General features: G+C 39.3%; 94 protein-coding genes, 14 tRNA genes, 12 rRNA genes, 1 other RNA gene and 1 other annotated feature (1 of these 122 running past the window's edge). Of the genes, 14 read left to right on the top strand and 107 right to left on the bottom strand.

The features are described from left to right. On the bottom strand, positions 1 to 303 hold the 5' end (the start) of the coding sequence (locus MHB48_RS00605) for an exonuclease SbcCD subunit D (protein ID WP_342599672.1). Its footprint begins 864 nt before the window's first position; the window shows 303 of its 1,167 coding nt (coding positions 1-303); its start codon is at positions 301 to 303; the stop codon falls past the left edge of the window. A gap of 136 nt (positions 304 to 439) precedes the next feature. Between MHB48_RS00605 and putP the strand changes: the two genes are divergently transcribed. From putP to MHB48_RS00580, 5 genes are all read left to right on the top strand, one after another. Further along, a complete protein-coding gene (putP, locus tag MHB48_RS00600; protein WP_342599671.1) occupies positions 440 to 1,927 on the top strand; it encodes a sodium/proline symporter PutP in 1,488 nt (495 codons plus the stop codon). Between the two features lie 168 nt (positions 1,928 to 2,095). Then, positions 2,096 to 3,148 carry a fatty acid desaturase gene (locus tag MHB48_RS00595; protein ID WP_342599670.1) on the top strand — a complete coding sequence of 351 codons (1,053 nt, stop codon included), beginning with the start codon at positions 2,096 to 2,098 and terminating at the stop codon, positions 3,146 to 3,148. 88 nt (positions 3,149 to 3,236) lie between these two features. Further along, entirely contained in the window at positions 3,237 to 4,367 is a 1,131-nt protein-coding gene (locus tag MHB48_RS00590; protein WP_342599669.1) for a sensor histidine kinase, read from the top strand. 2 nt (positions 4,368 to 4,369) lie between these two features. Further along, entirely contained in the window at positions 4,370 to 4,969 is a 600-nt protein-coding gene (locus MHB48_RS00585; protein ID WP_342599668.1) for a response regulator transcription factor, read from the top strand. A gap of 390 nt (positions 4,970 to 5,359) precedes the next feature. Further along, the gene (locus tag MHB48_RS00580) at positions 5,360 to 5,968 is read left to right on the top strand and encodes a hypothetical protein (RefSeq protein WP_342599667.1); all 609 of its coding nucleotides are present in this window, start codon (positions 5,360 to 5,362) and stop codon (positions 5,966 to 5,968) included. A gap of 109 nt (positions 5,969 to 6,077) precedes the next feature. On the opposite strand, the gene MHB48_RS00575 is transcribed toward MHB48_RS00580, so the two are convergent. The 7 genes from MHB48_RS00575 to MHB48_RS00545 form a co-directional block, all read right to left on the bottom strand. Next, positions 6,078 to 6,875: a metallophosphoesterase gene (locus MHB48_RS00575; protein WP_342599666.1), complete on the bottom strand. Its 798-nt coding sequence runs from the start codon at positions 6,873 to 6,875 to the stop codon at positions 6,078 to 6,080. 24 nt (positions 6,876 to 6,899) lie between these two features. Beyond that, the gene (locus tag MHB48_RS00570; protein ID WP_342599665.1) at positions 6,900 to 7,523 is read right to left on the bottom strand and encodes an NAD(P)H-binding protein; all 624 of its coding nucleotides are present in this window, start codon (positions 7,521 to 7,523) and stop codon (positions 6,900 to 6,902) included. A 104-nt stretch (positions 7,524 to 7,627) separates the two neighbouring features. After that, the gene (locus tag MHB48_RS00565) at positions 7,628 to 7,903 is read right to left on the bottom strand and encodes a hypothetical protein (RefSeq protein WP_342599664.1); all 276 of its coding nucleotides are present in this window, start codon (positions 7,901 to 7,903) and stop codon (positions 7,628 to 7,630) included. A 103-nt stretch (positions 7,904 to 8,006) separates the two neighbouring features. Continuing rightward, complete coding sequence (locus MHB48_RS00560) at positions 8,007 to 8,711, bottom strand: CBS domain-containing protein (protein WP_342599663.1); 705 nt, start codon at positions 8,709 to 8,711, stop codon at positions 8,007 to 8,009. A gap of 27 nt (positions 8,712 to 8,738) precedes the next feature. Beyond that, on the bottom strand, positions 8,739 to 9,521 hold the full coding sequence (locus MHB48_RS00555) for an ABC transporter permease subunit (protein ID WP_342599662.1): 783 nt from the start codon (positions 9,519 to 9,521) through the stop codon (positions 8,739 to 8,741). Next, positions 9,514 to 10,419: an ABC transporter ATP-binding protein gene (locus MHB48_RS00550; RefSeq protein WP_342599661.1), complete on the bottom strand. Its 906-nt coding sequence runs from the start codon at positions 10,417 to 10,419 to the stop codon at positions 9,514 to 9,516. Before MHB48_RS00550 ends, MHB48_RS00555 begins: the two co-directional genes overlap by 8 nt. After that, positions 10,416 to 10,613 carry a PLD nuclease N-terminal domain-containing protein gene (locus tag MHB48_RS00545; protein ID WP_340916694.1) on the bottom strand — a complete coding sequence of 66 codons (198 nt, stop codon included), beginning with the start codon at positions 10,611 to 10,613 and terminating at the stop codon, positions 10,416 to 10,418. The genes MHB48_RS00550 and MHB48_RS00545 overlap by 4 nt, the downstream gene beginning before the upstream one ends. A 103-nt stretch (positions 10,614 to 10,716) precedes the next feature. Here MHB48_RS00545 and MHB48_RS00540 point away from each other — a divergent pair, with 103 nt between their 5' ends. Next, positions 10,717 to 11,289, top strand: a complete 573-nt coding sequence (locus MHB48_RS00540; protein ID WP_342599660.1) for a GNAT family N-acetyltransferase — start codon at positions 10,717 to 10,719, stop codon at positions 11,287 to 11,289. Between the two features lie 13 nt (positions 11,290 to 11,302). Continuing rightward, positions 11,303 to 12,205 (top strand): DMT family transporter, encoded by a 903-nt coding sequence (locus MHB48_RS00535; RefSeq protein ID WP_342599659.1) that lies wholly within the window; start codon positions 11,303 to 11,305, stop codon positions 12,203 to 12,205. 76 nt (positions 12,206 to 12,281) lie between these two features. Here MHB48_RS00535 and MHB48_RS00530 read toward each other — a convergent pair whose 3' ends face one another. The 37 genes from MHB48_RS00530 to MHB48_RS00350 form a co-directional block, all read right to left on the bottom strand. Continuing rightward, entirely contained in the window at positions 12,282 to 13,181 is a 900-nt protein-coding gene (locus tag MHB48_RS00530; RefSeq protein WP_342599658.1) for a phosphotransferase, read from the bottom strand. A gap of 67 nt (positions 13,182 to 13,248) precedes the next feature. Next, positions 13,249 to 14,541, bottom strand: coding sequence for an alpha/beta hydrolase (locus MHB48_RS00525; protein WP_342599657.1), 1,293 nt, complete (start codon positions 14,539 to 14,541; stop codon positions 13,249 to 13,251). A gap of 226 nt (positions 14,542 to 14,767) precedes the next feature. After that, complete coding sequence (locus MHB48_RS00520) at positions 14,768 to 15,169, bottom strand: hypothetical protein (RefSeq protein ID WP_342599656.1); 402 nt, start codon at positions 15,167 to 15,169, stop codon at positions 14,768 to 14,770. A 257-nt stretch (positions 15,170 to 15,426) separates the two neighbouring features. Continuing rightward, positions 15,427 to 15,542, bottom strand: a 5S ribosomal RNA gene (gene rrf, locus MHB48_RS00515). A gap of 56 nt (positions 15,543 to 15,598) precedes the next feature. Then, positions 15,599 to 18,527: ribosomal RNA gene (locus MHB48_RS00510) — 23S ribosomal RNA — on the bottom strand. A gap of 160 nt (positions 18,528 to 18,687) precedes the next feature. Then, a tRNA-Ala gene (locus MHB48_RS00505) sits at positions 18,688 to 18,763 on the bottom strand. Between the two features lie 16 nt (positions 18,764 to 18,779). Next, positions 18,780 to 18,856, bottom strand: a tRNA-Ile gene (locus tag MHB48_RS00500). Between the two features lie 99 nt (positions 18,857 to 18,955). After that, positions 18,956 to 20,509, bottom strand: a 16S ribosomal RNA gene (locus tag MHB48_RS00495). 138 nt (positions 20,510 to 20,647) lie between these two features. Then, a tRNA-Ala gene (locus MHB48_RS00490) sits at positions 20,648 to 20,723 on the bottom strand. Positions 20,724 to 20,736: 13 nt separating this feature from the next. Continuing rightward, a tRNA-Pro gene (locus MHB48_RS00485) sits at positions 20,737 to 20,813 on the bottom strand. Positions 20,814 to 20,820: 7 nt separating this feature from the next. Next, positions 20,821 to 20,897, bottom strand: a tRNA-Arg gene (locus MHB48_RS00480). 21 nt (positions 20,898 to 20,918) lie between these two features. Next, positions 20,919 to 21,007, bottom strand: a tRNA-Leu gene (locus MHB48_RS00475). A 15-nt stretch (positions 21,008 to 21,022) separates the two neighbouring features. Beyond that, positions 21,023 to 21,097, bottom strand: a tRNA-Gly gene (locus MHB48_RS00470). Between the two features lie 17 nt (positions 21,098 to 21,114). Next, a tRNA-Leu gene (locus MHB48_RS00465) sits at positions 21,115 to 21,199 on the bottom strand. 23 nt (positions 21,200 to 21,222) lie between these two features. Next, positions 21,223 to 21,295 (bottom strand) — tRNA-Lys (locus tag MHB48_RS00460). A gap of 8 nt (positions 21,296 to 21,303) precedes the next feature. Next, positions 21,304 to 21,379: transfer RNA gene (locus MHB48_RS00455), tRNA-Thr, on the bottom strand. A 14-nt stretch (positions 21,380 to 21,393) separates the two neighbouring features. Then, a tRNA-Val gene (locus MHB48_RS00450) sits at positions 21,394 to 21,469 on the bottom strand. Positions 21,470 to 21,498: 29 nt separating this feature from the next. After that, positions 21,499 to 21,614, bottom strand: a 5S ribosomal RNA gene (gene rrf, locus MHB48_RS00445). Between the two features lie 124 nt (positions 21,615 to 21,738). Next, positions 21,739 to 24,667: ribosomal RNA gene (locus MHB48_RS00440) — 23S ribosomal RNA — on the bottom strand. A gap of 235 nt (positions 24,668 to 24,902) precedes the next feature. Continuing rightward, positions 24,903 to 26,456, bottom strand: a 16S ribosomal RNA gene (locus MHB48_RS00435). The 16S, 23S and 5S rRNA genes sit together here with 11 tRNA genes alongside, the layout of an rRNA operon. A 400-nt stretch (positions 26,457 to 26,856) precedes the next feature. After that, positions 26,857 to 28,347 carry a lysine--tRNA ligase gene (gene lysS / locus MHB48_RS00430; RefSeq protein ID WP_342599655.1) on the bottom strand — a complete coding sequence of 497 codons (1,491 nt, stop codon included), beginning with the start codon at positions 28,345 to 28,347 and terminating at the stop codon, positions 26,857 to 26,859. A gap of 173 nt (positions 28,348 to 28,520) precedes the next feature. Further along, a complete protein-coding gene (dusB, locus tag MHB48_RS00425) occupies positions 28,521 to 29,546 on the bottom strand; it encodes a tRNA dihydrouridine synthase DusB (protein WP_342599654.1) in 1,026 nt (341 codons plus the stop codon). Positions 29,547 to 29,548: 2 nt separating this feature from the next. Continuing rightward, complete coding sequence (locus tag MHB48_RS00420; RefSeq protein WP_342599653.1) at positions 29,549 to 29,767, bottom strand: helix-turn-helix transcriptional regulator; 219 nt, start codon at positions 29,765 to 29,767, stop codon at positions 29,549 to 29,551. Then, complete coding sequence (folK, locus tag MHB48_RS00415; RefSeq protein ID WP_342599652.1) at positions 29,719 to 30,237, bottom strand: 2-amino-4-hydroxy-6-hydroxymethyldihydropteridine diphosphokinase; 519 nt, start codon at positions 30,235 to 30,237, stop codon at positions 29,719 to 29,721. Before folK ends, MHB48_RS00420 begins: the two co-directional genes overlap by 49 nt. Next, positions 30,234 to 30,599: a dihydroneopterin aldolase gene (gene folB / locus MHB48_RS00410; protein WP_340916674.1), complete on the bottom strand. Its 366-nt coding sequence runs from the start codon at positions 30,597 to 30,599 to the stop codon at positions 30,234 to 30,236. The genes folK and folB overlap by 4 nt, the downstream gene beginning before the upstream one ends. Before the next feature lie 4 nt (positions 30,600 to 30,603). After that, positions 30,604 to 31,461, bottom strand: a complete 858-nt coding sequence (gene folP / locus MHB48_RS00405; protein WP_342599651.1) for a dihydropteroate synthase — start codon at positions 31,459 to 31,461, stop codon at positions 30,604 to 30,606. Further along, positions 31,458 to 32,300, bottom strand: coding sequence for an aminodeoxychorismate lyase (pabC, locus tag MHB48_RS00400; RefSeq protein WP_342599650.1), 843 nt, complete (start codon positions 32,298 to 32,300; stop codon positions 31,458 to 31,460). The genes folP and pabC overlap by 4 nt, the downstream gene beginning before the upstream one ends. Further along, on the bottom strand, positions 32,301 to 32,888 hold the full coding sequence (gene pabA / locus MHB48_RS00395; protein ID WP_342599649.1) for an aminodeoxychorismate/anthranilate synthase component II: 588 nt from the start codon (positions 32,886 to 32,888) through the stop codon (positions 32,301 to 32,303). Further along, the gene (locus tag MHB48_RS00390) at positions 32,885 to 34,264 is read right to left on the bottom strand and encodes an anthranilate synthase component I family protein (RefSeq protein ID WP_342601270.1); all 1,380 of its coding nucleotides are present in this window, start codon (positions 34,262 to 34,264) and stop codon (positions 32,885 to 32,887) included. Before MHB48_RS00390 ends, pabA begins: the two co-directional genes overlap by 4 nt. A gap of 180 nt (positions 34,265 to 34,444) precedes the next feature. Further along, the gene (gene cysK / locus MHB48_RS00385; RefSeq protein ID WP_342599648.1) at positions 34,445 to 35,368 is read right to left on the bottom strand and encodes a cysteine synthase A; all 924 of its coding nucleotides are present in this window, start codon (positions 35,366 to 35,368) and stop codon (positions 34,445 to 34,447) included. Positions 35,369 to 35,494: 126 nt separating this feature from the next. After that, complete coding sequence (locus MHB48_RS00380; protein WP_342599647.1) at positions 35,495 to 36,421, bottom strand: peptidyl-prolyl cis-trans isomerase; 927 nt, start codon at positions 36,419 to 36,421, stop codon at positions 35,495 to 35,497. After that, positions 36,405 to 37,286 carry an Hsp33 family molecular chaperone HslO gene (gene hslO, locus MHB48_RS00375; RefSeq protein WP_342599646.1) on the bottom strand — a complete coding sequence of 294 codons (882 nt, stop codon included), beginning with the start codon at positions 37,284 to 37,286 and terminating at the stop codon, positions 36,405 to 36,407. Before hslO ends, MHB48_RS00380 begins: the two co-directional genes overlap by 17 nt. Then, positions 37,287 to 38,069 (bottom strand): type III pantothenate kinase, encoded by a 783-nt coding sequence (locus tag MHB48_RS00370; RefSeq protein ID WP_342599645.1) that lies wholly within the window; start codon positions 38,067 to 38,069, stop codon positions 37,287 to 37,289. 109 nt (positions 38,070 to 38,178) lie between these two features. Continuing rightward, a complete protein-coding gene (gene ftsH / locus MHB48_RS00365; RefSeq protein ID WP_342599644.1) occupies positions 38,179 to 40,170 on the bottom strand; it encodes an ATP-dependent zinc metalloprotease FtsH in 1,992 nt (663 codons plus the stop codon). 97 nt (positions 40,171 to 40,267) lie between these two features. Beyond that, positions 40,268 to 40,810, bottom strand: a complete 543-nt coding sequence (gene hpt, locus MHB48_RS00360) for a hypoxanthine phosphoribosyltransferase (RefSeq protein WP_340916656.1) — start codon at positions 40,808 to 40,810, stop codon at positions 40,268 to 40,270. Positions 40,811 to 40,828: 18 nt separating this feature from the next. Continuing rightward, a complete protein-coding gene (gene tilS / locus MHB48_RS00355; protein ID WP_342599643.1) occupies positions 40,829 to 42,217 on the bottom strand; it encodes a tRNA lysidine(34) synthetase TilS in 1,389 nt (462 codons plus the stop codon). A 19-nt stretch (positions 42,218 to 42,236) separates the two neighbouring features. Further along, complete coding sequence (locus MHB48_RS00350) at positions 42,237 to 44,603, bottom strand: SpoIIE family protein phosphatase (RefSeq protein WP_342601269.1); 2,367 nt, start codon at positions 44,601 to 44,603, stop codon at positions 42,237 to 42,239. A 401-nt stretch (positions 44,604 to 45,004) separates the two neighbouring features. Here MHB48_RS00350 and MHB48_RS00345 point away from each other — a divergent pair. The 3 genes from MHB48_RS00345 (at position 45,005) to MHB48_RS00335 (ending at position 46,283) form a co-directional block, all read left to right on the top strand. Then, a tRNA-Met gene (locus tag MHB48_RS00345) sits at positions 45,005 to 45,078 on the top strand. Positions 45,079 to 45,097: 19 nt separating this feature from the next. Next, positions 45,098 to 45,169 (top strand) — tRNA-Glu (locus MHB48_RS00340). A 400-nt stretch (positions 45,170 to 45,569) separates the two neighbouring features. Further along, entirely contained in the window at positions 45,570 to 46,283 is a 714-nt protein-coding gene (locus tag MHB48_RS00335) for a nucleotidyltransferase domain-containing protein (RefSeq protein WP_342599642.1), read from the top strand. A gap of 47 nt (positions 46,284 to 46,330) precedes the next feature. Here the strand turns inward: MHB48_RS00335 and MHB48_RS00330 are convergent, their stop codons facing one another. From MHB48_RS00330 to metG, 25 genes are all read right to left on the bottom strand, one after another. Beyond that, entirely contained in the window at positions 46,331 to 46,780 is a 450-nt protein-coding gene (locus tag MHB48_RS00330; RefSeq protein ID WP_342599641.1) for a DinB family protein, read from the bottom strand. 115 nt (positions 46,781 to 46,895) lie between these two features. Further along, positions 46,896 to 47,327, bottom strand: a complete 432-nt coding sequence (locus tag MHB48_RS00325; protein ID WP_340916646.1) for a S1 domain-containing RNA-binding protein — start codon at positions 47,325 to 47,327, stop codon at positions 46,896 to 46,898. Between the two features lie 138 nt (positions 47,328 to 47,465). Then, positions 47,466 to 47,861: a septum formation initiator family protein gene (locus MHB48_RS00320; RefSeq protein ID WP_342599640.1), complete on the bottom strand. Its 396-nt coding sequence runs from the start codon at positions 47,859 to 47,861 to the stop codon at positions 47,466 to 47,468. Positions 47,862 to 48,380: 519 nt separating this feature from the next. Further along, positions 48,381 to 48,683, bottom strand: coding sequence for a sporulation protein YabP (gene yabP / locus MHB48_RS00315; RefSeq protein ID WP_340916640.1), 303 nt, complete (start codon positions 48,681 to 48,683; stop codon positions 48,381 to 48,383). Positions 48,684 to 48,802: 119 nt separating this feature from the next. Then, a complete protein-coding gene (locus MHB48_RS00310) occupies positions 48,803 to 49,093 on the bottom strand; it encodes an RNA-binding S4 domain-containing protein (RefSeq protein ID WP_340916636.1) in 291 nt (96 codons plus the stop codon). A 7-nt stretch (positions 49,094 to 49,100) separates the two neighbouring features. Next, entirely contained in the window at positions 49,101 to 50,558 is a 1,458-nt protein-coding gene (mazG, locus tag MHB48_RS00305) for a nucleoside triphosphate pyrophosphohydrolase (protein WP_342599639.1), read from the bottom strand. 12 nt (positions 50,559 to 50,570) lie between these two features. Then, positions 50,571 to 52,184 (bottom strand): polysaccharide biosynthesis protein, encoded by a 1,614-nt coding sequence (locus MHB48_RS00300; RefSeq protein ID WP_342599638.1) that lies wholly within the window; start codon positions 52,182 to 52,184, stop codon positions 50,571 to 50,573. A gap of 76 nt (positions 52,185 to 52,260) precedes the next feature. Then, a complete protein-coding gene (spoVT, locus tag MHB48_RS00295; RefSeq protein ID WP_340925064.1) occupies positions 52,261 to 52,797 on the bottom strand; it encodes a stage V sporulation protein T in 537 nt (178 codons plus the stop codon). A gap of 86 nt (positions 52,798 to 52,883) precedes the next feature. Further along, positions 52,884 to 56,414: a transcription-repair coupling factor gene (mfd, locus tag MHB48_RS00290; RefSeq protein ID WP_342599637.1), complete on the bottom strand. Its 3,531-nt coding sequence runs from the start codon at positions 56,412 to 56,414 to the stop codon at positions 52,884 to 52,886. Between the two features lie 97 nt (positions 56,415 to 56,511). Beyond that, positions 56,512 to 56,742 (bottom strand): anti-sigma-F factor Fin, encoded by a 231-nt coding sequence (locus tag MHB48_RS00285; protein ID WP_340916627.1) that lies wholly within the window; start codon positions 56,740 to 56,742, stop codon positions 56,512 to 56,514. A 48-nt stretch (positions 56,743 to 56,790) separates the two neighbouring features. Next, on the bottom strand, positions 56,791 to 57,354 hold the full coding sequence (pth, locus tag MHB48_RS00280) for an aminoacyl-tRNA hydrolase (RefSeq protein WP_342599636.1): 564 nt from the start codon (positions 57,352 to 57,354) through the stop codon (positions 56,791 to 56,793). Positions 57,355 to 57,441: 87 nt separating this feature from the next. After that, a complete protein-coding gene (locus MHB48_RS00275) occupies positions 57,442 to 58,053 on the bottom strand; it encodes a 50S ribosomal protein L25/general stress protein Ctc (RefSeq protein WP_342599635.1) in 612 nt (203 codons plus the stop codon). 76 nt (positions 58,054 to 58,129) lie between these two features. Beyond that, a complete protein-coding gene (locus MHB48_RS00270; RefSeq protein ID WP_340916621.1) occupies positions 58,130 to 59,089 on the bottom strand; it encodes a ribose-phosphate diphosphokinase in 960 nt (319 codons plus the stop codon). Positions 59,090 to 59,111: 22 nt separating this feature from the next. After that, positions 59,112 to 60,482 (bottom strand): bifunctional UDP-N-acetylglucosamine diphosphorylase/glucosamine-1-phosphate N-acetyltransferase GlmU, encoded by a 1,371-nt coding sequence (gene glmU, locus MHB48_RS00265; protein ID WP_342599634.1) that lies wholly within the window; start codon positions 60,480 to 60,482, stop codon positions 59,112 to 59,114. 174 nt (positions 60,483 to 60,656) lie between these two features. Continuing rightward, entirely contained in the window at positions 60,657 to 60,947 is a 291-nt protein-coding gene (gene spoVG / locus MHB48_RS00260; protein WP_340916616.1) for a septation regulator SpoVG, read from the bottom strand. Positions 60,948 to 62,050: 1,103 nt separating this feature from the next. Then, positions 62,051 to 62,422: a RidA family protein gene (locus tag MHB48_RS00255; RefSeq protein WP_340916614.1), complete on the bottom strand. Its 372-nt coding sequence runs from the start codon at positions 62,420 to 62,422 to the stop codon at positions 62,051 to 62,053. Beyond that, positions 62,400 to 63,251 (bottom strand): pur operon repressor, encoded by an 852-nt coding sequence (purR, locus tag MHB48_RS00250; RefSeq protein ID WP_340916612.1) that lies wholly within the window; start codon positions 63,249 to 63,251, stop codon positions 62,400 to 62,402. The genes MHB48_RS00255 and purR overlap by 23 nt, the downstream gene beginning before the upstream one ends. Before the next feature lie 55 nt (positions 63,252 to 63,306). Further along, the gene (gene ispE, locus MHB48_RS00245) at positions 63,307 to 64,173 is read right to left on the bottom strand and encodes a 4-(cytidine 5'-diphospho)-2-C-methyl-D-erythritol kinase (RefSeq protein WP_342599633.1); all 867 of its coding nucleotides are present in this window, start codon (positions 64,171 to 64,173) and stop codon (positions 63,307 to 63,309) included. Between the two features lie 197 nt (positions 64,174 to 64,370). Further along, positions 64,371 to 64,544 carry a small, acid-soluble spore protein, alpha/beta type gene (locus MHB48_RS00240; protein ID WP_340916609.1) on the bottom strand — a complete coding sequence of 58 codons (174 nt, stop codon included), beginning with the start codon at positions 64,542 to 64,544 and terminating at the stop codon, positions 64,371 to 64,373. A 352-nt stretch (positions 64,545 to 64,896) separates the two neighbouring features. Next, on the bottom strand, positions 64,897 to 65,160 hold the full coding sequence (locus tag MHB48_RS00235; RefSeq protein WP_053591096.1) for a Veg family protein: 264 nt from the start codon (positions 65,158 to 65,160) through the stop codon (positions 64,897 to 64,899). 154 nt (positions 65,161 to 65,314) lie between these two features. Then, a complete protein-coding gene (gene rsmA, locus MHB48_RS00230; protein WP_342599632.1) occupies positions 65,315 to 66,193 on the bottom strand; it encodes a 16S rRNA (adenine(1518)-N(6)/adenine(1519)-N(6))-dimethyltransferase RsmA in 879 nt (292 codons plus the stop codon). Positions 66,194 to 66,196: 3 nt separating this feature from the next. Next, entirely contained in the window at positions 66,197 to 66,757 is a 561-nt protein-coding gene (rnmV, locus tag MHB48_RS00225) for a ribonuclease M5 (protein ID WP_342601268.1), read from the bottom strand. Between the two features lie 249 nt (positions 66,758 to 67,006). Continuing rightward, positions 67,007 to 68,218, bottom strand: coding sequence for a ubiquitin-like domain-containing protein (locus MHB48_RS00220; RefSeq protein ID WP_342599631.1), 1,212 nt, complete (start codon positions 68,216 to 68,218; stop codon positions 67,007 to 67,009). A gap of 132 nt (positions 68,219 to 68,350) precedes the next feature. Continuing rightward, on the bottom strand, positions 68,351 to 69,121 hold the full coding sequence (locus MHB48_RS00215) for a TatD family hydrolase (protein WP_342599630.1): 771 nt from the start codon (positions 69,119 to 69,121) through the stop codon (positions 68,351 to 68,353). Between the two features lie 278 nt (positions 69,122 to 69,399). After that, positions 69,400 to 71,352, bottom strand: a complete 1,953-nt coding sequence (gene metG / locus MHB48_RS00210; protein WP_342599629.1) for a methionine--tRNA ligase — start codon at positions 71,350 to 71,352, stop codon at positions 69,400 to 69,402. A 341-nt stretch (positions 71,353 to 71,693) separates the two neighbouring features. Here metG and MHB48_RS00205 point away from each other — a divergent pair, with 341 nt between their 5' ends. Next, a complete protein-coding gene (locus MHB48_RS00205; RefSeq protein ID WP_342601267.1) occupies positions 71,694 to 71,969 on the top strand; it encodes an AbrB/MazE/SpoVT family DNA-binding domain-containing protein in 276 nt (91 codons plus the stop codon). A gap of 44 nt (positions 71,970 to 72,013) precedes the next feature. On the opposite strand, the gene rsmI is transcribed toward MHB48_RS00205, so the two are convergent. The 19 genes from rsmI to ffs form a co-directional block, all read right to left on the bottom strand. After that, positions 72,014 to 72,892 carry a 16S rRNA (cytidine(1402)-2'-O)-methyltransferase gene (rsmI, locus tag MHB48_RS00200; protein WP_342599628.1) on the bottom strand — a complete coding sequence of 293 codons (879 nt, stop codon included), beginning with the start codon at positions 72,890 to 72,892 and terminating at the stop codon, positions 72,014 to 72,016. Further along, positions 72,855 to 73,157, bottom strand: a complete 303-nt coding sequence (locus MHB48_RS00195; RefSeq protein ID WP_342599627.1) for a GIY-YIG nuclease family protein — start codon at positions 73,155 to 73,157, stop codon at positions 72,855 to 72,857. The genes rsmI and MHB48_RS00195 overlap by 38 nt, the downstream gene beginning before the upstream one ends. Beyond that, entirely contained in the window at positions 73,144 to 73,890 is a 747-nt protein-coding gene (locus MHB48_RS00190; RefSeq protein ID WP_340916580.1) for a tRNA1(Val) (adenine(37)-N6)-methyltransferase, read from the bottom strand. Before MHB48_RS00190 ends, MHB48_RS00195 begins: the two co-directional genes overlap by 14 nt. Positions 73,891 to 73,954: 64 nt before the next feature. Continuing rightward, positions 73,955 to 74,317 (bottom strand): DNA replication initiation control protein YabA, encoded by a 363-nt coding sequence (gene yabA / locus MHB48_RS00185; protein ID WP_342599626.1) that lies wholly within the window; start codon positions 74,315 to 74,317, stop codon positions 73,955 to 73,957. A 9-nt stretch (positions 74,318 to 74,326) separates the two neighbouring features. Next, positions 74,327 to 75,157: a stage 0 sporulation family protein gene (locus tag MHB48_RS00180; RefSeq protein ID WP_342599625.1), complete on the bottom strand. Its 831-nt coding sequence runs from the start codon at positions 75,155 to 75,157 to the stop codon at positions 74,327 to 74,329. Then, a complete protein-coding gene (gene holB, locus MHB48_RS00175; protein ID WP_342599624.1) occupies positions 75,150 to 76,157 on the bottom strand; it encodes a DNA polymerase III subunit delta' in 1,008 nt (335 codons plus the stop codon). The genes MHB48_RS00180 and holB overlap by 8 nt, the downstream gene beginning before the upstream one ends. A 57-nt stretch (positions 76,158 to 76,214) precedes the next feature. Next, complete coding sequence (locus MHB48_RS00170; protein WP_342599623.1) at positions 76,215 to 76,655, bottom strand: YaaR family protein; 441 nt, start codon at positions 76,653 to 76,655, stop codon at positions 76,215 to 76,217. Positions 76,656 to 76,679: 24 nt separating this feature from the next. Beyond that, positions 76,680 to 77,009, bottom strand: coding sequence for a cyclic-di-AMP receptor (locus tag MHB48_RS00165; protein ID WP_142643831.1), 330 nt, complete (start codon positions 77,007 to 77,009; stop codon positions 76,680 to 76,682). A 47-nt stretch (positions 77,010 to 77,056) separates the two neighbouring features. Continuing rightward, positions 77,057 to 77,698, bottom strand: a complete 642-nt coding sequence (gene tmk, locus MHB48_RS00160; protein ID WP_342599622.1) for a dTMP kinase — start codon at positions 77,696 to 77,698, stop codon at positions 77,057 to 77,059. A 2-nt stretch (positions 77,699 to 77,700) separates the two neighbouring features. Then, positions 77,701 to 79,122 carry an aminotransferase class I/II-fold pyridoxal phosphate-dependent enzyme gene (locus MHB48_RS00155; RefSeq protein WP_342599621.1) on the bottom strand — a complete coding sequence of 474 codons (1,422 nt, stop codon included), beginning with the start codon at positions 79,120 to 79,122 and terminating at the stop codon, positions 77,701 to 77,703. A 610-nt stretch (positions 79,123 to 79,732) separates the two neighbouring features. Further along, positions 79,733 to 79,848: ribosomal RNA gene (gene rrf / locus MHB48_RS00150) — 5S ribosomal RNA — on the bottom strand. A gap of 56 nt (positions 79,849 to 79,904) precedes the next feature. Then, positions 79,905 to 82,833, bottom strand: a 23S ribosomal RNA gene (locus tag MHB48_RS00145). A gap of 235 nt (positions 82,834 to 83,068) precedes the next feature. Continuing rightward, positions 83,069 to 84,622 (bottom strand): 16S ribosomal RNA (locus MHB48_RS00140). Positions 84,623 to 84,845: 223 nt separating this feature from the next. Then, on the bottom strand, positions 84,846 to 85,103 hold the full coding sequence (locus tag MHB48_RS00135; RefSeq protein ID WP_340916564.1) for a pro-sigmaK processing inhibitor BofA family protein: 258 nt from the start codon (positions 85,101 to 85,103) through the stop codon (positions 84,846 to 84,848). A 60-nt stretch (positions 85,104 to 85,163) separates the two neighbouring features. Next, positions 85,164 to 85,376, bottom strand: coding sequence for a YaaL family protein (locus tag MHB48_RS00130; protein ID WP_340925060.1), 213 nt, complete (start codon positions 85,374 to 85,376; stop codon positions 85,164 to 85,166). A gap of 17 nt (positions 85,377 to 85,393) precedes the next feature. Further along, positions 85,394 to 85,990: a recombination mediator RecR gene (recR, locus tag MHB48_RS00125; protein ID WP_340916562.1), complete on the bottom strand. Its 597-nt coding sequence runs from the start codon at positions 85,988 to 85,990 to the stop codon at positions 85,394 to 85,396. Between the two features lie 11 nt (positions 85,991 to 86,001). After that, positions 86,002 to 86,322: a YbaB/EbfC family nucleoid-associated protein gene (locus MHB48_RS00120; protein WP_340916560.1), complete on the bottom strand. Its 321-nt coding sequence runs from the start codon at positions 86,320 to 86,322 to the stop codon at positions 86,002 to 86,004. Between the two features lie 14 nt (positions 86,323 to 86,336). Beyond that, positions 86,337 to 88,085, bottom strand: coding sequence for a DNA polymerase III subunit gamma/tau (dnaX, locus tag MHB48_RS00115; RefSeq protein ID WP_342599620.1), 1,749 nt, complete (start codon positions 88,083 to 88,085; stop codon positions 86,337 to 86,339). Between the two features lie 154 nt (positions 88,086 to 88,239). Then, an RNA gene (gene ffs, locus MHB48_RS00110) (signal recognition particle sRNA large type) lies at positions 88,240 to 88,507 on the bottom strand. A 143-nt stretch (positions 88,508 to 88,650) separates the two neighbouring features. On the opposite strand from ffs, the gene MHB48_RS00105 reads away from it, so the two are divergent. Beyond that, positions 88,651 to 88,743 (top strand) — tRNA-Ser (locus tag MHB48_RS00105). A gap of 172 nt (positions 88,744 to 88,915) precedes the next feature. On the opposite strand, the gene MHB48_RS00100 is transcribed toward MHB48_RS00105, so the two are convergent. The 3 genes from MHB48_RS00100 to MHB48_RS00090 all read right to left on the bottom strand — a co-directional run bounded on the left by MHB48_RS00100 (position 88,916) and on the right by MHB48_RS00090 (position 91,460). After that, the gene (locus tag MHB48_RS00100; protein WP_342599619.1) at positions 88,916 to 89,584 is read right to left on the bottom strand and encodes a deoxynucleoside kinase; all 669 of its coding nucleotides are present in this window, start codon (positions 89,582 to 89,584) and stop codon (positions 88,916 to 88,918) included. Position 89,585: 1 nt separating this feature from the next. Further along, the gene (locus tag MHB48_RS00095) at positions 89,586 to 90,218 is read right to left on the bottom strand and encodes a deoxynucleoside kinase (protein ID WP_342599618.1); all 633 of its coding nucleotides are present in this window, start codon (positions 90,216 to 90,218) and stop codon (positions 89,586 to 89,588) included. A 105-nt stretch (positions 90,219 to 90,323) separates the two neighbouring features. Further along, a complete protein-coding gene (locus MHB48_RS00090; protein ID WP_342599617.1) occupies positions 90,324 to 91,460 on the bottom strand; it encodes a glycosyl hydrolase family 18 protein in 1,137 nt (378 codons plus the stop codon). Between the two features lie 77 nt (positions 91,461 to 91,537). On the opposite strand from MHB48_RS00090, the gene tadA reads away from it, so the two are divergent. Further along, on the top strand, positions 91,538 to 92,008 hold the full coding sequence (gene tadA, locus MHB48_RS00085) for a tRNA adenosine(34) deaminase TadA (RefSeq protein WP_340916546.1): 471 nt from the start codon (positions 91,538 to 91,540) through the stop codon (positions 92,006 to 92,008). Positions 92,009 to 92,091: 83 nt separating this feature from the next. Here the strand turns inward: tadA and serS are convergent, their stop codons facing one another. From serS to pdxS, 3 genes are all read right to left on the bottom strand, one after another. Next, positions 92,092 to 93,366: a serine--tRNA ligase gene (serS, locus tag MHB48_RS00080; protein ID WP_342599616.1), complete on the bottom strand. Its 1,275-nt coding sequence runs from the start codon at positions 93,364 to 93,366 to the stop codon at positions 92,092 to 92,094. Positions 93,367 to 93,421: 55 nt separating this feature from the next. Then, positions 93,422 to 93,637 (bottom strand) — a binding site (T-box leader). A gap of 23 nt (positions 93,638 to 93,660) precedes the next feature. After that, positions 93,661 to 94,254 carry a pyridoxal 5'-phosphate synthase glutaminase subunit PdxT gene (gene pdxT, locus MHB48_RS00075; protein ID WP_342599615.1) on the bottom strand — a complete coding sequence of 198 codons (594 nt, stop codon included), beginning with the start codon at positions 94,252 to 94,254 and terminating at the stop codon, positions 93,661 to 93,663. Position 94,255: 1 nt separating this feature from the next. After that, positions 94,256 to 95,146, bottom strand: a complete 891-nt coding sequence (gene pdxS, locus MHB48_RS00070) for a pyridoxal 5'-phosphate synthase lyase subunit PdxS (protein WP_342601266.1) — start codon at positions 95,144 to 95,146, stop codon at positions 94,256 to 94,258. Between the two features lie 102 nt (positions 95,147 to 95,248). Between pdxS and MHB48_RS00065 the strand changes: the two genes are divergently transcribed. After that, positions 95,249 to 96,673, top strand: coding sequence for a PLP-dependent aminotransferase family protein (locus MHB48_RS00065; RefSeq protein ID WP_342599614.1), 1,425 nt, complete (start codon positions 95,249 to 95,251; stop codon positions 96,671 to 96,673). 18 nt (positions 96,674 to 96,691) lie between these two features. Here MHB48_RS00065 and MHB48_RS00060 read toward each other — a convergent pair whose 3' ends face one another. The 12 genes from MHB48_RS00060 to dnaA form a co-directional block, all read right to left on the bottom strand. After that, the gene (locus MHB48_RS00060; protein ID WP_342601265.1) at positions 96,692 to 98,011 is read right to left on the bottom strand and encodes a serine hydrolase; all 1,320 of its coding nucleotides are present in this window, start codon (positions 98,009 to 98,011) and stop codon (positions 96,692 to 96,694) included. A 155-nt stretch (positions 98,012 to 98,166) separates the two neighbouring features. Further along, a complete protein-coding gene (gene guaB, locus MHB48_RS00055; RefSeq protein ID WP_342599613.1) occupies positions 98,167 to 99,633 on the bottom strand; it encodes an IMP dehydrogenase in 1,467 nt (488 codons plus the stop codon). 703 nt (positions 99,634 to 100,336) lie between these two features. Beyond that, a 5S ribosomal RNA gene (gene rrf / locus MHB48_RS00050) occupies positions 100,337 to 100,452 on the bottom strand. Between the two features lie 56 nt (positions 100,453 to 100,508). After that, positions 100,509 to 103,437: ribosomal RNA gene (locus MHB48_RS00045) — 23S ribosomal RNA — on the bottom strand. A 235-nt stretch (positions 103,438 to 103,672) separates the two neighbouring features. Continuing rightward, positions 103,673 to 105,226, bottom strand: a 16S ribosomal RNA gene (locus tag MHB48_RS00040). Between the two features lie 273 nt (positions 105,227 to 105,499). Beyond that, positions 105,500 to 106,606, bottom strand: a complete 1,107-nt coding sequence (locus MHB48_RS00035; protein ID WP_342599612.1) for an HD-GYP domain-containing protein — start codon at positions 106,604 to 106,606, stop codon at positions 105,500 to 105,502. A gap of 107 nt (positions 106,607 to 106,713) precedes the next feature. Next, positions 106,714 to 109,221, bottom strand: coding sequence for a DNA gyrase subunit A (gene gyrA, locus MHB48_RS00030; RefSeq protein WP_342599611.1), 2,508 nt, complete (start codon positions 109,219 to 109,221; stop codon positions 106,714 to 106,716). 28 nt (positions 109,222 to 109,249) lie between these two features. Further along, the gene (gyrB, locus tag MHB48_RS00025; RefSeq protein WP_342601439.1) at positions 109,250 to 111,172 is read right to left on the bottom strand and encodes a DNA topoisomerase (ATP-hydrolyzing) subunit B; all 1,923 of its coding nucleotides are present in this window, start codon (positions 111,170 to 111,172) and stop codon (positions 109,250 to 109,252) included. A 57-nt stretch (positions 111,173 to 111,229) separates the two neighbouring features. After that, positions 111,230 to 112,342 carry a DNA replication/repair protein RecF gene (gene recF / locus MHB48_RS00020; RefSeq protein WP_342599610.1) on the bottom strand — a complete coding sequence of 371 codons (1,113 nt, stop codon included), beginning with the start codon at positions 112,340 to 112,342 and terminating at the stop codon, positions 111,230 to 111,232. Between the two features lies 1 nt (position 112,343). Further along, on the bottom strand, positions 112,344 to 112,571 hold the full coding sequence (gene yaaA / locus MHB48_RS00015; RefSeq protein WP_342601438.1) for a S4 domain-containing protein YaaA: 228 nt from the start codon (positions 112,569 to 112,571) through the stop codon (positions 112,344 to 112,346). Between the two features lie 120 nt (positions 112,572 to 112,691). After that, the gene (gene dnaN, locus MHB48_RS00010) at positions 112,692 to 113,828 is read right to left on the bottom strand and encodes a DNA polymerase III subunit beta (RefSeq protein WP_342599609.1); all 1,137 of its coding nucleotides are present in this window, start codon (positions 113,826 to 113,828) and stop codon (positions 112,692 to 112,694) included. A 171-nt stretch (positions 113,829 to 113,999) separates the two neighbouring features. Continuing rightward, on the bottom strand, positions 114,000 to 115,343 hold the full coding sequence (dnaA, locus tag MHB48_RS00005; RefSeq protein ID WP_342599608.1) for a chromosomal replication initiator protein DnaA: 1,344 nt from the start codon (positions 115,341 to 115,343) through the stop codon (positions 114,000 to 114,002).

Raw genomic sequence — 115,343 nt, 5'->3', positions numbered from 1 at the left:
TGTTTCTTTCATTAGATTACTTCCAAAATTTAAGCGTCCGGGACTATCGTGATTTCCTGCAATACTTAAAACAGGTGTTTGACGCTTTAAGACTATTTCCGCTAATAAATCATCTAATAAATTTACAGCTTCCGTCGGCGGTACTGCTCGATCGTACAAATCCCCTGCAATCACTACTGCATCTGGTTTTTCTAGATCAATTGCTTCTAAAAATTGATTGAAAACAAATCGTTGTTCCTCTGTCATATATATACCTTGCACGAGTTTTCCTAAATGCCAGTCTGCTGTATGAAAAAATTTCAATCGAAAATCTCCTTTCGTATCTCATTATGATTATTTTAACATTAGAAAGAGTTAGTAAATTAAGGAATTACTAAAAATTCAGTGCACCATATTTATTGACATGGTATTATGTTTGTTAAAGGAGGATGGTTAGGTTATGTCAACAGAAGCTTATCAACTTACAGCCATCATAATTTATATGGTTGCAATGCTAGTCATTGGCTGGTATTCGTACAGAAAGACGTCAAATTTAACAGACTATATGCTCGGTGGGCGCTCACTAGGTCCTGCTGTAACTGCATTAAGTGCAGGTGCTGCAGATATGTCTGGTTGGTTATTGATGGGATTACCTGGAGCTATTTATCTTTCAGGAATGGGACAAGCTTGGATCGCAATCGGTCTTACAATTGGTGCTTACTGTAACTGGTTATTTGTTGCACCAAGACTACGTGTGTACACACAAGTATCAAATGATTCCATTACAATTCCAAGTTATTTAGAAAGTCGTTTAAAACAGTCATCTCGTTTATTACGTGTGGCATCAGGTTTAATTATTTTGTTATTCTTCACATTTTATGTATCTTCTGGAATGGTAGCAGGTGGAGTTTTCTTTGAAAGCTCATTTGGTCTAGATTATCATACAGGTCTTTTAGTTGTTTCCGGTGTAGTAGTTGCATATACACTTTTTGGAGGTTTCTTAGCGGTAAGTTATACCGATTTCCTTCAAGGTCTACTAATGTTCCTTGCACTTATTGCCGTACCTATCTTTGGTTTGTTCATGACAGGTGGTATAGGTGAAACGATAGATTCCATTAAAGAGGTGAATCCAACTCACTTAAGTCTATTTGCAGGAACAACTGTATTAGGTGTTATTTCTACACTAGCTTGGGGTCTTGGCTACTTTGGTCAACCACATATTATTGTACGCTTTATGGCAATTAGTTCTGTTAAAGAAACAAAACAAGCTCGTCGTATCGGTATTGGTTGGATGATGTTAAGTCTTGGTGGAGCAATTGCTACTGCTTTAGTTGGGGTTGCTTACTATCAACAAAATCCTGATCTTTCTTTAACAAGTCCTGAAGCTGTGTTTATCGCACTTGGACAAATTATTTTCCATCCATTTATCGGAGGTCTTATGCTTGCTGCTGTTCTTGCTGCTGTTATGAGTACGATTTCTTCTCAATTAATCGTAACATCATCTGCTTTAGTTGAGGACTTATACAAAGCAATTATTAAAACAGATGCATCCGATAAAACATACGTGAACTTAGGTCGACTAGCTGTACTATTAGTTTCTATTCTTGCTGCTGCTTTAGCTTGGAGAGAAAACGACACAATCTTGAAACTAGTGTCATTTGCATGGGCTGGTTTCGGTGCTTCTTTCGGACCAACTATTTTACTTTCACTTTATTGGAAGAAGATCACTTCAGCTGGTGCACTTTCAGGTATGATTGTAGGGGCAATAACAGTAGTTGTTTGGGGATCTATCGATTCTCTCACAAGCACATTGTATGAAATCGTTCCTGGTTTTGCACTTGCTTTAATCACTACGGTTGTTGTCAGTCTAATGACATATAAACCTAATGCAGAAATCGAAAAAGAATTCGATGAAACTGTTCGCTTATTAAATGAAGAACGTAAATAAATTGTTATAGAAAGCTGACCTATTCACTTGGTCAGCTTTTTTTTGTTCTCTTCTATCCTATATGACCTATATGATATTTGTCATACTTATGACTTGACGTTTATGTCTACTCCTAATACCAGCATTTCTATATAGTTAGGGTAATGAGTCTGTTTAGGAGGAATAATAATGAGCAGAGAAAAAACGCTTGAATTACGTAAAAATGTAAAAAAATTTGAAAACTCTGAGTTAAAAAAGAGTATCTTTCAAATTATTAATACGATTCCACCCTTTTTTATCCTTTGGTTCTTAGCTTACTTAAGTTTGGACGTTTCCGTATGGTTAACGGTAGGTCTATCTATAATCGCAGCGGGATTTGTCGTTCGTATTTTCATTATTTTTCATGATTGCACGCACGGGTCTTTCTTTAAAAATAAAAAAGCCAATAATATTACAGGTACAGTTACTGGGATTATTACATTATTTGCTTATGAAAAGTGGAAACGTGAACATAACATCCACCATGCTACAAGTGGTAATCTAGACAAGCGTGGAGTTGGCGACATTTGGATGATGACGGTGGAAGAATACGTAGAAGCATCTCCAATGAAACGTCTTTCTTACCGATTGTATCGTAACCCAATCGTTATGTTTGGATTTGGGCCAGCATTATTGTTTTTAGTAAGCAATCGAGTTAACAATAAAGATGCTCGACCAAAAGAACGTAACAACACCTATTTTATAAATATTTCGGTACTTGTTCTTTATTCGTTGATGATTTGGTTGATTGGTTGGCAAGCATTTGCAATCATTCAAGGAACTATTCTTTTCGTGGCTGGTTCACTAGGAATTTGGTTATTCTATGTACAACATCAATTTGAAGATTCTTATTTTGAAGATGAAGCAGAATGGGATTATGTAAAAGCTGCTGTTGAAGGAAGTTCTTATTATAAGTTACCACGGGTTTTACAATGGGTAACTGGAAATATCGGCTTCCACCATGTGCATCACTTAAGTCCTCGGGTTCCTAACTACAACCTGGAAAAAGCACATGAATCGACGCCACCTTTACAAAAGGCGACAACGATTAATCTTCGTACAAGCTTACAATCTATTCACTTCCGTTTATTTGACGAAAAAAACAAAAACTTTGTAAGCTTTAAAGAAATTAAGCATTTACTGAAAAACTCAAAAGATGCGGTTAAATTAAATGCAAAGAGCTCAACTTTTGAAGGAAAATAAGCTACAACAAGAACCATTCCAATGTAATTAGGGATGGTTTTTGCTTTATAATGAAGAAAAGCATAATTGTTTAAGAGAGGTGAAGTAATTGCCAAAGTGGTATCAGATTTTCCCTAAATATCCGTGGTTAAGTATATATGCATGGATTGTTTTTTGTATATTTCCTTTCTTTTTTATCTTCCGGTCTACTGGTCCTCTAGAAATTGTCATTGGACTAGTTTTAACTTTATTGTTTTTTATTGCATACCGATTATCGTTCATCTCTAACGGCTTGCTCTTATATATTAGTGTTTTTGTCGAAATAGCCATCAGTGTGACAATGACTTTTCTGTACGGTTATATATACTTTGCTATTTTTTTATCCTTTTTTATTGGAAATATACAACGAAAAGTAAGCTTTTTTGTTATTTATAGTATCCATTTATTAGTTACCATTGTCGCAATAATTTTTGGTTTCCTTACGCAAATGGAATTATTTCTTTCCCATTTACCATTTCTCATTATTTGCTTGATTGGTGTAATCTTACTGCCATTTAACACATATAACAGAAATCAGAGGGAAATGCTGGAAGGTCAATTAGAAGATGCACAAAAACGAATTTCTCAATATATCATAATTGAAGAACGAGAAAGAATCGCACGAGACTTGCATGATACGCTGGGGCAGAAGCTTTCTCTTATTGGCTTGAAAAGTGATTTAGCTGGTAGATTGATTGAAAAAAATCCGGAAGCGGCCAAAAATGAAATCCATGATATTAACCAAACGGCCAGATCTGTTTTAAAAGAGGTTCGTGAACTAGTTACTAATATGCGTGGAACTAAGTTGGAAGATGAACTCTTTCGCATTAAACAGATTTTACATGCAGCGCAAATTACATGTAAAATTAGCGGTTCACCCAAACTTTTAAAAACTCCACTCCTCGTCGAAAATATGCTTAGTATGTGTCTAAAAGAAGCGGTCACTAATGTAGTGAAACATAGTGGCGCAACTTCTTGTTCTATTTCAATAAAACAATCAGCTAAGGAAACATTAATAAAAGTGTATGACAATGGGGTTGGCATTGATGAGAGAAAAGACTGGTCAAAAGGCCACGGTATTCGAGGAATAAAAGAAAGATTAGAATTTGTAAATGGAAGTTTAGATATTTATTCAAAAAACGGCACAATCGTTAATATACATGTTCCTAATGTGATTCAACAAACAAGTCAGGGGGAATAAACATGATACGAATCGTCATTGCAGAAGATCAACGAATGGTCCTTGGGGCTCTAGGGTCTCTTCTAGATTTAGAAGAAGATATGGAAGTGGTAGGGAAAGCTAATAACGGGGAGGAAGCTCTTCATTTAATTCAGCAGCTGCAACCTGATATATGTATTATGGATATTGAAATGCCTGTAAAAAGTGGCTTAGATGCTGCAGAAGAGTTAAAGGAAGATGCATGTAAAGTAATTATTTTAACCACCTTTGCTCGGTCTGGTTATTTCGAACGAGCACGCAAAGCTGGCGTAAATGGATACTTGCTGAAAGATAGTCCGAGCGAAGAACTTGCGAATTCTATTCGTATTATTATGGATGGTCGACGTATTTATGCTCCTGAGCTAGTTGATATTGCATTCGAAGAGGAAAATCCTTTAACGGAGCGCGAAAGCCAAGTGCTGGAGTTAATCGCAGATGGGAAAAACACGAAGGAAATTGCTAGTGAACTATACATTACGACTGGTACTGTGCGTAACTATATTTCCGTTATCTTGGACAAATTAGATGTAGGGAATCGAATTGAAGCCATCTCTCGATTTAAAGAAAAAGGCTGGTTTAAATAATTGTCTACACTGGGGCTGTCCCTAAAGTCATACATTGACTGAGAGATAGTCCCTTTTCCAATGTATTGATTTCCGTTCCAGACGGACGCTTTCCGCGGGCATGGCTTCAGTCTCCTCGTCGCTTTCGCTCCTGCGGGGCCTTCAGCTCACGCTATTCCCGCTGGAGTCGCCGTCTTCCACTACAATCAATTGCCTACAAAAAATAGCAGTTTAATAAAAAGTATACAACAAACAGGTGTAGAAAAAGACTCGTTTTTCTACACCTGCTTCAATTTATGGGCTTATTGGATAGCCCTTTTTTTATTTCCAGTAAATTTTATTTGTTGTAAGAATATATATAGGGTAATGGCATGAAAACAGACAAAGAGTTTTTCTAGAAAGGTGATAAGGATGAAAAAGAGAAGTAAAGTTTTCCTTACTATTATTGCAGCTGCTGTAACCATCCTTTTATTCTTTAACATTCAAACAGATGCAGGGGTGTCATTTATTCAACAAATGAAAGATATATTTATACCTGAGAAACAAATAACACAAAGTATTGAAGGAACCGAGGAAATAACAGCAGTTGTATTGCAAGAAGGTAAAGATGCAGAGTATGTGATTTATATCGATGAAGAACGATACAAACTCATTAAAGGAGAAAATTCCGATATTATTACGACTAAAGAGCCACTAGAAGAAAGATATCCAGAAGTTTCGATGGAAATTGAACAATTTAAGGATATTGCTCCGGAAGAAATGATCGATACTTTAGAATCGGAACTTGCTGCTGAATATACAAAAGTAACAGAAATAGAGGCTGTTACAGAACCATTAGCAGGCTTTAAGCTGCATGGTATTAGCGGCTCCGAGTGGAATAGCCCTGTCACAAATGTCTACGTAGTAGACAATAAAAACGGTGGAAGCTTTGTCATAACGGAAAAGTACTTCCTAGAAGCAGCTGAAGGTCACGGAGCAAGATTTTATGCAATGCTACAACAGTTTGAAATTGTAGAATAAATTTCCCTCTCCTTTAATGAAACTTAGGCAAAGGTTCAGAATAAAAAGTACGATTTGATCAAAAAATAATAATGGCTAGTACCTTGCCCCCTACAAAATTGGGGGCATTCTATATACTTTTTAATGTTACAACAATTATTTCTGGTGTATTAAACACCCTTATAGGCATAATACTATTCCCTAATCCCCTATTTACTATCATGTTTGTTTCATTTTCGGTATACACTCCTGCGGTATACATTGGAAATAGACCTTGTCCCGGTGCTACTAGTCCGCCTAACCCTGGAATTCGAAATTGTCCCCCATGTGCATGTCCTGTAAAAATAACATCCATTCCACTATCTACATAATCTTGAAACGTTTCTGGGCGATGTGAAAGCACTAATGTGAAAATATCATTTTTATCAAATTTACTTAATGCATCGGGAACTGCTATGCCGTTTAATGGATCTTCAATTCCAATAATGCGTATTTGCTGTCCATCTTTTTTTATTATTCTTTCATCATTTGCTAGTACGGTGACACCCAAATCTGATAAGGAAGCCTTTATATGGTCTACATCGTTTGTAGCAATTTCGTGATTTCCTGTTACATAGTAAACTGGTGCAAGTGATATAACCTGCTCCACTACATCTAAACTATTTTGTAAATTAAATCGATTACTGTCGATCAGATCCCCTGTAATAAAAATAAGATCAGGATCAGCTTTTTTTATCTTTTCTACAAGCTTTGCTTGATTTTCTCCAAATGTAGCATCATGTAGGTCCGAAATTTGTACAATCTTCATGCCGTTAAAATTAGATGGAATCCTTTCTGCCTCTAACGATATCTCGGTTGTTTTAATACGTACATTTCCTAGATAAAGTACGAGAGCAACTGCAAGTAATAAAACTATCCATTTCTTCATTGAAATTCTCCTAAATTATATATGTCAAGTTGGGCTCATGATACCTACTCTAAAACCAATGTGTTCATTCTTAAACAGCTCGTTTACGACGAATAAAGCCGTATCTCCCGTAGTACTTTTAACCGCTCCAATCGGTAGCATATCTCGTTCAATTGTATATGCGTTTGTTGCAGCCCCGGTAGGCAGATAAGTAGGACAAACCATTGTCCAATCTAATGATGACACTCTTAACATATCATACACTTTATGATGCTCTTTTGCTGCAGTTGTCGATTTACGTTTTGATTCCGATGATTGATATCGAAGCAATTTTGGTTCTACTCGACTAGCTAATATACCACCAGTACCAATAGTAACGATTCGTTTAATATTTTGTTTCTTCATAATAGAAATAATATGTGCTATCGCCTCAGTTAATACAGTCGATTGATCTGTACCAAGAGCACTCACCACTGCATCTGTACCTTCTAACGTTTTTTCTACATCTAAAGATACACGTGCATCCCCTTTTAAGATGATTAAACTAGGATGTGGTACCACTTTTTCTGAATTTCTAACGAGCACCGTCACTTGGTGACCATTTTCTAATAGTAAAGAGAGTATGTCGCTCCCTACACGACCAGTTGCCCCTAATAATGAAATATGCATCTTCACCACTCCTTTTTTATTATTATAACAATAAAAAAAGCACTCCCGTTATAAACAGGAATGCTTTCAAATGTCGATAAATGTTATTTCCCGGGAAATAACATTTAATATGAACTTAATGAAAAAATAAATGCGAAAATAACACCATAAAAAATAATGATAAGTACAATACTAATAGCCATCCAAATTAAGGATGCACGTGCATAATTACGTCGTGGGTCTGGATTTCCAAATCCCCATATGAATAGCATTACGATGTTCACAATTGGTATGATCATAATAAGCATCGTAAGAACCCACTCACCTACGGACATATCCTTTGCAGCCTTTTGTAAATTACCTTGAAATTCCTGAGGTTGCTCTTTTTCATAAGATTCCATTTTCTTTCCCTCTCTTCCATTATACTTGACATTTTCATGTCTAGTTATATTTTACTTTAAAATATGGAAGAAATGTCTTATTTTTTTAAAAAATTCCCGCAATTTATTTTACTTTCATCATACTCGTAGGCGTAACGATGCCTATGAGTTTTTTATTTGGCTTACCGTCTTCTGTTATAAGAAGTGCTTCTAAACGTTTCCCTCTCGTAATTGCAACATTAAAAATCTCTAATGCTTCATATACAGATGCATGTTGACCTATAAATTGATGATTCTCTCTGCTATGTTCATGTGCTAGAATTTCTCCTAAGGTAGTCTTCTTTCTGGAAAAGGTCTCTGAATCCACTGTGCTTGCCATCCACATAGTTATCCCTACAGGTGTTATGAGTCCTTTAAATTCTGAACCATCATATACAGGAAACTGATTGTATTTTTTATCCTGAATAACCTTTAATGCATAGCTTAAGGAATCAGTTCTTTGGAAAGTCGTAACATTTGTTTTAAACATTTCCCCAACGGTTACCGGTGTATTTAGTTCCGCTTCTATCTCTTCTATCTTCCGTACAACCTCATCATGTGGCTCTGCAATTGCATACTCCGTCGAGGTGCGATGATGAACAATAGCATTTCTTAGATCACCGTATTCTCGTAAGTCAGCTTCATACCTTCTAATAATGGCATTCTTTTTTTTCGCCATTTCAATTAAACGGAAAAATGATAAATGATCCTGTGCACCACTAATTTCCTTCATCAAGTGATCAATCCGATTATATGATATAATAAATCGATCTGAATTGCGAATGGTCATCTCTTCTCACCTCTGGTTGAGTATTTATTATATCTTCGTCTTCGAAACGTTCTTTTTAACAAAGTAAATTGCACTAGCCAAAAGTATAACTATAGCCAATAAAGTAACAATTATACTCCAAACGAACGGAGTCTTATCAACTCCACCGTTTAATACGACTCCTGCATACATCGGAAGCTTCCAAGGAGAAATAGTCCAATACGTACCTAGTACAGCATCGATCAGCTGCACTATCAAAACAAGTACAAGTGATACAGCAGAAGCAATGCCTGTCGAAAATGCTGCACTTGCAAATAAAACAATACTAATAACAAATAGCAGCCAAATTATATAAGTTCCAAGAAATCCTATAAACGCACTTGCATCTACTGCTCCAAAAAGGACAGACGTATAATATAAATTCGCTAACAATCCAAGTAATACACTGCCAATCACTAATATGCACATGATAACTAATTTACTATACACATAGCTTGAATAAGCTATAGGACGAACGTATAGTAACGTTGCTGAACCATTTTTCCGTTCCCTTGCGATGATACCGGCGAATCCAAGTGTTACAACGAGCATCCCGATAAATTGATACTGGCCTATGGTCGACATGACTATTTGCTCTGGAGTAAATTCTGGTAACTGAAAAACTGCTCCTTCTGGCATATTGCCTACTGCATTTAATATTTGAGGTAGATAGTAATTCATTAATGGCTCCGATATACCAAACAAGACAAACACTAAAGGTATCCATAGTATTTTAAAATTCCGTACATTCTCGCGCCATTCTTTTTGAAATATGACTGTAAAATTATTCATCCTTATTCACCACCTGCAAAAAGATTTCTTCTAAACTAGCGGATGCGCGCTCTACCTTCGACAAACTTAAATTGCAATTCGCAAGTACCTGTAAAACTTCCTGCATCATCGGTTTTGCATCTTCTAGATGAATAAAGGCAATCGGACCTTCTTGCATAGCAGGCCATGGGGAAGTTTCTACAAATTGTGCCGCTTCGTTACTATTTGAAAAGTACATTTTGTACATAGGATTTGCATATTTTTCTCGCACTTCTCTCATAGAACCTTGCTCCACTAACTTCCCTTTTCGTAAAAACAATAATTGATCCGTCATTTCTTCAGCATCATTTAAAATATGAGTCGAATACAATATAGTCGTCGATGCCTGCAATTCTTTCAGTAAGTTCATAATTTCACGTCTACCTATTGGATCTAAAGCAGACACCGGTTCATCCAGCAGAAGTAGTAAGGGCTTATGCACAATTGCTTGTGCTAGACCTAAGCGTTGTCTCATTCCCCCAGAAAATGTACCTGTCTTTTTATTTTTTGCATCTCCCAGACCTACAAATTCCAGTGTCTTTTCTGCTTCTAGTTTTGCCATCTTAGGATCTACTCCACTTAACTTCGCAGCCATTTCTGTATATTCAAGTGCTGTTAGCCAGGAATAAAACTGAGGATATTGCGGAAGGAAACCGATTTCTTTTCGGATATCGCCTGTAATCTCCCCATCCATTATAATTGTTCCATTCGTTTGTTTTAGTAATCCAGCGAGCATGGACAAAGTAGTAGTCTTCCCTGCTCCATTTGGACCGATTAGTGCAGTTGCCGTGTTTTTAAGTAACGAAAAAGTGACATTATCTACAGCTTTTTCTATTCCATATTCTTTTGTTAGTCCTTGCATATGAAGTAATGTATTCATTCATTCCGTCTCCCAACGATGAAGTATATAATTGGTCCAATCATATTCCCCAAAATAATGATAATGGCCCATAACCATTTCGGACCGTTTGTTTTTGCTACCCGAACTAAGTCAATAATAGCTACCAACATTAAAATAAGTTGGATGATTATTAATGGCAATATAAGCATCCACGGTATTGATTCAAACCCCATTGTCATTCCCCCTTTGTAGTTACTTCTATTCTACTACATATAGAACAGAAAAGTTTCAATTTTTTTTTATGTTATAATAAAAAAATTGGAAGGTGAATAATTAATGGAAGTTATAATTAGAAATGCACGTAAAGAAGATGCTCAAGCAGCTGTTCCACTTATTATGGAAGCTATAGGCGATATCTCCATGCAAATGACTGGAGAAACGAAAGAAGCGAATATTAAGAAGGAATTTGTGCAATTATTTATTAGAACGGATAATAGACATTCCTATTTAAATACCTATATTGCTGAAATGGAAGGAAAGGTCGCAGGAGTTCTTGTATTTTATTCCGCAGAGCAAGCTGTTACACTCGATGCCAACTTAGAAAAATATCTCTCCACCAAAAAAGGAACTTCTGTCCATATTGATTTAGAAACATTGCCTGGTGAGTGGTATATAGATACAGTAGTTGTAGATCCTACATATCGAGGGCATGGTATTGGAACGAAACTTTTAGCATACTCCGAACAGTTAGTTAAAGATATTGGTGGGGGAAAACTATCTTTAAATGTAGAAATAGAAAAAGAAGCTGCAATTCGCTTGTATAATAGGCTAGGATTTGATATCGTATGTCCTTGGACAATTATTGGCGAGCCATTTCATCATATGGTGAAGACGGTATACGCTGATTAAAGGAGAAACGCATATGAAATTATGGATTTACCCCCTTATGGTTGTTTTTGCAGCCAGCTGTTATGGGACTTTATCAACGATGGTGAAACTTGCTATTGCGGACGGCTATTCAGCCTCTGAAGCGGTTGCGAGTCAATATATAGTAGGTTTTCTTTTAGCTTTCATTATCTATCTAGTGACGCAACGGAAACTTCCACGTTTATATGGGGGAGGTAAAATTGTTTTATTAGCAGGTATCTTTACAGGTACGACAGGGATCGTTTATGGACAAGCGCTTATCTACTTACCTGCTTCTTTAGCGGTCGTATTGCTATTCCAATTCACATGGATTGGTACGCTCATCGATTGTATTATAAGAAGAAGATTGCCGACTAGACCGGAAGTTATTTCGCTTATTATTTTATTTATCGGAACGATTTTGGCTGCTGGTGTTCTTGATGTCGATTTAAGTGGTATTGACTGGAGAGGTTGGGTTTATGGGTTTGCAGCTGCAGTGTCATTCTCTCTTAATATGAATGCCAATACAAAGCAAGTGGAGGGAATGAATACTACGACTCGCCTATTATTTGTTTCTTTCATAGCAATGCTCATGATTTCCATCTTTCAAAGCCCTGAAATTGTTTGGAACGGGAAATTATTTACGGAATCCCTTTTATTCTATGGACTAGCTCTTGGATTACTAGGTATCATTATTCCAATTTATTTTTTCGTAATTGCTGTGCCAAAAGTTGGAGGCGCTGTTTCTTCTATATTAAGTGCTATGGAATTGCCAGTTGCCGTAATTGTTTCGGTACTTGTGTTAAACGAAGCATTATCATGGCTACAAATTTTAGGGATTATCGTTATTTTAATTGGTATGTGTATCCCGACGCTTGCTACCATTTCGAAGAATAAAAAACGGAAAACCGCTTCATAACTTACTTGGCAAAATATTAAACAACAAAAAGAGTCTAATTCATACTAGAATTTGGACTCTTTTTGCGCTTTAGATGTTACACATAGATAGAAAAGTCAGTAATCCCAGCATAAGGAATTTTGTTCTTAATCTTTTCCTCCAAATCCAACATAGTATACTTTTGCCATTCTTCCAAATTGTTTTTATCCCATTTCCGAGTAAATAGCTGGTATAAAAAGATTTCCCTCAGTTTCAGGAATATTGGGATTTGCTCTACAATGTCCTCATGGAGCAAATTTTCCGCTTGATAACCCGCAAGAAAATGGTTCATAAATGTCTGAGGAAAAGCTTTTGTATCACCATTGTAAGAGCTATGTTGCCAATATGCATGATAGAAGGCCACTGCTATATCTTGCGCATACCAATTAAATGCACAGTCATCAAAATCAATCGTAGTAATAGTACCATCGTTTGTAATGATTAGATTCCCTTGATGAAAGTCATTATGAATCAGACCAAATGTGCTTTCTATGCTATCAAACGCACACAGGCTTTGCATCAACCTGTCGTAACGATCCCTTAACCATGAGGATAAGTTTGCCCTAATACCAAACACATCAGTATTCTCAACCGTCCAAACAGGTCGATGTATTTCTTCTACCTTGAACCTTTTAGATAGAGCATGCATCCTTCCTAATGTCTTTCCCCATTGTTCAAATACTTTTTCATTCCAATGTAATACGTTTGTCACATCCATCATATCGCCCTTAACAAACCCGAAATACGCCCTCACCCGCCCGTTTTCATCTTCCAAATGCATTTCTGGCTTGGGAACAGCAACCTCTTGTTCGTATAGGAAATTCATCCATTCAATTTCCTGTAAAACCATTTCCTTCGTTTTTCCAGCATTAGACATTCTAACTACTTTTCCTTTTTCCTCAATGTAAAAAACTTCGTTATGAAACCCTCCATCTAGTCGGACACGAATTTCTCTCATCCCATTTCCCCCTATAACAAAAACGCTGAACTCCAAAAAGTTCAGCATTTTATATTCAACTATCCATTCATTTTGCACGTTCTTGCAAGAAATCGACTATGCCATCTATTAAACCTTTCGCTAATGGAAGATCGGGATTGGAATAGGTAGCGACATTTCCTTCTCGATCCGCAGGTGCTTCCTTCAATACATGGTTCATCTTATCAACAATGAGTAAATCTGAATCTTTTTTTACTTGATGTAATAGCTCTGCATCCTTTACAGGGACCTGAATATCTAAATTCCCGTTCACTAGGAGTACTGGTCCATTTAACTTTTGCAGTTGTTCAGCCGGGTCATATTGTAGCCAAGATATCACATATGGTTGAACCGATGAGCGGAATAAACTTTGCAATTCCTGACTTACTGTTTGCACTTGCTCACCTTGTTTTAATTTTTCAAGAATCTTCGTAGATTCTTCCATTAGGTTTGCAGGAAGTTGTGCTTCGAGCTGTTCCAGAAGTACCTGATCAATAGGTCTTCCAGCTCCAGCAATGGAGATGAACACATCTGCATCCGCTTTTTGACTAGCTACCATTCCAATTAACGATCCTTCACTGTGTCCGATTATTCCAACCTTCGAAAAGCGTTCATCATCCTTTGCAAATTGGACCCATGCAGCCGCATCATCAATGTATTGGTCAAATCGCAAATCTTCTTCCTTGCCAGCTAAGCTTGCATTTTTTCCAACACCACGCTTGTCGTAACGGATACTTGCCACGCCTTCTGTAGCTAAATCTTCAGCAAGCATTTTCAAACTATTGTTTTTACCAGGCAACGCTATTGAGTTTCCGTTTCTGTCAGTAGGACCAGAGCCAGCAATAATGACCATAAGAGGAAAAGGTCCCTCACCTTGAGGAATTTCCAGTTGACCAGACATCGTTCCATTCCCTACTTTCACCTCAACCAAACGATCTTCTTCTATTTCTTCCTCTTTACTTCCCTTCAGCAATTCAAAAGGGAAAGCCTCCCCTTGTTGAGTAAATGTTCCTGAAATTTTTTCTTGTTCCATTTTACCGTTAAATGTAAGTTTCTGTCCTTGAATATTCATATTAAAGAGTATGTCCGATTCGTTTAATTTCACATTTGTTAGTGGATAATTGCTTAATCCTTGTACTGGAATACTAATCGTCCCTTTGTCCGCTTCAAATTCAATGATAATTGGCAGTGGTTGATCGGGAATTTTAATGGACCCCTCCCATACTCCCTCTATGTCTTTTAATGAATCCACCTCTGACGCCCCCTCTTTTTCCTTACTACACGCAGTAAGCAATAAAAAAATAATTGCTATTAAAGAAAAAACAATTTGTAATCTCCTCATACAAACGCCTCCACTTCTGTTCTACTTATAGTATAACAAAGGCCAATTGAAGAGTAAAGACTGGTGATCTCTATTTTTAGTGGTAGTTGGGGTATATTACTTTTTTAATATTGATAACCAAGATCTTTTTTGATTAACAGAATAACGATTGAATATAATTACTGCCGGGTCTTAACTATCTTTATACTGCAATACACCTTTAATATAAAAAAGATAGAATCGCAGATTAATTCGCGATTCTATCTTTTTCCACTTTAAAGGTCACTAAAACAAATATAGCAAAACTGATCAACAATATCGTACCACCTACAATATACACGATTAACGCAACGGTCTCATTTATTTGGAAAGGGTGTATGAACTGTAAATACATACCTAATGTCAATCCGACTGCTCCAATAATAGCAGACCAACCATGAATTGCTACTAACTTAGGCGACTTAATCTTATATAACTTATAAAACAGCCCATAAACAAATAACGACAACCAGCCAACCAATAAAATGTGCGCATGAATAGGTCGTAACGCATATGATCCTGCTCCTGCCATATGGGAACCTAAATAAGCTCCTAACAAACCAAATAATGCTCCTACTCGTATTAACCGTAAACTCCACTTTTGTTGCATAATATTCATTTCCTCCTTATTTTTCTTATACTCTCTACTTTAGTTATACTATACATGCAGAAAATGAACTGAAAATGAACTAATCATTACAATTCTTATTATAACTTTTTCTTTTTCTAAATAAATTGTTATTTTGTTTTACTATGAATTGCAATCAAACGGAAATCACCGCGTCCAAGTCAAATTCACACATATTCGCAACGATAAAAAATACATCAAAAAAGCCGCTACCGATTTCTCGGTAACGACTTCTTGGTGCCCAGCGACGTCCTACTCTTGCAGGGGGAAACCCCCAACTACCATCGGCGCTGAAGAGCTTAACTTCCGTGTTCGGTATGGGAACGGGTGTGACCTCTTCGCCATCATCACTAGACCTTGAGTTGTTCACTCAAAACTGGATAAAAGACATTGAATTCTTCAAATTCTATTTTGGTTAAGTCCTCGATCGATTAGTATTCGTCAGCTGCACGTGTCGCCACGCTTCCACCCCGAACCTATCTACCTCATCGTCTTTGAGGGATCTTACTTACTTGCGTAATGGGAAATCTCATCTTGAGGGGGGCTTCGTGCTTAGATGCTTTCAGCACTTATCCCGTCCACACATAGCTACCCAGCGATGCTCTTGGCAGAACAACTGGTACACCAGCGGTGTGTCCATCCCGGTCCTCTCGTACTAAGGACAGCTCCTCTCAAATTTCCTACGCCCACGACGGATAGGGACCGAACTGTCTCACGACGTTCTGAACCCAGCTCGCGTACCGCTTTAATGGGCGAACAGCCCAACCCTTGGGACCGACTACAGCCCCAGGATGCGATGAGCCGACATCGAGGTGCCAAACCTCCCCGTCGATGTGGACTCTTGGGGGAGATAAGCCTGTTATCCCCGGGGTAGCTTTTATCCGTTGAGCGATGGCCCTTCCATGCGGAACCACCGGATCACTAAGCCCGTCTTTCGACCCTGCTCGACTTGTAGGTCTCGCAGTCAAGCTCCCTTCTGCCTTTACACTCTTCGAATGATTTCCAACCATTCTGAGGGAACCTTTGGGCGCCTCCGTTACACTTTAGGAGGCGACCGCCCCAGTCAAACTACCCGCCTGACACTGTCTCCTACCCGGGTTACGGGTATGGGTTAGAATTTCAATACAACCAGGGCAGTATCCCACCGACGCCTCCTCCGAAGCTGGCGCTCCGGGCTCTAAGGCTCCTGCCTATCCTGTACAAGTTGCACCAAAATTCAATATCAAGCTATAGTAAAGCTCCACGGGGTCTTTCCGTCCTGTCGCGGGTAACCTGCATCTTCACAGGTACTATAATTTCACCGAGTCTCTCGTTGAGACAGTGCCCAGATCGTTACGCCTTTCGTGCGGGTCGGAACTTACCCGACAAGGAATTTCGCTACCTTAGGACCGTTATAGTTACGGCCGCCGTTTACTGGGGCTTCAATTCGCACCTTCGCTTGCGCTAAGCACTCCTCTTAACCTTCCAGCACCGGGCAGGCGTCAGCCCCTATACTTCACCTTACGGTTTTGCAGAGACCTGTGTTTTTGCTAAACAGTCGCCTGGGCCTATTCACTGCGGCTCTTCTAGGCTATTCACCCAAAAGAGCACCCCTTCTCCCGAAGTTACGGGGTCATTTTGCCGAGTTCCTTAACGAGAGTTCTCTCGCTCACCTTAGGATTCTCTCCTCGACTACCTGTGTCGGTTTGCGGTACGGGCACCTATCACCTCGCTAGAGGCTTTTCTTGGCAGTGTGAAATCAGGAACTTCGGACTAAGTCCTCGCCATCACAGCTCAATGTTATAGAATGCGGATTTTCCTACATTCACACCTTACTGCTTGGACGTGCATAACCAACAGCACGCTTACCCTATCCTTCTGCGTCCCCCCATTACTCAAACGGTGGTTTGGTGGTACAGGAATATCAACCTGTTGTCCATCGTCTACGCCTATCGGCCTCGACTTAGGTCCCGACTAACCCTGAGCGGACGAGCCTTCCTCAGGAAACCTTAGTCATACGGTGGACGGGATTCTCACCCGTCTTTCGCTACTCATACCGGCATTCTCACTTCTAAGCGCTCCACCAGTCCTTCCGGTCTGACTTCAACGCCCTTAGAACGCTCTCCTACCACTGATACCAAAGGTATCAATCCACAGCTTCGGTGATTTGTTTAGCCCCGATACATTTTCGGCGCAGCGTCACTCGACCAGTGAGCTATTACGCACTCTTTAAATGATGGCTGCTTCTAAGCCAACATCCTGGTTGTCTAAGCAACGCCACATCCTTTTCCACTTAACAAATACTTTGGGACCTTAGCTGGTGGTCTGGGCTGTTTCCCTCTTGACTACGGATCTTATCACTCGCAGTCTGACTCCCAAACATAAATCATTGGCATTCGGAGTTTGTCTGAATTCGGTAACCCGGGATGGGCCCCTAGTCCAAACAGTGCTCTACCTCCAAGATTCTTAACGTTTGAGGCTAGCCCTAAAGCTATTTCGGAGAGAACCAGCTATCTCCAGGTTCGATTGGAATTTCTCCGCTACCCACACCTCATCCCCGCACTTTTCAACGTGCGTGGGTTCGGACCTCCAGTAAGTGTTACCTTACCTTCATCCTGGACATGGGTAGATCACCTGGTTTCGGGTCTACGACCACATACTCATTCGCCCTATTCAGACTCGCTTTCGCTGCGGCTCCGTCTTCTCAACTTAACCTTGCATGTAATCGTAACTCGCCGGTTCATTCTACAAAAGGCACGCTATCACCCATTAACGGGCTCTAACTACTTGTAGGCACACGGTTTCAGGATCTATTTCACTCCCCTTCCGGGGTGCTTTTCACCTTTCCCTCACGGTACTGGTTCACTATCGGTCACTAGGTAGTATTTAGCCTTGGGAGATGGTCCTCCCAGATTCCGACGGAATTTCACGTGTTCCGCCGTACTCAGGATACACTCAAGAGAGAATGAACTTTTGACTACGGGGCTTTTACCCTATCCTGCGGACCTTTCCAGATCGCTTCGTCTAGCTCATTCCTTTGTAACTCTATGTAGAGTGTCCTACAACCCCAAGAGGCAAGCCTCTTGGTTTGGGCTATTCCCGTTTCGCTCGCCGCTACTCAGGGAATCGATTTTTCTTTCTCTTCCTCCAGGTACTTAGATGTTTCAGTTCCCTGGGTGTGCCACAGATACGCTATGTATTCACGTAAATGTACTGCTCCATTACGAACAGTGGGTTTCCCCATTCGGAAATCTCCGGATCAAAGCTCACTTACAGCTCCCCGAAGCATATCGGTGTTAGTGCCGTCCTTCTTCGGCTCCTAGTGCCAAGGCATTCACCGTGCGCCCTTATTAACTTAACCTAATATGGCTACCAATTACTTGGAGTCCATTCAAAATTAGTAGTTAAAAGTACTACACAATCTATAATCACCGAAGTGATTATAAATCGAATTTCTTGAATTTATTTCTTTCAATGTCGTTTTATCCAGTTTTCAAAGAACAAGTTTGTTGTAAATTCTATGGTGGAGCCTAGCGGGATCGAACCGCTGACCTCCTGCGTGCAAGGCAGGCGCTCTCCCAGCTGAGCTAAGGCCCCGAAATAAAAAAAGGTATGGTGGGCCTAAATGGACTCGAACCATCGACCTCACGCTTATCAGGCGTGCGCTCTAACCAGCTGAGCTATAGGCCCTCTTTGAATTTCAGTATAATAATATACATGAACATTCAAAACTGAACTACAAAACGTTAAGATACAGATAAAAATCTGTATTCCGTAATATATCCTTAGAAAGGAGGTGATCCAGCCGCACCTTCCGATACGGCTACCTTGTTACGACTTCACCCCAATCATCTGTCCCACCTTCGGCGGCTGGCTCCCGTAAGGGTTACCCCACCGACTTCGGGTGTTACAAACTCTCGTGGTGTGACGGGCGGTGTGTACAAGGCCCGGGAACGTATTCACCGTGGCATGCTGATCCACGATTACTAGCGATTCCGGCTTCATGTAGGCGAGTTGCAGCCTACAATCCGAACTGAGAACGGTTTTATGGGATTAGCTCACCCTCGCGGGGTTGCGACCCTCTGTACCGTCCATTGTAGCACGTGTGTAGCCCAGGTCATAAGGGGCATGATGATTTGACGTCATCCCCACCTTCCTCCGGTTTATCACCGGCAGTCACCTTAGAGTGCCCAACTGAATGCTGGCAACTAAGATCAAGGGTTGCGCTCGTTGCGGGACTTAACCCAACATCTCACGACACGAGCTGACGACAACCATGCACCACCTGTCACCGCTGTCCCCGAAGGGAAAGATCTATCTCTAGAACGGTCAGCGGGATGTCAAGACCTGGTAAGGTTCTTCGCGTTGCTTCGAATTAAACCACATGCTCCACCGCTTGTGCGGGCCCCCGTCAATTCCTTTGAGTTTCAGTCTTGCGACCGTACTCCCCAGGCGGAGTGCTTAATGCGTTAGCTGCAGCACTAAGGGGCGGAAACCCCCTAACACTTAGCACTCATCGTTTACGGCGTGGACTACCAGGGTATCTAATCCTGTTTGCTCCCCACGCTTTCGCGCCTCAGCGTCAGTTACAGACCAGAAAGCCGCCTTCGCCACTGGTGTTCCTCCAAATCTCTACGCATTTCACCGCTACACTTGGAATTCCGCTTTCCTCTTCTGTACTCAAGTCCCCCAGTTTCCAATGACCTTCCACGGTTGAGCCGTGGGATTTCACATCAGACTTAAAGGACCGCCTGCGCGCGCTTTACGCCCAATAATTCCGGACAACGCTTGCCACCTACGTATTACCGCGGCTGCTGGCACGTAGTTAGCCGTGGCTTTCTAATAAGGTACCGTCAAGGTACGAGCAGTTACTCTCGTACTTGTTCTTCCCTTACAACAGAGTTTTACGATCCGAAAACCTTCTTCACTCACGCGGCATTGCTCCATCAGACTTTCGTCCATTGTGGAAGATTCCCTACTGCTGCCTCCCGTAGGAGTCTGGGCCGTGTCTCAGTCCCAGTGTGGCCGATCACCCTCTCAGGTCGGCTACGCATCGTCGCCTTGGTAGGCCGTTACCCTACCAACTAGCTAATGCGCCGCGGGCCCATCCTGTAGTGACAGCCGAAACCGTCTTTTAACATTTCCACATGTGAGGAAATGGATTATTTGGTATTAGCCCCGGTTTCCCGGAGTTATCCCAATCTACAGGGCAGGTTGCCCACGTGTTACTCACCCGTCCGCCGCTAAATCAGAAGAAGCAAGCTTCTTCGTCATTCGCTCGACTTGCATGTATTAGGCATGCCGCCAGCGTTCGTCCTGAGCCAGGATCAAACTCTCCATAATAGAGAACTTAAAAAGCTCATTTGTTTTGCTGGCATCATCATTAAATGATGTCAAAAATTGTTTTGCTATCAAACTAACCGGAGTTAGTCTTTCAAGCTATATGTCTTAACGTTTTGTATGTTCAGTTTTCAATGTTCATGGTGGAGCCTAGCGGGATCGAACCGCTGACCTCCTGCGTGCAAGGCAGGCGCTCTCCCAGCTGAGCTAAGGCCCCAAAAATAAATAAATGGTCGGGAAGACAGGATTCGAACCTGCGACCCCTTGGTCCCAAACCAAGTGCTCTACCAAGCTGAGCTACTTCCCGAAATATATGGCGCGCCCGGCAGGAGTCGAACCCACAACCTTCTGATCCGTAGTCAGACGCTCTATCCAATTGAGCTACGGGCGCTTTATATTTTTTAAAAAAAGATGGTGCCGAGGACCGGAATCGAACCGGTACGGTAGTCACCTACCGCAGGATTTTAAGTCCTGTGCGTCTGCCAGTTCCGCCACCCCGGCACTTAAATGAATCTTTGGAGCGGAAGACGAGGTTCGAACTCGCGACCCCCACCTTGGCAAGGTGGTGTTCTACCACTGAACTACTTCCGCTCGGTTATTAAATTAAATGGTGCGGGTGAAGGGAGTCGAACCCCCACGCCTTGCGGCGCTAGATCCTAAGTCTAGTGCGTCTGCCAGTTCCGCCACACCCGCATACATAATTCACTTAAAAGTGATGAGCCATGTAGGATTCGAACCTACGACCCTCTGATTAAAAGTCAGATGCTCTACCAACTGAGCTAATGGCTCGAAAAAAATGGTGCCGGAGAAAGGACTTGAACCCTCAACCTACTGATTACAAGTCAGTTGCTCTACCAGTTGAGCTACTCCGGCAGGAGTAAAATATATGGTGGAGGATGACGGGCTCGAACCGCCGACCCTCTGCTTGTAAGGCAGATGCTCTCCCAGCTGAGCTAATCCTCCTGGGTAATATTATTATGTATTTATTGCAAGCCCAGCGACGTCCTACTCTTGCAGGGGGAAACCCCCAACTACCATCGGCGCTGAAGAGCTTAACTTCCGTGTTCGGTATGGGAACGGGTGTGACCTCTTCGCCATCATCACTAGACTTGAATAATTACTGAAAGACAAGTTCTATTATAGCATACTCACTCAAAATGTGCAAGTGTTTTTTAATAAAAAATTATTCTTTCAAAACTGGATAAAAGACATTGAATTCTTCAAATTCTATTTTGGTTAAGTCCTCGATCGATTAGTATTCGTCAGCTGCACGTGTCGCCACGCTTCCACCCCGAACCTATCTACCTCATCGTCTTTGAGGGATCTTACTTACTTGCGTAATGGGAAATCTCATCTTGAGGGGGGCTTCGTGCTTAGATGCTTTCAGCACTTATCCCGTCCACACATAGCTACCCAGCGATGCTCTTGGCAGAACAACTGGTACACCAGCGGTGTGTCCATCCCGGTCCTCTCGTACTAAGGACAGCTCCTCTCAAATTTCCTACGCCCACGACGGATAGGGACCGAACTGTCTCACGACGTTCTGAACCCAGCTCGCGTACCGCTTTAATGGGCGAACAGCCCAACCCTTGGGACCGACTACAGCCCCAGGATGCGATGAGCCGACATCGAGGTGCCAAACCTCCCCGTCGATGTGGACTCTTGGGGGAGATAAGCCTGTTATCCCCGGGGTAGCTTTTATCCGTTGAGCGATGGCCCTTCCATGCGGAACCACCGGATCACTAAGCCCGTCTTTCGACCCTGCTCGACTTGTAGGTCTCGCAGTCAAGCTCCCTTCTGCCTTTACACTCTTCGAATGATTTCCAACCATTCTGAGGGAACCTTTGGGCGCCTCCGTTACACTTTAGGAGGCGACCGCCCCAGTCAAACTACCCGCCTGACACTGTCTCCTACCCGGGTTACGGGTATGGGTTAGAATTTCAATACAACCAGGGCAGTATCCCACCGACGCCTCCTCCGAAGCTGGCGCTCCGGGCTCTAAGGCTCCTGCCTATCCTGTACAAGTTGCACCAAAATTCAATATCAAGCTATAGTAAAGCTCCACGGGGTCTTTCCGTCCTGTCGCGGGTAACCTGCATCTTCACAGGTACTATAATTTCACCGAGTCTCTCGTTGAGACAGTGCCCAGATCGTTACGCCTTTCGTGCGGGTCGGAACTTACCCGACAAGGAATTTCGCTACCTTAGGACCGTTATAGTTACGGCCGCCGTTTACTGGGGCTTCAATTCGCACCTTCGCTTGCGCTAAGCACTCCTCTTAACCTTCCAGCACCGGGCAGGCGTCAGCCCCTATACTTCACCTTACGGTTTTGCAGAGACCTGTGTTTTTGCTAAACAGTCGCCTGGGCCTATTCACTGCGGCTCTTCTAGGCTATTCACCCAAAAGAGCACCCCTTCTCCCGAAGTTACGGGGTCATTTTGCCGAGTTCCTTAACGAGAGTTCTCTCGCTCACCTTAGGATTCTCTCCTCGACTACCTGTGTCGGTTTGCGGTACGGGCACCTATCACCTCGCTAGAGGCTTTTCTTGGCAGTGTGAAATCAGGAACTTCGGACTAAGTCCTCGCCATCACAGCTCAATGTTATAGAATGCGGATTTTCCTACATTCACACCTTACTGCTTGGACGTGCATAACCAACAGCACGCTTACCCTATCCTTCTGCGTCCCCCCATTACTCAAACGGTGGTTTGGTGGTACAGGAATATCAACCTGTTGTCCATCGTCTACGCCTATCGGCCTCGACTTAGGTCCCGACTAACCCTGAGCGGACGAGCCTTCCTCAGGAAACCTTAGTCATACGGTGGACGGGATTCTCACCCGTCTTTCGCTACTCATACCGGCATTCTCACTTCTAAGCGCTCCACCAGTCCTTCCGGTCTGACTTCAACGCCCTTAGAACGCTCTCCTACCACTGATACCAAAGGTATCAATCCACAGCTTCGGTGATTTGTTTAGCCCCGATACATTTTCGGCGCAGCGTCACTCGACCAGTGAGCTATTACGCACTCTTTAAATGATGGCTGCTTCTAAGCCAACATCCTGGTTGTCTAAGCAACGCCACATCCTTTTCCACTTAACAAATACTTTGGGACCTTAGCTGGTGGTCTGGGCTGTTTCCCTCTTGACTACGGATCTTATCACTCGCAGTCTGACTCCCAAACATAAATCATTGGCATTCGGAGTTTGTCTGAATTCGGTAACCCGGGATGGGCCCCTAGTCCAAACAGTGCTCTACCTCCAAGATTCTTAACGTTTGAGGCTAGCCCTAAAGCTATTTCGGAGAGAACCAGCTATCTCCAGGTTCGATTGGAATTTCTCCGCTACCCACACCTCATCCCCGCACTTTTCAACGTGCGTGGGTTCGGACCTCCAGTAAGTGTTACCTTACCTTCATCCTGGACATGGGTAGATCACCTGGTTTCGGGTCTACGACCACATACTCATTCGCCCTATTCAGACTCGCTTTCGCTGCGGCTCCGTCTTCTCAACTTAACCTTGCATGTAATCGTAACTCGCCGGTTCATTCTACAAAAGGCACGCTATCACCCATTAACGGGCTCTAACTACTTGTAGGCACACGGTTTCAGGATCTATTTCACTCCCCTTCCGGGGTGCTTTTCACCTTTCCCTCACGGTACTGGTTCACTATCGGTCACTAGGTAGTATTTAGCCTTGGGAGATGGTCCTCCCAGATTCCGACGGAATTTCACGTGTTCCGCCGTACTCAGGATACACTCAAGAGAGAATGAACTTTTGACTACGGGGCTTTTACCCTATCCTGCGGACCTTTCCAGATCGCTTCGTCTAGCTCATTCCTTTGTAACTCTATGTAGAGTGTCCTACAACCCCAAGAGGCAAGCCTCTTGGTTTGGGCTATTCCCGTTTCGCTCGCCGCTACTCAGGGAATCGATTTTTCTTTCTCTTCCTCCAGGTACTTAGATGTTTCAGTTCCCTGGGTGTGCCACAGATACGCTATGTATTCACGTAAATGTACTGCTCCATTACGAACAGTGGGTTTCCCCATTCGGAAATCTCCGGATCAAAGCTCACTTACAGCTCCCCGAAGCATATCGGTGTTAGTGCCGTCCTTCTTCGGCTCCTAGTGCCAAGGCATTCACCGTGCGCCCTTATTAACTTAACCTAATATGGCTTCCAATTACTTGGAGTCCATTCAAAATTAGTAGTTAAAAGTACTACACAACATATAATCACCGAAGTGATTACAAATTGAATTTCTTGAATTTGTTTCTTTCAATGTCGTTTTATCCAGTTTTCAAAGAACAAGTTTTCAAATGCTCATAAAAATGAACATTCAAAACTGAACTGCAAAACGTTAAGATACAGATAAAAATCTGTATTCCGTAATATATCCTTAGAAAGGAGGTGATCCAGCCGCACCTTCCGATACGGCTACCTTGTTACGACTTCACCCCAATCATCTGTCCCACCTTCGGCGGCTGGCTCCCGTAAGGGTTACCCCACCGACTTCGGGTGTTACAAACTCTCGTGGTGTGACGGGCGGTGTGTACAAGGCCCGGGAACGTATTCACCGTGGCATGCTGATCCACGATTACTAGCGATTCCGGCTTCATGTAGGCGAGTTGCAGCCTACAATCCGAACTGAGAACGGTTTTATGGGATTAGCTCACCCTCGCGGGGTTGCGACCCTCTGTACCGTCCATTGTAGCACGTGTGTAGCCCAGGTCATAAGGGGCATGATGATTTGACGTCATCCCCACCTTCCTCCGGTTTATCACCGGCAGTCACCTTAGAGTGCCCAACTGAATGCTGGCAACTAAGATCAAGGGTTGCGCTCGTTGCGGGACTTAACCCAACATCTCACGACACGAGCTGACGACAACCATGCACCACCTGTCACCGCTGTCCCCGAAGGGAAAGATCTATCTCTAGAACGGTCAGCGGGATGTCAAGACCTGGTAAGGTTCTTCGCGTTGCTTCGAATTAAACCACATGCTCCACCGCTTGTGCGGGCCCCCGTCAATTCCTTTGAGTTTCAGTCTTGCGACCGTACTCCCCAGGCGGAGTGCTTAATGCGTTAGCTGCAGCACTAAGGGGCGGAAACCCCCTAACACTTAGCACTCATCGTTTACGGCGTGGACTACCAGGGTATCTAATCCTGTTTGCTCCCCACGCTTTCGCGCCTCAGCGTCAGTTACAGACCAGAAAGCCGCCTTCGCCACTGGTGTTCCTCCAAATCTCTACGCATTTCACCGCTACACTTGGAATTCCGCTTTCCTCTTCTGTACTCAAGTCCCCCAGTTTCCAATGACCTTCCACGGTTGAGCCGTGGGATTTCACATCAGACTTAAAGGACCGCCTGCGCGCGCTTTACGCCCAATAATTCCGGACAACGCTTGCCACCTACGTATTACCGCGGCTGCTGGCACGTAGTTAGCCGTGGCTTTCTAATAAGGTACCGTCAAGGTACGAGCAGTTACTCTCGTACTTGTTCTTCCCTTACAACAGAGTTTTACGATCCGAAAACCTTCTTCACTCACGCGGCATTGCTCCATCAGACTTTCGTCCATTGTGGAAGATTCCCTACTGCTGCCTCCCGTAGGAGTCTGGGCCGTGTCTCAGTCCCAGTGTGGCCGATCACCCTCTCAGGTCGGCTACGCATCGTCGCCTTGGTAGGCCGTTACCCTACCAACTAGCTAATGCGCCGCGGGCCCATCCTGTAGTGACAGCCGAAACCGTCTTTTAACATTTCCACATGTGAGGAAATGGATTATTTGGTATTAGCCCCGGTTTCCCGGAGTTATCCCAATCTACAGGGCAGGTTGCCCACGTGTTACTCACCCGTCCGCCGCTAAATCAGAAGAAGCAAGCTTCTTCGTCATTCGCTCGACTTGCATGTATTAGGCATGCCGCCAGCGTTCGTCCTGAGCCAGGATCAAACTCTCCATAATAGAGAACTTAAAAAGCTCATTTGTTTTGCTGGCATCATCATTAAATGATGTCAAAATTGTTTTGCTATCGAACTAACCGAAGTTAGTCTTTCAAGCTATATTTCTTAACGTTTTGCATGTTCAGTTTTCAATGTTCATGTTGTTGTCTCGTTTTGACGACTTTAATATCATAACAATTCTCGATGTTAATGTCAACAACTTTTTTTCAACTTATTTTTCAAAGAGATTCATAAACTAAAATGACAACTTGATAACTATACCATCCTCTGAAGACATTGACAAGCCTTTTTTAACATTTTTTAAATTTGTTTTCAATATAAATAAACAGCACAATATATAGAAGAATTAAAAAGGTGAGGTACTACAAATAGTAGTATCTCACCTTCTATATTAACCATTATTAATCTTTATGGCGCATTGTAGGGAATAATAATACATCACGAATAGATGCTGAATTCGTTAATAACATTACTAATCGGTCAATTCCGATTCCAAGACCACCTGTTGGCGGCATACCATACTCTAATGCTTCTAAGAAATCTTCATCCATTTCATGTGCTTCATCGTTTCCAGCTTCTTTTTCTACTAATTGCGCTTCGAAGCGTTGACGTTGATCAATAGGATCATTTAACTCTGTAAATGCATTTGCATGTTCACGGCGTACGATGAACAACTCAAAACGATCTGTAAAACGACCATCTTCCGGGTTTTTCTTCGCAAGCGGTGATACTTCTACCGGATGTCCAAAGATAAATGTTGGTTGTACTAAAGTTTCTTCTACTTTTTGCTCGAAGAATTCATTCAATACATGGCCTACTTCCATAGAAGGTTTTACTTCTACTCCATTTTCTTTAGCTAACGCATGCGCTTCTTCCTTCGTCATTTCTTTCCAGAAATCAACTCCAGTAGTTTCTTTCACGGCATCCGCCATATGCCAACGTCTCCAACCCGGTGCAAGATTGATCTCATCTTCACCATAAGTAACCGTCGTTGTACCAAGCACTTCTTGTGCAATATGTGATACTAAATTCTCCGTTAAGTTCATGATATCTTGATAGTCAGCATACGCCTCATATAATTCAATCATCGTGAATTCAGGATTATGACGTGTTGAAACACCTTCATTTCGGAATACGCGTCCAATTTCATATACTTTTTCTAAACCACCTACGATCAGGCGTTTTAAATGTAATTCAATCGCTATACGCATATATAGTTCCATATCTAATGCATTATGATGTGTAATGAAAGGACGGGCAGCTGCTCCACCTGCAATGGTATGTAACATCGGTGTTTCCACCTCTAAATATCCTTGGTTATCTAAATAACGACGCATTGCTTGAATGATACGACTTCTTGCAATAAACGTTTTTTTACTTTCTTCACTAGTCATCAAATCTAAATAACGCTGACGATAGCGTTGCTCTACATCTTTTAATCCGTGGAATTTCTCCGGCATAGGACGTAAAGATTTTGTTAGGAATGTAAACTCCACAGCTTTAACAGACAATTCTCCAACCTGTGTACGGAAAACATTCCCGCGTACACCAACGATATCTCCTAAATCTGCAGTATTAAATAGCTCATAAGCATCTTCACCAATTGCATCTTTACGTACATAAATTTGGATTTGACCACCAAGATCTTGGATATGCGCAAAACCAGCTTTCCCTTTTCCACGTTTAGTCATAATACGACCAGCTATAACTACTTCTTGTGGTGTTTCTTCTAATTGCTCTTTTGTAAATCCGTCAAATTCAGCGACAACCAGATTGCTTGAATGTGTACGTTCAAATTTACTACCGAAAGGATCTAATCCTTTTTCCTGTATGGAAGCCATCTTTTGTCGTCTCACCAAAAGCTGATCGTTTAATTCTTCTACATTAGACATGTTCGTCACTCCTCCGCTAACTATTATCCGTAAGTATCTTTTCACGATGCATTTATTGTACACAATTTCTGAATTGTATTCATCTTTTTCTTACACAACTTTTAATTCCAACTATTCTGATTATCCAGCAAAAAACGGAAAAAGCCGCCACCAGTCGTGACAGCCCTTTTTCGCTAAGCAAGAATAAGATCTGTAGCGTTATATTCTTTCATGGATTCTTCTGCAAAGAAACGCAAGTAATCTTTTAATTCTTGAGCTGTTTCCGTTTGGTTAATCATATTTCTTGCTATACCGTTCCCACGGATACCTTTTAAGTACCAAGCAGCGTGTTTACGCATTTCTCTAACCGCTATGCCTTCACCTTTTAAGGCTGTTAAGCGATCAAAATGCAATAAACATACGTCAATTTTCTCTTGCGCAGAAGGTTCTGGCTTCAGTTCACCAGACTCTAAGTATTCTACCGTACGGTAAATCATCCAAGGGTCTCCTAGTGCTGCACGACCGATCATGACAGCGTCGACACCAGTTTCATCTAACATCCGTTTGGCATCTTGAGGTGTATTAACATCTCCGTTTCCGATAACCGGAATATTCACTGCCTCTTTCACTTGACGAATCAAATCCCAATTTGCGTGACCTTCATACATTTGTAAACGTGTACGGCCATGTACCGCAACGGCTGCTCCACCAGCACGTTCTACCGCTTGAGCATTCTCCACCATATAGAGATGTTCTTCATCCCAGCCTGTACGCATTTTCACACTTACTGGTTTTTTGACATTGTCTACAACAGCTGCAACCATTTCATAAATCTTGTCGGGATCTAGAAGCCATCTAGCTCCTGCTTCACATTTAATGATTTTATTTACAGGACATCCCATATTGATATCAATGATGTCCGCAGAAGTATGTTCATCTACATATTTTGCCGCAGCAACAAGCGTTTCTTTTTCTCCACCAAAAATTTGAAGAGATAATGGGTTTTCGCGCTCATCAATATAAAGCATACTTAATGTTTTTTCGTTTTTATAGACAATCCCTTTATCACTAATCATTTCTGCGTAAACTAGCCCTGCTCCAAATTCTTTAACCGTCAAACGGAATGCAGAGTTACAAATACCAGCCATTGGAGCTAGTACCACTCGGTTGTCCATAACGAAATCACCTATTTTAAACGGTTTCGTCGATGCATTTGTCATCATCATTCACCTTCTTTTATCTCACCTTTTAATTCTACTAACTGTATATCAAGTATGGCAGCAATTTGGATTAATTGCTCATCACTTGGAATTCGTTTACCTTGTTCTATTTGACCAAGTATAGACACAGACATATCCATTTCTCTCGCAAGTTCAACTTGCTTGACCATTTTCAACCTTCGAAATGCACGAATGCGTCTACCCCATCGAACATTCTCCATAAATGGACGCCTTCTTTCTGAACATGCGCAAGATTTGATAAAGACTGCTTAGTTTGTGGGTCAATTAAATCTGTGTTTAATTCTACCAGTGGTATAAGCACGAAACCTCTTTCTGTCATCCTTGGATGCGGAATAATGAGGTTATCTGTTTTCATATTTTCTTCATTATACATCAAAATGTCAAGGTCTACCGTTCGAGGACCCCAACGAACTTCTCTCGTTCGACCTAACTCAGCCTCTATCTCGTTACATTTTCTCAATAATTCGTCAGGGGACAATAAAGTCTTCAACTCCACTACAATATTCAAAAAAGCCGCCTGGTCCACATATCCTACTGGATCCGTTTCATATACAGAGGAAACTTTTACAACTTCCAATCTTTCCGTTTCTCTTAATAAAATAACAGCTTGTTGAAGATAATAAAGTCGATTTCCAATATTTGATCCTAGAGAAACATAAGCTATATTCATAAAGTGCCTCTAGTGATATCAACTGCAACCGAAGCATAATGCCCAACGATTGGAGGATTCGGTTTCACTAAATGAATACGACATCCACTTACCTTCTCTTTATACTGCTCTAAAATACGTGTAGCAATCTTTTCTGCAACAGCTTCTATTAATAAAAATGGTTTTCCTTCTACTATTTCCTTACAAAGCTCAAAAACCTCTGCATAATTAACGGTCTTCTCTAAATTATCGGTTTCTCCTGCTTCTTTTAAATCGCAGGCTAATGTAATGGTCACTCGGAAGATTTGACCTAACTTCGTTTCCTCGGGTAAAGCACCATGAAAGCCATAGAACTCTAATTCATTTAAATGTATATAATCCATCTAGTTAGGCCTCACTTTCTTCATATATTACTTTCCCTGTTAGCACATCCATCATTTTCGTCATACGGTTAATTTCTTTTACATCGTGTACACGTACCATATGGCAGCCCAGTTGCAAACCATAACAGACGGTTGCCCCTGTTCCTTCCATTCGTTCATCAACCGGAAGATTCAACACATTGCCGATTAATCGCTTACGGGAAGTTGCAAGTAACACTGGATAACCCATGTCGACTAAATCGCCTAAATGCTGCATCATCCAAATATTTTGTGTCGTGGATTTTCCAAAGCCGATGCCAGGATCTAACCATATATGATTATCGGGTACTCCTGCCGCTTTCGCTATTTGAATACATTCTTCTAAGTCTTGCTTTGCTTCCGCCCAAAAATCGTTATAGTCTTCGTCATCTCTATTATGCATTAAAATAATTGGTACACCTAACTCTGCCGCTACCTTCGCTACATTTGGATCCCTTTTTGCTCCCCAAATATCATTGATGACATGCGCACCTGCAAGTATTGCCGCTCTCGCAACTTTCGATTTATACGTATCGATGGAAATAACCGCATTTACTTCTGCACGAATTGCTTTAATAACTGGAACGACACGAGCTATCTCTTCTTCATCAGAAATAACAGTATATCCAGGTCTAGTTGATTCCCCACCTATATCAATAATCTTTGCACCGTCTGCAACCAATTGCTTTGCTCTAGCAACCGCCGCTTCTATTTCATTAAATTTACCGCCATCTGAAAAAGAATCAGGTGTGACATTTAATATACCCATGACGATCGTTTCTTTACGAAAATCTATTGTTATGCCATCAGCTTCAAAGGTTTGCGTATTATATTGTAAATTCATCCTTTTATCCTTCCTTCCAGAATACACGTTACATATGCTTCATGAAGCGCAGCGTACACAGGACCTTGTTTACCCCTAAATTGTATTTCTCCTAATGTTTTAATAGGGACAATCTCTTGAACCGCATTCGTAATAAATACTTCCTCCGCCGCTTCTAGTTCACCCTTTGTATAGAAACCCTCTTCCACGTCCATCGCAGAGTTTTTCAAAACCCAATCACGTGTAGTTCCGGACAGTATGCCCGTCTCCAATGAAGGTGTATACAACTTGCCATTCTTCACCCAAAATATATTCGATGTAATTCCTTCTGCAACAAATCCATTCGTAGTTAAAAAGAATCCTTCGAGAGATGCTAGCGAGGCTACTTCAAATCTAGCCTGCACATTATTTGCGTAATGATGGGATTTATGACGCATACTACTTTCCGGAGAGTTTCTTACAGTATTTAACCACACTGCCGATTTCTCGGTACCTCTAGGTGTAATAGGAAGAGCTTTGCGAAATAGTATCACTGTCGGCTTTTCATAAGATGACGGCTGTAGCCCAATATCATGAACGCCAGCCGAAATATTTAATCGAAAATAGCCATCTTCTCCGTCGTTTGATTTCGTTAACGCTTCTACTACAGCTAAAATAGCTTCTCTATCATAAGGCATCGTAATACGAAAATCAGCTAATGCACGAGAAAGACGATTCCAATGCTCATCCCATAAAAAGACTTTCCCATTATACGTTCGAAACGTTTCAAAAAATCCAAGCCCATACAAAAAACCATGGTCATAGGCAGATACAGTCAATTCTTTGGAATGATATAGCTTGCCATCTTTCCAAGCATCCATTTATAATTGCCCCTTTAAAAGAGAATACTTTTCAATGAAATTGGCGATTATTTTTTTCCCTTCCTCGGTCATGATCGACTCTGGGTGGTACTGAACACCTTCCACAGCAAACTCTTTATGACGGAGTCCCATAATTTCTCCTTCTTCGGTCCAAGAAGTTACTTCTAAACAATCAGGTAATGATTCTTTTTCTACAAGTAAAGAATGGTATCTTGTTGCTTGAAAAGGATTTGGCATATTTGCGTTCACACCTTTCCCATCATGAAAGACTGGAGAGGTTTTCCCATGCATTAGTCTTTCTGCACGAATGACCTTCCCACCAAACGCTTGTCCAATTGATTGATGACCTAGACAAACGCCAAAGATAGGAATTTTACCTGCAAAATGCGTAATAACCTCTAAACTTATGCCAGCTTCGTTGGGTGTACAAGGTCCCGGTGACACAACGATGACTTGTGGAGCTAGCTGTTCTATAACGTCGATTGTTAATTCATCATTACGAGTAACCTTTACTTCCACACCCAATTCACCAATATACTGCACAAGATTGTATGTGAAGGAATCATAATTATCAATCATTAAAATCATTTGCTTCCTCCTTCTGCCATAGCCCTTGCTTGCCATAACGCTTTTCCTTTATTTAATGATTCTACATATTCTGCACCCGGTATCGAATCAATGACAATTCCAGCCCCTGCTTGTATATGGGCCATTCCATCTTGAATAAATGCGGTGCGGATGACAATATTTAATTCTAAATCACCTGAAAATCCTAACCATCCAATAGATCCTGTATATAACCCCCTACGAACAGGCTCTAACTCTTCAATAATCTCCATTGTTCGTATTTTCGGCGCACCTGTAATCGTCCCCCCCGGAAACATCGCTTGCACTATCTCCGTATTCGATGTACCTGGTCGAAGTGTCCCTTTTACGTTGGAAACGATATGCATAACATGTGAATATCGCTCAATGACCATAAATTCATCTACTTCTACCGTGCCATATGTAGATACGCGACCTAAGTCATTTCTTTCTAAATCTACAAGCATGACATGTTCCGCACGTTCTTTTTCATTCTCAATCAATTCATTAGCCAAGTCGATATCTTCCGCATCACTTTTTCCACGAGGTCTTGTTCCTGCAATTGGACGAGTTGATAATTCCGTGCTTTTTTTCTTCACCAATAACTCTGGAGAGCCAGAAACGACCGCAAATTCCGGTGAATGAATAAACGCCATATATGGAGATGGATTAAATGCACGTAACGCTTCATACATTGCAATTGGAGGAGCCTGTAACTCTTTTGATTGTCGGACAGATAAATTTACTTGAAAAACGTCTCCTTGCGCAATATAATGTTGTATTTTTCGTACGGCTTCTTCAAATTCAACAGGACTTACAGATACATGTAATTCGGCATGATCTTCCACTACTTCCGTTGCTATTCCAGGTAGAAATACTCTTGAAGCAAGCCCAGCTTCACTAGCTCGCTTATACTGTTCTTCTAATACAACCAAATCGACTTCACTTGTAGATAGCTTCATTAACGTAACAATTTCCGTTTTTACATCCAACACAGCCCAACAATCCACTATATAGAAGTATAAATCAGGAATAAGGAGATCATCTGTCGCCATCGTCGGTAAAACCTCTATTTTTCTAGCATAATCATAGGTAATAAAACCGGCAGCTCCACCTTGGAAATCTGGTAAACTCTCTTGAAAAGGAACTCGATACGAAGCCACTAGCTTTTCTAGTTCTTCCAACGCTTCTCCACCACGCACTTCTTCCTCACCATTTCGCCACTGAATATGCAACCCTTCTTCCACTGATTTAGCTACCGCCAAAGGATTCCAAGCTGCCACCGACAAGTGGCCACCCCTTCCACTCTCTAAAAACATATGATGCGTTTCTTCTTTTGTTACTTCTTTATATGCATAAAAAAACGCTTCTTTCGACATGTGAAATGCATGCGTTTGAATTTGTAAATCCACTTTTATTTATCCCCCTAAAAACGACATGCCTTCATCTTAACTTGAAACAGTTACTTTTCGCCACAAAAAAGAGAAGGAGCATCAATTACTCCCTCTCTCCCCCTGCAAACAAACCATTTTAAACTAGTCTAAGAAATCATTTTTACATTAATCTTCAAATTGGTATAATGGTGTGCTCAAGTAACGTTCTCCATTATCCGGAATAACTGCAAGAACTTTCTTTCCTTTACCAAGCTCTTTTGCAAGTTGAAGCGCTCCGAAAATAGCTGCTCCAGCTGATACACCTCCAAGGATACCTTCTGATGTAGCCACTTCACGAGAAGTTGCATAGGCATCTTCGTTCGATACTTGAATAATAGAATCGTATAATTCCGTATTTAACACACTAGGAACAAATCCAGCTCCAATTCCTTGGATTTTATGAGGACCTGGTTTTCCACCAGATAAAACAGGCGAATCTTTTGGTTCGACCGCAGCAATATGAATGCCAGGGAAATTTTCTTTTAATACGATACCTGCACCAGTAATTGTTCCCCCAGTTCCAATTCCTGAAACAAACCCGTGTAATTCATCGAAGGCTTCTACGATTTCAGGTCCAGTTGTTAAACGGTGAATTTCTGGGTTTGCTTCATTGTTAAACTGTTGTGGAACAAACCAACCATTTTCTTTAGAAAGCTCTTCAGCTTTAGCGATAGCACCTTTCATACCATCCGCACCAGGTGTTAATACTAAATCAGCACCATATGCACGAAGTAAGTTTCTACGCTCTAAACTCATTGTATCCGGCATAACTAATACTGCTTTGTATCCTTTTGCTGAAGCGATCATCGCAAGTCCAATCCCTGTGTTACCACTAGTTGGTTCGATAATTGTGCTACCTTCTTTTAATTTTCCTTCTTTTTCAGCAGCTTCAATCATTGCAAGTGCAATACGGTCTTTTACGCTACTACCTGGGTTGAAGTATTCTAATTTTACATACACTTCTGCATCCTCAGGGTTATTTACTCTGTTTAATTTTACGATCGGTGTTTTCCCAATTAAGTCTACTATGGATTGCGCTATCTTCGTCATGATCCCACTCCTAATCCCCACTTAATTAATAGGTTTTATTTTCTTTATCATACCAATGATTCAGAAGGACTGTCAATAATATTACATTCAAGCAAAATAAAAAAGCGTACTCTAAAGAATACGCTTCTATTTCTCACTATAAAACCATTCCGCATCGAATTCTTGCCAAAATGCCTCTTGTGTTACGGATTGGGGTAACTGATCTAGCGCAAGTTCTCTACGAATATGGTCTTTTACATCCGAAAATGAAAAGGAACGCCCTTCAAATACACCATTTACTTGGGCCACTGCAAAACGCCCATCTTTCAGAGCTATTATGTTACTCCATTTACCAACATCTACGCGTGGCAAAGCATTCACTAATGTATTTTCAACAGAATCTGTTCCTTCTGATATGTACCCAATATCACCACCTAGACTAGCGGAACTGGCATCAGAGGAACGCTCTCTTGCCAGACCTTCAAAAGAAGAGCCATTTTCAAGTTCTTGCACTACATCTTTCGCCTCGTCTTCTGTTTCAACATAAATTACACTAGTGAGATAGGAAGTTGGAATGTTGTACAGATTTTTGTTATTTTCGTAATATGCTTTAACATCCTCATCTTTAACCACAATATCTTTTGCTAACACTTTTTCTAAAATTAAACGGGAGCGGATCTTCTTTCGCATTACTTCCTCATCAAAATATTGAAGGGAGGTATCCGTTCCTTCTTGAGTCGAACGAATAAGTGCTAGCTCCAATTCCACTTCTCCATCATTCACTTTAATTCCATTTTTATTGGCAGCAGCTTCCATCACTTCTGCATTCACGATATCTAACAAAACTTCTTTCCCATACATCGATTCCATCGAAGCCATCCACTGTTCTTTCGTAATAACTTTACCGTCAACTGAAGCGACCTCTTCTGTTTCCCCAGTTTTCTCGTTTGGTACTAACCAAGCAATGAACCAAAGTAAATTGCCTATAAAAAGTATGCCAAGCAACAAAAGTACTGGTTTTGTTTTTAAATGTCGTTTTGGTTGGGCATTCCCGTTATTACGAATTGATTTCATCGATAAATGACTCCAATTCTTCTACTGAATAGTTGTACTTTTCCATACAGAAATGGCAATGAGCTTCTGCCCCACCGTCCTCAGCGATCATGTCGCGAATTTCACTTTCACCTAAACTTATAATGGCACTTCCAAATCGATCTTTGGAACAATTACATTCAAACCCTACTGGCATAGTGTCTAACAATTGCACATTTTCTTTCCCTAAAATTTCAAAAAGTAGCTCCTCTGGAGTTAAGCCTCTTTCAATCATCTTAGAAACAGGTTCCATTTTACTTAAATGCTCTTCTATAATTGTAATTGTTTCATCATCTGTACCTGGCATTAGTTGAATAATAAATCCTCCAGCAGCCAAGATTGTGTTGTCCGGGTTTACTAAAACGCCTAGTCCTACGGATGAAGGAACTTGTTCCGAAGCAGCAAAATAATACGTAAAGTCTTCTGCAATTTCTCCAGAAACAATTGGTACTTGTCCCGTAAAGAAGTCTCTCAGCCCTAAATCCTTTACAATCGTAAGAGCACCTTCTGTTCCTACAGCTCGACGGACATCTAATTTTCCAAGTTCATTTAAATCAAAATGAGTTTGAGGGTTTGTCACATATCCACGAACTTCTCCTTTTGCATTACTATCAATAATCATCGGTCCAATTGGTCCATTTCCTTCTACTTTAACTGTAAGCTTGTCTTCTCCTTTTAACATAGCACCTATCATCACTGCTGCAGTCATAGATCTCCCAAGTGCCGCTGATGCTGTTGGCCATGTTCCGTGACGGCGTTGCGCTTCTCCCACCGTATCTGTTGTGCGTACTGCAAACGCGCGTACGCTCCCTTCAAAAGCTAATGCTCTTACTAAATAATCACTCATTTATCTCATACCTCTTTCATCCAAATTTCGTTGATAGATTAAATACAGACCTTTTAACGTTAAAAACGGATCAATAACGTCCATTACAGTTGTTTCGTTCGCAATTAACGAAGCCATACCGCCAGTTGCAATTACTTTTGGATTTTGCTTCATCGCTTTTTTCATTCGGTTAACAATACCTTCTACTTGTCCTACATACCCATATACAATACCCGCCTGCATAGCAGAAACGGTATTTTTCCCTATCACATGCTCTGGTGTTGTTAGTTCAATTCGTGGAAGTTTACTTGCTTTCGTATACAACGCCTCTGTCGATATACCGATACCCGGAGCAATTGCACCTCCCATATAGTCTCCTCTTTCATTGACGTAACAATACGTTGTGGCTGTGCCAAAATCTACAATAATAAGCGGCGTACCGTATTCATGAATAGCAGCAACTGCATTTACAATTCGATCTGCACCAACTTCACGTGGATTTTCATACTTAATGTTTAAACCTGTTTTCACTCCAGGTCCCACAACTAAAGGCTTTATACCAAAGTATTTTTTGCACATAGCCTCTAATGAAAACATGATTGGGGGTACTACAGAGGAAATAATAATACCTTTTATTTGGTTAAAAGAAATATGAGCATGCGAAAAAAGAGCTTTCACTTGCATCCCATATTCATCCTCTGTTTTACGACGATCTGTTTCCATTCGCCAGTGGTGAGTTAACACATCGTCTTTATAAACACCTAAAACGATGTTTGTATTCCCTGTATCTAACACAAGTATCATCTAGGTTTTCCTCACTTTTCGTAGGTTTTCCCACACATCATACCATATATATAGCCTAAGAAAAAAGCTGATTGACTCGTAAAGATCTGAGTCAATCAGCTAATACATTCTATATATCTGTACGTTTTTCTTGAATCGGAGTTTCAGGCTCACTTGCAATGCCATCTTCTTTTGGCAAGTCACCAGTAGATGGATCCGCTGGAGCACCTACTGCTTCCGTTTGTACCACTTCTACTACTTCTTCTTTCGTCTGTGCATACGGACGTTCTGGAAGTGTTCCGTGATCTTTTAAATGTAAGATTTGAGCAGCATCTAACGTTTCAACTTCAAGTAACGTATTTGCGATTAATTCTAATAAATCACGTTTTTCCGTTAAAATTTGTTTTGTACGTGCGTATTGCTCTTTAATCATAGATTGCATTTCTTGGTCAATTTCATATGCGATTGCATCAGAATAATTTTGTTCCGAGTTAAAGTCACGTCCAAGGAAGACATTTCCACCTTGTGCTTGACCAAATTGCATCGGACCTAATTTATCACTCATACCATATTCCGTAACCATTTTTCTTGCAATACCTGTTGCGCGTTGGAAATCATTATGAGCTCCTGTTGATACTTCACCAAAGATGATATCTTCCGCTACACGACCACCCAGTAATCCAGAAATTTTATCTAGTAGTTCTGGTTTTGTCATGAAGTAACGATCTTCTTTCGGAAGCATCACTGCGTAACCACCCGCTTGACCACGAGGAACGATTGTCACTTTATGCACGATTTCTGCATCATCTAATGTCAATCCTACAACCACATGCCCTGCTTCATGGAATGCAACGATATTACGTTCTTTTGCAGATATGACTTTACCTGTTTTCGCTGGACCTGCTATAACACGGTCCGTTGCTTCATCAATGTCACTCATATCCACTTTCTTCTTATTACGTCTAGCGGCTACTAGTGCTGCTTCGTTTAATAAGTTTTCTAAATCCGCTCCAGAGAAACCTGGCGTACGTTGTGCAATTGCTTTTAAATCCACTGATTCGTCTAAAGGTTTATTGCGCGCATGTACTTGAAGTACTGCTTCACGTCCTTTAACATCTGGACGACCAACTGTAATTTGACGGTCAAAACGACCTGGACGAAGTAGTGCTGGGTCTAAAACATCTGGTCTGTTCGTTGCAGCAATGATAATAATACCTTCATTTGCACCGAAACCATCCATTTCTACAAGTAATTGGTTGAGTGTTTGTTCACGTTCATCGTGCCCACCACCAAGACCTGCACCACGTTGACGACCTACAGCATCAATTTCATCGATAAAAATAATACATGGTGCATTCTTCTTCGCATTTTCAAACAAATCACGAACACGAGATGCCCCAACTCCGACAAACATTTCTACGAAATCGGAACCACTAATAGAGAAGAATGGTACACCAGATTCCCCTGCGACTGCACGAGCAAGTAATGTTTTACCAGTACCTGGAGGACCTACTAACAAGATCCCTTTCGGAATACGAGCCCCAATATCCACGAATTTACGTGGATCTTTTAAGAAATCTACTACTTCTACTAGTTCAGCCTTTTCTTCATCTGCACCAGCAACATCATTAAATCTTACTTTTTTCTTTTCGTTATCATACAGTTTCGCTTTACTCTTACCAAAGTTCATCACACGGTTACCACCGCCTTGTGACTGACTCAATAAGAAGAAGAATAAAATAATGATAATCAAGAAAGGTAATAATCCAGTGAAAAATTGAACCCAACCACTTGTTTTAGAAGTTTCTTTCACATTAATTTCAACTGAATTTGCTTTAGCTAATGCGTTAATTTCCGATTGTAATTGGTCACTATTTAGTGGGAGTTTTGTTAAAAATGTTTCTCCCTCTTTATAGCCTTTCATAGCACCTTCAACAAAATATACACCTTGTTCTGGTTGCATTGAAAATTTTGTTACTTTTCCATCTGCAAGTGCAGACATAAATTCGTTATAACTAATATTTTTAGTTGGCTCATTGCTCGTATTAAACGTGGCAAAAATTCCAACAATTACAAAAAATATTAATAAGTATAATATAGCGTAGCGCAGTGCTCGATTCATTCCCAGCCTCCTCACAAGGTAAACAGAAAAACTAATGATTATCTTATCATACGATTTTTGGGGCGTACAATGAAAAGCCTTCTAAAATGGCTTTAAATTAAAAAGAATACACTTCTTTCTTCAATACACCAACATATGGTAAATTTCGATATTTTTCTGCATAGTCTAATCCGTAACCAACAACAAAAGCATCCGGCACTTCAAAGCCAACATAATCTGCTTTTAGATCTACTTTTCTACCAGTGGGTTTATCAAGCAATGTAACGATTTTAATCGATTTTGCTTTACGGTATTTGAAAAGATCTACTAAATAACTTAACGTCATACCACTATCAATAATATCTTCAATAATTAAAATATCGCGACCTTCAACACTAGTATTTAAGTCTTTAACAATTTTAACTTCTCCTGAAGAAACTGTTGCATTCCCGTAACTCGATACATCCATATAGTCCATCTCAATGTATGTATCCACACGCTTCATTAAATCAGACATGAAAGGCATTGCACCTTTTAAGATTCCGATTGCAAGTGGGTACTTATCTGCATAGTCTGCGGATAGTGCTGCTCCAAGCTCTCTTGCTTTTTCTTGAATTTGTTCTTCCGTTAATAAAATTTCTAGGATGTCTTTTTCTAACATCGGTAGTCCCCCTAATTGTTAATCTCGCTTTATGTATAAGACATAGTTTTGCGAGCTAAATATCTTTGAAAATCGGTCTCCGTAACGAAGTCCAGTTACTGCTATTATATCATTTTTCTGTGTTACAAGCAGTGGCCAATCAAGTCGTTCCTCTGCAGAAATTTTTTCATCTATAAATAAGCGAGAAACTTTTTTTGGAGAGGACATTCCTTTTATTTGAATCCGGTCTCCTGGTGTTTTTTGTCTAATAGCAAGTGGAAGTAAATCACTTTCTAGTTGGAGAAACCACTTCTCGCCAGATTGATTCTCTGATAAATTTCTCGTTAAATAGATGGAAAAACCAGCACCAATATGAATCCAACCATTCTCTTCTATTACGACATTCCTAATAACTAAAGGTTGCTGATTCGAAGAGGAGAATTGAACTTTATTGTAATGACGAACGAGGAAAATAGCCTTTGGCAAATGAAGTACTTCGTTGCCATCATGCTCATTGCAAGCAGCAAGAATGGATGCAATCAAGCGATCATTAATTAGTACTTCGGAGCTTTGGTATAGATAATTTAATAGTATTAGAATTACTCTTCTTTGTAAAGCAATGGGAACTGCTGAAAATCCTATTGTATCAAGATAAAATATGCCTTCATCATCAATCGTCACAAGCTGGTCATACTTTTCCTTCGCAATCATTTGAAGAAACTCATCATCCTGTTGCTGTTTTTCCACAAACGTACGAATACTGTCACTAATATTTGGATTTTCTTCCGCAAGAAGAGGCACCAGTTTATGACGAATTCGATTTCTTGTATATGTATGTTTATCATTACTTGGATCATGTCTAAAGAGTTGATTCTGACAACGGATGAAATCTAGAATTTCTTTTTTGGTTACACATAAGAATGGTCGAATGATTTGTCCACTTGAAAAGGGTCTCATTCTTGGTATACCAGTTATGGAAGCAGTGAGTGATCCCCTTACCAATGCCATGACAACAGTTTCAATTTGATCGTCTGCATGGTGTCCAAGTACAAGCTTATCAAAGTGATGGGTAGTCATTATGTGTTCAAAATAAGCATATCGCTCTTCTCGGCATATAACTTGTACATTTCCTCCCTCTGCTGCTACTCTCTTAGGAACATCCAGTGCTGTAGCGTAAAATGAAATACCCATTTTTTTAGCGAGTTGTTCCACAAATTGCATATCCTCTGCAGATTCCTCACCTCTTAACTGATGGTCCGTATGAACAATTCCTACCTCAAGATCATACGTTTCCTTAAGTTCATTTATCACATGAACTAACGCAACCGAGTCTGCTCCACCAGAAGAAGCGACAAGAAGACGCTCTCCTTTTTGTATCAACTGGTGCTTGTCTATATATTGTTTTACCTTTCGATCGAACGGATGCATCTTCTCACCTCTTTTCTATTTAGTGTATCATCTTTTCTTGAAAGTTTGATGTTTGACGTGGTGAAAATATGGACCACTCTGGAACTACATGTTTCACTTGCATGAAAATCACCGTACGATCATCTCCTGGCAATGAATATGTTTCTTCTAACATCTTCACAAAACGTTCTGCATTCATGGATGGATCCTGAAGTATTTTTTTATAATACAACTCTTGTTTTTCAATTGTCGTATTTGCTGAAAAAACGCCGTCTGATAGCATTAGTAATACATCTCCATCTTTAATATCTACTTTTCTTGCCTCTATTGAAAAAGTAGGTAAAAATCCAAATGGTACATGCTTGCTTTCAATTTTACGCATGTTATTTCCTCGGATTAAATACGTAGACATACTCCCCGCTTTCCATGACCAAAGTTCTCCTTTTTGTAAGTCAATCAATGCTAAGTCAACCGTTGCATAACTATCTGTATCATCTTGTAAACTCATCATGTAATGAAGTGTATGCATCGTTGTTTCAGGATCCATTTTTTTATTTAAACATTCTCGCATGAATTGCATAACTCTTCTACTTTCCCGATGCGCTTCTACGTTATTCCCCATTCCGTCCGATAAAATAACAGCAAGTAAACCTGGGTGCAGAGGAAAAACGGCATGAGCGTCACCTGAATAAATGGTATTCCTACTGGAGGATGTATAAATGTCATGTGTTACAGAGAAACGAACAGATGACTTGCATGTCATTTGAATATGTTCATATGGATGATGAATTTCCTTCATAGATGTAATTTCAAAAGGCTCTTTCCATAAATCGTATAAGATAGGCAGTATTAATCTTTCACCAACCATCTTTGCTCTGGACTCTACTGGTAAACAGCATACAACCTCCATCTGACCTACCTCAATATTTAGTACATCGACTTGAAAAAAAGGGATATTACATTGTTGAAATTTCTCCTTCACAACTTCTTCATGGGAAGTATATAGAGTTACACCACTCTCTAAATTACTCATAAGTTCGCTCATATGATTCCCCATATCTCGAAGCTTAAGGGCAAACATTTTTTTCCCATGCTGCATTTCTTGAGTTAACTGTACTTTCGCTTCCCTCTCCTTTAACTCTTGCATAATTTGAGTTGGCTTTACACATTTAAACTGCAGTTTCTTTTCTATTTGTATCCTCGTCTTTTTAGATTGCTCCTCCCACTGCTTCATTAATACTGGAATCCCATTCGACTTCTCTCCCCAACATTTCTCATAATGAAAACAAGATTGGCAAGCAGCTAATACTTCCGTGCGTCCTTTATCAATAACGGCTTTAGATTCAAATCTATCTGAGATAAATCGTGTAATAAAATCAACAAAGTGTTGAAACTCATGTAATTGATTATTCACTTTTTCAGTCATCCACTTTTGCCTTCTTAAAAGAATATGAGTAGTATCAGGAAAGAGTTGGTCCTTTAAATCTTTCATCCACTTCGATGGAATGGCAAAAAACAATAACGAAGCAGTAACCAGTGACCCGATGTAAACAGAATCTAGAGGTAAAGTACGATCGTATAAAATAAAGAAAAAGGTCGCTCCAAGCATACTAAATGCCTGCCACAGTCTGCCAAATGGTTTATGCAACCCCGCTAAAAAACCAGTTACTGCATATACGGCAATCATTCCACTAAAGCTAAGTTTGGAAATACTTAATACCGTTCCCGCTAGCACTGCAACTACCGTTGATAATTGAACTCCACCGACCGCCGCCGCTACAACAATTACTAAATGTGTGAGTATTAATGGAATTGATACATACCCAATAATAAAATTGGACATCCCAGTTAACACTAGAGCACCTATTAATAAAGCAGCACCCATTCTTTCTGCAGTCCATTTTTTATGCAAAAAGTCGGGTAACGGAAGAAATAGCTGAAACAAAAATAAGGTCATAAATAAACTTAAGACACCTTCATACCCAATTGCTAACCAAACAGAAACAGGAATATCCCCCCCGTATGATACAAATTGCCATATAACTTGAATGAAAACTACATCCATTAGAACAAATAAAGGCAAAGGTATTTTCTTTATAAACCTTTTCCTATGGAGAGGAAAGATGAATGCTTGTAGTGCATGAATGACGACCTGTCCAAATCCAAGTGTAAAGCTACCAAGCAAAGCACCTGCAATCGTCCATGGTAAAAAGCGTTGAAATCTCAAATTAACAAGAGCCCAAATAGGTAGAAAAAACGGAACAGAGGCTTCAAATAGTACGACTTGTGCTAAGAAAAAAGCAAGAATAAAGAAAACTATTGTGAAAGCAATTGATACTTTACGAGCTTGTAAACTTTCTACAGCCCTTCTCCAAGATAACCCTCTTTTTTGATCTTGTTCATACATTGTTTTCAAACGTATACCTCCCTATTCAACTAGTGATCGAAGTATACCTATTTCTTTTGCAAAAAGTATGTCTCTTTCTGACATCTACTCTTAAAAAGTTTTCGACTCTTTTAGTCATGAAAAGTAAATTCTACAAATGAGATCTATAAATTTTGTCGTATTTGGATTGCATTTTACTTGAAATAAAATATAGTTGATTTCCGCTATAGGCGGACGCCTTCCGCTTCCATCAACGAAGGGAAAATGTTCGTATTTTAATAACAAAGTACTATTTATGAAATTAACTCATATATAACGAAAGGTCTTGCATATAAAAATATTTTTCTTTTTTTAAAAAAATGTTTCAAATAGTATTGACACTTTGCCAAAACGATTGTAATATGTAAATTGTTCGTTAAAACGGCGGCCTAGCTCAGCTGGCTAGAGCGTACGGTTCATACCCGTGAGGTCGGGGGTTCGATCCCCTCGGCCGCCATATATTTTTATTTTCATGAGGCCCCTTGGTCAAGCGGTTAAGACACCGCCCTTTCACGGCGGTAACACGGGTTCGAATCCCGTAGGGGTCATCTTATAAAAAAAGCAGTTCCAAAAGATTCTCTTTTGGAACTGCTTTTTTTAAATTATTTTGCTCTGTTAAATTAGGTTGTTGTTTTTTAAAAGCATATATTTTGTGACGAAAATCCACGAGACTCCTGCGAAAAAACGGGTTACCTAGACCCCACACGAAGCGCTAAAGAGGAAGACAGGCTAAGGGCGCCTCGTCCAATGGAAGGCAATCTAAGTTCGCCGCGTCCTGCGGCAACGATTGCATGACCCACATCCTGTGGGCCTCAACGCCTTCATGACCAACATCGTGTTTGCCCGAGGAGGCTAAGCAGTTCATCCGCGGAAAGCGAGCTGATTTTCGTCATTAATAACATGATCATTTAACAAAGCCTATTATTTATAAAGGAGAGCGATTTGCGAATGTTTATTAATAGACTGGAACCAGTTGAAGCTGCAACACAATTTATCTCTCAATACTTTACCAATTGCCAAGGCGCTGTTTTAGCAGGAAGCGTAGTCCGAGGAGAAGCGACAAAAACCTCTGATTTAGATATTGTAGTTTTTATAAAGGATGTCCCTTCCTCGTATAGAGAATCTCTCCTAGTAGGCGGTTGGCCAATTGAAACCTTTGTACATAACTTATCTTCATACAGAAATTACTTTGACATGGATCGCAAAAGAGCTAAACCTTCTTTGCCTAGAATGGTTGCAGAAGGACTTGTCTTAAAAGATGAGGGCATCATGGTATCGATCCAAGAAGAAGCAAAACTCCTATTATCTGATGGTCCTGAACGATGGTCTGCGGAAAATATTATGATAAAACGATATTTTATTACCGATGCTTTAGAAGACTTTATCGGAAGTACAAATAGTGATGAAGAAATATTTATTGCTAATACACTGGCAGAGTTAGTAAGTGAATTTATCTTAAGAACTAATGGCAAGTGGATCGGAACTTCGAAATGGGTGATTCGTTCATTAAAAAACTACGATGAGCAGTTTACTGAACAATTTGTAGAAGCTTTTGATTTTTATTATAAGACCCGCAACAAAGAAAAAGTGATAGACTTAGTTCATTTTGTCCTAAAACCATTCGGTGGACCCTTATTTGAAGGTTTTTCTATAGGAAAATAAAAAGTGATTTCCAAAGTTATCTAGCCTTAACTTTGGAAATCACTTTTTTATTTATGGGAGATTTGCTGTTTGTGATGATTATCATGAACGATAAAATCAGTGAAGTAACTGCGAATAGATATTTGGTGCTCTCCTATATAGAAAACTTTGTCCCACTCTACTTCATCAATTTGTAGAAGTTGTTCGATAATTGCTTTCCGTTGTTGTTTTGCATAAGTAAGGGTTTCTGTAAATGTTTGTTCATGAGCACGTGCTGCGGCTTTTGCATTAAAGGTCTCAAAATTTGGAAACGCCTCAAGCTTTTCACCTTCTTTCATCAAAGGTATACGCTCATTTAACGTAAATCGATCCCATTCTGCTAAATGCATGATAATTTCATGTGGTGACCACTTACCTTCTTTATAAGGGATGTTCGCTGTCTCTTCGCTTAGCGTAAAAAGTGAATCCACCCAGTCTAAATAATCTTTGTGTGATGTTAGAATGTCCTCTTTGCTCATAAATTACCCTCCCGCTACTTGTTAAGTCTAATAAATTGTACAAAAAAAGGCGTCAGCAAAGCTGAACACCTTTCATCTATTAAACATTTTTTCTACCGATAAAACAGACAGCATGTTATCCTCGTTTAGCGCCTCTGCCACCGCGCTTAGATTCAGTTGCACGCTTTAACGTAGACAAACGATCTTCACTATCCTTTAAGAATCGTGCCATTTTTTGCTCAAAATTCTCTTTGCCTGGACGATCACGATCATTTGGGCGATTGTTGTTACGTGGACGCTGAGGACGTTCTGGTCTCTCCGGTCTTTCCGCTTGAGGCTTTGCTTTACGAATAGATAATCCGATTTTGCCATCCGCTTCAACATTCATCACTTTTACTTCAACAACATCTCCAACCTTCAAATGCTCATTAATATCTTTCACATAATTATCCGCAACTTCGCTAATGTGAACCAGACCTGTTGAGCCTCCTGGTAGCTCGACGAACGCTCCGAAGTTAGTGATTCCTGTTACTTTACCTTGTACCTTGCTGCCTACTTCAATTGACATAAAAAAAATGCTCCTCCTTAAATTTTAAGCGACTCTTAAAACGAATTTGTATTTATTTAATACAGACTCTACCTTTATTATAGCTAACAAAAAAAGAGTGTCAATAAGACTACTCTTTTACGGATCGTTTTTTTAAAATTATTTTTCCTCTTTATCGGGCAAAGTAAAAATAATTTCCCCTTCTTCTGAAAGGAAATATTCTTTTCTTAATAATTTTCCAATGTACTCGTCATCGTTTAACTTGGAAATTTGCAGTTTTAGTATTTCTTGCTCTTCTTGCACTTTTGCAAGTTCTTCTGTCACTTGCTCTTTTTGTAGCTTTTTTTCTTCTAAAGTACTTTTACTGTTTATTAAGGTCGAAACGAAAAATCCTATAATAATAACGGATAGAACTCCAAATATACTTAACCTTTTAAATAAGCGTATTTTTTTTGACTTTTTATGTGTTACTTGACGTTGGACAGAACGAACATAATCCGTATTAATGGATGCAACTTGTCTCTCTATGGGTATGTTTTTTTGTTTCTGCCTCATGTCGCCCTCTCCTATCAAACTATTTCAATTTTTTAGTGTACTTTTTATTATAACGTAGGTTTGGTTTTTTCTGAAGGGCCAAATGCCATATTTTTTGATAGAGAAAACGAAAAGGTTTTAGGAGTACCCCTATAATCAGTAGGATAAAATTCACAATTTTACGTAGGATCGTTACTATTAATCGTAAGATAAACCATATTGGTTGTACGATTAAACGCAAAAAGATTCTTCCAGCTAGCCGAAATACGGGCTGAAAAAACTGCTCATACAATAGAATTCCTACTATTTGTGCAAGCGGGTCATATATTCGCCATATTCCATCACGCACATTAAAAAGGATATAAAAAGTTCCTATTCCAAGTAATATCCATACTAAAATTTCTAAAGCAATACGATATTTAAAAATCAAGGAACGCCGCGGAAAATTATCCGTTATAAAGCGCGTCCCTTCGATTATAGCACCAACTAGCACTCCACTCAGGGTCATTAATAATAAACTAAAAAACTGTAGAGAGAGTGTCATCCGAATAGTTTATGAAGTAACCCTCTAGCGCCTTCTAAATTCTGCTCCTCATCATATTGCATTACTCGAACAATTCCTTCTAAAGTAAGAAGCCCTTTATCAACATCTAAATGGACAATTTTCAAATCGTCTCCTTTAATGTGAAGAATACCTTGAGACGTTCTTACGTAAAATTCTTGTTGATCGAATCGTTCAATTGATTTTACAGATGTTAAGTCCATTCTTTTGCGATTTCTTAAGGAAATTAAGTGATCCCCCGATGGAATTGTAATTGTTTGGTTTTCTGCTTGATATTGCATATAATCTCTCCTCTCCTTGTCCTATTTTCATTGTATGCACATAAAAAAAAAGCATGACAACTGCCATGCTTTTTTCTCAATAAATATTGATCCAACTTTAAACTAGTATCATACAATTCTTAGTCTTCATCATCGATAAATTCTGGATCTACTTTTTCTAGTCGCTCTTCTTTTGTAATAGTAAACATTGAAGCTGCATCTTCTTTTTTCGCAGAATCTTTAATAGCATCGACCATAGCTGTCACCACTTTTTGTCCAAAGCGGATAGACAACTCATCTCCTACTTTTACAACAGAACTTGCTTTCACTACTTTTCCGTTAATTGTAATTCTTCCTTGGTCTGCTACTTCTTTTGCTAATGTTCTACGTTTGATCAATCTGGAAACTTTTAAAAACTTATCTAATCTCATAAAGACACTACCTCTCTAATTTTTTGGCTTCTTTCCAAAATCCATCGAGTTCTTCTAAATTATAGCTGGAAAAATCGCCTTTTCCTTCTTTTACACGCAACTCAATAAATTGGAATCTTCTTTTAAACTTTTCGTTAGCTTGCATCATTGCTAGCTCTGGAGATAGTCCGTAAAAGCGCGCTAAATTGACAACTGTAAATAACAAATCTCCCAGCTCATCTACTTGCGTATCCTTTGTACCAACTTCCAGCTCTTTTTTCCACTCATCTAGCTCTTCCTCAAACTTTTCCCAAGCTCCAGACACAACTGGCCAATCAAACCCAACTTTTGCAACTTTCTTTTGATAATTATAAGAGGTTAACAAAGAAGAATCCGTTCTCATTTCTCCATCTAATAAAGACTCCGTAATCTTTTTTTGCTCTTCCGCTTTAATCTGTTGCCAGTTGCGAAGAACATCCTCTGAATTATTTGCTACTACATCTCCAAAAACATGTGGATGTCTTCGAATCATTTTATCTGAAATCACTGCTAGAATATCTTCTAAACTAAAGTAGCCATTATCTTCGCCTATTTGCGCATGTAAAAACACTTGGAGAAGTACATCTCCTAGTTCTTCGACGATGTGCTCATCATCTTCTTCATCGATGGCCTGGAGAAGCTCATATACCTCTTCTACTGCATATTTCTTTAGAGAGTCATGTGTTTGCTCCCTATCCCATGGACAGCCGTTAGGGCCACGTAAATCAGCTACAATCTGTCTAAGTGTTTGCCACTCCTTCAATCTATTTTCTTGCGCAAGTATTGGTGGAACATATAATGTTGTTAAATTATCTAATTTCATTACTCGATCTAACTCGTATAACGGCACCTTAGTTAATTTTTCTTGGGAAGAGCCAGCAGCGGTAACAATCGTTACTTCATATTCATCTGGGTACTTTTCCATCAGAGTTAGTTTTACTTCTGAGGCACTAAAGGCATCATAGACTTGACCTATTAATACATGGGAACCCATTTGAATATCATCACGCTTTAAACTCGTTCCGTCTAATAACTGAAATCCTTCAATGGGATCAATTCGCAAGGCTGCAAATATAGGGTCCAGAAAGCTTTGTCCACCTTCAATTCGAATTATTACTTTTCCTTGTCGCTCGGCTTCAACTAATAACTGAACAGTTTGTTCTGCTACTAAGGGATGGCCCGGCACTGCGTATATAACTGGATTATCCTTTGCCAATTGAAGAAGCTCGTCCACAATTTCTTCATAAACCCCTTCAAATTGTTCATTCTTTTCATATATACCATCAAAGCTTGTCCATGTAAGGCCTTCTGCTTTTAATTCCTGCAAAACAGGATGTTGCTCCGTACGGACATAAAGATGCTCTGCTGTTTTTAGTTTTTTATATATTCCCAGAGGTAACTGATCTAAATCACTTGCTCCAAGGCCAATAATTGTTATTTCATTCATCTACTCACAACCTTACTTTTCTTTATTCAACCAAAGCTGAAAGGTAGCCATTCTTCTTCCGAACGGCAATAAAAACCACTCTTTTTCCGCAATGACACGCCTTTTTGCCAATATTACTAGAAATATCCACGCTCCTAAAAGAACTGCACTTAACGATATAACGACTGACTGAATTCGACTCGATAAACGAGCAAACAAAAAGGCATCTGCCACGTATACATATGCACCTACACAAACAATCATCATTATTGAAGAAATAGCAATACCTTTATAAAACGAAAAAGAACCAAAACTTATTTTCCAACTCTTTTTAAAGTAATAAAACATCAGAACGAACACGATTGCTAAACTAATATTTCCAGATATAGCTGCACCTAATACGCCATAAGATGGTATAAGCATACCATTTAATAGCCACTTACTGCATACTCCAAGTAGTAAAAACAATGTAGGCATACCCACCTTACCACTTCCTTGCAACATTGCCATTAATGTAAGAATTAATGACATCCATATAATCTGAAAGGAAAATACCATTAATGTAATAGATTCATCTCTCGTTTGGAAAAGCATTTCATTTACATATGGTAGTACTACGATAAGACCCAATGTGGCAGCAATTCCAAATGTAAAAGCAACTCGATAGGTAAGCTGCATGAATGGTATAGCTGTTCGCCCTTTTTCTTTGTTCATTCGATGTGCGACAAGGGGTACAATCGCTAAAGATAGTGTAGAGGCAATTACTATTCCTAGTTGTACAAGTGGTTGGCCTCGATCATAAATTCCTTTCTTCTCCATCGCTTGCTGCTTTTGCATACCGCTTTCAAGAAGTAATTGAAAAACAGTAAATGAGTCGACGAGCTGCAATAATAAAAATAACAAGGCACTGATACTGGCACCGATGCTAATCAGTGTCAAATCTTTCACAACTGGCCATAACTGCACGGGTTGGCTTTTGTTATCCATGGTCTTGTGTCTAACTGTTTTCCAATAAGCAAAGGATAAAAATAAAACCCCAGCTAGTTCACCTGCTACCGCTCCATACATCGCCATACTACCTGCCTTGTATAGATCTAAAGTATTTGACACAACAATCCATGTGCCCAATAAAATGACGGATACGCGTACAGCCTGCTCTACTATTTGGGCATAGGCAACTGATTCCATACGCCCTTCGGATTGGAATTCTCCTTTTAAAACAGCAAGGATAGGCATTAATAAAATCACGTAGGACCCTGCTTTTAATAATTGAGCTAAATGTATATCTCCCATTGCATTTGCTATAGAATCCGCACCAAAGAATAAAAAAAGAAAACATAAAATAGATGTTATCCCAATATAGTAAAAAGCTATTTGTCTAACTTTTGGAATGGCATACGCTCTACCTGATGCTTTATAGTCTGATAAAATTTTAGATAACGCAACTGCAAACCCGTAAGAAGTCCATGTAGTAATAATAGCAATGAACGGATACACTTGTTGGTAAATATAAAAACCTTCATCGCCTACTAAATTTTGAAAAGGTATACGGTAAACAGCGCTTAGCAGCTTTACAATGATTGCTGCAACAGTCAGCATTGCCGCTCCCTTCATATATGTTTTCATATTCCATTCATTACTCATCATAAAATCCTTCTTCCATCCAGCAATAGCACTATTATATACAAAAAAGCCTTCCTCTTGTATAAAGAGGAAGGTTTTTTTAATTCTCCATTTGTTTTGCTAAAAAATTTGCAGCTGTTTCAATTGCTTTTAATTCCGCTTCCCCAATATAGTGCACTTTGGAAATGATAAAGATTGCTCCTATCGGATCTCCAGACGCGATAATGGGTGCAATACAATAAGATTTGACTGTTTCAAAAACACCAGGTACCCATTCTACAGAGTTTTCATGTTTTTCCATAACAATGGTACGCTTATTTACAATGTCTTCTACATCAGGACTTATCCTACGTTTCAAATAATCCTTTTTAGACAGGCCTGCTGCTGCAATCATTTCGTCCCGGTCACTTATTAATACTGGTGTTCCTAACGTCTCGTAAAGAGTCTCCGCGTATTCTTTTGCAAAATCTCCAAGCTCATTAATCGGTGAGTATTTCTTTAATATTATTTCTCCTTCTCTATCCGTAAAAATTTCCAGAGGATCTCCTTCTCGGATGCGAAGTGTTCGACGAATTTCTTTGGGAATAACCACTCTTCCTAAATCATCAATACGACGTACGATGCCTGTTGCTTTCATGTAATGTGCCTCACTTTCGACAGATTGGGAACTAAAGTTCATTTCTGCCATAGTATGTATCACATGCCATCAAAATATGCAAAGTACTATTCTACTTCATCTATTTCTTTTTTTGCCTTAGGCAATAACATCATCATATCCTCTAATATATCAAATGAATTAAATCTACCTGCCTTACGTTCATCTATTGTAATCACTAAGTTTGCATTGTTCATATTAAATCCAACTGCGCGGCCATATTTCATCGATTCCTCTACAAGCATTGCACCGTTTATATTTTTTGTTCCTTCTCCATTTAAACGAATGGAAACAATTTTATTTGCTTCTTTAATTGATTCCACGCCAACAGCTTTACCCCAAACTTTCATTCTGGCAATACGCAGTAACTTTTCTGCTTCAAGAGGCAAATCACCAAAACGATCCTGTAATTCATCTATAAGATCAAAGTATTCTTCTTCCTTTTCCATTGCTTTCACACGTTTATACATCTGAATCTTTTGGTATCCATCTGGTATATATTCATCTGAAATATATGCATCTGTACTTAATACAATTTCCATATCAGCTATATCTTCTTTTTTAACTCCGGTACGTTTTTCTTCAATTGCATCTTCCAGCATTTGTGTGTATAAGTCAAAGCCAACAGAGTCTATGAACCCATGCTGCTGCGAACCTAACAGGTTTCCTGCCCCACGGATAGATAAATCTCGCATGGCAATTTTAAATCCAGATCCCAGCTCTGTAAATTCTTTAATTGCTTGCAATCTTTTTTCCGCAACGTCTGTGAGAACTTTATCTCTTTGATGCATTAAATACGCATATGCAACACGGTTTGACCGTCCAACACGCCCTCGTAACTGATAAAGCTGAGACAATCCCATTTTATCTGCATCATGTATGATAAGCGTATTTACGTTAGGGATATCAATTCCTGTTTCAATTATGGTTGTCGTTACTAAAACATCGTATTCTCCTTCTAAAAAACTAATTATGACGGATTCTAGCTCTGTTTCAGACATTTGTCCATGTGCAAATCCTACCCGCGCACTTGGCACAAGCATTTGAATTTCATCCACTTTACGCGTAATGTCTTCCACTCTGTTGTATAAATAAAACGCCTGTCCTCCCCTAGCAAGCTCTCTTTCGATTGCCTCTCGAACAAGAGAACCGTTATATTCCATCACATAAGTTTGAACTGGAAAACGATTTTTGGGAGGTGTCTCAATAACAGATAGATCACGAACACCAATCATCGACATATGTAATGTTCGTGGAATTGGTGTTGCTGTAAGAGTCATCACATCTACATTTGTTTTTAATTGTTTAATTTTCTCTTTATGTTTTACTCCAAATCGTTGCTCTTCATCCACAACTAGGAGCCCTAGATCATGATATTCAACGTCTTTCGATAGTATGCGATGTGTTCCCACTGCTACATCTACTAAGCCCTTTTTTAAGCCACTAGTCGTTTCGGTTTGTTGTTTTTTCGTACGAAAACGACTAAGTAAACCAACTTTAATCGGGAAATCCTGAAAACGCTCCAACATGGTCTCGTAATGTTGTTGGGCGAGAATTGTCGTTGGACATAAAAATGCTACTTGTTTACCTTCCATTACAGCTTTAAACGCAGCGCGAATAGCTACCTCTGTTTTTCCATATCCTACGTCTCCACAAATGAGGCGATCCATCGGACGGGCTTTTTCCATATCTTGTTTGACTTCTTGAATAGAACGAAGCTGGTCTTCTGTTTCCTCATACGGAAAGGCCGCTTCAAATAATTGCTGCATTTCCCCATCTGGTTCAAATGCATATCCTACCTCTGCCTCACGTTTTGCATAAAGCTTCAGTAACTCATCTGCAATATCTTGAACAGCAGCAGATACCTTCGTTTTAGTTTTTTTCCAATCCGCTCCACCTAATTTATGGAGCTTTGGATCCTTCTCTCCAGAAGCGACATATTTTTGTATAAGATCAATTTGATCCACTGGAACAAATAATTTATCTTCACCACGATAACGTATATGCAAATAATCTTTATGAATTCCGTTAACTAGAAGTGTTTCTATTCCGATATATTTCCCTATCCCATGGTGTATATGTACAACATTATCTCCTGGTTTTATTTCCGAATAACTTTTAATGCGTTCTGCGTTAGTTACTTTTTGCGTTCTTGCTTTTTTCTTATGCCTTTGTTTAAATAATTCAGCATCTGTTATTACTGCAATTCGTTGGAGAGGCAATTCAAACCCAGCTTCTAAATCACCTTCTACAATATAAATTCCAGGGTTTTGTAAATCCTCTACAGTGGCCCCAATCTTTGAAACTATTTCATAATCTTCTAAAACATTATGAACCTTCTGTACACGATCTTTTCCATCTGCAAGAATTAGAACACGGAACTTTCCTTGTAAAAATCGTTCCACTTCATTTTTTAACAAATGAATTTGTCCGTGGAAGTTTTGCATTGGTTTACAAGAGATGCTCATATTTTTCTTAATAGTTATTCCTGAGAATGTACGTGAAAACAAGGAAAAGTATAGTTTCTCATTGGGAAGCATCTGCAAAATTTCTTTTAAGTTAAAGGACGGCTTTACATTATGAACTGTTTTTCCTTCTTCTAACAAAGACAAAAACCAATCGTTTTCTTCTCTTTCTAACGTTTCTGTTACTTCTTGAATTCTTCCTAGCTCATCAAATAATACCAAACCGCTTTTATTAAAATAGTGACCTAAAAAATTTGTTTTCTCAAGCAATGATACGTACTTCATAAATTCTTTTGGTTGCTCACCTTGTTTTAAGAGTTCAATATCTTGCTGTATATTTTGATAAAATTGCTCTTTTAACTCTTGTATTTTAACCTTTTTCAAACTTTCAGCTAAAGCTTCTTCAAGTCTGTGGGCAAGTAATGCTTTTTTACTTTCCGTTAACACGTATTCAGATGCTGGTAAAATACGAATATCTTTTAGCTTTTCTAAAGAACGCTGATCCTCCGCAGAAAATGTACGAATAGAGTCAACTTCTGTGTCAAACAACTCAATCCGTATCGGGTTTTCTAAATAGAGTGGATAGATATCAACAATTCCACCTCTTAAAGCAAATTCTCCAGGTGTTGTGACCATTGGTTGTCGGACATACCCCATATTCACAAGGCTTTGCAGAAACGTTTCCAGTACGATTTCGTCGCTCTCTGCAATGGAGACTGTACTCTCTTTCCAATCCTCCACACTCGGCATATGTTTCTTAAGACCTGCAATCGGGACAATGTAAATACCATTTTTTTTCGTCAGCATATGGTCTAACGCTTCTAATCGTTGTGCCCGAAGCTCTGGACTAGTTATCGATATATCTGCAGCTATAAGCTCATCTGCAGGGTAAAGTCTCACTAGATCTTCCCCAACTAATTTAACTAAATCCTCTGTCAGTTTTTGAGCATGAAGTAAGTTTGGTGTAACGATAAGAATGGATTTCTCCAGGGAATTGTATAGCAATTTAGTAAAAACAGCTCTAGCACTTCCAGAGAGACCTGTTATTAATTGTTGGTCCTTTCCACTCTCTAATTCTTTCACTAGCTTTTGTATATGTGTATCTTCGATTAATAAGTTGCTTAGAAGTTCCATTTCAACCCACCCTTAGTTAATTAACGAAAGTACCTATTTTATGATGATAACAAAAAACAGAAAAAGGCTTTGTGCACAAAATTGTGCCAAAGCATCTTTACTGTATCCATTTTTTCAAAGCATAGTAATTTGGGAACTTTTGAAGGGAGCTCTGACACTCCTCACAAATGCATTGTACTGTGTAATCTCCATCAGCTCCGTTTTCTATATATATATGTTGTTCATCCGGTTTAATTTCATGTTTAAGCAAAAATTGACTGTCTATAGAATCGAATGGCAACTGACCAATCTCTGTTTCACAATGACGGCATTTATATCGAATTGGCATGGTCACTAAAACCCCCTTTTTAGGAAGTATAGACCTTACCATCATTTTTTATGCACCATTGTATGTATTCATTACTTCTAAAAAACTTTTCAGAAGCCAATCTTCACATGCATCTGCACTTTTTTTCACCGCTTGCTCCATCTCAGTCTTTTCGTCATCACTAAATCTAGATAAAACGTAGTCTGGAACTTTCATCCCGTTTTTAGGGCGATCTACTCCAATACGAATACGATTAAATTCTTGTGTACCAAGATGCTGAATAATAGATTTTATGCCGTTATGACCACCAGCGCTTCCCTTTTGACGTAGTCGAAGTTTTCCTACTTGTAAATCTAGGTCATCATAAATAACAACTATTTGGTCATCTTCAACCTCAAAATAATCCATCATAGGTACAATACATTCTCCGGATAAATTCATATATGTTAGCGGTTTTAATAACATCACTTTTTCCGTTCCAACATGAGAAATACCGTACATCCCATTAAACTTCGATTGTGTAAGCGGTATATTTAATCGACTGGAAAGCTCATCTATTACATGAAAACCAATATTATGCCTAGTCGATTCAAATTGCTTCCCTGGATTTCCAAGACCTACAATAATTTTCATTCCATTCCATTCCTTTAATACGTATTTCCTTTAGTTTATCATATTCAAAACAAAAGAGATTGCCTTAGGACAACCTCTTTTGATTTATTATTCTTCTGTTATTGTTTCTTCAGTGACTTCAGCTCCGTCAGCTTCGGTTGATTCAGTTTCTTCCACTTCGACGCGAGGTGCTGAAACAGTTACTAGTGTATAGTCATCTTCATTCACAATTGTATAGTGTTTTTTTGCTCGAATATCTGCGACTGTTAAGGTATCACCAATTACCATGTTCGATACATCCACATCAATACTTTCAGGAATATCAGAAGGTTTCACCTTAATCGTAATTTCTCGGTTCGGTTGTTGAAGCATTCCACCCTCGGAAGCTCCTACTAAATCACCAATCATATTCACTATGACGTTTACTTCTAGTTCTTCCTTCATATTGATCGCTAAAAAGTCTGCATGAATTATTTGACCTTTTAAAATATTCATTTGGTAATCACTTAATACTACGTTGACAGGTTTACCGTCTACTTCTAGTTTCATGACACCATTCCGACCAACTTCTCGAAGCGCTTTGGATAGATCTTTTTCATTTAAGGCAATCGATTGTGTTTCCAATTCAAATCCATAAACTACCGCTGGGATGAAACCACTTTTTCGTAACTTCGCATTATCTTTATGTTCACGCTTTTGAGTTTTAACTAATGTGCTCATCTATTTTCATCCTCCAATAAGTTCTTATCCTATTTAGATATATACCCATTTGGAGGACGTTTCAAACGTTATAGGATCAATCAAATAATGTACTTACAGATTTCTCTTCGAAAACTCGTACAATTGCATCACCTAACAATTTTGCAACAGACAATTCTTTGATTTTTGGAGAAGTTTTATCTTCAGCTAATTGAATAGAGTTAGTAATGACTAATTCTTTTATAACAGAATTATCAATACGTTCAATTGCTGGTCCAGATAATACTGGGTGTGTGCAGCAAGCGTATACTTCTTTTGCGCCACTTTCCATAAGTGCTGCTGCTGCAATAGAAATGGTGCCAGCAGTATCAATAATGTCATCAATTAATATAGCTGTTTTACCTTCTACATTACCTACGATATTCATAACCTCTGCCACGTTTGGACGCGGACGACGTTTATCAATAATTGCAATTGGAGCTTTTAGACGATCTGCCATTTTACGAGCACGAGTTACACCACCGTGGTCAGGGGATACGATAACCAATTCTGCCGGATCAAAGTTCTTACCTAAGAAGTAATCAGATAAAATTGGAGCTGCCACTAAATGATCTATTGGAATATTAAAGAATCCTTGAATTTGTGGAGCATGTAGATCAAGTACGATCGCACGAGTTGCGCCTGCAGTTGTTAATAAATCTGCTACAAGTTTAGCTGTGATTGGCTCACGAGCACGTGCTTTTCTGTCCTGACGTGCATATCCGTAGTAAGGGATTACTACACTAATTGTACGAGCTGAGGCACGTTTTAGTGCATCAAGCATTATTAATAATTCCATAAGATGTTCGTTTACAGGGCCTGAAGTTGATTGAACAATGAATACATCGCATCCACGAATACTTTCCTCGATATTGATCTGTACTTCACCATCACTAAATCTAGTAACTGTACTTTTACCTAGAGGTACTCCTACTTCTTTTGCGATTTCTTCTGCTAATTCTCTATTAGAATTAAGAGTAAATATTTTCAATTTTGAGTTTGCATATTGTTCTGGCATGGTAATCCTCCTGAGTTGTGGGTTATTTTAGTTTTTGTTTGTTTACGTAGCCTTCTTTATTCTCCTGTCGAACACGGCCTATTGCAAGTGCTTCTCCAGGTACATCTTTTGTAATAGTAGAACCTGCAGCAACATATGCTCTACTGCCAATCGTAACTGGTGCTATTAAATTGGAGTTACAGCCAACAAAAGCATCGTCTTCAATCGTTGTTACAAACTTATTTTCTCCATCATAGTTTACAGTAATCGCTCCACATCCAACGTTTACATTCGAACCAATGGATGCATCCCCCATATAACTTAAATGAGAAATTTTACTTCCGTTCCCTACTGTCGATTTTTTTACTTCGACAAAGTTTCCGATTTTTACATCATTGCCAACCTCTGACTTTGGTCGAATATGCGCAAATGGACCAATAGCTGTGTGATCTCCCACTTCGCTAGATAAAACGACAGATGAATGGATAGTTGTTCCATTTCCAATTACACTTGAAACAATATGGCTGTTTGGACCTATCGTGCAGTTTTCTCCAATAGTAGTTTTACCTTCGATGATTACTCCAGGCTGAAGAACCGTGTCAGGACCAATAATGGCCTCGCTACTAATGTATGTATTTTGAGGATCTATAATCGTTACGCCTTCACGCATATGATGATGTGCAATACGAGAACGCATAATTTGTTCTGCTTGAGATAATGCTATACGATCATTTATCCCTAGTGATTCTTCAAATTCATTTGCAGCAAAGGCTGAAATTACTTCGCCTTCTTTTTGTAAAATCTCGATTACATCCGGTAAATAATATTCACCTTGAGCGTTTTCATTTTTAACTAACTTTATAGATTTAAACAAAGCTTCGTTATCAAAACAATACGTTCCAGAGTTAATCTCATTTACAAGCAGTTCTTCTTGTGATGCATCTTTTTGTTCTACAATGCTTTTAACATTTCCATCTTCCGATCGAATAATTCTCCCATAACCAGTTGGATTATCCGCAATTGCAGTTAAGATGGTTGCTTTAGCACCAGTCTGTTTGTGATGATTTAATAGATTATTCATCGTTTCTACGGTTATAAGTGGTGTATCACCACATATAACAATCGTTGTACCTGAAAGAGTTGCAAGTGCTGGCTCAGCCTGTAATACGGCATGGGCAGTTCCTAGTTGCTCTACTTGTAGAGCATATTCACTTCTATTCCCTAACTGACTTTGAACAGTTTCTGCACCGTGGCCTACGATCGTGACAATTTTTTCAACACCTAGCTTCTCCATGTTTTCTACAACGTGTTCTACCATAGGCTTTCCACAAACAGGATGTAATACTTTATATAGACTAGACTTCATACGAGTTCCCTTACCAGCAGCTAATACGACCGCGTAAGTATTTGTCATTTTCCGTTTTCCCTCCAGTGGGCTAATTTCCTCTTTTGACTATAGCCGAAATGAAGCGATTTTTCAAGGAAATATCTCTTGACAAATACATTACAAAACAAGTAATATAGACAACTTTACTGCACAAAAAAACCATCTCTATCATAGAAATGGTTTTGTTTTGTAATTATACTATTATATGCTTGCTTCTTTTAATCTTTCTTCTTCTACATCATCACTTAGATGATAAGCATATAATACCGCTTCTTGAATTTTTGAGCGGGTTCCAGAATTTATCGGATGTGCAATGTCACGAAATTCGCCTTCAGGAGTTCTCTTACTCGGCATCGCAACAAATAATCCATCATTTCCATCAATTACTCGTATATCATGTACAACAAATTCGTTGTCCAGTGTAATGGAAGCGATAGCCCTCATACGGCCATCTGTCAGTACTTTGCGTAATCTCACGTCAGTTACTTCCATTTCTTCACCACCCCTTTTTTCAAATTACAAAAATCCATCTTATTTACTATTCCACAAAAATTTAAAATGTCCTTCTTTATTTACGAATATTTTTAATATTGTAAAACAAAAGTATTAAAATACGTATTCTTAGAATCCTGTAATATTTCATCACGGCTGTTGATTATCCAATTTACACCATTAAAATTTTACAAGAAATGTGCAAGGATCCCATTTTGCACTTGTACGTTTTTGATTTGCTTTTGACGAAATGATCACTACATCATTACCCAGGGCTAAGTGCATCTTTTACTGCTTACTTTATAAAAAGGAACTAGCCAATTCTTTCATTTCCAAAATCTTTAAAACTTTGTATCGTTTTCGGAGGTCTTTGGACAGACTTATTGCTCTATCATTACCGATTGATTTTTAATAGAGGCTGGTCGTGACTGACGTCACGACCAGCCTCTATTTTCTCGGTAATCTTATGCCGTTTGTCCGTCCGTCGCCCTTCTTCAACAGTACGAATAAGGTTAAGATCTTTTTAGATAATGAGTGAATAGATTCTATCTTACTCATGTTGAAAGCCCCCGAAGATGCAATTTCGGGGGCTCTAGTGCTCCTCTATATAATAGATCCTAACTATTTTTAGGTCATATACTCTTTTACCAGTAGAAGAAAATTAGCAGAAATGCTCTTCTTAAAGATTCTTGTTTGCTAACAGGTCCATCCCCCTCTACCTTACCTTGTATACAATCCACTGCATTTTCCTATCGTTCAAAGCACCAGTAACTTTATGCACTCCAAAACTATATACTTCCCAAATCTTTTAGTTGTCCTTTCTTTTATGATTGATTTGAAAACATTTACTTGATTGTAGTGAAAGGCGGCGACTCCAGCGGGATGAGTGAGACAGATGAACCATCACAACGGACGCGTAGCGGCGGTGATGGTTCATCGCTCACCCCGCGGAAAGCGTCCGCCTGTAACGGGAATCAACAGTAGTATTGAATCGATTTTTTCTCCAAAATATCTGAACACTGGATTTATGGAATGGAAAATTATATACTTTCTTATTCTTTCAAAAAAAAAGCATGCTTTCCGAAGAAAACATACTTTTTATCTTATATAATTGCTATTACTTCTATTTCTACTTTTACATCTTTCGGTAGTCGAGCAACCTCTACTGCAGAACGCGCTGGTTTGTGCCCCTCAAAATGTTTTTCATATGCTTCGTTAAATTCAACAAAATCGTTCATGTCTTTTAAAAAGACTAATGTCTTTACTACTTTTGATAAGGAAGAACCTGCTTCCGTCAGTACTGCATCTAGATTAGCAAATACCTGTGCTGTTTGTTCTGTAATAGAACCTTCTACTACTTCTCCTCCAGGTGTTAATGGAATTTGACCTGAGCTATAAAACATTCCATTTACAATGACCCCTTGAACATAAGGTCCGATAGCCGCTGGTGCATTAGTTGTTGATACTGCTTTCATCTAAATTTCCACCCTTCTCAAAATAATTTCCTTCAGTTAATGCTATTGTGCCATCTTTTTCATTGACTTCATGAAGTTTTACAAGAGATAAATAATCGTCTACTAACTGTTCACCTTCATGCTCTGCCTCTACTAATACAGCAATGCCTGCAAGCTCACAATTAAATTCTTCTAGTAAACTCTTCATCCCATTAATCGTACCTCCGACTTTCATAAAGTCATCGGTGACTAATACTCGCTGCCCTTTTTCCATACTTCTTTTGGAAAGAACCATTGTTTGAATACGTCTTGCAGATCCAGAAACATAATTAATACTTACTGTTGGACCTTCTGTCACTTTGCTATCTCTACGAACAACTACGACTGGTACATTTAAATGTCTAGCTATGGCATGTGCAATAGGAATACCTTTTGTGGCAACCGTCATAATTGCATCTATTTTTTCATTAGCAAAAGCTGAGGCAAAAACTTTACCGACCTTATTCATAAGAGACGGGTTCCCCAACAAGTCCGTCATATATAAGTAGCCACCAGGTAACAGGCGCTCTACTTTGGAAAGCTGTTCGATTAAATCTGCAGCAATTTGTTTTACATCTTGATCAGTCATTGTAGGTATAAATTTTACGCCACCTGCTGCTCCAGGCACAGTTACAAGTAAACCTCTACCTCTTTCTTCAAACGTTTCTTTTACAATAGTTAAATCTTCACTAATAGAAGACTTAGCTGATTCATACAATGAAGCAAAGAACGTTAAAGAAATTAATTTATGAGGGTGTTCAATTAGATAGTGAGTCATGTCTACAAGCCGTTCACTTCTTTTCCATTTCATATAATCACCTCAAATCACGAATATTTTATTAAAAACTTAACACAATTATCCGTGTTTAAGCAAGTGAATCCCGGTCTCCAATTAATCGAACTGCATAAACCTCATCACAAAAACCACGAAGTCCATTATATACCCTCTGCACTCTCGACTCTTGGTTGACCAGCCCAAACACAGTTGGGCCGCTACCACTCATCAACACAGCATCTGCACCAAACTTTTGCATTTGTTCTTTTAATCCAGCAACCTCTGGATATAACTTTAGAGTAACCTCTTCTAATACATTCCCTACGGAAGCACACATCAAATCAAAATCTTTTTCCTCTATTGCTTTAACCATATGTTTTGTATTTGGATGTACTATATTATTTATTTTTAAATTACCATAAATATCTGCTGTCGAAACTCCTAACGTTGGCTTTGCTAGGATTATCCAACAATTTGCGGGAGCTGGTAGTTCTCGTATCTTTTCTCCTCTACCCGTTGCAAGTGCTGTACCACCGTATACACAAAAAGGAACATCTGACCCTATCTTCGTACCAATTTGGGCGAGCTCGTCCAAAGTAAGTCCTAAACCCCAAATTGTATTTAATCCTCTTAACGTTGCAGCGGCATCACTGCTACCACCAGCTAAACCGGCAGCCACTGGTATGTTTTTCTCAATTTTAATGGAAACTCCTAATTTCACCTGATACGTATCTTTCAGTACTTTTGCGGCTTGATAGGCTAAGTTTCGATGATCATTTGGCACAAAACGATCAACTGACAAAATATGTATTTCTCCATCTTCTCTTACTTCTAATCCAATACGGTCCGCCAAATCAACTGTTGTCATAATCATTTCGACTTCATGGTAACCATCAGGACGTTTATGTAATACATCCAGTGTTAAGTTTATTTTGGCAGGCGCTTTTACATAATACATTCCATCTGCTCCTTTTCCAACATATATTGTCCCCTATTTTACCACAGTAATTTCTATTTGAAAAAAACGAAAAGCATGCTTGTACAACACAAAAAAGAAAAGGCGGATTTCTCCGCCTTTTCTCCTTGCTAGTTGTCCACTATTCTTTGGATTTCGTTTGCATACCGGTTTGTAACCAGAATAGTCATATTCAAGATTTACTTTGGCAACTTCGATTGCTGTTCAGCCATTTCAATTGCTCGCTTTACCATATTACCTGCATCACGTGATTTTATTCCACCCCAGCCTTCGGTCTTGACTACCTCATAAAATCCAAGATCTTTTGCAATCTCTTCTTTTAATTCTTTAGACATAATACCTTTTCTAGCCAAATGGGGAATCCTCCTTTTCAAATACGCCTCGGTGTATTTTCATCTAGATTTTGATTTGTGGTTGGACCTGCAGGATGCAGGACAGTCAGTTACTCTCGCGTGAGTACGACGAACATAAGCTAACATCCTAATGCAAAATCTGTGCCATCCGCCTGAGGCAGTAACTTTATTCAGCTTGTATCTTTACTTCTCGCCACTGCGCAAGCTCGTTGCAAATAAACATCACTGAATTAAGTTGAACAACTAGCTTTATAAGTATGTCCGGAAAACAGAAAAAAACTCCTTTTCTATTCAGCTGAACAGAGAAGGAGTTTTTTAAATATAAAAAATCGAAAATAAAAGTTCTAAACAATCATTTCACAACTATTAAATTATTTGCTTCATCAAAAATAGTGATTTCTACTGCTTCTGTCAAAATGTCTGCATAACTATAAGATACACGTTCAAAAGAATTTTCATCTTGATCCAAGTCGATAACGAATACAGCATGGTAAGTTTCTCTTAATACACCGGCACGTTCGATTGTTTTCTTTCGTCCTCCGTTTGCTTTTAACTGCAAACGTTTGCCTAAATGATGATCTAATGACTTCTTAATATCAGCTAAAGTTTTTGGCATTTCGCTTACACCTCACTGAATACTATGATAACATCGTTTATAATTTTTGTCAAACAAAATATTTTAACAATCATAACACATATTTGTCAACGTTTTTATTATTTATATACAACACTTTTATTTATAAACATTACTAATATTGTAACAAGTGTTATTAATGAAAATGAGGATATAGCTCATCCGCTAGTTGACCAAATTCTACGATTGATAAAGTTTCGCCTCTTCTTGTTGGATCGATATTCACTTTTTCTAATGATTGAATGATTAACTCTTTTTTCTCTTTCCCGTTTGGTAAAGAGGACTGCAGATTATTAATAATTGTTTTTCTTCTTTGAACAAACGATCCTCTTGAAACTTTAAATAAAAAGTCTTCATCAATTACATGGACGGGAGGTGTCTCATGTCGAGTAAGTTTTATAACCGCAGAATCCACATTAGGCTGAGGCATAAAAACAGCCTTTGGAACAACCATTGCTACTTCCGCTTTCATATAGTATTGAATAGCTATCGACAGCGAACCATATGCTTTTGTACCTGGTGAGGCAGTAATTCGATCCGCTACTTCTTTTTGCATCATGACAACCATTCCACGAATTGGTAAACGGTCCATTAATAATTTCAGTAATATTGGTGTTGTTACATAGTATGGTAAGTTCGCTACGACCATTACATCTTGAAAATCAGAAAGTTTTTCTTTAAAAAGTGCTTTTACATCTGCTTCTAAAATATCGGAATGAATAATTTCAACATTGTCATAAGGTGACAATGTGTCTTCTAAAACAGGCAGCAAACGTTGGTCAATTTCAAAAGCTACAACTTTTCCAGCTGCTCTAGCTAAATGCTCCGTTAAAGCTCCGATTCCCGGTCCTACTTCAATAGCAGCAGAATCCTTTGTCAGATCTGCATGACCGACAATATTCCGTAAAATATTTGGATCGATTAAAAAGTTTTGACCTAAACTTTTTTTAAACGAAAAACCATATTTCTTTAAAATTTCTTGTGTTCGAATTGGTGTTGCGATGTCTTTATGCATAATTTATTTATCCTCCATATTGAGCTGCAAGATTGCTTCCTCTAGCTGCTGTATACTAATTTGAAAAATGGAAAGGCGCTTTTGCAACTGCTTTCCATTTGTATATCCTATTTTCAATAGTTCTCCAAGCCTTGTTCTTCGTTCTTTAGAATTTGGATGACCAATAAGCTTTCCATCTACTAAAACTTCTAATGGAATACTCGGTGTTACATCGACATCGGACTTTGGAGTATATACATTCGCCAGTGCACCGCGAATATCCTCATCTTTTGCATGTTCAATCCCTAACCCTTTTCCATTTTTAGCAATTGTTTTTTCTTTTGATAAAAACGCATGCTTTACACCTTGAACATGCTCTTCAATAATCGCGCGTATACGTCTTCCTGGATAATCGGGATCCGTAAAAACAATGACACCTCTTTTATCTTGCGCATGTTGGATTTTAATCAGCGTCTCTTTTGAAATAGCTGAACCATTGGTTTCAATTGTGTCTGCTTCTACAGAACGTTTAATAGCAGTTGTGTCATCTTTTCCTTCTACGACTATGACTTCTTTTATTCGCAAACCAACTTCCTCTTTTCTGTCTTCCTTTTGACCTCTATCATAACGCAAAAAAGCTCTCCCTATCAACGAAAGGGAAAGCTATAAGAAAATCTAATATCTCTTTGCACATTTGCTTCTAAATTTTTATCAAACCAGCTTGATATATTGCTCAAAAAAACTGTGACAATCGCTAGAGGCATTGGGCAACTGGATATTGGATACCTCGGCGTTGCTCGGTTCAGCAGGGTTTTCTCCCTCCGCTGAATTAAGTTAATTTAACACTTTAATACGTACTTTTTTGCGACCATAGTCGTAAGCCTTTGTTTTAGACGGCATAAATAGATCAATTTTTTTTCCTTTAATTGCACCACCAGTATCTCCAGCAACGGCATATCCATAACCATCTACCCAGACCTTAGATCCTAGTGGAATAACGTTAGGATCCACTGCAATAACTTTTACATCTGGATTGGATCTCAAGTCGATACCTGTTGCAGTAACGCCAGAACACCCATTACAGTAAGCAGTATAAGCTGTTGAGGTTACGAAAAATTCATTTCCTTTTGTAGACGCAGCAGCAGCCGACTCCCCACGGGATACACTAGCAGTTATTACCTTCGTACCCACTGCCACAACTTTTTTCGTCGGCTTTTTGGTGATCTTTTCACCCATTACATTACGGGATACTTCTACACCATTTTCTTTGATTACTTCATAAGTACGTGAAACGGATCCTTTTTCACCCGCTTGCACAACTTTTTCTTTTCCCTTAAGTAGCGAGTCATCTTTTTTCGTTTCTACTGCAAAGTTTGTTTCTTCCTCAACTACATCGGTGACCTTTTCTACTCGCACTACTTGTATTACAGAATTAGGAAGTACTAATTCATCCATTTCCTGTTCCACTCGGTCGAATTCATTCATTTGAATGTTATGTTGTTTTAAAAAGTCAGCGACCGTAGTCGAAGTGGACCATACCTTCGTCTCTTTCTTGCCATCTAAAAGCGATAGTTCAAATGCTTTTTCAATTGCAATTTTGTTATCAGGTCCAACCTCTGCATCCGCAGCAGGCGTTATTGCATCATGTTCATTTACTTGAACCTTTGCCTTTGCTAGTACTTCTGAAACTAAATCAGCAGTGGTGGTGATTGTTTGATTTTTCCCATCTACTGTGATTTCTATTTGTCTTGCCTGCTCCCACTCAATCGATAAATTATTTTTGATTGACGTGTTCACTGAGGGGTGTAAATAATCTTCGTTGGTAACTTTTAAGTTATTTTGGTCTAAAAGTTCTCCAACTGTATTTGCATGCGTTAATATCTCTTGTTGTTCACCGTTAACAGTTAAGACAACGGTTTTCTTTGTTCCTTCGAATAAAACGAAAGAAACGACTGCAAGAAACAATAGTAAAGATACTATAGCTACTAGTGTTCGCTTGCTCCTCAATGAATGAAAGAACAGATTTTTCATGGAAATATTTGTCATGAAAAACGCCTCCTTGTTCACTCGAGTGATTATATAGAGTACTTTTCAACTTGTCAACAGTTTAGGATTTTTCACACTATTCAAACACGCAAAAGCCTTACTCCCCTAACAGTGTGGTAAAATTTCCAAATTCTAATCAACCAGATGAAAAAAATTCTTTGCATTGGTTGTCGTTGCCTCTGCCACTTCTTCAATTGATACCCCTTTTAAACGTGCAATTTCTTCTGCTACAAGTGTCACAAGTGCAGGTTCATTTCTTTTTCCACGATGGGGATGTGGGGCTAAATAAGGAGCATCTGTTTCAATTAATAAATACTCTAAAGGAATTTCTGTTGCTACCTCTTTCGGTTTCTTTGCATTTTTAAACGTAACTGGACCTCCAAGTGAAATCAGAAAGTTCATTGCAATACATTGTTTCGCTGTTTCTACACTTCCACCAAAACAATGCATTATTCCGCCTGTGAGGTGTGCTTCTTCTTCTTTTAAAATACGAACCACATCTTCTGTTGCGTCTCGATTATGTATGATAATCGGTAAATTTACTTTTTGGGCTAGGCGAATTTGTTTTCGAAATAGAACCTGTTGTACTTCCTTTGGTGACTTATCCCAATAATAATCGAGTCCTGTTTCTCCAATTCCAACTACCTTTTTATGCGCTGAAAGTTCTTCAATCCACTGTAAATCTTCTTCCGTGCAATCAATTGCATCTACAGGATGCCATCCAATTACGGCATATATGAATTCGTACTCTTCCGCTAACTTCATTGCTCTTTCAATTGTTTTCCGGTCAAACCCTATAACAACCATCTGATTTACATTTGCTTGTAGAGCTCTTTCTATTACTTCCTGAAGGTCTTCATCATATTGATCTGCATTTAAGTGTACATGTGTGTCTATAAACATAATATTGTCTCCTCGCAATAGTTTCTCTTGATATTAAAGTTAATTTATGTTCCTCACAATACTATTACAATTCCATAAAAATAGGGACGACTTTCACTTTTCTTATTACCTTTTCCCTTGCTGCTAACAAGTTATTTCAATATAATAAATCTTCAATAGTATTTCAAAATATTATTCATATGAAAAAACCTGCCACTTGAGCGACAGGTCTTTTCTAACTTAAATCAGCCGGTCTAAGTACTGCTGAACGCAAATACGCCAAGACGTATTTGATTTTATTATTTCACGGTTGCGCCATTTTCGAGTTTTTCATCTACTGTAGCGATTGTTAAATAACCATCTTTTTCACCAGCTAGAATCATCCCTTGTGACAATTCTCCTCTAAGCTTTACTGGTTTCAAATTAGCAACAACAATTACTTTTTTACCAATAAGATCTTCTGGTTTATAATGCTGTGCAATTCCTGAAACCACTTGACGCTTTTCATATCCCATATCTACTTGTAATTTTAATAACTTATCAGCTTTTGGAATTGGTTCGCATTCTATAACCGTAGCTACTCGCAAATCTACTTTAAAGAAATCATCCACTGTAATTTCTTCTGAATCTGGTTCTTCTTCCACTTCTTCCTGTGGTGTTTGTACAGAGCCACGCATTTGCTCACGAATATATGCAACTTCTACCTCTACATCTAGACGCGGGAAGATTGGAACTCCAGTATTAATGACTTCTGTTCCATCTTTAATAACATTAAATGAACCTAAGTGATTCCAGTTTAAATGCTCCTCTGATAGACCAAGCTGCTCGATAATCTGTCTTGGACTGTTCGTCATAAATGGTTGAATTAAGGTCGCAATTTGACGCAAGCTTTCTGCCAAATTAGTCATTACAGCTGCCAATTGACCTTTCAACTCTTCCTCTTTTGCAAGTATCCAAGGTTGTGTTTCATCAATATATTTATTTGTACGAGAAACTAGTGACCATACATCACCTAACACAATGCTAAATTGCATTTTCTCCATGTTTGCTTCATATTTTTCTACTGTTTCTTTTGCAAAATCCTGAAGAACTGCATCGAACTCAGTAGGCTCAATTTGTTTCGCTGGAATTTTACCTTCAAAATATTTATTAATCATCGAAACAGTTCTATTTAATAAGTTTCCTAAATCATTCGCCAAATCGAAGTTAGTACGTTCTACAAATGATTCTGGAGAAAATACGCCATCTTGACCAAATGGAAGCTCTCTCAATAAGAAATAACGTGTTGCATCTAATCCAAAACGCTCCACTAACATCTCTGGATATACAACGTTCCCTTTAGATTTAGACATTTTACCATCTTTCATCATAATAAATCCGTGTGCGTATACCTTTTTAGGTAGTGGTAAATCCAGTGCCATTAAGAAAATCGGCCAGTAGATTGTATGAAAACGAACAATATCCTTTCCTACTACATGCACATCCGCAGGCCAGAACTTTTTAAACAATGAATCGTCATCTGACATATAACCAAGTGAGGTAATATAGTTTGTTAAAGCATCTACCCACACATAAATAACATGCTTTGGATCTCCTGGTACACGAATTCCCCAGTCAAAGGAAGTTCGGGAAACAGAAAGATCTTCTAAACCAGGCTTAATGAAATTATTAATCATTTCATTTTTTCGAGATTCGGGTTCAATAAATTCTAGATTATCTTCATAGTATGCTAATAAGCGATCCGCATATTTCTTCATATTAAAGAAGTACGACTCTTCTTTTACCTTCTGAACGGGACGACCACAGTCTGGGCAATTACCATCTACTAATTGTGTTTCAGTAAAAAATGATTCACAAGGTGTACAGTACCAACCTTCATACTCCCCTTTGTATATATCTCCGTTATCTAAAAACTTTTGAAAAATCTTTTCGACAATTTTTGTATGGCGTTCTTCTGTTGTTTGAATAAAGTCATCATAGGAAATGTCCATTAAAGCCCATACTTTTTTAGCAGCTTCTGCAATTTCATTTACATATGCTTGAGGCTCCATTCCTGCCTCTTGTGCTTTTTCTTGAATTTTTTGACCATGTTCATCCATTCCTGTAAGGAAGCGAACGTCATACCCTCTTAATCTTTTGTATCGTGCCATTGCATCGGAAGCTACGGTTGTATAAGCAGTACCAATATGAAATTTCCCACTTGGATAATAAATGGGCGTTGTTAAATAAAATGTTTTCTGTTGTTCTTTCAATGTAATATTGCCTCCAATGCTGAATCTTCTATATTCTTTATTCTATCGAAATGAAGTACTTGTTTCAATCAATACATCCAGACAACATTGTCGAATATTATTTGATTTTGTGAGTTTCCAATTATTTGATAATATAGGAAGATAATTACTTTTACGAATATAATGTATCATTACATTATCATTTAAGAGTAATATATATCATTTTTTTACTATAAAATAAGAAAATATTAAAAGTTTAATTATTGACGAAAATGGTAGTACTTGGTATGATAGAGTACATAAAAGAGATTATGTCGAATTTTGACGAAAAATACTCACTCTTGAGAGGGGCAAAATTTATTATGAAATCTACAGGTATTGTTCGTAAAGTTGATGAATTAGGTCGCGTAGTTATTCCGATTGAACTTCGTCGTACACTAGGTATTGCAGAAAAAGACGCATTAGAAATCTACGTGGATGATGATAAAATTATATTAAAAAAATATATGCCTAATATGACATGTGCTGTTACTGGTGAAGTATCAGATGACAACCTACGCCTGGTTGGCGGTAAATTAATCCTAAGCCCTGAAGGTGCAGAACAACTTATTAAAGAAATTCAGAATAACCTTAAATAATAGAACAAAAACATCCGTAGCCTTTCGGCTTACGGGTGTTTTTATTAATTTACATGGTAATTTTGATAAACATCTCTTTTCGATAAACCTCTTTCAATCGCCACTTCTTTAATTGCATCTTTCGAATGATATTGCTTATCTTCTATGATACGATCCACGTGCTGTTCAATGCTTAAATCGGCCCACCATGGTTTATCTTCGAGTTCTACCACTTCTTCATGGCTGCCTTCTATCACAATACAAAATTCTCCACGAATTTCAGACTGTTCTACCCATTCAACAGCTTCATCAATCGTTCCTCTTAGAAACTCTTCGAATTTTTTCGTTAACTCTCTTGCTAATACTATTTGACGAGTGCCTTCCATAATTGATTGCATATCTTTTAGAGAGTCCTTTAAACGATGGGGGGATTCATACAAAATAATTGATTCTTGCCTTTTTTGCAGCTTTGTAATTTCTGCTTTTCTCTCCTTTTTATTTCTACTTAAAAAACCGTAAAAGAAGAATGGTTGTGTCGATAGTCCTGAAGCAATTAATGCACTAAGTGCTGCATTCGCTCCTGGAATCGGAACTACTGCAAATCCTTCACTAACAGCTTTTGCAGCAATATCTGCTCCTGGATCTGAAATACAAGGAAGTCCTGCATCACTCACTAATGCGATACGTTTGCCTTGTCTAAGTAGCTCTAATATTTTTTCTCCACCTACTTGTTGATTGTGATCGTGATAACTCATAAGTGGTGTCGATATCTCAAAATAATTACATAGTTTTTTCGTATTTCGCGTATCTTCCGCTGCAATTATATCTACTTCTTTTAATATTCGAATAGCACGCATCGTCATATCTTCTAAATTACCGATGGGTGTTGCAACTAAATATAAACAGCTACTTTGTTCGTGTTCGATCGATTTCTGAGATTTCATCGTTTACTTCCCCTCCCATATAATGAGTTTTTTGTTTTCTAGTTAGCTGTTTAAATGCATATTCTGCCTGCATTGCCTCTTGTTTGGTTTCATATATTTCACTATATATACAGGTAACTGGTCTCTTTGCGCGTGTATATTTGGCTCCCTTACCTTCATTATGCACAGCAATTCTCTTTTCTAAATCATTCGTGTAACCTGCATAATACGAGCCGTCATTACATTCTAAAACATAAAATGTGTGGACTTTCTCATTTCTCTCCATATAACAGCTCTTTTACTTCTTCGGTGTATTCTCCATCTTCTCCGTAAACATAAAGTGGAGGTAAAATTTTCAAATCTGGCTTCCCGTCTTTAATTCCTTCAATTAATAATGTATTCGCTTCCTTACCTTCCTTTGGATAGACAAATCGTATTCGTTTTGGCTCTATGCGATTAGCTCTCATTGCAGTTACAATATCAAGTAATCTCCCGGGACGATGTACAAATGCAGCTTTTCCACCTTGCTTCAATAACTCACTAGCAGAACGTACCGCTTCCTCTAACGTAAGATGGATCTCATGTCTTGCGATAGCTAAATGTTCTTTTAAGTTTTTTTCACTCGCTTCATGAGCAGGAAAATAAGGTGGATTACATGTCACAACATCATACTTTTCAGAGCCGATTTGTGTTGCAATTCCTTTTACGTCATCCTGTTTAATCGTAATTTGTTCAGCCAATTGGTTATATTGAACACTTCTAGTAGCCATATCTGCTAGTCTTTCCTGTAATTCAATTCCTATTATTTCTGCTTTTGTCCTGGCACTTAAAAATAATGGAATTGCACCATTACCCGTGCATAAATCCACTATTTTCCCTCTCTTTATTGGTACATATGTAAACCTTGCTAGTAAAACGGCATCCAATGAAAATGAAAAAACAGAAGGACTCTGAATGATTCGTAAATCTTCTGCCAACAAATAATCGAGTCTCTCATCATCCTTTAACCATTGTTCCATAATTAATTCCTCCAAGCAAAACAAAAGACTGACACCCACTTATGGAGTGGCATCAGTCAATTGATTAGACGTTTTGTTTATTTAGAAATGACAAGCAGAATAGACAATCTTCTTCTTTGCGAGAACTTCCGAAGTGGACATGGCATACATGAAAACCTTCTTGATATAGTCGTGCTAAATTATCATAGCCTTCTCCAATATCAGTTTTGGTTAATTGTACTTGTGCTTCTCGCATTTTTTCGTGCAATGCTTCTTTTTCATGCATTTCATCGAGTCTTTGTCTTAAATGATTGTTTTCTTGTTGCAGCGCCTGACGTTCCTCTACCATTATCGCTACAAATTCTTTTAAAGCGCGAAATTGCAGCTGCGTGGACTCTAATTGTTTTTCAAATTCTATAATTGTATCAAAAAAATTACGGTCCATCACACATTCACCTCATTGCCCTGACCATTGTACTGGATTTTCAGCATGTTTAATAATTTCTTCTAATGTGTAATCTAATACACGTTGTGGATCACTAAGCTCTATACGCAAAACTCGCTCCAAAATATTCATACTAACGACTCTTCCTAGACCATCTGGTGTCTCAATTTTTTCACCAATATCCGGCATTTGTTCTCTTGCTGTTTCATACTCATCATTTTCATACTTTAAACAGCACATAAGGCGACCGCATAATCCTGAAATTTTGGAAGGATTTAATGATAAATTTTGATCTTTTGCCATTTTAATAGATACTGGTTCAAAATCACCTAAAAATGTAGAACAGCATAACATACGACCACAAGGACCAATGCCTCCTAGCATTTTTGCTTCATCACGGACTCCAATTTGTCTAAGTTCAATTCGAGTTCTAAATACAGAAGCTAAATCTTTTACTAAATCACGAAAATCTACACGACCTTCCGCGGTAAAATAAAAGATAATTTTGTTTCTGTCGAATGTATATTCAACATCCACTAGCTTCATCTCTAGTTCTCTTTCTAAAATCTTTTCAGTACCTAGAGCTAGAGCCTGGGCAGATTCTAGTCGATTTTCTTCTACTTGAATACGGTCTTTATCAGTAGAAGGTCTTACTACTTGTTTCAAAGGAAGTACTACATCGTGCTCCCCTACCTGCTTAATCGGTACAACAACTTTTCCGTACTCGACCCCTCTAGCAGTTTCAACGATGACATAGTCATCTTTATCTAAGGAAAAATCCACTGGATCAAAATAATATATTTTACCCGCTTTTTTAAAGCGAACTCCTACAACGTTATACAAAAGTAGATCCCTCCTGCAGGTTTAGCATTAACTGTTCCATCATCAGTGTCCGGTTCATATTTTTATGCAAGTTTTGCTTAGCATGTAAAATCATTTCTAATTGCTTCGATAATTGCTCATACGTAGTATGTAAAGCGACCTGATTCCAATAATACGACATATCCGGATAAGTACAAACTGCGATTGGACTTGCTTTTATAGCTACTATATCACGATAAGCGAATAGTAGTAAATCTAATGCTTGTTCTGCTTGTTCTTTCTCTTTCAACAGTGGAGCAAAATCTTCATGAATACACATCAATGCATCTTGGACACTTTTACCACTTGCTTCAACCAATTTTAACACTGATTTCCTTGCAAGTCCAAATTGCTCGTCCTTCGCTAAAAAAATTGCCTCTTCGACTTGATTCGTCATGCGACAAACAGTAGAAGCCATGGATTCTGTTATTCCTTCATCCACTAATTTCTGTTTCAACACGGATTGTGGCATAGCAGACAAATTTAAATGCTGACATCTTGAACGAATTGTTGGGATTAAAGCATGCATTCTATCTGTTAAAAGTATTGCGGTTACTTCCCCTTGTGGCTCCTCTAAAAACTTAAGTAAAGTATTTGCTGCACTAGCATTTAGTTGATCTGCATGATGGATGACATATATTTTCCTTCCTTGTTCTATGGAAGTTTTACTCATCTCATGTATTAACTCGTCTATTTGTCCTCTTTTTATAAATTGACCATCTGGTTCAAGCTGCATAAGATTTAGATGATTATTTGATTTCAATCTTTTACAACTTCGACATGTTTCACATGGAACATTTTTTGTCGGATTTTCGCATAAAATAAGTTGAACAAAAAATTGCATTACCTTTGTTTTTCCTGTCCCTTTGGCTCCTTCTATTATATAAGCATGTCCAATACGACTTTTCAAAACAATGGATTGTATTTGTTTAATCGCTACTGGCTGTAATCTTTCTACTTCTTCAATCGACCAGTTTTCCATGTATCACACCTCGTTTCAAAAAACCCGTGTCTCGCATTGAGCGAAAACACGGGAAATTTACGTGTATAAATTTATAAGTAGTCCTTTTATTTCACCAATTTTATCTAATAACTCAATAGAGCTTTTCTCTTGGCTGAGAATTTCTTCTGCTAATTCAACTAGTTTTTCATCAATTGTCTCAACAATTTTTAGTTTTCTACCTTCACCAAAACGATTCCAGGTGTGTGATTGTTTTAACCCCATTCCAAAGTCCACAGCTTCATGTAAAAACTTTCGAATGAGCATTTTAAATTTTGCCATATCACGTAAGTTTCTAGAACGGGCAAGACGATCTCCTGCAGTTGAAACATCTCCTAACAGTTTAGTCATTGTCTCTGTCTGCATTCTTTGTTCCTGCTTAGAAACCATTTGTCCAAATTTTGTAGATACAGGGCTATTCTGAATAGCATCTTTTCGTAAATTATCTCTTCCTACTCGTAAATCTTGATTTATTTTCAACGTTTTCTATCCCTTCCTTCATTATTAAAAATGATGGAATTGTTCAATTGGTAGAACAAATACTGTGGCTCCTCCTACTTCGACCTCTACTGGGTATGGAATGTATGAATCTGCATTTCCTCCCATTGGAGATACAGGTGCAACCATTTGCTCCCTTGCTCTACAATTATCTCTTATTAACTCTAGTGCAGAAGATACTAACGAGTCATCGGTACCGATTAAAAAGGTAGTATTTCCAGATCGTAAAAAACCACCTGTACTTGCAAGTTTTGTTGCTCTAAACTTCGCTTTCGTTAACGCATTAGATAATCTGTTACTATCCTGATCCTGCACTACCGCTACTATCAATTTCATCGAGACTCACCCCTGTTAATTTTTTCTTCTTTCCATTATAACACGAATTATCTAATAACTTCTAATTCCTTTTTTATTACCAAATATACTTCTTCTAATACTGCTTCTACTGAACGTGAAGCATCAATCACTTGGATGCGATTTGGGTATAGATCAACAAGGGACAAATAGCCTTCTCTTACTTTTTCATGAAAAGAGAGGCTCTCCACATCTAATCTATTTTTTTCCCGATCATTATGGGCATTAATTCTCTCAAGCCCAACACTCGGTTCGATATCAAATAGAATGGTCTTGTCTGGCATTGTTTTACCAATCGCAAATTTGTTAATTGTTAAAATCTCTTCTACACCAATACCTCTTGCAAAACCTTGATAGGCCAGAGAACTATCTATAAAGCGATCACAAATGACAATCTTCCCAGCTTCTAAAGCAGGTTGTACTTTCTCAACTAAATGCTGTCTTCTTGCTGCTGCATATAGTAAAGCTTCCGTACGACTATCCATCATTGTATGCTCATTATCTAAAATTATGTTTCGAATTTTTTCAGAAATCATAATTCCACCAGGCTCTCTTGTCATAACAACATCATAGCCTTCTTCATTTAATTTCTTCCCAAGTAATTGCATTACTGTAGTTTTCCCTGCACCTTCAGGACCTTCACTTGAAATAAAATACCCTTTTTTCTGCACAATTAATCCTCCACTACATATATTAACTTTTCCTCAAGTCGATGTTCTCCTTGAAATAAAGCACCTTTTTCTATCCACTCTTCTAGTTCTGTTAGCATTGAAACAGTAATCTTTTCCCCTGCTAGGACAAGTGGAATCCCTGGTGGGTAGGGAATAATCATCGCTTTTGCAATTCTTCCCATAGAACGGACATATGGAATCCATTCTCCTTGTTTTTCACTTAACAAACTTACACTCATATGTAATGTTGATATTGATTTCTGTCTTACTGAACTATCTTTTCTCGGACTAATTGGTACTTCTTTACGCAACTCATCAACTGCATGTTTTATACGTTTCCTAATTTCTGCAAAAGCATACTCTTGCTCCACTTTTAATAAAGGTAATATGAAAAGAACTTGGTAAGTATCAGCTAACTCCACATATATATTTTGTGCTTCTAACGCTCTTTGGATTTGAAATCCTGAATAATTTTCCACCCGTATTAATAGCTTCAGTGGATCATCCACTTGTACCACTTCTAAGTGTGTAATTGTATTCAAAGCCTCTACAAATAAATTTCTTCTATACATAAATTGTTTAAAATCCATCTCATTGTATCTTTCCACATAGCTTCTAGCATCGTCTAAAGAAGCTAATAAAAGATAGGAAGGGCTACTAGATTGAAGCATTCTTAAATATTTATTAACTCTATTTACATCTATCAAAGTAGAATTGATGTGTAAGAAAGATCCCATCGTTAATGCAGGTAATGTTTTATGGGCTGACTGCACAACTAAGTCTGCACCGTACATAAGTGCAGACTTAGGAAAGGCCCTATTCGCTTGAAAATGTGCACCATGTGCCTCATCAACAAGTACTGGAATATCCTTTGTATGACACAAATCTATTATACTTTTTAGCTGATAAGAAGTAACACCATAATAACTCGGATATGTTAATACAACAGCCTTAGCCGCTGGAAATTGTTCTATTGCCTTTTGCATTACCTCATACGATACATATGAGGCTGTTTTCGTACGCTCATCCCACTCAGGCGTTACAAAGATTGGTTCTGCCCCAACTAATTCAATTGCATGGAAAATAGACTTGTGAGCATTTCTCTGCACAATAATCTGCTCACCAAACTGGCAAGTGGCATAGATCATTGCTAAATTACCAACAGTCGTTCCATTTACTAAAAAGAAGCTCTTCTGTGTACCATATGTAATAGAAAGTAGATCCTCAGCCTCTTTAATGGCTTCTTTAGGGTGATGATAATCATCTAATCCATTTAACTCCGTAAAGTCATACTGCATGGTCTCTTTCATTACTTTTGGCAAATTAGATAATAGCCCATTTTTATGACCAGGCACATGAAAAGAGATACTTCTTAGGTTATGAAATTTCTCCAATGCCTCGACTAACGGTCGTTTTTCCTGCATATTGTATTCCCTCACTATATCGTCCAGATTTCCTTCTTTCATTATACATGAATAGACCTTTATCTTTCATATGGAATTGGAAGTTTTTGAGGAAATAAATAGGAGAGCAGTGGTGTGCATCAACAAATTCTGAGGGCACTGAAAAAGTGATGTTCTATTACATTTCTTAATAAATATCTGCTAATTGGATTTAGCACGGCTCTGTTCGCTTTCCCACAGGAGTCTCACTCCACCGTGCTAAATCCTATAGAGTGTAGTACTGTTTGTATAAATATTTATTATTAAAAACCTCTCCAATAGATTTTTTCAGCGCCCTCCCGAATTCTCGGTAACGATTTTTGTCGCTCAGCGACATCCTACTCTTGCAGGGGGAAACCCCCAACTACCATAGGCTAAAGAGTTTAACTTCCGTGTTCGGGCTGCGAAAGCAGATGGACTGCAGATTTCTTCGTCAGCTGCAGTCTTTCGGCTCTCACGTAGGCTATACGTTCCGAGCCTCTCTTCTTTGCTTCCTCGCACACACTTCTATAACTAAAATACATGAAGCCTTCAGTCTTCTTTTCGAACACAAAAAAAGCCGTTACCGATTTCTCGGTAACGACTTCTTGGTGCCCAGCGACGTCCTACTCTTGCAGGGGGAAACCCCCAACTACCATCGGCGCTGAAGAGCTTAACTTCCGTGTTCGGTATGGGAACGGGTGTGACCTCTTCGCCATCATCACTAGACCTTGAGTTGTTCACTCAAAACTGGATAAAAGACATTGAATTCTTCAAATTCTATTTTGGTTAAGTCCTCGATCGATTAGTATTCGTCAGCTGCACGTGTCGCCACGCTTCCACCCCGAACCTATCTACCTCATCGTCTTTGAGGGATCTTACTTACTTGCGTAATGGGAAATCTCATCTTGAGGGGGGCTTCGTGCTTAGATGCTTTCAGCACTTATCCCGTCCACACATAGCTACCCAGCGATGCTCTTGGCAGAACAACTGGTACACCAGCGGTGTGTCCATCCCGGTCCTCTCGTACTAAGGACAGCTCCTCTCAAATTTCCTACGCCCACGACGGATAGGGACCGAACTGTCTCACGACGTTCTGAACCCAGCTCGCGTACCGCTTTAATGGGCGAACAGCCCAACCCTTGGGACCGACTACAGCCCCAGGATGCGATGAGCCGACATCGAGGTGCCAAACCTCCCCGTCGATGTGGACTCTTGGGGGAGATAAGCCTGTTATCCCCGGGGTAGCTTTTATCCGTTGAGCGATGGCCCTTCCATGCGGAACCACCGGATCACTAAGCCCGTCTTTCGACCCTGCTCGACTTGTAGGTCTCGCAGTCAAGCTCCCTTCTGCCTTTACACTCTTCGAATGATTTCCAACCATTCTGAGGGAACCTTTGGGCGCCTCCGTTACACTTTAGGAGGCGACCGCCCCAGTCAAACTACCCGCCTGACACTGTCTCCTACCCGGGTTACGGGTATGGGTTAGAATTTCAATACAACCAGGGCAGTATCCCACCGACGCCTCCTCCGAAGCTGGCGCTCCGGGCTCTAAGGCTCCTGCCTATCCTGTACAAGTTGCACCAAAATTCAATATCAAGCTATAGTAAAGCTCCACGGGGTCTTTCCGTCCTGTCGCGGGTAACCTGCATCTTCACAGGTACTATAATTTCACCGAGTCTCTCGTTGAGACAGTGCCCAGATCGTTACGCCTTTCGTGCGGGTCGGAACTTACCCGACAAGGAATTTCGCTACCTTAGGACCGTTATAGTTACGGCCGCCGTTTACTGGGGCTTCAATTCGCACCTTCGCTTGCGCTAAGCACTCCTCTTAACCTTCCAGCACCGGGCAGGCGTCAGCCCCTATACTTCACCTTACGGTTTTGCAGAGACCTGTGTTTTTGCTAAACAGTCGCCTGGGCCTATTCACTGCGGCTCTTCTAGGCTATTCACCCAAAAGAGCACCCCTTCTCCCGAAGTTACGGGGTCATTTTGCCGAGTTCCTTAACGAGAGTTCTCTCGCTCACCTTAGGATTCTCTCCTCGACTACCTGTGTCGGTTTGCGGTACGGGCACCTATCACCTCGCTAGAGGCTTTTCTTGGCAGTGTGAAATCAGGAACTTCGGACTAAGTCCTCGCCATCACAGCTCAATGTTATAGAATGCGGATTTTCCTACATTCACACCTTACTGCTTGGACGTGCATAACCAACAGCACGCTTACCCTATCCTTCTGCGTCCCCCCATTACTCAAACGGTGGTTTGGTGGTACAGGAATATCAACCTGTTGTCCATCGTCTACGCCTATCGGCCTCGACTTAGGTCCCGACTAACCCTGAGCGGACGAGCCTTCCTCAGGAAACCTTAGTCATACGGTGGACGGGATTCTCACCCGTCTTTCGCTACTCATACCGGCATTCTCACTTCTAAGCGCTCCACCAGTCCTTCCGGTCTGACTTCAACGCCCTTAGAACGCTCTCCTACCACTGATACCAAAGGTATCAATCCACAGCTTCGGTGATTTGTTTAGCCCCGATACATTTTCGGCGCAGCGTCACTCGACCAGTGAGCTATTACGCACTCTTTAAATGATGGCTGCTTCTAAGCCAACATCCTGGTTGTCTAAGCAACGCCACATCCTTTTCCACTTAACAAATACTTTGGGACCTTAGCTGGTGGTCTGGGCTGTTTCCCTCTTGACTACGGATCTTATCACTCGCAGTCTGACTCCCAAACATAAATCATTGGCATTCGGAGTTTGTCTGAATTCGGTAACCCGGGATGGGCCCCTAGTCCAAACAGTGCTCTACCTCCAAGATTCTTAACGTTTGAGGCTAGCCCTAAAGCTATTTCGGAGAGAACCAGCTATCTCCAGGTTCGATTGGAATTTCTCCGCTACCCACACCTCATCCCCGCACTTTTCAACGTGCGTGGGTTCGGACCTCCAGTAAGTGTTACCTTACCTTCATCCTGGACATGGGTAGATCACCTGGTTTCGGGTCTACGACCACATACTCATTCGCCCTATTCAGACTCGCTTTCGCTGCGGCTCCGTCTTCTCAACTTAACCTTGCATGTAATCGTAACTCGCCGGTTCATTCTACAAAAGGCACGCTATCACCCATTAACGGGCTCTAACTACTTGTAGGCACACGGTTTCAGGATCTATTTCACTCCCCTTCCGGGGTGCTTTTCACCTTTCCCTCACGGTACTGGTTCACTATCGGTCACTAGGTAGTATTTAGCCTTGGGAGATGGTCCTCCCAGATTCCGACGGAATTTCACGTGTTCCGCCGTACTCAGGATACACTCAAGAGAGAATGAACTTTTGACTACGGGGCTTTTACCCTATCCTGCGGACCTTTCCAGATCGCTTCGTCTAGCTCATTCCTTTGTAACTCTATGTAGAGTGTCCTACAACCCCAAGAGGCAAGCCTCTTGGTTTGGGCTATTCCCGTTTCGCTCGCCGCTACTCAGGGAATCGATTTTTCTTTCTCTTCCTCCAGGTACTTAGATGTTTCAGTTCCCTGGGTGTGCCACAGATACGCTATGTATTCACGTAAATGTACTGCTCCATTACGAACAGTGGGTTTCCCCATTCGGAAATCTCCGGATCAAAGCTCACTTACAGCTCCCCGAAGCATATCGGTGTTAGTGCCGTCCTTCTTCGGCTCCTAGTGCCAAGGCATTCACCGTGCGCCCTTATTAACTTAACCTAATATGGCTTCCAATTACTTGGAGTCCATTCAAAATTAGTAGTTAAAAGTACTACACAATCTATAATCACCGAAGTGATTACAAATTGAATTTCTTGAATTTGTTTCTTTCAATGTCGTTTTATCCAGTTTTCAAAGAACAAGTTTTCAAATGCTCATAAAAATGAACATTCAAAACTGAACTGCAAAACGTTAAGATACAGATAAAAATCTGTATTCCGTAATATATCCTTAGAAAGGAGGTGATCCAGCCGCACCTTCCGATACGGCTACCTTGTTACGACTTCACCCCAATCATCTGTCCCACCTTCGGCGGCTGGCTCCCGTAAGGGTTACCCCACCGACTTCGGGTGTTACAAACTCTCGTGGTGTGACGGGCGGTGTGTACAAGGCCCGGGAACGTATTCACCGTGGCATGCTGATCCACGATTACTAGCGATTCCGGCTTCATGTAGGCGAGTTGCAGCCTACAATCCGAACTGAGAACGGTTTTATGGGATTAGCTCACCCTCGCGGGGTTGCGACCCTCTGTACCGTCCATTGTAGCACGTGTGTAGCCCAGGTCATAAGGGGCATGATGATTTGACGTCATCCCCACCTTCCTCCGGTTTATCACCGGCAGTCACCTTAGAGTGCCCAACTGAATGCTGGCAACTAAGATCAAGGGTTGCGCTCGTTGCGGGACTTAACCCAACATCTCACGACACGAGCTGACGACAACCATGCACCACCTGTCACCGCTGTCCCCGAAGGGAAAGATCTATCTCTAGAACGGTCAGCGGGATGTCAAGACCTGGTAAGGTTCTTCGCGTTGCTTCGAATTAAACCACATGCTCCACCGCTTGTGCGGGCCCCCGTCAATTCCTTTGAGTTTCAGTCTTGCGACCGTACTCCCCAGGCGGAGTGCTTAATGCGTTAGCTGCAGCACTAAGGGGCGGAAACCCCCTAACACTTAGCACTCATCGTTTACGGCGTGGACTACCAGGGTATCTAATCCTGTTTGCTCCCCACGCTTTCGCGCCTCAGCGTCAGTTACAGACCAGAAAGCCGCCTTCGCCACTGGTGTTCCTCCAAATCTCTACGCATTTCACCGCTACACTTGGAATTCCGCTTTCCTCTTCTGTACTCAAGTCCCCCAGTTTCCAATGACCTTCCACGGTTGAGCCGTGGGATTTCACATCAGACTTAAAGGACCGCCTGCGCGCGCTTTACGCCCAATAATTCCGGACAACGCTTGCCACCTACGTATTACCGCGGCTGCTGGCACGTAGTTAGCCGTGGCTTTCTAATAAGGTACCGTCAAGGTACGAGCAGTTACTCTCGTACTTGTTCTTCCCTTACAACAGAGTTTTACGATCCGAAAACCTTCTTCACTCACGCGGCATTGCTCCATCAGACTTTCGTCCATTGTGGAAGATTCCCTACTGCTGCCTCCCGTAGGAGTCTGGGCCGTGTCTCAGTCCCAGTGTGGCCGATCACCCTCTCAGGTCGGCTACGCATCGTCGCCTTGGTAGGCCGTTACCCTACCAACTAGCTAATGCGCCGCGGGCCCATCCTGTAGTGACAGCCGAAACCGTCTTTTAACATTTCCACATGTGAGGAAATGGATTATTTGGTATTAGCCCCGGTTTCCCGGAGTTATCCCAATCTACAGGGCAGGTTGCCCACGTGTTACTCACCCGTCCGCCGCTAAATCAGAAGAAGCAAGCTTCTTCGTCATTCGCTCGACTTGCATGTATTAGGCATGCCGCCAGCGTTCGTCCTGAGCCAGGATCAAACTCTCCATAATAGAGAACTTAAAAAGCTCATTTGTTTTGCTGGCATCATCATTAAATGATGTCAAAAATTGTTGCTATCAAACTAACCGAAGTTAGTCTTTCAAGCTATATGTCTTAACGTTTTGCATGTTCAGTTTTCAATGTTCATGTTGTCTACCAAATCGTTTACCTCTTGGCGACTTCTACAATATTACTCTCTTAGCTTTCATAAGTCAACACTTTTTAAAAAGTTTTTTATATTAATATAGAAATAACTACCACAGAAGCTACTCCAGGTACTCCCAACACCGCCACTACTGCTCCCGTAAATAAATTAACAGGGATTGTATATCCTACTAAACCTAAAAGTAAATGCACTCCGAACAATAAAAAAATAGAAAAACCTAAACGAAATAGAAATATAGAAAGCCCTTCTAATATCACTGAAAAAGATTTCCTAAACATAAGAAGTAATAGTAGTACTAGTGAACACACAATGATAATTAACTTCATGAATAACTCCCTCCATAAAATCAGTATCTCTTACTGTATGAAGCTAGTACTATTATTATTCTATTTTAATATGACATTACGAATCTTTGCTTCTTTATATAAATAAAAATGAATGCTTTCTGTCATTTTTCTTTTTGCAACAGCATCAAGATCATAATCGTTCAAATAATCTTCTATTAATTGCGCTTGTTGCCAATCTTCCTTTGTTTCTTTAATGAGAGTAACAAACTGCTGATCAAACTCTTTTTTTAATTTCCCTTTTTGAAAAAACACGAACAACTACATCCCCCTTACAACTCTCGACGGCCTTCTAAAGCTTTAGACAAAGTTACTTCATCTGCGTACTCTAAATCTCCACCTACAGGTAAACCATGAGCAATTCTCGTTGTCTTAATACCCGATGGTTTTAAAAGACGAGAAATATACATTGCAGTGGCTTCTCCTTCTATTGTAGGGTTTGTGGCCAATATGAGCTCTTCCACTTGGGTATCTTGTAACCTTTTTAATAAAGATGGTACATTTATATCTTCTGGACCAACACCATCCATGGGGGAAATTGCTCCATGGAGAACATGATATAAACCGTTATAATCTCTCATTTTCTCCATAGCTATAACATCTTTGGTGTCTTGAACTACACAAATCATGGATAAATCACGTTGTTGATCTTGGCATATGTGACAAGGGTCGATATCTGTAATATGCCCACACACCGTGCAGTAGCTTAAATTTCTTTTCGCATCAACTAGTGCTTTAGCAAAATCTAAAACAGTATCTTCTTTCATTGTTAACACAAAAAATGCCAGACGGGCCGCTGTTTTCGGCCCAATCCCTGGCAATTTCATAAAACTATCTATTAGTTTGGATATCGGTTCAGGATAATGCATAACTTTTCCTCCTAGAACATGCCAGGGAGGTTCAATCCCTTCGTGAATTGACCCATCGTGGAGTTCGCCGTTTCTTCTGCTTTTTTCATAGCTTCATTTGTTGCAATTACAATTAGGTCTTGAAGCATTTCAATATCCTCTGGATCTACCACAGTTGGGTCGAGTTCTACCTCTAACACTTCTTTATGTCCAGAGACAACAACCTTCACCATTCCACCGCCAGCAACTGCTTCAAAGCGTTGAGTACCCAATTCTTCTTGAGCCTCAGCCATTTGTTTTTGCATTTTTTGCATTTGTTTCATCATACCTTGCATATTTCCCATTCCACGCATAATTAATTTCCTCCTTAGTCGTCATGTACTTCTACAAATTCTTTTCCAAATAACTTTTCAGCTTCTACAATTAAAGGATCTTCCGATATCTCTTCCATCCCTTGTAAAAACTCTATTGCTTCATTTGGCTTAGAAGAGGTATCTTCTGTAGCCCCTTCGCCACCTTGTTTTAGACCATTTTGTTTAATAAACTCTTCTCTAATCTTCAACCAACTTTCCTCTGGTACGTACACAACCTCGTACATTGTTCCTGTTAAGCTAGCGATTAGTTGGGGAAATGAAGAAGAAAATGTTTTATTCTCAATAGCCATTTGGCAATGTATATCATATTTAAATTTTAACACAAATGCACTGGAAGATGCTGCTACTGGTTCTGCATCGTTTAACAGTGCTGCGTGTGATATTTGGAGCTGTTGCATGATACTAGCCCACTGAGATTTAATGGTTTGAATATCTGTCTTTGTAGCTGTTTTTAATATTTCTTGAATTCGACCACTTGACACTTTCACACCACCAGAAGACTTCTGCCTTTGTCTCTTTGGCTGCTCCTGCTCTCCACCGTTTGCTTGTGGAATTATTCCTTGACTTATTTGTTGCTGCAATTGTTGTAACTGGCTTTCAAGTGATTTTACTTTCATTTCTAGCTCAGCATTACTCTCGCTATTTACCATCGCTTCTTTTGGTACTTGAGCTAGACGTATGATTGCTGTTTCCAAATATACTTTCGCATGATTTGAAAAACGCATTTCCTGCTGAGTATTTGTCAATATCGAGATGCTTTTATACAGGGTATCTACTGGGAATTTAGAAGCCAGCTCCAGGAATAAAGCATCTCCCGTTGCTATTTCAAGTAATTCCGTTTGTTTGGGAGCTACAAGTAATATGAGTAAGTCTCTGTAAAACGTAATAAAATCCTCCGTTAATCGAACAGGATCTTTTCCGTCTTCCACTAACTGTTCAACATAACCAAGTGCCCTTGCTACATCTTTCTCAATTAACGCATCTGCTAGCTGAAAGAATACCTCTTGGCCGATAGATCCAGTTACTAGTAATGCGTCTTGTATGGTCATTTTTTCCCCACTAAACGACACTACTTGATCGAGCATACTAAGTGCATCCCGCATACCGCCTGCAGCAGCCTGCGCAATAATTTTCAGTACGTTTACATCATATTCAATAGCTGCATCTGTTAAGACTTCTTTCATTCGAGAGACAATATCCATAGATGTAATTCGTTTAAAATCAAATCGCTGACATCTAGATATTATTGTTAATGGAATCTTATGTGGTTCGGTTGTTGCTAGGATAAATACCGCATGCGCTGGTGGTTCTTCTAATGTTTTTAACAATGCATTAAAAGCACTTGTAGAAAGCATATGCACTTCATCTATAATATACACTTTGTAACGAGCATTTGAAGGTGCAAATCGAACTTTTTCAATAATATCTCTCATTTCTTCTACTCGAGAGTTAGAAGCCGCATCAAACTCAATCACATCTGTATTAGAACCCTCCGTAATACTCTTACATGTTTCACAAGTATTACATGGCTCTTTTGCTGGTCCACTTTCACAGTTTAGGGCTTTGGCAAATATTTTTGCTGCACTTGTTTTCCCTGTTCCTCGTGGCCCTGAAAATAAATACGCATGTGTGGTTTTATTGTAAAGGAGGGCATTTTGAAGGGTTTGCTTGATATGTGTTTGACCGGACATTTCCGCAAACGACTGAGGTCGATAAGCGCGGTAAAAAGCTTGATACGACAACAAGTTCCCCTCCTTCTCATTTTTAGGTAAATAATAATTTTATTATATCATAAAGATACTTCGACTTCGCCTATTAATACATGACGAATTTAATACATACAAAAAAACTCATTTGCCATTTAGACAAATGAGTTGTATGTTGTATAAATTAATGCCGTGCACCTTCCTTCGCTTGAAACACATAAGCGGCACCCTTGTCGTTAACTCGGCTTAGGCTACCCCGCGGCACATGAGAAAGCACCACTTAATGCTGCTTCCTTCCGGACCTGACATGGTTCATGGGCACCCATTGCGCAGGACCCAAACGTCAACATCACGTGCAAGTACCAGACCCTACATGTATTCAACCTCAGAGAAGGAGTTCAGTCTCGCTAGAGCGGATTGCGAGTTACAAGACACCGCTACCTTCCCACCTAGCACGGCATAAACTAGTATACGTTTTTTAGGAATAAAAATCAATGAAAACGACAAACTATATTTTTTCCAACTCTATTTTTATTTGAAATTTCTTTTATAAATATATTGACTTTGGAATTTATCCGTGATAAATTAATTCATGTACTTCGGAGGAATACCCAAGTCTGGCTGAAGGGATCGGTCTTGAAAACCGACAGGCGGGTCATACCGCGCGGGGGTTCGAATCCCTCTTCCTCCTCCATATTTTAACTAAACACACGCATAGATTTGAGATTGAATTCGTTGCATTTGTAACGAATTTTTCTTTAAACAACGTGTTCAGAATATTAAGAAGTTAACTTTAAAAGTTAACTTCTTTTTTTTGTTTCAAAAAAACCCTCCTACAAGTTATTTGCGGAAAGGGTTTGGTTTGCTTATTTACGTAACGTTACAGTTTGCTCCATAAAGTGACCAATTCTCTCAAGAATTGCTTCTACATCTTCTGGATTTTGCACGATGTCATAATCATTAATATTTAAACGAAGTACTGGGCACCCATTAAATCCATCAATCCATTTTTCATATCTACCATGCATTTCCTCCCAATAAGAGATAGGGGTTTGCTGCTCCATTGGGCGACCTCTATCCTGAATACGTTCAATTATATCTTCTAATGAACCTTCAATATAAATTAATAAATTTGGGTGAGGGAAGTAAGGTGTCATAACCATTGCATCAAACAAGCTAGTATACGTTTCGTGGTCTATTGGATCCATCGTTCCTTTTTCTTTATGCATTTGAGCAAATATTCCAGTGTCCTCATAAATGGAACGATCTTGAATAAAGCCTCCGCCATACTCAAACATTCTTTTTTGCTCTTTAAAACGCTCTGCTAAAAAGTAAATTTGTAAATGAAAGCTCCATTTTGAAAAATCCTCATAAAAACGATCTAAATATGGATTGGAATCTACTTTTTCAAAAGAAGTTTTAAAATTAAGTGCATCCGCTAGAGCTTTTGTCATCGTAGATTTCCCTACTCCTACAGTTCCTGCAATTGTAATAACTGCATTAGATGGAATGCCATATTTCTCCCTTAAATTCATTTTAAAAACTCCTTCTATGCAATGTTGCATCTACTTTTTCTACTATTTTTTTTAAATCTTGTCCATTTTGCACAAAATCTATTTCATCACCATTAAATCGAAGAACCGTTACTTCCGGATGCTTTTCTTCAAAATCATCCATAAACATACGATAATCTGTTGTAAGCTGATCCAAATAATCTGGACTAATCTTTTTCTCAAATTCTCTTCCACGCATATCAATACGACTAACAAGTACATCTAAACTTGCATCTAAAAAGATAACTATGTTTGGAACTGGCATATCTTTCGTTAATATATGATAGATTGCTTCATACTTTTCATATTCTATTTTACTTAACGTTCGTTTAGCGAAAATTAGATTTTTAAAAATATGGTAATCTGCCACAACTGCTTTTTCTTTCAATATATACTTTTTATCAATATCACTTAGTTGTTTATATCGATTGCATAGAAAGAACATTTCTGTTTGGAAACTCCACTCTGCGATGTCATCATAAAACTTATCTAAAAAAGGATTTTCATCCACAATCTCTTTTAGCAATTCAAATTGATATGTGTCAGCAATCGCTTTTGCTAAGGTGGTCTTACCAACCCCAATAGGACCTTCTACCGTTATAAATGGAATTGACATAGCTTTAACCTCACTCTAATATTTCATGTCATAACCTCTATTTTATCATAGGGAGAAATCGAAAAATAGAGCGTTTTTGTCTTTCCAAGGAAAGACAAAAACACCCTATTTTTTCTTTACACGAAACATCTCGTTGAGTAAATACCAATTTTGAGGGAAATCAAAACCACTATGCCAATAAGATATGCCTAGTAGCTTTAATTCGTTTAATAGATTAAACTTCGCTTGAATCGACCGCGCATCCTCAAACCAGACCTCATGCTCTTTCCCATCTTTCCAATAGTGGAAAAAAGGTGCTTGCGCAACTGGATCATACTCTATAGCTGCATTACGATCTTTTGCTAACTGAATGGCTTGCTGTGGGCTTACAGCTTTAGCAAATGGGTTCCCCGGTTTATATGGAAGTGTCCAATCATAGCCATATAAATTTTGACCCATCATGACCTTACTAGGCTCAATTTCGGTTACAGCATATTCTAATACTTTTCGAACTGGACCAATTGGAGATACCGCCATAGGTGGACCTCCACTATAACCCCATTCATATGTCATAATGACAACAAAATCCACTACCTCACCAATAGCTTTGTAATCATGACCACCATACCACTTTCCATTTTGTTCAGCACTTGTCTTTGGTGCAAGACTAGCCGATATGGTAAAGCCTTTTGCATATGCTTTTAATTCCTTTAAGAAGTTCACATAATTTTCTCGATCAGCACTGTCTATATATTCAAAATCGGTATGAATATGTGTGGTTCCTCGCTTTTTTGCTTCTGCTACTGCTTGCTCAAATACTTTTTGTTTTACTTCCTGATTTGTAAAAATAGTGTGTGCTAGCGTATCGCTAAATGCTCCATTTTCTATGTTTGCTAGTACTATGACGGTTTCAACTTTATTTGCTTTTGCTACTTCTGGCAATTTACCCCAACTCATTGTAGTTAGCGTACCGTCTCTTTTCACTTCATAAGCAAAAGGCATCATGTAGGTTAATTGTGCTGCATTTGTTTCTACTTGTTTAATCACATTTTCCGAAGGGATTTCTGTATACCATTCTACATACAGATTTGATTCAATTAACGGTCGATCAGGGCTTGGTGTAGAGGGCAATACAAGTGCCTGCCCCAAAACTAGTACATCTGAATCTGGTATACCATTTATTGAAGCAAGAGTAGTGGCATTAGTCCCAAACTGTTTGGCTATACCATATAAACTATCTCCTTGTTTAACTACATAAATCAATTAATCACTCCTTCAAAAATAGAATATGCAACATGCAAATAAAACATGCTACACTAGGCAAAAGGGGTTGACTCCAATTGGATGAGTATTACATGAATTTAGCAATAGAAGAAGCAAAAAAAGCCGCAGCTATTGGAGAAGTGCCAATCGGTGCTATCATTGTTTATAAAGATGAGGTTATAGCAAAGGCCTTCAATCTAAGAGAAACGACACAAAATGCGACAACACATGCCGAACTACTAGCCATTCAAGAGGCATGTGCGAAAATTGGTAGCTGGCGATTAGAAGAAACGACTCTCTATGTAACACTGGAGCCTTGTCCAATGTGTGCGGGAGCTATTTTACAATCTCGAATTCCTCGCGTTGTGTACGGTGCAAGAGACGCAAAAGCTGGTTGTGTAGATTCGTTATATCATTTACTAAATGACAGTAGATTTAATCATATATGCGAAGTTACAGAAGGAGTTTTATCCGAAACATGCGGAAGTTTGCTTACACATTTTTTTAGAGACCTTCGTGCACAAAAAAAGAACCAGAAACGCCAATAAGTAGCGTTTCTGGTATGTGTCATAAGATATTGTTCACTCAAATATTGCCTTTGGATTGGATGTACGTTCTTTGCCTAATATTATTATTTTATAACTGTTTTTCCACCCATATATGGAACTAAAACTTCTGGGACAACTACAGTTCCATCAGCTTGTTGATAGTTCTCTAAAATAGCAGCAACTGTACGTCCAAGTGCAAGTCCACTTCCATTTAATGTGTGTACATATTCTGGTTTTGCACCATGTTCTCTTCTAAATCGGATACCCGCACGACGAGCTTGGAAATCTTCAAAGTTACTACAAGAAGAAATTTCTTTGTACTCCCCGTAACTTGGTAACCAAACTTCTAAATCATATTTTTTCGCTGCAGTAAATCCTAAATCTGCTGTACACATACGAAGCACACGATATGGTAGTCCTAATAGTTGTAGTACTTTTTCAGCATGACCAGTTAAAAGCTCTAACTGTTCATATGAATCTTCAGGTTTTACAAAACGAACTAGCTCTACTTTGTTAAATTGGTGCTGACGAATAAGCCCACGTGTATCACGACCTGCAGATCCTGCTTCTGAACGGAAACAAGCACTAAAAGCAGTAAATGCTTGTGGTAACGCTGCTCCATCTAAAATTTCATCACGGTAAAAATTCGTTACCGGAACTTCTGCTGTTGGAATTAAGAAATAATCCTCTTCGTTTACTAAAAATGCATCCTCTTCAAATTTCGGAAGCTGACCAGTACCAGTCAAGCTATTACGGTTTGCTAAATAAGGGGGTAGCATTTCTTCATATCCGTGCTCTTCAGAATGTAAATCCATCATGAAATTTATTAATGCACGCTCAAGTCTTGCTCCTAAACCAAGATAAAAAGCGAAACGACTTCCTGTAACTTTTGCAGCGCGTTCAAAATCTACTATTTTTAAATCCGTCGCAATATCCCAATGTGCTTTCGTTTCAAAATCGAATGAGGGAACTTCTCCCCACGTACGAATTTCCAAATTATCGTCTTCAGAATCACCAATAGGAACACTATCATGAGGGATATTTGGAATACGCATCATCATATGTTCAAATTTTTCTTCCACTTCACGTAACTCATCGTCCAATCCTTTAATTTCATCGCCTACTTCACGCATACGAACAATTAGATCATCCGCATTTTCCTTATTGCGTTTCATCTCAGAAATTTTTTGAGAAAACTCATTTCTCTCTGCTTTTAAAACTTCTGTTTTTGCAATTAATTCTCTACGCTTCTGATCCAAAGGTTGGAATTGATCAAATTCTGAAATGTCCTCACCACGCTTGGCAAGTTTTACTTTTACTTCTTCGTAATGATCTCGTACAAATTTTACATCTAACATGTGTAATTCCTCCTTTAAAATAACTAAAAAACGACAAAAAAGCCCCCATCCCATGAAAAGGGACGAGAGCATACCCGCGTTGCCACCCTGATTGACTTGACAATATGTCAAATCCACTTGTTAAATAACGGCTTTTCAACCGGCCACGACCTACTAAGCATTCAATCGTGCAACTCAAAGGACGGATTCACAAGTGTTTTTATCAGCTCACACCAACCGCTGACTCTCTAGAAAAGACGTGCTTGCTACTGCTTCCTATCATCGTTTTTAGATCATGAAATTACTCATACTTTACTATACGTTTGCTTCTTTGGCAAGTGTTTCCTTTACCATTTCTATAAAATACGCAGTAATTCTATGATCATCTGTTAACTCTGGATGAAAGGAACATCCTAGAATATGTCCTTGTCTCGCCATTACAATACGATTTTCATACTTGGCAAGTATTTCAACATCTACTCCAACCTCTACAATATGAGGTGCTCGTATGAAAACCGCTGGAAAATCAGTCGCGACATCTTTAATTTCAATCGGCGTTTCAAAGCTATCCACTTGTCTTCCAAAAGAATTTCTTTCAACCGTTGCATTCAGTACACCAAGATGTGCAAAATCGTATCCAACCAGGTTTTTAGAAAGCAGTATAAGACCAGCACAAGTCCCAAACATCGGCTTTCCAGCTGTAGCAAATGCTTGAAGAGGCGAAAGCATATCATATCTATCGATTAATCGGCGCATGGCAGTACTTTCACCACCAGGAAGAATTAAACCGTCCACCCCAGATAAATCATTCGTGCTTTTTACGACAACTGCCTCTGCTCCACATGCTTCAATGGAACGCATATGCTCACTTACTGCTCCTTGAAGTGCAAGTACTCCTATTTTAACCATCTTACCACCCTCTATCTTGCATACGATCTTGTGCAGATAAACGAGAAATTTCAATTCCCTTCATTGGAATTCCTAAATCTTTCGAAATTTCTACAAGTAATTTATAGTCTTGGTAATGTGTTGTAGCTTCTACGATTGCTTTAGCAAATTTCTCTGGATTTTCAGATTTGAAGATACCTGATCCTACAAATACTCCATCTGCTCCAAGCTCCATCATTAAAGCAGCATCTGCTGGCGTTGCAACTCCACCTGCCGCGAAGTTTACAACTGGCAATTTACCATTATGTTTAATTTGTAATAACACATCATAAGGTGCTCCTAAAATTTTTGCTTCTGTCATTAGCTCATCTTCATTCATATGAACAATTTTGCGAACATGCGCATTCACTTTACGTAAGTGACGAACAGCTTCTACGATATTCCCTGTTCCAGGTTCTCCCTTAGTACGAAGCATCGAAGCTCCTTCTCCAATTCGACGAGCTGCTTCCCCTAAATCTTTACATCCACATACAAATGGTACTGTAAATTCACTTTTACGTAAGTGATATTCTTCATCTGCAGGTGTTAATACCTCAGATTCATCAATATAATCCACGCCCATTGCTTCTAAAATACGCGCTTCTGTAATATGTCCAATACGTGCTTTTGCCATTACTGGGATAGTTACTGCACCCATTACCTCTTCCATAATACGTGGGTCTGCCATACGAGCAACTCCGCCTGCTGCACGAATATCCGATGGAACACGTTCTAATGCCATTACAGCTACCGCACCAGCTGCTTCTGCTATTCTCGCTTGTTCTGCATTGATAACGTCCATAATAACGCCACCTTTTTGCATTTCAGCCATTCCTCGTTTTACTCGTTCTGTTCCAGTTAAATTAGTTGTCATCATTATTTCCCCCCATATCGTTATGAGTTTAGTATAATAGAAGATGACCATTTGAAAAGTGCCAGAAACAATTAAAATGAAATGGTCAGATTGGTGATATGAATGGACTTTCTTATGTTTCAGCTTGAAAAAAATTCTTTAATTCCTTTATATGAACAGCTTTATAGCGAAATTAAAGAAGCAATTATCAGGGGGAAAATAGCGGAAGGAGCTAAACTTCCTTCGAAAAGAAAATTAGCTGACTACTTAGCAGTTAGCCAAACAACAATTGAATTTGCATACAGCCAACTAGTGGCAGAAGGCTATATTTCTTCCGAAGCAAGACGCGGTTTTTTTGTTCAGAACTTAGAGGAACTCGCTTTAATTGAACAAGCAATACCGAATGTTATCCAAGAGGAGAAGTATGTTTCTACTTATTCTATCGATTTTTCTCCCGGAAAAATTGATACAGAGTCCTTTCCGTTTAAAATATGGAGAAAGTACGCCAAAGATATTGTTAATGAAATAAATAAAGATTTTCTTCAACTTGGACATCCACAAGGAGATTATATATTAAGGCATCAAATTTCCTCCTATTTATATCAGTCTAGAGGAGTAAAGTGCACACCTGAACAAATTATTCTTGGATCAGGAACAGAACAAATTATGCCATTAATTATTCGCTTGCTTGGAAAGGAAGCTATTTATGGATTCGAGAATCCCGGCTATCCGCTCACTCATCATTTATTTTTAGAGGACAAACAAAAATCGGTACCTATTCCCGTAGACGAAGATGGGGTAATCGTATCTCGGCTTGAACAAACAAGCGCGACTGCTATGTACGTAACACCATCTCATCAATTTCCAACTGGCGCAGTACTTTCAGCAACTCGTCGAAGCCAACTACTTGCCTGGGCTTATCAACAAGAAAATCGATACATCATTGAGGATGATTATGATAGTGAATTTAGATACACGGGAAAACCTATTCCTTCTCTACAAGGAATCGATCAAAACGAGCGTGTAATCTACTTAAGTACATTCTCTAAATCTTTAATGCCTTCACTCCGAATAGCGTATGCTGTATTACCAAAATCACTTGTCACGCAATATAAACAGAAATACTCTTATTACTCTGCAACTGTTCCTCGAATGGATCAATATATTCTTGCAAATTTTATGGAGGATGGGTACTTTGCAAAGCATCTAAATAAAATGCGTAAAATTTATAAACGTAAATTAGAAATCATTACAAAAACTATTGCTGAGTATGCACCTACCGTCACTATCTCAGGGGAACAAGCAGGCATGCATATTGTATTAACAATTCTCTCTTCGAAAACAGAAGAAGAACTAGTGTCACTAGCAGAACAAGCAGGTATACGAATATACAGTCTTCGTGAATATATAACTGCAGAATTAGAACTAGATTTAGATCCAAAACTTGTATTAGGTTTCGGTGGAATAGAAATAGAACATCTTGCCACTTCAATACATCGATTCATGGAAGCATTAAAAATAAAAAAAAGCACTGAGAACTCGCTTTGAGTTTCAGTGCTTTTATCATTAAAATAGTCCACCTACAAAGTCTGTTGTACTATTCCATAAGTTACCGAAGAATGATCCAATGCCTTGGAACATTAAACTAATCCAACTAGCCCGCTCTACCGCTTCTGTCGTTACAACATCCACTTCTGCTGCTTCATCAGAAATATAACCATAATCTGTTCCTTCTGTTTTCTCTAAATGTACTTTTCCTACAACCGTATCTTTTTCTACGCCAGCTTCTAATTTTTCTGTATTGGCTGTAAAGACCGGCTTGTACAAATCTTTTTCACTGGATCTTACTACCATTGAAATTGGTTCTTTTACCGCAATTGCTACTGTGTCTTCTTTCCCTTTTTCAACGGCTAATGTTTCATGTTTAGGAATTTTGTATCCTGCTGGAACTAATTCTTCTTTTGAAAATTGTGCAAATCCATAGTCAAATAATGCTCTTGTAGCATCAAATCGAGCTTCATATGTACCTTCTCCATTTGCATTTGTAGCTTTCATAACAACGGAGATAACACGCATTCCATTTCTCTTTGCTGTCCCTGTAAAGGAATGACCAGCAAATTCTGTGGTACCTGTTTTTAATCCGTCTGCACCTTCGTATTCATAGACTAACCCTGGCAACATCCAATTCCAGTTACTCATCTTAATTGCATCAGAAGTACCTTCTCTAAATGTTTTCTTAGGTATTTTAGTTGTTTCTAATACTTCTGGATAATCCTTCATTAATAAGTAAGCAAGTTTTGCAACTGATTTTGCTGGCATAACGTTTTCGTCAGAAGCACCTGTATTTGCTGGATGCATTCCTTGTAAATCTGCATTATTCAAGCCTGTGGAATTGACAAACTTATACCCTTCTAATCCCATTTCTTCGGCTTTTTCATTCATTAGCTTCACAAAGTTTTCTTCCGTACCTGCGATTGTTTCGGCAATTGCAATTGTAGCTCCATTAGCGGAATAAATAGCCATTGCTTCATAAAGTTCACGAATTGAATAGCTACCATCTTCACGAAGTGGTACATTACTTAATCGACGATCTTGAGAAATTTTATATGTATAATCATTTACAGAGTACTGTTGATCCCACTTAATTTTCCCTGATTCAATCGCTTCAAAAAGTAAATACTCGGTCATCATTTTCGTCATGCTTGCAATACCTAAAGGTGCATCAGCATTTTTTTCATATAAAATTTTCCCCGAATCTGCATCGATTAATATTGCAGCATCGACGTATAAATTTAAGCTCTCCTCTGCTTTTGTAGCAGTTGGCATACCACATACAACTGAAACAAGAAACATCGGAAGTACTAGCCACTTAATCATTGATGTCATCCAAACTTTCTTCACTACAGTACCTCCACTATTCGTTTTATCACTGCCCATTTTATCATACTTTTTCACTTAGTTGGCACCTAGATTTAAAAAAGCACTCATTCGGCCTACATTAAGACGTTGAATGAGCGCAAAAGTTTCGATTTAAGTGCTACTTAAGATATAGAGTAGTTTGGAGCTTCTTTTGTTATTTGCACATCATGTGGATGGCTTTCACGTAATCCAGCACCAGTCATACGAATAAATTGTGCTTTTTCACGTAAATCTTGCAAATTACCAGTTCCACAGTACCCCATCCCTGCTCGAACACCACCAAGTAATTGATGAATTGTATCAGAAAGTGGGCCTTTATATGGTAAACGACCTTCAATACCTTCAGGAACTAATTTTTTCGCATCTTCTTGGAAGTAACGGTCTTTTGAACCTTTTTCCATTGCACCAATTGACCCCATTCCACGGTATACTTTAAAACGTCTACCTTGGAATATTTCTGTTTCTCCTGGACTTTCTGTTGTTCCTGCAAGTAAACTACCCAACATAACAACATGTCCACCTGCAGCAAGAGCTTTCACGATATCTCCAGAGTACTTTATTCCTCCATCTGCAATAATCGATTTGCCTGCTTTACGAGCTTCTGTTGCACAATCGTAAATAGCAGTAATTTGAGGAACGCCAACTCCTGCAACTATACGAGTTGTACAAATTGATCCTGGACCAATACCAACCTTGACCACATCGGCACCTGCTTCAAACAAAGCACGAGTTGCCTCACCTGTAGCAACGTTTCCAGCAATGATATCTAACTCTGGATATGCTTCCCGAATACTTCTTATAGTATCTATAACACCTTGAGAATGACCATGTGCTGTATCAATAACAATGACATCTACTTGTGCTTTTACAAGCTTTTCTACGCGCATCATTGTATCTTTTGTAACACCTACCGCGGCACCAACTAATAAACGACCATGATGATCCTTTGCAGCATTTGGAAATTCAATAACTTTTTCAATATCTTTAATTGTAATAAGTCCCTTTAACATTCCGTTTTCGTCAACGATAGGTAACTTCTCAATTTTATATTGTTGTAAAATTTTCTCTGCATCTTCTAATGTTGTTCCCACCGGTGCAGTTACTAATTGTTCTTTCGTCATCACTTCATCGATTTTTAGAGAGTAGTCTTGAATAAAGCGTAAATCACGGTTTGTAATAATGCCTACTAATTGTAAATCTTCTGCATTATTAACTATCGGAACGCCTGAAATTCTAAATTTCCCCATTAAATGCTCTGCATCATATACTTGATGAGTTGGTGTTAAAAAGAAGGGATCTGTAATAACTCCATTTTCAGATCGTTTAACTGTTAGTACTTGCTCTGCTTGTTCTTCAATGCTCATGTTTTTATGGATAATTCCTAATCCACCTTGACGTGCCATTGAAATAGCCATTTTGGCTTCTGTCACAGTATCCATACCCGCACTAATTACCGGTATATTTAAGTTAATTTTTGACGTTAATTGAACCGATAAGTTAATATCTTTTGGTAATACTTCTGATTGTGCTGGAACTAGTAAAACATCATCAAATGTTAAACCTTCTTTTTGAAATTTAGACTCCCACATTACTCTAATTCCTCCTCTAGATTTGAATATTATTACAAGGTTATCAGCGCATCTGCATAGTGTCAAGATTCCTAAAATAATATATTTATTCGGATTTTTCTATTAATTTTCTTTGCATGGTTATTCATTTAGTCTTATCCATCCAATATGGCTTTATTCATATACTAGCGAGATATTAGGTGTATTATTATAGGAACTTTTTTTAAGTTAGCCTGTATAACTGACAATAAAGTTATTTTTTTGGTATAACAGAAAACAAATAAATTTGAGATAAATTTCAGAGAAGCGACAATCAATACTATCGAATTCGAGACTAAATAGTGAGAAATGGAGACCAATTTATCAAGAATTGCAATCAAATAAATAACATTAAAAAAAGCTACTACTGATTTCTCGGTAGTGACTTTTTGTCGCTCGGCGACGTCCTACTCTTGCAGGGGGAAACCCCCAACTACCATAGGCTAAAGAGTTTAACTTCCGTGTTCGGGCTGCGAAAGCAGATGGACTGCAGATTTCTTCGTCAGCTGCAGTCTTTCGGCTCTCACGTAGGCTATACGTTCCGAGCCTCTCTTCTTTGCTTCCTCGAACTCTTTTCCCCTCTACTTTCTCGCACACTTTTCTATAACTAACATACATGATGCCTTCGGTCTTCTTTTTCGTACAAAAAAAGCCGCTACCGATTTCTCGGTAACGACTTCTTGGTGCCCAGCGACGTCCTACTCTTGCAGGGGGAAACCCCCAACTACCATCGGCGCTGAAGAGCTTAACTTCCGTGTTCGGTATGGGAACGGGTGTGACCTCTTCGCCATCATCACTAGACCTTGAGTTGTTCACTCAAAACTGGATAAAAGACATTGAATTCTTCAAATTCTATTTTGGTTAAGTCCTCGATCGATTAGTATTCGTCAGCTGCACGTGTCGCCACGCTTCCACCCCGAACCTATCTACCTCATCGTCTTTGAGGGATCTTACTTACTTGCGTAATGGGAAATCTCATCTTGAGGGGGGCTTCGTGCTTAGATGCTTTCAGCACTTATCCCGTCCACACATAGCTACCCAGCGATGCTCTTGGCAGAACAACTGGTACACCAGCGGTGTGTCCATCCCGGTCCTCTCGTACTAAGGACAGCTCCTCTCAAATTTCCTACGCCCACGACGGATAGGGACCGAACTGTCTCACGACGTTCTGAACCCAGCTCGCGTACCGCTTTAATGGGCGAACAGCCCAACCCTTGGGACCGACTACAGCCCCAGGATGCGATGAGCCGACATCGAGGTGCCAAACCTCCCCGTCGATGTGGACTCTTGGGGGAGATAAGCCTGTTATCCCCGGGGTAGCTTTTATCCGTTGAGCGATGGCCCTTCCATGCGGAACCACCGGATCACTAAGCCCGTCTTTCGACCCTGCTCGACTTGTAGGTCTCGCAGTCAAGCTCCCTTCTGCCTTTACACTCTTCGAATGATTTCCAACCATTCTGAGGGAACCTTTGGGCGCCTCCGTTACACTTTAGGAGGCGACCGCCCCAGTCAAACTACCCGCCTGACACTGTCTCCTACCCGGGTTACGGGTATGGGTTAGAATTTCAATACAACCAGGGCAGTATCCCACCGACGCCTCCTCCGAAGCTGGCGCTCCGGGCTCTAAGGCTCCTGCCTATCCTGTACAAGTTGCACCAAAATTCAATATCAAGCTATAGTAAAGCTCCACGGGGTCTTTCCGTCCTGTCGCGGGTAACCTGCATCTTCACAGGTACTATAATTTCACCGAGTCTCTCGTTGAGACAGTGCCCAGATCGTTACGCCTTTCGTGCGGGTCGGAACTTACCCGACAAGGAATTTCGCTACCTTAGGACCGTTATAGTTACGGCCGCCGTTTACTGGGGCTTCAATTCGCACCTTCGCTTGCGCTAAGCACTCCTCTTAACCTTCCAGCACCGGGCAGGCGTCAGCCCCTATACTTCACCTTACGGTTTTGCAGAGACCTGTGTTTTTGCTAAACAGTCGCCTGGGCCTATTCACTGCGGCTCTTCTAGGCTATTCACCCAAAAGAGCACCCCTTCTCCCGAAGTTACGGGGTCATTTTGCCGAGTTCCTTAACGAGAGTTCTCTCGCTCACCTTAGGATTCTCTCCTCGACTACCTGTGTCGGTTTGCGGTACGGGCACCTATCACCTCGCTAGAGGCTTTTCTTGGCAGTGTGAAATCAGGAACTTCGGACTAAGTCCTCGCCATCACAGCTCAATGTTATAGAATGCGGATTTTCCTACATTCACACCTTACTGCTTGGACGTGCATAACCAACAGCACGCTTACCCTATCCTTCTGCGTCCCCCCATTACTCAAACGGTGGTTTGGTGGTACAGGAATATCAACCTGTTGTCCATCGTCTACGCCTATCGGCCTCGACTTAGGTCCCGACTAACCCTGAGCGGACGAGCCTTCCTCAGGAAACCTTAGTCATACGGTGGACGGGATTCTCACCCGTCTTTCGCTACTCATACCGGCATTCTCACTTCTAAGCGCTCCACCAGTCCTTCCGGTCTGACTTCAACGCCCTTAGAACGCTCTCCTACCACTGATACCAAAGGTATCAATCCACAGCTTCGGTGATTTGTTTAGCCCCGATACATTTTCGGCGCAGCGTCACTCGACCAGTGAGCTATTACGCACTCTTTAAATGATGGCTGCTTCTAAGCCAACATCCTGGTTGTCTAAGCAACGCCACATCCTTTTCCACTTAACAAATACTTTGGGACCTTAGCTGGTGGTCTGGGCTGTTTCCCTCTTGACTACGGATCTTATCACTCGCAGTCTGACTCCCAAACATAAATCATTGGCATTCGGAGTTTGTCTGAATTCGGTAACCCGGGATGGGCCCCTAGTCCAAACAGTGCTCTACCTCCAAGATTCTTAACGTTTGAGGCTAGCCCTAAAGCTATTTCGGAGAGAACCAGCTATCTCCAGGTTCGATTGGAATTTCTCCGCTACCCACACCTCATCCCCGCACTTTTCAACGTGCGTGGGTTCGGACCTCCAGTAAGTGTTACCTTACCTTCATCCTGGACATGGGTAGATCACCTGGTTTCGGGTCTACGACCACATACTCATTCGCCCTATTCAGACTCGCTTTCGCTGCGGCTCCGTCTTCTCAACTTAACCTTGCATGTAATCGTAACTCGCCGGTTCATTCTACAAAAGGCACGCTATCACCCATTAACGGGCTCTAACTACTTGTAGGCACACGGTTTCAGGATCTATTTCACTCCCCTTCCGGGGTGCTTTTCACCTTTCCCTCACGGTACTGGTTCACTATCGGTCACTAGGTAGTATTTAGCCTTGGGAGATGGTCCTCCCAGATTCCGACGGAATTTCACGTGTTCCGCCGTACTCAGGATACACTCAAGAGAGAATGAACTTTTGACTACGGGGCTTTTACCCTATCCTGCGGACCTTTCCAGATCGCTTCGTCTAGCTCATTCCTTTGTAACTCTATGTAGAGTGTCCTACAACCCCAAGAGGCAAGCCTCTTGGTTTGGGCTATTCCCGTTTCGCTCGCCGCTACTCAGGGAATCGATTTTTCTTTCTCTTCCTCCAGGTACTTAGATGTTTCAGTTCCCTGGGTGTGCCACAGATACGCTATGTATTCACGTAAATGTACTGCTCCATTACGAACAGTGGGTTTCCCCATTCGGAAATCTCCGGATCAAAGCTCACTTACAGCTCCCCGAAGCATATCGGTGTTAGTGCCGTCCTTCTTCGGCTCCTAGTGCCAAGGCATTCACCGTGCGCCCTTATTAACTTAACCTAATATGGCTTCCAATTACTTGGAGTCCATTCAAAATTAGTAGTTAAAAGTACTACACAATCTATAATCACCGAAGTGATTACAAATTGAATTTCTTGAATTTGTTTCTTTCAATGTCGTTTTATCCAGTTTTCAAAGAACAAGTTTTCAAATGCTCATAAAAATGAACATTCAAAACTGAACTGCAAAACGTTAAGATACAGATAAAAATCTGTATTCCGTAATATATCCTTAGAAAGGAGGTGATCCAGCCGCACCTTCCGATACGGCTACCTTGTTACGACTTCACCCCAATCATCTGTCCCACCTTCGGCGGCTGGCTCCCGTAAGGGTTACCCCACCGACTTCGGGTGTTACAAACTCTCGTGGTGTGACGGGCGGTGTGTACAAGGCCCGGGAACGTATTCACCGTGGCATGCTGATCCACGATTACTAGCGATTCCGGCTTCATGTAGGCGAGTTGCAGCCTACAATCCGAACTGAGAACGGTTTTATGGGATTAGCTCACCCTCGCGGGGTTGCGACCCTCTGTACCGTCCATTGTAGCACGTGTGTAGCCCAGGTCATAAGGGGCATGATGATTTGACGTCATCCCCACCTTCCTCCGGTTTATCACCGGCAGTCACCTTAGAGTGCCCAACTGAATGCTGGCAACTAAGATCAAGGGTTGCGCTCGTTGCGGGACTTAACCCAACATCTCACGACACGAGCTGACGACAACCATGCACCACCTGTCACCGCTGTCCCCGAAGGGAAAGATCTATCTCTAGAACGGTCAGCGGGATGTCAAGACCTGGTAAGGTTCTTCGCGTTGCTTCGAATTAAACCACATGCTCCACCGCTTGTGCGGGCCCCCGTCAATTCCTTTGAGTTTCAGTCTTGCGACCGTACTCCCCAGGCGGAGTGCTTAATGCGTTAGCTGCAGCACTAAGGGGCGGAAACCCCCTAACACTTAGCACTCATCGTTTACGGCGTGGACTACCAGGGTATCTAATCCTGTTTGCTCCCCACGCTTTCGCGCCTCAGCGTCAGTTACAGACCAGAAAGCCGCCTTCGCCACTGGTGTTCCTCCAAATCTCTACGCATTTCACCGCTACACTTGGAATTCCGCTTTCCTCTTCTGTACTCAAGTCCCCCAGTTTCCAATGACCTTCCACGGTTGAGCCGTGGGATTTCACATCAGACTTAAAGGACCGCCTGCGCGCGCTTTACGCCCAATAATTCCGGACAACGCTTGCCACCTACGTATTACCGCGGCTGCTGGCACGTAGTTAGCCGTGGCTTTCTAATAAGGTACCGTCAAGGTACGAGCAGTTACTCTCGTACTTGTTCTTCCCTTACAACAGAGTTTTACGATCCGAAAACCTTCTTCACTCACGCGGCATTGCTCCATCAGACTTTCGTCCATTGTGGAAGATTCCCTACTGCTGCCTCCCGTAGGAGTCTGGGCCGTGTCTCAGTCCCAGTGTGGCCGATCACCCTCTCAGGTCGGCTACGCATCGTCGCCTTGGTAGGCCGTTACCCTACCAACTAGCTAATGCGCCGCGGGCCCATCCTGTAGTGACAGCCGAAACCGTCTTTTAACATTTCCACATGTGAGGAAATGGATTATTTGGTATTAGCCCCGGTTTCCCGGAGTTATCCCAATCTACAGGGCAGGTTGCCCACGTGTTACTCACCCGTCCGCCGCTAAATCAGAAGAAGCAAGCTTCTTCGTCATTCGCTCGACTTGCATGTATTAGGCATGCCGCCAGCGTTCGTCCTGAGCCAGGATCAAACTCTCCATAATAGAGAACTTAAAAAGCTCATTTGTTTTGCTGGCATCATCATTAAATGATGTCAAAAATTGTTGCTATCAAACTAACAGAAGTTAGTCTTTCAAGCTATATGTCTTAACGTTTTGCATGTTCAGTTTTCAATGTTCATGGTGTGTTTATTGCGTCTTGTTTTGACGACTTCTCTATAATATCAAGGATTTACGTCTATGTCAACACTTACTTTATTCAAATAAACTATAGAACTCTTCCCTTTTTATAGAACTAAGGAAAGAGTTGCTTTAACTTTAATTTATTACACACTCTATATGCATAGATCGATTAGTAGCCAAATCAAAGATTTGTCCTGTTTCGGTTAATCTAATCATTGGTCTCATGGGAGAGTCTCTATGTAAGAATACAATTTCTCCTATTTCTCCATTCGATAAACGAACGCGCGTAGAAATAGGTAAAGCACCTACTAAAGAGATTAATGCATTTACAACCTCGATACTATATTTACCGAATTCTTCTTCTTTAATCATTTCTAATACTTTAAAAGAAGAACTTCTTGAACGATAGATTCGCTCAGATGTCATGGCATGATATACATCTGCTATTGCGATGATTTGAGATTCTATCGAAATGTTTTCCATTCGCTCACCTTTAGGATAGCCACTTCCATTCAATCGCTCATGGTGTTGAAAAATTGCTAATTTCATTTCAGGTTTCAACAATGGACTATCTTTAATCATTTGAAAACTATAAATGGTATGTTTCTTAATCTCTGAGAAATCAGTTTCTGTTAAATAAGATTTTTTTTCTCTAATTTTTCTATCTACCTTTGCCATTCCTACATCTGCCATCAATCCAGCTGTTGCTAATTGATTTATTTGTCCAGGAGGAAAACGTAATTTTTTAGCTATAGCACCCGAAAAAATTCCAACTGCGATTGCATGGTGAGCAATATACCTATCAGGAGAGGAAAACTCATTTAAAAGAGAAAATATTTGTTTGTCTTCCATTGCTTTATCTACTAAAGGCATAATAATAGTACGTAATCTTGCTACATCTACCTTTATTCCTGCTTCCCACGAATTAAACTCTTTATAATAGTTATTAACAGCATCATTATATAATTTACCAAAGCTTGTTTTAATTTCTGGTAGGCTCACTTTTTTCTCAATTGTTACTTTTTCTTCATTTAGCTTATTTATTTCTTCTTCTGTTCTATTAAATACATTATCTAATGCTATAGGTACTTTACTAATATTAAAAGCACGTAATACTTGGATATGCTCTCTAGTTATTTTTGTATCTTTTCGTATAATAGGGGTTTTCGTATTAACTAGTATATCTTGTGCAATTACACTTCCTAATCTTAACTCTTCTAAATTTTCTAAAGTATATTCCATTTTGCACCCTACTTTTTCTGATAAATTTACTTAATTATACTAAATATTCATTATTTATGTATATTTAAAAAAACACCTTTAAACAAATTTGTTTAAAGGTGTTTTTTTTACTCATTTACTTCTTCTGTCGGTGATACTTCATCAGTAGAACTTTCTTCTACTATTTCAATATCTTCCTCTTCGTCATCTTCTTTTTCTACTTTTGCAACAGTAGCAATCAACTCATCGTCAGCTAATCTCATTAAACGGACACCTTGAGTACTTCTACCAGTAATAGAAATATCTTTTACATCCATTCGAATTAGCATGCCATTTATTGTGATTAGCATTAGATCTTCCGTGCCATCAACTGCTTTGACAGCAGATAAAGGCCCATTTTTCTCGGTAATCTGACACGTTTTTACTCCCATACCTCCACGGCTTTGTAAACGATATTCTGACTCTGGAGTACGTTTACCATAACCATTCTCGGTAACAACTAAGATTTCTTGATCAGATTCGATAATTTCCATACCGACTACGTAATCATCGTCTTTTAAGCGAACACCTCTTACTCCACCCGCTGTTCTACCCATTGAACGAATATCCGTTTCTTCAAATCGTACTAATTTACCTTGGCGTGTACCAATAATAATTTGTTTCTTTCCGTCAGTTAAACGAACAGCGATTAACTCATCTTCTTCACGTAACGAAATAGCAATTAAACCATTTGCTCGGATATGTGCAAAGCCCGATACTGGAGTACGTTTTGTAATACCATACTTCGTTGTAAAGATAAAATAACTATCTTCTTCAAAGGATGACATCGGAATCATTGCCGTAACTTGTTCATCTTTCTCAACAGCTAACAAGTTAATAAGCGGTAGTCCTTTTGCTGTGCGACCATATTCAGGAATTTCGAATCCTCTTGCACGATATACCTTCCCTTTATTCGTAAAGAATAAAATAGTATCGTGTGTAGATGTATACAATAGATGCTCTACAAAGTCATCTTCGTTTGTTCCCATCCCTTGTACTCCACGACCACCTCTTTTTTGACTCTTATACGTATTAGCAGGTAATCGCTTGATATAGCCTTTGTTTGTTAAAGTAAGTACAGAATTTTCCACAGGAATTAAATCTTCATCCTCTAAAACTTCTGCTCCTCCTGCAACAATTTCTGTTCGGCGTTTGTCTGAGAATCGATCTTTAATTTCAGTAATCTCTTCTCGTATAATTTCAATTACTCTATACTCATTCGCTAAGATAAATTTAAGGTCACTTATTAATTTGAGTAATGTATTGTATTCATCTTCAATTTTATCGCGTTCTAAACCAGTCAAACGTTGCAGGCGCATATCTAAAATCGCTTGTGCTTGACGTTCTGATAAATTAAATTTCTCCATCAGACCATTTTTCGCTTCTTCTCCTGTTTGAGAACTACGAATTAATGTAATGATTTCATCAATATGATCAAGAGCAATTCGTAAACCTTCTAAAATGTGTGCACGATCTTCTGCTTTATTCAGTTCGAATTGTGTACGACGACGAATAACCACTTTTTGATGTTCTAAGTAATGGTAAAGCATTTCTTTTATGTTCAACACTTTTGGTTGATTGTCTACAAGCGCGAGCATATTTACTCCGAAGCTTGATTGTAAAGCGGTTTGTTTATATAAATTATTTAATAAAACATTTGAATTTGCATCTTTACGAACTTCAATGACAATCCGCATTCCGTTACGGTCAGATTCATCTGCAAGATGCGTAATCCCATCAATTTTCTTATCGCGAACTAATTCAGCAATCTTTTCAATTAGTCGAGCTTTGTTAACTTGGTAAGGTAATTCCTTAACAATAATAACTTCTTTCCCACTCGCTTTTTGTTCGATTTCTACTTTTGCCCGGATTAACACAGAGCCTCTACCAGTTTCGTATGCACGACGAATGCCGCTTCTACCTAAAATAATCCCACCTGTAGGAAAATCTGGACCTGGAATAATAGTCATTAATTCTTCGATGGAGATTGCTGGATTTTCAGACAGGGCCAATACACCATCAACTACTTCTCCTAAATTGTGAGAAGGAATATTTGTTGCCATACCAACAGCAATTCCAGAAGCTCCGTTTACAAGTAAATTGGGATATCTACTCGGTAAAACAACAGGTTCTTTTTCTTGTCCGTCGTAATTATCTTTATAATCAATTGTATTTTTGTTTATATCACGTAATAATTCCATTGCAATTTTAGACATACGCGATTCCGTATAACGCATTGCGGCTGCTGCATCACCATCTACGGATCCAAAGTTTCCGTGTCCATCCACTAACATGTAGCGATAACTCCAATGCTGCGCCATGCGCACCATTGCTTCATAAATAGAGGAGTCACCATGTGGATGGTATTTCCCCATTACATCTCCTACAATACGAGCTGATTTTTTATGGGGCTTATCTGGTGTATTTCCTAACTCTTGCATTCCATATAAAATTCGACGATGTACAGGCTTTAGCCCGTCACGAACGTCTGGTAATGCACGGGATACAATTACGCTCATTGCATAGTCCAGAAATGATGTTTTCATTTCTGTACTAATATTGATCCCCTTGACACCTTTATTCGGTATTTCTGACATCCTAAAGACCTCCAGTCAACACACATTCTTATATATCTAAATTTTTCACATACACAGCATTTTCTTCGATAAATAGACGGCGAGGTTCTACCTCTTCTCCCATTAGTTGTTCAAAGATTGCGTCAGCCTCCATGGCATTATCTAAGTTTATTTGGAGTAATGTGCGTACTTCTGGATCCATCGTTGTTTCCCAAAGTTGATCCGCATCCATTTCTCCTAGTCCTTTATATCGCTGAATATTTGGTTTTGAAGTTTTTGGTAAACGTTCTAAAATCTCTTTTAATTGTTCATCATTATAGCAATATTCAACATGCTTCCCTTGTTTCACTTGAAATAAAGGAGGTTGCGCTGCGTATACATACCCCGCTTCAATTAACGGACGCATGAAGCGGAAGAAAAATGTAAGTAATAAAGTACGAATATGTGCACCATCGACATCGGCATCGGTCATAATAATAATTTTATGGTATCTCGCTTTTTCTAACGTAAATTCTTCCCCTATACCAGTTCCAAGTGCAGTAATCATTGCACGAATTTCAGCATTTCCTAATATACGATCTAAACGCGCCTTTTCTACGTTCAAAATTTTACCTCGTAATGGCAAAATCGCTTGGAAATGACGGTCACGACCAGATTTAGCAGAACCACCTGCTGAGTCACCCTCTACAATATACAATTCACTTTCTGCAGGAACTCGAGAAGAACAATCAGCAAGTTTTCCTGGAAGACTTGAAACCTCTAACGCCGATTTTCTACGTGTAAATTCACGGGCTTTTTTCGCAGCAACACGAGCTCTTGCAGCCATTAGTCCTTTTTCCACGACTTTTCGAGCAACCTGAGGATTTTCTAATAAGAAACGATCAAATCCTTCTGAAAATAAACTATTCGTAATAGTACTTACTTCTGAGTTACCTAATTTTGTCTTAGTTTGACCTTCAAATTGAGGATCTGGATGTTTAACAGAAACAATTGCTGTCAAACCTTCTCGTACATCATCCCCAGATAAATTTGTATCGGCATCTTTTAACAAACCATTTTTTCTAGCGTAATCATTTATTACACGAGTAAGTGCCATTTTGAAGCCGGATTCATGCGTCCCACCTTCATACGTATTAATATTATTTGCAAAAGATAAAATGTTAGAAGAATATCCACCGTTATATTGCATAGCAATTTCTACTGAGATACCATCTTTTTCTCCCTCTACGAATATTGCTTCTTCCGTAATAGGTTCTTTTGATTTATTTAAATCCTCTACGTATGATTTTATTCCGCCTTCATACACATATTTAGTGGATTTTTCTTGCCCTTCTCTTTCATCGGCAATTGTAATAGATAAACCACGATTTAAATAAGCCAGTTCTCGTACACGATGTGCTAATATATCAAACTCATACACAGTTGTTTCTGTGAAGATTTCCGCATCTGCTTTAAATCTTGTTGTAGTACCTGTTTCCCCTGCTTCCCCAATTACTTCTAAAGGAGCAATAACAGCACCACGTTCAAATTTAATACAATGAATTTTTCCATCGCGTTTAACATATACTTCTGTATACTCAGAAAGAGCATTTACAACCGAAGCACCTACACCATGAAGTCCACCAGATACTTTATAACCACCGCCGCCAAATTTACCACCGGCATGCAATACAGTCATAATAACTTCTACAGCTGGTTTGCCCAATTTTTCTTGTGTATCTACTGGGATACCTCGCCCATTATCTTCTACTCGTATCCAGTTGTCTTTTTCAATTGTGACAACGATATGATCACAATAACCAGCAAGGGATTCGTCAATACTATTATCTACGATTTCCCATACTAGATGGTGAAGTCCTTTTGAACTAGTCGTACCAATATACATCCCTGGACGTTTTCTTACTGCTTCTAATCCTTCAAGTACTTGTATCTGATCGGCATCATAAGATGGTTTTAGCTCTTTTTCTTCCATTGCCAACTTGCTCACCTACTCTTTCATTACGTCAATAATGTTTAATCCTGTTTATATTTAATTTATAACCGCACCTTGTTCCACATGAAACATTTTTGCATGTTGAATGGTTTCATGGGCAATTCCCTCTACACTTGTTGTTGTAACGAAGGTTTGAACGTCCCCTTGAATTGTGTTTAATAAATGGGACTGTCGATAATCATCTAGTTCAGATAAAACATCATCCAGCAATAAAACAGGAGCTTCACCCACCTCCTGTTTTATCAGTTCAATTTCAGCCAGTTTCAAGGATAAAGCAGTTGTCCGCTGTTGACCTTGAGAACCATATGTTTGTACATCGTAGTCATTAACAAAAAACTGTAAATCATCACGATGAGGACCCGTTAAAGTTACTCCTCGCTCTAATTCTCTTTTTTGACTATCAAACAACTTTTTTTCTAAATGAGCTTTCATTTCACTATCAGACCAATTCGCTTTAATACCCGTTGTAGAATCATACGATACAGTCAATTTTTCTAATCCTCTAGAAATACCAAAATGAATAGGTTCAGCCCATTTTTGCAATAATTCCATGAACTGAAATCTTTTTTTTATAACCTTCACTGCTGCGTCTATATATTGTTCAGTATATACTTCAAACATGACATCTTTTAAATTGCTTTTCCCTTGATGTTGTTTTAATATATGATTTCGTTGTTTTAATACTTTTTGAAATTGAAGTAAATCATGTAAATAAACAGGGGAAATTTGACCGATTTCCATATCTAGAAATCGTCTTCTTACTTGTGGACTTCCTTTTACTAAATACAAATCCTCTGGAGCAAACATCACGACATTTAATTGGCCGATATAATTACTTAGCCTCGTTTGTTCTAAATGGTTAACTTTTGCTTTTTTTCCTTTTTTTGATAAAATTAATTCTAATGGTAAACGACCATATTTTTTTTGGATATTACCTTTTATTTTACCATAGTCTGCTTCCCAACGTATTAATTCTTTATCATTCGAAGTTCTGTGGGATTTTGCCATAGATAATACATATAGGGATTCCATTAAGTTTGTTTTACCTTGTGCATTTTCACCTATCAACACGTTAATTTTAGAGGAAAAGTCCAACTCAATTGAATCATAATTACGGAAATTTTTTAATTCAAGTCGTTCAATATACATATTATTCCCCGTTCTCTGGTCCAACCAATTGAAATCTTCCTACTCCTGGAATATTTACAACATCTTTATTACGAAGTTTTCTACCTCTTCTTTGATCTACTTCTCCATTTACATAGACAGTATGTTCGCTTAAAAACCACTTGGCCATTCCACCTGAATCTATTGCGTCCGTCATTTTTAATAATTGACCGAGCGTGATATATTCTGTGTCAAATCGAATCTCTTCCAACAGCAATTCAACCTCTTCTCATTTTCATTATCCCTTTATTTTACTCTAATTAACCAAATAAGTAAAAAAAGATAGCCACATTAGTGACTATCCACATTCTAAAAATTATAAAACTATAAATTAATATGTTCTAACCGGAAGTATTAGTTGCAAGATAGAGTCATCATGAACAGACTTCAATACAAATGGTCTCATAGCTCCTGTAAATAAGATTTTCACATCTTGACCATCAATTGCTTTTAAAGCGTCCATCATATATTTTGCGCTAAAAGAAATTTTCAATTCTTCTCCATCAATTGATTCCGCTTGAATTTGTTCTTCTACGTTCCCGATTTCAGGCGAATTAGAAGATACTTCAACAAAACCTTGCCCAATTGTTGAAAAACGAACAACATTGTTTCTTTCTTCTCTGGCAAGTAACGAAGCTCGATCAATTGCTTGTAATAACGATTTTCCATTTACTAAAATAATCGTTTTATATTCACTTGGAATTAGTCTAGAGGTATCAGGGTAATTTCCTTCTAATAATCTGGAATAAAATAATACCTCACCTGTTTTAAATAAAATTTGTTGTTGAGTCATTACAATTGCAACCTCAGATGAAGTTTCTTCTAGTATTTTATTCAATTCATTTAAGCTTTTTCCTGGAATTACTACACTATATGCTTCTTCAGGTAGATCTTTAATTGCTGTTTTTCTTTTAGCTAGACGATGACTATCTGTTGCTACACAGTGAAGTTCTCCGTCTTTTACTTGCCAATTTACACCCGTAAGTACTGGACGACTTTCAGAAGTAGAAACAGCAAATACAGTTTCTTTAATAATTGATTTTAATAAATCAGAAGGCATGAAAAATTGATGTTCTTCCTCAATTTGAGGAAGTAATGGATATTCTGTTGCATCTAAACCAATCAAACTAAATTCAGATTTACCTGATCTAATATGTGTTTGAAACTGATTTGTTACCTCAATTTCCACTTCATTTGTAGGTAGTTTTCGTACAATTTCATTAAATACTCTAGCTTGTAAAACAATAGAACCTTTTTCTGAAATTCGAATAATTTGTTCTCCATTTTTTTCTACAGGTATAAACGTCTGAATCGTGATGTCCGAATCACTACCAGTAATATATAATCCTTCACTTGTAACTTCTAATTTGAGTCCAGTTAATATTGGAACAGTTGTTTTTGAACTTACTGCTTTCATAACATCATTTAATCCCTCAAGTAAACTATCTCTCATTACTTCAAATTTCATTTTGGTACCTCACTTATATAGTTATTATTATTTAAAAGATTAATAGAAATAGTAATAGGGGTTGTGGATATGTTGATAAGTCTATTTTATCTTACGTACGCTAAACTATTCACATGTGTATAAGTTGTTCTTAAGTAAGTTAGTAAAATCTACACTTATCCACAAACCAAATTATCTTCCTAGGATAGATTTTATCTGTTTAATATCATCTTGCAAATTTAAATCTACTTTTACCATTGTTGAAATTTTCTCATGTGCATGGATAACAGTTGTATGATCACGTCCTCCGAATTCATCTCCAATTTTCGGTAAGGAGAAGTCCGTTAATTCACGAGATAGATACATCGCGACTTGACGAGGAAATGCAATCGATTTTGTACGTTTTTTTGCAGTGAAATCTTCTAACTTTATATGAAAATGTTCTCCCACTACTTTTTGAATATCTAATATAGTAATAATTCTTGGTCGAGCATTCGGCATAATATCTTTTAGTGCTTCTGCAGCTAGATCAGAGTTAATATCTTTATTTACAAGAGAAGAATAAGCGACAACGCGTATTAATGCGCCTTCTAATTCACGAATGTTCGTGTCTATTTGATTTGCTATATAGACCATTACTTCATTAGGGATATCTAAGCCGTCAGCTCGTGCTTTTTTGCGTAAGATAGCAATTCTTGTTTCTAAATCTGGTGGAGCAATATCAGTTATTAAACCCCATTCAAATCGTGAACGGAGACGATCTTCTAATGTTGGAATTTCTTTTGGTGGGCGATCACTTGAAATAACAATTTGCTTTGATTCTTCATGAAGTGCATTAAATGTATGAAAAAATTCTTCTTGAGTTTGTTCTTTTCCAGCTAAAAATTGAATATCATCTATTAGTAATACATCTACATTTCGATACTTATTGCGAAAATCTACTGTTTTATTATCACGAATGGAATTAATAAATTCATTTGTAAATTTTTCAGAAGATAAATAAACCACTTTAGCATTTGGATTGTGTTCTTGAACATAATGACCAATCGCATGCATTAAGTGGGTTTTTCCTAGTCCTACTCCTCCGTATATAAATAGAGGATTATATGCTTTTGCAGGTGCTTCTGCTACAGCTAATGATGCTGCATGAGCAAATCGATTTCCAGAGCCAATAACAAATGTATCAAATGTATATTTGGAGTTTAGCATTCCAGGTGAAAAATCAGGTTGATCTCCTTGATTTACTGGAACTTTTGGTTTAGGTATATCAAAGTCATCTAAATCTTGATTTTTAGGTACAACAAAAGAAATAAGTAGTTCATTGCCCGTAAGTTCTGTTAAAATACCGGCAATTAAATGAATATAGTGATTTTCAAGCCAATCCCTTGCGAAGGAATTAGGCGCAGCTATTGTAACTGTCTCTCCTCTATATGAAAGTAGCTTCGTCGACTTCAACCAAGTTTCAAAACTAGGTTTTGATGTTTTCTTTTCTACTTCAGAGAGAACTTTAGCCCAAAGTTCTTCTAAATGTTCCAA

The sequence above is a fragment of the Psychrobacillus sp. FSL H8-0483 genome, from assembly GCF_038637725.1.
GTDB lineage: Bacteria > Bacillota > Bacilli > Bacillales_A > Planococcaceae > Psychrobacillus.
This window is presented reverse-complemented; position numbering and strand designations above follow the sequence as displayed.

What these genes read in the sequence shown, in the direction of transcription:
- purR (WP_340916612.1), bottom strand. Translation starts at nt 63,251, where the DNA reads ATGAAATGGAAAAGAAGTGAACGGCTTGTAGACATGACTCACTATCTA.
- MHB48_RS00585 (WP_342599668.1), top strand. Translation starts at nt 4,370, where the DNA reads ATGATACGAATCGTCATTGCAGAAGATCAACGAATGGTCCTTGGGGCT.
- MHB48_RS00580 (WP_342599667.1), top strand. Translation starts at nt 5,360, where the DNA reads ATGAAAAAGAGAAGTAAAGTTTTCCTTACTATTATTGCAGCTGCTGTA.
- gyrA (WP_342599611.1), bottom strand. Translation starts at nt 109,221, where the DNA reads ATGTCAGAAATACCGAATAAAGGTGTCAAGGGGATCAATATTAGTACA.
- MHB48_RS00555 (WP_342599662.1), bottom strand. Translation starts at nt 9,521, where the DNA reads ATGAATAATTTTACAGTCATATTTCAAAAAGAATGGCGCGAGAATGTA.
- ispE (WP_342599633.1), bottom strand. Translation starts at nt 64,173, where the DNA reads ATGTATTATGTAAAAGCGCCTGCCAAAATAAACTTAACACTGGATGTA.
- spoVG (WP_340916616.1), bottom strand. Translation starts at nt 60,947, where the DNA reads ATGGAAGTAACTGACGTGAGATTACGCAAAGTACTGACAGATGGCCGT.
- pabA (WP_342599649.1), bottom strand. Translation starts at nt 32,888, where the DNA reads ATGATTTTAATGATTGATAATTATGATTCCTTCACATACAATCTTGTG.
- MHB48_RS00545 (WP_340916694.1), bottom strand. Translation starts at nt 10,613, where the DNA reads ATGGGGTTTGAATCAATACCGTGGATGCTTATATTGCCATTAATAATC.
- MHB48_RS00560 (WP_342599663.1), bottom strand. Translation starts at nt 8,711, where the DNA reads ATGACCATTCGCAATTCAGATCGATTTATTATATCATATAATCGGATT.
- MHB48_RS00135 (WP_340916564.1), bottom strand. Translation starts at nt 85,103, where the DNA reads ATGAAGTTAATTATCATTGTGTGTTCACTAGTACTACTATTACTTCTT.
- MHB48_RS00575 (WP_342599666.1), bottom strand. Translation starts at nt 6,875, where the DNA reads ATGAAGAAATGGATAGTTTTATTACTTGCAGTTGCTCTCGTACTTTAT.
- holB (WP_342599624.1), bottom strand. Translation starts at nt 76,157, where the DNA reads ATGGAAAACTGGTCGATTGAAGAAGTAGAAAGATTACAGCCAGTAGCG.
- MHB48_RS00155 (WP_342599621.1), bottom strand. Translation starts at nt 79,122, where the DNA reads ATGCAGGAAAAACGACCGTTAGTCGAGGCATTGGAGAAATTTCATAAC.
- pabC (WP_342599650.1), bottom strand. Translation starts at nt 32,300, where the DNA reads ATGGATGCTTGGAAAGATGGCAAGCTATATCATTCCAAAGAATTGACT.
- MHB48_RS00205 (WP_342601267.1), top strand. Translation starts at nt 71,694, where the DNA reads ATGAAATCTACAGGTATTGTTCGTAAAGTTGATGAATTAGGTCGCGTA.
- MHB48_RS00380 (WP_342599647.1), bottom strand. Translation starts at nt 36,421, where the DNA reads ATGAAATCAATTCGTAATAACGGGAATGCCCAACCAAAACGACATTTA.
- MHB48_RS00420 (WP_342599653.1), bottom strand. Translation starts at nt 29,767, where the DNA reads ATGGAGAATGTTCGATGGGGTAGACGCATTCGTGCATTTCGAAGGTTG.
- MHB48_RS00275 (WP_342599635.1), bottom strand. Translation starts at nt 58,053, where the DNA reads ATGAGCACATTAGTTAAAACTCAAAAGCGTGAACATAAAGATAATGCG.
- MHB48_RS00255 (WP_340916614.1), bottom strand. Translation starts at nt 62,422, where the DNA reads ATGAAAGCAGTATCAACAACTAATGCACCAGCGGCTATCGGACCTTAT.
- MHB48_RS00215 (WP_342599630.1), bottom strand. Translation starts at nt 69,121, where the DNA reads ATGTTTATAGACACACATGTACACTTAAATGCAGATCAATATGATGAA.
- ftsH (WP_342599644.1), bottom strand. Translation starts at nt 40,170, where the DNA reads ATGAATCGAGCACTGCGCTACGCTATATTATACTTATTAATATTTTTT.
- hslO (WP_342599646.1), bottom strand. Translation starts at nt 37,286, where the DNA reads ATGAGTGATTATTTAGTAAGAGCATTAGCTTTTGAAGGGAGCGTACGC.
- MHB48_RS00550 (WP_342599661.1), bottom strand. Translation starts at nt 10,419, where the DNA reads ATGAATACATTACTTCATATGCAAGGACTAACAAAAGAATATGGAATA.
- MHB48_RS00100 (WP_342599619.1), bottom strand. Translation starts at nt 89,584, where the DNA reads ATGAATTTAAGGGAGAAATATGGCATTCCATCTAATGCAGTTATTACA.
- MHB48_RS00060 (WP_342601265.1), bottom strand. Translation starts at nt 98,011, where the DNA reads ATGACATCAATGATTAAGTGGCTAGTACTTCCGATGTTTCTTGTTTCA.
- MHB48_RS00540 (WP_342599660.1), top strand. Translation starts at nt 10,717, where the DNA reads ATGGAAGTTATAATTAGAAATGCACGTAAAGAAGATGCTCAAGCAGCT.
- tilS (WP_342599643.1), bottom strand. Translation starts at nt 42,217, where the DNA reads ATGCATCCGTTCGATCGAAAGGTAAAACAATATATAGACAAGCACCAG.
- MHB48_RS00350 (WP_342601269.1), bottom strand. Translation starts at nt 44,603, where the DNA reads ATGTATGAACAAGATCAAAAAAGAGGGTTATCTTGGAGAAGGGCTGTA.
- MHB48_RS00565 (WP_342599664.1), bottom strand. Translation starts at nt 7,903, where the DNA reads ATGGAATCTTATGAAAAAGAGCAACCTCAGGAATTTCAAGGTAATTTA.
- MHB48_RS00335 (WP_342599642.1), top strand. Translation starts at nt 45,570, where the DNA reads ATGTTTATTAATAGACTGGAACCAGTTGAAGCTGCAACACAATTTATC.
- pdxT (WP_342599615.1), bottom strand. Translation starts at nt 94,254, where the DNA reads ATGGTTAAAATAGGAGTACTTGCACTTCAAGGAGCAGTAAGTGAGCAT.
- MHB48_RS00595 (WP_342599670.1), top strand. Translation starts at nt 2,096, where the DNA reads ATGAGCAGAGAAAAAACGCTTGAATTACGTAAAAATGTAAAAAAATTT.
- serS (WP_342599616.1), bottom strand. Translation starts at nt 93,366, where the DNA reads ATGTTAGATGTAAAATTTGTACGAGATCATTACGAAGAAGTAAAAGTA.
- pdxS (WP_342601266.1), bottom strand. Translation starts at nt 95,146, where the DNA reads ATGACAACTAATTTAACTGGAACAGAACGAGTAAAACGAGGAATGGCT.
- folP (WP_342599651.1), bottom strand. Translation starts at nt 31,461, where the DNA reads ATGAATTTACAATATAATACGCAAACCTTTGAAGCTGATGGCATAACA.
- glmU (WP_342599634.1), bottom strand. Translation starts at nt 60,482, where the DNA reads ATGACAAATACTTACGCGGTCGTATTAGCTGCTGGTAAGGGAACTCGT.
- MHB48_RS00370 (WP_342599645.1), bottom strand. Translation starts at nt 38,069, where the DNA reads ATGATACTTGTGTTAGATACAGGGAATACAAACATCGTTTTAGGTGTT.
- MHB48_RS00390 (WP_342601270.1), bottom strand. Translation starts at nt 34,264, where the DNA reads ATGTCGAAAGAAGCGTTTTTTTATGCATATAAAGAAGTAACAAAAGAA.
- mazG (WP_342599639.1), bottom strand. Translation starts at nt 50,558, where the DNA reads ATGAATGAAATAACAATTATTGGCCTTGGAGCAAGTGATTTAGATCAG.
- lysS (WP_342599655.1), bottom strand. Translation starts at nt 28,347, where the DNA reads ATGTCTAATGTAGAAGAATTAAACGATCAGCTTTTGGTGAGACGACAA.
- MHB48_RS00195 (WP_342599627.1), bottom strand. Translation starts at nt 73,157, where the DNA reads ATGGAGAGAAATGAGAAAGTCCACACATTTTATGTTTTAGAATGTAAT.
- rsmI (WP_342599628.1), bottom strand. Translation starts at nt 72,892, where the DNA reads ATGAAATCTCAGAAATCGATCGAACACGAACAAAGTAGCTGTTTATAT.
- folB (WP_340916674.1), bottom strand. Translation starts at nt 30,599, where the DNA reads ATGGATTATATACATTTAAATGAATTAGAGTTCTATGGCTTTCATGGT.
- MHB48_RS00330 (WP_342599641.1), bottom strand. Translation starts at nt 46,780, where the DNA reads ATGAGCAAAGAGGACATTCTAACATCACACAAAGATTATTTAGACTGG.
- dusB (WP_342599654.1), bottom strand. Translation starts at nt 29,546, where the DNA reads ATGACAAATGCATCGACGAAACCGTTTAAAATAGGTGATTTCGTTATG.
- MHB48_RS00320 (WP_342599640.1), bottom strand. Translation starts at nt 47,861, where the DNA reads ATGAGGCAGAAACAAAAAAACATACCCATAGAGAGACAAGTTGCATCC.
- yabP (WP_340916640.1), bottom strand. Translation starts at nt 48,683, where the DNA reads ATGCAATATCAAGCAGAAAACCAAACAATTACAATTCCATCGGGGGAT.
- MHB48_RS00065 (WP_342599614.1), top strand. Translation starts at nt 95,249, where the DNA reads ATGGACTTTCTTATGTTTCAGCTTGAAAAAAATTCTTTAATTCCTTTA.
- recF (WP_342599610.1), bottom strand. Translation starts at nt 112,342, where the DNA reads ATGTATATTGAACGACTTGAATTAAAAAATTTCCGTAATTATGATTCA.
- MHB48_RS00310 (WP_340916636.1), bottom strand. Translation starts at nt 49,093, where the DNA reads ATGAGATTAGATAAGTTTTTAAAAGTTTCCAGATTGATCAAACGTAGA.
- MHB48_RS00095 (WP_342599618.1), bottom strand. Translation starts at nt 90,218, where the DNA reads ATGTCAATTCCATTTATAACGGTAGAAGGTCCTATTGGGGTTGGTAAG.
- MHB48_RS00285 (WP_340916627.1), bottom strand. Translation starts at nt 56,742, where the DNA reads ATGCCAATTCGATATAAATGCCGTCATTGTGAAACAGAGATTGGTCAG.
- rsmA (WP_342599632.1), bottom strand. Translation starts at nt 66,193, where the DNA reads ATGCATAAAGACATCGCAACACCAATTCGAACACAAGAAATTTTAAAG.
- MHB48_RS00300 (WP_342599638.1), bottom strand. Translation starts at nt 52,184, where the DNA reads ATGATGAGTAATGAATGGAATATGAAAACATATATGAAGGGAGCGGCA.
- MHB48_RS00270 (WP_340916621.1), bottom strand. Translation starts at nt 59,089, where the DNA reads ATGCCAGAACAATATGCAAACTCAAAATTGAAAATATTTACTCTTAAT.
- MHB48_RS00525 (WP_342599657.1), bottom strand. Translation starts at nt 14,541, where the DNA reads ATGAGGAGATTACAAATTGTTTTTTCTTTAATAGCAATTATTTTTTTA.
- MHB48_RS00220 (WP_342599631.1), bottom strand. Translation starts at nt 68,218, where the DNA reads ATGACAAATATTTCCATGAAAAATCTGTTCTTTCATTCATTGAGGAGC.
- MHB48_RS00530 (WP_342599658.1), bottom strand. Translation starts at nt 13,181, where the DNA reads ATGAGAGAAATTCGTGTCCGACTAGATGGAGGGTTTCATAACGAAGTT.
- MHB48_RS00035 (WP_342599612.1), bottom strand. Translation starts at nt 106,606, where the DNA reads ATGGAATATACTTTAGAAAATTTAGAAGAGTTAAGATTAGGAAGTGTA.
- putP (WP_342599671.1), top strand. Translation starts at nt 440, where the DNA reads ATGTCAACAGAAGCTTATCAACTTACAGCCATCATAATTTATATGGTT.
- gyrB (WP_342601439.1), bottom strand. Translation starts at nt 111,172, where the DNA reads ATGGAAGAAAAAGAGCTAAAACCATCTTATGATGCCGATCAGATACAA.
- cysK (WP_342599648.1), bottom strand. Translation starts at nt 35,368, where the DNA reads ATGACGAAGATAGCGCAATCCATAGTAGACTTAATTGGGAAAACACCG.
- mfd (WP_342599637.1), bottom strand. Translation starts at nt 56,414, where the DNA reads ATGGAACTTCTAAGCAACTTATTAATCGAAGATACACATATACAAAAG.
- guaB (WP_342599613.1), bottom strand. Translation starts at nt 99,633, where the DNA reads ATGTGGGAGTCTAAATTTCAAAAAGAAGGTTTAACATTTGATGATGTT.
- MHB48_RS00570 (WP_342599665.1), bottom strand. Translation starts at nt 7,523, where the DNA reads ATGCATATTTCATTATTAGGGGCAACTGGTCGTGTAGGGAGCGACATA.
- MHB48_RS00190 (WP_340916580.1), bottom strand. Translation starts at nt 73,890, where the DNA reads ATGGAACAATGGTTAAAGGATGATGAGAGACTCGATTATTTGTTGGCA.
- dnaN (WP_342599609.1), bottom strand. Translation starts at nt 113,828, where the DNA reads ATGAAATTTGAAGTAATGAGAGATAGTTTACTTGAGGGATTAAATGAT.
- MHB48_RS00535 (WP_342599659.1), top strand. Translation starts at nt 11,303, where the DNA reads ATGAAATTATGGATTTACCCCCTTATGGTTGTTTTTGCAGCCAGCTGT.
- MHB48_RS00325 (WP_340916646.1), bottom strand. Translation starts at nt 47,327, where the DNA reads ATGTCAATTGAAGTAGGCAGCAAGGTACAAGGTAAAGTAACAGGAATC.
- spoVT (WP_340925064.1), bottom strand. Translation starts at nt 52,797, where the DNA reads ATGAAAGCAACAGGCATCGTACGTCGTATTGATGATTTAGGAAGAGTG.
- MHB48_RS00120 (WP_340916560.1), bottom strand. Translation starts at nt 86,322, where the DNA reads ATGCGTGGAATGGGAAATATGCAAGGTATGATGAAACAAATGCAAAAA.
- MHB48_RS00235 (WP_053591096.1), bottom strand. Translation starts at nt 65,160, where the DNA reads ATGCCAAAAACTTTAGCTGATATTAAGAAGTCATTAGATCATCATTTA.
- MHB48_RS00520 (WP_342599656.1), bottom strand. Translation starts at nt 15,169, where the DNA reads ATGCAACAAAAGTGGAGTTTACGGTTAATACGAGTAGGAGCATTATTT.
- folK (WP_342599652.1), bottom strand. Translation starts at nt 30,237, where the DNA reads ATGAATATAGCTTATGTTTCTCTAGGATCAAATATTGGAAATCGACTT.
- hpt (WP_340916656.1), bottom strand. Translation starts at nt 40,810, where the DNA reads ATGTTAGAAAAAGACATCCTAGAAATTTTATTAACGGAAGAACAAATT.
- MHB48_RS00165 (WP_142643831.1), bottom strand. Translation starts at nt 77,009, where the DNA reads ATGAAATTGATAGTAGCGGTAGTGCAGGATCAGGATAGTAACAGATTA.
- pth (WP_342599636.1), bottom strand. Translation starts at nt 57,354, where the DNA reads ATGAAAATTATTGTAGGTCTTGGAAATCCAGGGAAGCAATTTGAATCG.
- recR (WP_340916562.1), bottom strand. Translation starts at nt 85,990, where the DNA reads ATGCATTATCCTGAACCGATATCCAAACTAATAGATAGTTTTATGAAA.